The 115,343-nt window shown below is 58.6% G+C and carries 94 protein-coding genes, 2 tRNA genes, 3 rRNA genes and 3 pseudogenes (2 of these 102 cut by a window edge); 53 read left to right on the top strand and 49 right to left on the bottom strand.

Annotated features, from left to right (window positions below; all coding sequences use genetic code 11):
- The 3 genes in view from ACZ89R_RS23335 to ACZ89R_RS23325 are tightly spaced (each overlapping or abutting the next) and all read left to right on the top strand, a layout consistent with a single transcriptional unit that may run on beyond the window.
- Positions 1 to 863: the 3' portion of a formate dehydrogenase beta subunit gene (locus ACZ89R_RS23335; protein WP_429544451.1), read on the top strand. Its footprint begins 700 nt before the window's first position; 863 of the gene's 1,563 nt are visible here — the last part of the coding sequence; the start codon falls outside the window, past its left edge; the stop codon is at positions 861 to 863.
- Positions 860 to 3,742, top strand: coding sequence for a formate dehydrogenase subunit alpha (fdhF, locus tag ACZ89R_RS23330; RefSeq protein ID WP_429544452.1), 2,883 nt, complete (start codon positions 860 to 862; stop codon positions 3,740 to 3,742). The genes ACZ89R_RS23335 and fdhF overlap by 4 nt, the downstream gene beginning before the upstream one ends.
- Positions 3,739 to 3,960: a formate dehydrogenase subunit delta gene (locus ACZ89R_RS23325; protein ID WP_218398552.1), complete on the top strand. Its 222-nt coding sequence runs from the start codon at positions 3,739 to 3,741 to the stop codon at positions 3,958 to 3,960. Before fdhF ends, ACZ89R_RS23325 begins: the two co-directional genes overlap by 4 nt.
- 162 nt (positions 3,961 to 4,122) lie before the next feature.
- On the opposite strand, the gene ACZ89R_RS23320 is transcribed toward ACZ89R_RS23325, so the two are convergent.
- Both ACZ89R_RS23320 and ACZ89R_RS23315 read right to left on the bottom strand, forming a co-directional pair.
- Complete coding sequence (locus tag ACZ89R_RS23320) at positions 4,123 to 5,481, bottom strand: sensor histidine kinase (protein WP_429544453.1); 1,359 nt, start codon at positions 5,479 to 5,481, stop codon at positions 4,123 to 4,125.
- Entirely contained in the window at positions 5,478 to 6,188 is a 711-nt protein-coding gene (locus ACZ89R_RS23315) for a response regulator (RefSeq protein WP_123498013.1), read from the bottom strand. Before ACZ89R_RS23315 ends, ACZ89R_RS23320 begins: the two co-directional genes overlap by 4 nt.
- A gap of 166 nt (positions 6,189 to 6,354) precedes the next feature.
- On the opposite strand from ACZ89R_RS23315, the gene ACZ89R_RS23310 reads away from it, so the two are divergent.
- Positions 6,355 to 7,146 (top strand): MlaA family lipoprotein, encoded by a 792-nt coding sequence (locus tag ACZ89R_RS23310; protein WP_429544454.1) that lies wholly within the window; start codon positions 6,355 to 6,357, stop codon positions 7,144 to 7,146.
- Positions 7,147 to 7,815: 669 nt separating this feature from the next.
- Here the strand turns inward: ACZ89R_RS23310 and ACZ89R_RS23305 are convergent.
- The 6 genes and pseudogenes from ACZ89R_RS23305 to ACZ89R_RS23280 form a co-directional block, all read right to left on the bottom strand.
- A pseudogene (locus ACZ89R_RS23305) lies at positions 7,816 to 8,372 on the bottom strand (transposase domain-containing protein); the annotation flags it as partial.
- A gap of 209 nt (positions 8,373 to 8,581) precedes the next feature.
- Positions 8,582 to 8,697 (bottom strand): 5S ribosomal RNA (gene rrf, locus ACZ89R_RS23300).
- Between the two features lie 160 nt (positions 8,698 to 8,857).
- Positions 8,858 to 11,749 (bottom strand): 23S ribosomal RNA (locus ACZ89R_RS23295).
- Positions 11,750 to 11,979: 230 nt separating this feature from the next.
- Positions 11,980 to 12,055: transfer RNA gene (locus ACZ89R_RS23290), tRNA-Ala, on the bottom strand.
- A 10-nt stretch (positions 12,056 to 12,065) separates the two neighbouring features.
- Positions 12,066 to 12,142, bottom strand: a tRNA-Ile gene (locus ACZ89R_RS23285).
- A gap of 123 nt (positions 12,143 to 12,265) precedes the next feature.
- A 16S ribosomal RNA gene (locus ACZ89R_RS23280) occupies positions 12,266 to 13,804 on the bottom strand.
- Together the 16S, 23S and 5S rRNA genes with 2 tRNA genes alongside form the textbook arrangement of a ribosomal RNA operon.
- A gap of 504 nt (positions 13,805 to 14,308) precedes the next feature.
- Here ACZ89R_RS23280 and ACZ89R_RS23275 point away from each other — a divergent pair.
- Together ACZ89R_RS23275 and ACZ89R_RS23270 are read left to right on the top strand one after the other, a co-directional pair.
- On the top strand, positions 14,309 to 16,246 hold the full coding sequence (locus ACZ89R_RS23275) for an alkaline phosphatase D family protein (protein WP_429544455.1): 1,938 nt from the start codon (positions 14,309 to 14,311) through the stop codon (positions 16,244 to 16,246).
- A gap of 16 nt (positions 16,247 to 16,262) precedes the next feature.
- Complete coding sequence (locus ACZ89R_RS23270; RefSeq protein WP_429544456.1) at positions 16,263 to 16,790, top strand: P-loop NTPase family protein; 528 nt, start codon at positions 16,263 to 16,265, stop codon at positions 16,788 to 16,790.
- A 157-nt stretch (positions 16,791 to 16,947) separates the two neighbouring features.
- On the opposite strand, the gene ACZ89R_RS23265 is transcribed toward ACZ89R_RS23270, so the two are convergent.
- Positions 16,948 to 18,123, bottom strand: a complete 1,176-nt coding sequence (locus tag ACZ89R_RS23265; RefSeq protein ID WP_123501071.1) for an acetylornithine transaminase — start codon at positions 18,121 to 18,123, stop codon at positions 16,948 to 16,950.
- Positions 18,124 to 18,225: 102 nt separating this feature from the next.
- On the opposite strand from ACZ89R_RS23265, the gene ACZ89R_RS23260 reads away from it, so the two are divergent.
- The 3 genes from ACZ89R_RS23260 to ACZ89R_RS23250 all read left to right on the top strand — a co-directional run bounded on the left by ACZ89R_RS23260 (position 18,226) and on the right by ACZ89R_RS23250 (position 20,663).
- Positions 18,226 to 19,131, top strand: a complete 906-nt coding sequence (locus tag ACZ89R_RS23260) for a LysR family transcriptional regulator (RefSeq protein WP_123501069.1) — start codon at positions 18,226 to 18,228, stop codon at positions 19,129 to 19,131.
- A gap of 117 nt (positions 19,132 to 19,248) precedes the next feature.
- Complete coding sequence (locus ACZ89R_RS23255; RefSeq protein ID WP_429544457.1) at positions 19,249 to 20,262, top strand: sensor domain-containing diguanylate cyclase; 1,014 nt, start codon at positions 19,249 to 19,251, stop codon at positions 20,260 to 20,262.
- A gap of 23 nt (positions 20,263 to 20,285) precedes the next feature.
- A complete protein-coding gene (locus ACZ89R_RS23250; RefSeq protein WP_429547819.1) occupies positions 20,286 to 20,663 on the top strand; it encodes a GNAT family N-acetyltransferase in 378 nt (125 codons plus the stop codon).
- Between the two features lie 8 nt (positions 20,664 to 20,671).
- Here ACZ89R_RS23250 and msrA read toward each other — a convergent pair whose 3' ends face one another.
- Genes msrA through msrB form a run of 3 tightly spaced genes read right to left on the bottom strand, consistent with a single transcriptional unit; the run spans position 20,672 to position 23,768 of the window.
- A complete protein-coding gene (gene msrA, locus ACZ89R_RS23245; protein WP_429544458.1) occupies positions 20,672 to 21,379 on the bottom strand; it encodes a peptide-methionine (S)-S-oxide reductase MsrA in 708 nt (235 codons plus the stop codon).
- A gap of 42 nt (positions 21,380 to 21,421) precedes the next feature.
- Positions 21,422 to 23,209: a cytochrome c biogenesis protein DipZ gene (locus ACZ89R_RS23240; RefSeq protein WP_429544459.1), complete on the bottom strand. Its 1,788-nt coding sequence runs from the start codon at positions 23,207 to 23,209 to the stop codon at positions 21,422 to 21,424.
- Positions 23,210 to 23,252: 43 nt separating this feature from the next.
- Positions 23,253 to 23,768: a peptide-methionine (R)-S-oxide reductase MsrB gene (gene msrB, locus ACZ89R_RS23235; protein WP_429544460.1), complete on the bottom strand. Its 516-nt coding sequence runs from the start codon at positions 23,766 to 23,768 to the stop codon at positions 23,253 to 23,255.
- A gap of 153 nt (positions 23,769 to 23,921) precedes the next feature.
- Between msrB and ACZ89R_RS23230 the strand changes: the two genes are divergently transcribed.
- The 4 genes from ACZ89R_RS23230 to ACZ89R_RS23215 all read left to right on the top strand — a co-directional run bounded on the left by ACZ89R_RS23230 (position 23,922) and on the right by ACZ89R_RS23215 (position 27,582).
- Positions 23,922 to 24,638 carry a response regulator transcription factor gene (locus ACZ89R_RS23230; RefSeq protein WP_429544461.1) on the top strand — a complete coding sequence of 239 codons (717 nt, stop codon included), beginning with the start codon at positions 23,922 to 23,924 and terminating at the stop codon, positions 24,636 to 24,638.
- Complete coding sequence (locus ACZ89R_RS23225) at positions 24,635 to 26,158, top strand: sensor histidine kinase (protein WP_429544462.1); 1,524 nt, start codon at positions 24,635 to 24,637, stop codon at positions 26,156 to 26,158. The genes ACZ89R_RS23230 and ACZ89R_RS23225 overlap by 4 nt, the downstream gene beginning before the upstream one ends.
- 67 nt (positions 26,159 to 26,225) lie before the next feature.
- A complete protein-coding gene (locus ACZ89R_RS23220; RefSeq protein ID WP_429542553.1) occupies positions 26,226 to 26,741 on the top strand; it encodes a hypothetical protein in 516 nt (171 codons plus the stop codon).
- Positions 26,742 to 26,877: 136 nt separating this feature from the next.
- Positions 26,878 to 27,582 carry a hypothetical protein gene (locus tag ACZ89R_RS23215; protein WP_429544463.1) on the top strand — a complete coding sequence of 235 codons (705 nt, stop codon included), beginning with the start codon at positions 26,878 to 26,880 and terminating at the stop codon, positions 27,580 to 27,582.
- A 277-nt stretch (positions 27,583 to 27,859) separates the two neighbouring features.
- On the opposite strand, the gene cyoE is transcribed toward ACZ89R_RS23215, so the two are convergent.
- The 11 genes from cyoE to ACZ89R_RS23160 form a co-directional block, all read right to left on the bottom strand.
- The gene (gene cyoE, locus ACZ89R_RS23210) at positions 27,860 to 28,747 is read right to left on the bottom strand and encodes a heme o synthase (protein WP_429544464.1); all 888 of its coding nucleotides are present in this window, start codon (positions 28,745 to 28,747) and stop codon (positions 27,860 to 27,862) included.
- 10 nt (positions 28,748 to 28,757) lie between these two features.
- The gene (gene cyoD, locus ACZ89R_RS23205) at positions 28,758 to 29,093 is read right to left on the bottom strand and encodes a cytochrome o ubiquinol oxidase subunit IV (protein WP_429544465.1); all 336 of its coding nucleotides are present in this window, start codon (positions 29,091 to 29,093) and stop codon (positions 28,758 to 28,760) included.
- On the bottom strand, positions 29,094 to 29,720 hold the full coding sequence (locus ACZ89R_RS23200) for a cytochrome o ubiquinol oxidase subunit III (RefSeq protein WP_123501051.1): 627 nt from the start codon (positions 29,718 to 29,720) through the stop codon (positions 29,094 to 29,096). It abuts the gene before it with no gap.
- A gap of 3 nt (positions 29,721 to 29,723) precedes the next feature.
- Positions 29,724 to 31,754: a cytochrome o ubiquinol oxidase subunit I gene (gene cyoB / locus ACZ89R_RS23195; RefSeq protein ID WP_429544466.1), complete on the bottom strand. Its 2,031-nt coding sequence runs from the start codon at positions 31,752 to 31,754 to the stop codon at positions 29,724 to 29,726.
- Between the two features lie 3 nt (positions 31,755 to 31,757).
- Entirely contained in the window at positions 31,758 to 32,702 is a 945-nt protein-coding gene (cyoA, locus tag ACZ89R_RS23190) for a ubiquinol oxidase subunit II (RefSeq protein ID WP_429544467.1), read from the bottom strand.
- A gap of 827 nt (positions 32,703 to 33,529) precedes the next feature.
- On the bottom strand, positions 33,530 to 34,039 hold the full coding sequence (locus ACZ89R_RS23185) for a disulfide bond formation protein B (protein ID WP_032830273.1): 510 nt from the start codon (positions 34,037 to 34,039) through the stop codon (positions 33,530 to 33,532).
- Positions 34,040 to 34,223: 184 nt separating this feature from the next.
- Positions 34,224 to 34,676, bottom strand: a complete 453-nt coding sequence (gene moaE / locus ACZ89R_RS23180) for a molybdopterin synthase catalytic subunit MoaE (protein WP_192346100.1) — start codon at positions 34,674 to 34,676, stop codon at positions 34,224 to 34,226.
- Between the two features lie 3 nt (positions 34,677 to 34,679).
- A complete protein-coding gene (gene moaD, locus ACZ89R_RS23175) occupies positions 34,680 to 34,922 on the bottom strand; it encodes a molybdopterin converting factor subunit 1 (protein WP_008010586.1) in 243 nt (80 codons plus the stop codon).
- Positions 34,919 to 35,392, bottom strand: coding sequence for a cyclic pyranopterin monophosphate synthase MoaC (gene moaC, locus ACZ89R_RS23170; protein ID WP_429544468.1), 474 nt, complete (start codon positions 35,390 to 35,392; stop codon positions 34,919 to 34,921). The genes moaD and moaC overlap by 4 nt, the downstream gene beginning before the upstream one ends.
- Before the next feature lie 236 nt (positions 35,393 to 35,628).
- Positions 35,629 to 37,023, bottom strand: a complete 1,395-nt coding sequence (locus ACZ89R_RS23165; protein WP_429424329.1) for a PhoH family protein — start codon at positions 37,021 to 37,023, stop codon at positions 35,629 to 35,631.
- 337 nt (positions 37,024 to 37,360) lie between these two features.
- Complete coding sequence (locus tag ACZ89R_RS23160) at positions 37,361 to 38,485, bottom strand: polysaccharide deacetylase family protein (protein ID WP_429544469.1); 1,125 nt, start codon at positions 38,483 to 38,485, stop codon at positions 37,361 to 37,363.
- A gap of 238 nt (positions 38,486 to 38,723) precedes the next feature.
- Between ACZ89R_RS23160 and yaaA the strand changes: the two genes are divergently transcribed.
- The 13 genes from yaaA (at position 38,724) to ACZ89R_RS23095 (ending at position 57,087) form a co-directional block, all read left to right on the top strand.
- On the top strand, positions 38,724 to 39,503 hold the full coding sequence (yaaA, locus tag ACZ89R_RS23155) for a peroxide stress protein YaaA (protein ID WP_429542551.1): 780 nt from the start codon (positions 38,724 to 38,726) through the stop codon (positions 39,501 to 39,503).
- An 819-nt stretch (positions 39,504 to 40,322) separates the two neighbouring features.
- Positions 40,323 to 41,639 carry a nucleotide sugar dehydrogenase gene (locus ACZ89R_RS23150; RefSeq protein ID WP_123501037.1) on the top strand — a complete coding sequence of 439 codons (1,317 nt, stop codon included), beginning with the start codon at positions 40,323 to 40,325 and terminating at the stop codon, positions 41,637 to 41,639.
- Positions 41,640 to 41,842: 203 nt separating this feature from the next.
- Complete coding sequence (gene alg8 / locus ACZ89R_RS23145) at positions 41,843 to 43,324, top strand: mannuronan synthase (RefSeq protein ID WP_429544470.1); 1,482 nt, start codon at positions 41,843 to 41,845, stop codon at positions 43,322 to 43,324.
- Between the two features lie 35 nt (positions 43,325 to 43,359).
- Positions 43,360 to 44,529, top strand: coding sequence for an alginate biosynthesis protein Alg44 (locus ACZ89R_RS23140; RefSeq protein WP_123501032.1), 1,170 nt, complete (start codon positions 43,360 to 43,362; stop codon positions 44,527 to 44,529).
- A 9-nt stretch (positions 44,530 to 44,538) separates the two neighbouring features.
- A complete protein-coding gene (gene algK / locus ACZ89R_RS23135) occupies positions 44,539 to 46,047 on the top strand; it encodes an alginate biosynthesis TPR repeat lipoprotein AlgK (protein WP_429544471.1) in 1,509 nt (502 codons plus the stop codon).
- Entirely contained in the window at positions 46,044 to 47,531 is a 1,488-nt protein-coding gene (locus tag ACZ89R_RS23130; protein ID WP_123501030.1) for an alginate export family protein, read from the top strand. The genes algK and ACZ89R_RS23130 overlap by 4 nt, the downstream gene beginning before the upstream one ends.
- A gap of 26 nt (positions 47,532 to 47,557) precedes the next feature.
- Positions 47,558 to 49,147, top strand: coding sequence for a mannuronan 5-epimerase AlgG (gene algG / locus ACZ89R_RS23125; protein ID WP_429544472.1), 1,590 nt, complete (start codon positions 47,558 to 47,560; stop codon positions 49,145 to 49,147).
- 10 nt (positions 49,148 to 49,157) lie between these two features.
- On the top strand, positions 49,158 to 50,609 hold the full coding sequence (locus tag ACZ89R_RS23120) for an alginate O-acetyltransferase (RefSeq protein ID WP_429378085.1): 1,452 nt from the start codon (positions 49,158 to 49,160) through the stop codon (positions 50,607 to 50,609).
- Positions 50,610 to 50,620: 11 nt separating this feature from the next.
- A complete protein-coding gene (locus ACZ89R_RS23115; RefSeq protein ID WP_429378087.1) occupies positions 50,621 to 51,754 on the top strand; it encodes a mannuronate-specific alginate lyase in 1,134 nt (377 codons plus the stop codon).
- 212 nt (positions 51,755 to 51,966) lie between these two features.
- A complete protein-coding gene (locus ACZ89R_RS23110) occupies positions 51,967 to 53,532 on the top strand; it encodes an MBOAT family O-acyltransferase (RefSeq protein WP_123501024.1) in 1,566 nt (521 codons plus the stop codon).
- An 11-nt stretch (positions 53,533 to 53,543) separates the two neighbouring features.
- On the top strand, positions 53,544 to 54,719 hold the full coding sequence (locus tag ACZ89R_RS23105; protein WP_429544473.1) for an alginate O-acetyltransferase: 1,176 nt from the start codon (positions 53,544 to 53,546) through the stop codon (positions 54,717 to 54,719).
- 15 nt (positions 54,720 to 54,734) lie between these two features.
- Positions 54,735 to 55,388, top strand: coding sequence for an alginate O-acetyltransferase AlgF (locus ACZ89R_RS23100; RefSeq protein WP_429544474.1), 654 nt, complete (start codon positions 54,735 to 54,737; stop codon positions 55,386 to 55,388).
- Positions 55,389 to 55,635: 247 nt separating this feature from the next.
- Positions 55,636 to 57,087 (top strand): mannose-1-phosphate guanylyltransferase/mannose-6-phosphate isomerase, encoded by a 1,452-nt coding sequence (locus ACZ89R_RS23095; RefSeq protein WP_123501020.1) that lies wholly within the window; start codon positions 55,636 to 55,638, stop codon positions 57,085 to 57,087.
- Positions 57,088 to 57,160: 73 nt separating this feature from the next.
- On the opposite strand, the gene ACZ89R_RS23090 is transcribed toward ACZ89R_RS23095, so the two are convergent.
- Positions 57,161 to 60,025 carry an RHS repeat-associated core domain-containing protein gene (locus tag ACZ89R_RS23090; RefSeq protein ID WP_429544475.1) on the bottom strand — a complete coding sequence of 955 codons (2,865 nt, stop codon included), beginning with the start codon at positions 60,023 to 60,025 and terminating at the stop codon, positions 57,161 to 57,163.
- A 152-nt stretch (positions 60,026 to 60,177) separates the two neighbouring features.
- Here ACZ89R_RS23090 and ACZ89R_RS23085 point away from each other — a divergent pair, with 152 nt between their 5' ends.
- The 3 genes from ACZ89R_RS23085 to ACZ89R_RS23075 all read left to right on the top strand — a co-directional run bounded on the left by ACZ89R_RS23085 (position 60,178) and on the right by ACZ89R_RS23075 (position 62,022).
- A complete protein-coding gene (locus ACZ89R_RS23085; protein WP_008070465.1) occupies positions 60,178 to 60,642 on the top strand; it encodes a hypothetical protein in 465 nt (154 codons plus the stop codon).
- Between the two features lie 28 nt (positions 60,643 to 60,670).
- A complete protein-coding gene (locus ACZ89R_RS23080; protein WP_429544476.1) occupies positions 60,671 to 61,495 on the top strand; it encodes an SDR family oxidoreductase in 825 nt (274 codons plus the stop codon).
- A gap of 131 nt (positions 61,496 to 61,626) precedes the next feature.
- Positions 61,627 to 62,022 carry a DUF4440 domain-containing protein gene (locus ACZ89R_RS23075; RefSeq protein ID WP_429544477.1) on the top strand — a complete coding sequence of 132 codons (396 nt, stop codon included), beginning with the start codon at positions 61,627 to 61,629 and terminating at the stop codon, positions 62,020 to 62,022.
- 94 nt (positions 62,023 to 62,116) lie between these two features.
- Here ACZ89R_RS23075 and ACZ89R_RS23070 read toward each other — a convergent pair whose 3' ends face one another.
- The 4 genes from ACZ89R_RS23070 to ACZ89R_RS23055 all read right to left on the bottom strand — a co-directional run bounded on the left by ACZ89R_RS23070 (position 62,117) and on the right by ACZ89R_RS23055 (position 67,027).
- A complete protein-coding gene (locus tag ACZ89R_RS23070) occupies positions 62,117 to 62,968 on the bottom strand; it encodes an efflux RND transporter periplasmic adaptor subunit (RefSeq protein WP_429544478.1) in 852 nt (283 codons plus the stop codon).
- 25 nt (positions 62,969 to 62,993) lie between these two features.
- Positions 62,994 to 63,194 carry a DUF1656 domain-containing protein gene (locus ACZ89R_RS23065; RefSeq protein WP_007896379.1) on the bottom strand — a complete coding sequence of 67 codons (201 nt, stop codon included), beginning with the start codon at positions 63,192 to 63,194 and terminating at the stop codon, positions 62,994 to 62,996.
- Positions 63,184 to 65,388, bottom strand: coding sequence for an FUSC family protein (locus ACZ89R_RS23060; RefSeq protein WP_429544479.1), 2,205 nt, complete (start codon positions 65,386 to 65,388; stop codon positions 63,184 to 63,186). Before ACZ89R_RS23060 ends, ACZ89R_RS23065 begins: the two co-directional genes overlap by 11 nt.
- A gap of 139 nt (positions 65,389 to 65,527) precedes the next feature.
- The gene (locus ACZ89R_RS23055) at positions 65,528 to 67,027 is read right to left on the bottom strand and encodes an efflux transporter outer membrane subunit (RefSeq protein ID WP_429544480.1); all 1,500 of its coding nucleotides are present in this window, start codon (positions 67,025 to 67,027) and stop codon (positions 65,528 to 65,530) included.
- 279 nt (positions 67,028 to 67,306) lie between these two features.
- Between ACZ89R_RS23055 and ACZ89R_RS23050 the strand changes: the two genes are divergently transcribed.
- From ACZ89R_RS23050 to ACZ89R_RS23040, 3 genes are all read left to right on the top strand, one after another.
- Positions 67,307 to 68,275, top strand: a complete 969-nt coding sequence (locus ACZ89R_RS23050; RefSeq protein ID WP_429544481.1) for a LysR family transcriptional regulator — start codon at positions 67,307 to 67,309, stop codon at positions 68,273 to 68,275.
- Positions 68,276 to 68,610: 335 nt separating this feature from the next.
- On the top strand, positions 68,611 to 68,859 hold the full coding sequence (locus ACZ89R_RS23045; protein ID WP_052966667.1) for a DUF6124 family protein: 249 nt from the start codon (positions 68,611 to 68,613) through the stop codon (positions 68,857 to 68,859).
- Between the two features lie 99 nt (positions 68,860 to 68,958).
- Complete coding sequence (locus tag ACZ89R_RS23040; protein ID WP_429544482.1) at positions 68,959 to 69,933, top strand: 2-hydroxyacid dehydrogenase; 975 nt, start codon at positions 68,959 to 68,961, stop codon at positions 69,931 to 69,933.
- A gap of 100 nt (positions 69,934 to 70,033) precedes the next feature.
- On the opposite strand, the gene ACZ89R_RS23035 is transcribed toward ACZ89R_RS23040, so the two are convergent.
- On the bottom strand, positions 70,034 to 70,936 hold the full coding sequence (locus ACZ89R_RS23035) for a DMT family transporter (RefSeq protein ID WP_429378105.1): 903 nt from the start codon (positions 70,934 to 70,936) through the stop codon (positions 70,034 to 70,036).
- Between the two features lie 283 nt (positions 70,937 to 71,219).
- On the opposite strand from ACZ89R_RS23035, the gene ACZ89R_RS23030 reads away from it, so the two are divergent.
- The 4 genes and pseudogenes from ACZ89R_RS23030 (at position 71,220) to fecA (ending at position 76,198) form a co-directional block, all read left to right on the top strand.
- Positions 71,220 to 72,104, top strand: a complete 885-nt coding sequence (locus ACZ89R_RS23030; protein ID WP_429542542.1) for a helix-turn-helix transcriptional regulator — start codon at positions 71,220 to 71,222, stop codon at positions 72,102 to 72,104.
- Positions 72,105 to 72,277: 173 nt separating this feature from the next.
- Complete coding sequence (locus ACZ89R_RS23025) at positions 72,278 to 72,766, top strand: sigma-70 family RNA polymerase sigma factor (RefSeq protein ID WP_063341509.1); 489 nt, start codon at positions 72,278 to 72,280, stop codon at positions 72,764 to 72,766.
- Positions 72,763 to 73,701: a FecR domain-containing protein gene (locus ACZ89R_RS23020; protein WP_429544483.1), complete on the top strand. Its 939-nt coding sequence runs from the start codon at positions 72,763 to 72,765 to the stop codon at positions 73,699 to 73,701. Before ACZ89R_RS23025 ends, ACZ89R_RS23020 begins: the two co-directional genes overlap by 4 nt.
- A 164-nt stretch (positions 73,702 to 73,865) precedes the next feature.
- Positions 73,866 to 76,198, top strand: a pseudogene (gene fecA, locus ACZ89R_RS23015) (TonB-dependent Fe(3+) dicitrate receptor FecA).
- A gap of 170 nt (positions 76,199 to 76,368) precedes the next feature.
- Here fecA and ACZ89R_RS23010 read toward each other — a convergent pair.
- Positions 76,369 to 76,776, bottom strand: coding sequence for an HPF/RaiA family ribosome-associated protein (locus ACZ89R_RS23010; RefSeq protein WP_429544484.1), 408 nt, complete (start codon positions 76,774 to 76,776; stop codon positions 76,369 to 76,371).
- A 216-nt stretch (positions 76,777 to 76,992) separates the two neighbouring features.
- Positions 76,993 to 77,940: a LysR substrate-binding domain-containing protein gene (locus tag ACZ89R_RS23005; RefSeq protein ID WP_008070487.1), complete on the bottom strand. Its 948-nt coding sequence runs from the start codon at positions 77,938 to 77,940 to the stop codon at positions 76,993 to 76,995.
- A gap of 135 nt (positions 77,941 to 78,075) precedes the next feature.
- Between ACZ89R_RS23005 and ACZ89R_RS23000 the strand changes: the two genes are divergently transcribed.
- Together ACZ89R_RS23000 and ACZ89R_RS22995 are read left to right on the top strand one after the other, a co-directional pair.
- Positions 78,076 to 79,452, top strand: a complete 1,377-nt coding sequence (locus ACZ89R_RS23000; RefSeq protein WP_063341512.1) for an L-serine ammonia-lyase — start codon at positions 78,076 to 78,078, stop codon at positions 79,450 to 79,452.
- 78 nt (positions 79,453 to 79,530) lie between these two features.
- A complete protein-coding gene (locus ACZ89R_RS22995) occupies positions 79,531 to 80,832 on the top strand; it encodes a serine/threonine transporter (RefSeq protein ID WP_429542539.1) in 1,302 nt (433 codons plus the stop codon).
- Here ACZ89R_RS22995 and ACZ89R_RS22990 read toward each other — a convergent pair.
- Positions 80,814 to 80,993: a hypothetical protein gene (locus ACZ89R_RS22990; protein WP_429544485.1), complete on the bottom strand. Its 180-nt coding sequence runs from the start codon at positions 80,991 to 80,993 to the stop codon at positions 80,814 to 80,816. The two genes, ACZ89R_RS22995 and ACZ89R_RS22990, sit on opposite strands and share 19 nt — an antisense overlap.
- Before the next feature lie 137 nt (positions 80,994 to 81,130).
- Between ACZ89R_RS22990 and ACZ89R_RS22985 the strand changes: the two genes are divergently transcribed.
- A complete protein-coding gene (locus ACZ89R_RS22985; RefSeq protein WP_429544486.1) occupies positions 81,131 to 81,448 on the top strand; it encodes a DUF3509 domain-containing protein in 318 nt (105 codons plus the stop codon).
- On the opposite strand, the gene ACZ89R_RS22980 is transcribed toward ACZ89R_RS22985, so the two are convergent.
- Positions 81,445 to 81,945: a phosphate-starvation-inducible protein PsiE gene (locus tag ACZ89R_RS22980; protein ID WP_008014507.1), complete on the bottom strand. Its 501-nt coding sequence runs from the start codon at positions 81,943 to 81,945 to the stop codon at positions 81,445 to 81,447. The genes ACZ89R_RS22985 and ACZ89R_RS22980 overlap by 4 nt on opposite strands.
- A gap of 360 nt (positions 81,946 to 82,305) precedes the next feature.
- Between ACZ89R_RS22980 and ACZ89R_RS22975 the strand changes: the two are divergent.
- Positions 82,306 to 82,560 (top strand): annotated as a pseudogene (locus ACZ89R_RS22975) (YebG family protein); the annotation flags it as partial.
- Positions 82,561 to 82,737: 177 nt separating this feature from the next.
- Here ACZ89R_RS22975 and ACZ89R_RS22970 read toward each other — a convergent pair.
- The 4 genes from ACZ89R_RS22970 to ACZ89R_RS22955 form a co-directional block, all read right to left on the bottom strand.
- Positions 82,738 to 83,847 (bottom strand): dihydrolipoamide acetyltransferase family protein, encoded by a 1,110-nt coding sequence (locus ACZ89R_RS22970; RefSeq protein ID WP_429544487.1) that lies wholly within the window; start codon positions 83,845 to 83,847, stop codon positions 82,738 to 82,740.
- A gap of 28 nt (positions 83,848 to 83,875) precedes the next feature.
- Positions 83,876 to 84,865, bottom strand: a complete 990-nt coding sequence (locus tag ACZ89R_RS22965) for an alpha-ketoacid dehydrogenase subunit beta (protein WP_123496700.1) — start codon at positions 84,863 to 84,865, stop codon at positions 83,876 to 83,878.
- Entirely contained in the window at positions 84,858 to 85,952 is a 1,095-nt protein-coding gene (gene pdhA, locus ACZ89R_RS22960) for a pyruvate dehydrogenase (acetyl-transferring) E1 component subunit alpha (RefSeq protein ID WP_429544488.1), read from the bottom strand. Before pdhA ends, ACZ89R_RS22965 begins: the two co-directional genes overlap by 8 nt.
- Before the next feature lie 109 nt (positions 85,953 to 86,061).
- On the bottom strand, positions 86,062 to 87,081 hold the full coding sequence (locus ACZ89R_RS22955; protein WP_429544489.1) for a Glu/Leu/Phe/Val dehydrogenase family protein: 1,020 nt from the start codon (positions 87,079 to 87,081) through the stop codon (positions 86,062 to 86,064).
- A 183-nt stretch (positions 87,082 to 87,264) separates the two neighbouring features.
- Between ACZ89R_RS22955 and ACZ89R_RS22950 the strand changes: the two genes are divergently transcribed.
- Positions 87,265 to 88,068 (top strand): SirB1 family protein, encoded by an 804-nt coding sequence (locus tag ACZ89R_RS22950; RefSeq protein ID WP_429544490.1) that lies wholly within the window; start codon positions 87,265 to 87,267, stop codon positions 88,066 to 88,068.
- Between the two features lie 1,003 nt (positions 88,069 to 89,071).
- On the opposite strand, the gene maiA is transcribed toward ACZ89R_RS22950, so the two are convergent.
- The 3 genes from maiA to hmgA are packed head-to-tail and all read right to left on the bottom strand — an operon-like array spanning position 89,072 to position 92,331.
- Positions 89,072 to 89,707, bottom strand: a complete 636-nt coding sequence (gene maiA, locus ACZ89R_RS22945) for a maleylacetoacetate isomerase (protein WP_429544491.1) — start codon at positions 89,705 to 89,707, stop codon at positions 89,072 to 89,074.
- A gap of 12 nt (positions 89,708 to 89,719) precedes the next feature.
- Entirely contained in the window at positions 89,720 to 91,024 is a 1,305-nt protein-coding gene (gene fahA / locus ACZ89R_RS22940) for a fumarylacetoacetase (protein ID WP_429544492.1), read from the bottom strand.
- A gap of 2 nt (positions 91,025 to 91,026) precedes the next feature.
- Positions 91,027 to 92,331, bottom strand: coding sequence for a homogentisate 1,2-dioxygenase (gene hmgA / locus ACZ89R_RS22935; RefSeq protein ID WP_429544493.1), 1,305 nt, complete (start codon positions 92,329 to 92,331; stop codon positions 91,027 to 91,029).
- Between the two features lie 163 nt (positions 92,332 to 92,494).
- On the opposite strand from hmgA, the gene ACZ89R_RS22930 reads away from it, so the two are divergent.
- Entirely contained in the window at positions 92,495 to 93,274 is a 780-nt protein-coding gene (locus ACZ89R_RS22930) for an IclR family transcriptional regulator (protein ID WP_429544494.1), read from the top strand.
- A 17-nt stretch (positions 93,275 to 93,291) separates the two neighbouring features.
- Here the strand turns inward: ACZ89R_RS22930 and ACZ89R_RS22925 are convergent, their stop codons facing one another.
- The 4 genes from ACZ89R_RS22925 to ACZ89R_RS22910 all read right to left on the bottom strand — a co-directional run bounded on the left by ACZ89R_RS22925 (position 93,292) and on the right by ACZ89R_RS22910 (position 102,777).
- Positions 93,292 to 96,732, bottom strand: a complete 3,441-nt coding sequence (locus ACZ89R_RS22925; RefSeq protein ID WP_429544495.1) for a dermonecrotic toxin domain-containing protein — start codon at positions 96,730 to 96,732, stop codon at positions 93,292 to 93,294.
- Between the two features lie 164 nt (positions 96,733 to 96,896).
- Positions 96,897 to 99,452, bottom strand: a complete 2,556-nt coding sequence (locus tag ACZ89R_RS22920) for a LuxR C-terminal-related transcriptional regulator (RefSeq protein ID WP_429544496.1) — start codon at positions 99,450 to 99,452, stop codon at positions 96,897 to 96,899.
- Positions 99,453 to 99,592: 140 nt separating this feature from the next.
- Positions 99,593 to 100,960, bottom strand: coding sequence for a DUF1329 domain-containing protein (locus ACZ89R_RS22915; RefSeq protein WP_429544497.1), 1,368 nt, complete (start codon positions 100,958 to 100,960; stop codon positions 99,593 to 99,595).
- A gap of 23 nt (positions 100,961 to 100,983) precedes the next feature.
- A complete protein-coding gene (locus tag ACZ89R_RS22910; RefSeq protein ID WP_218398712.1) occupies positions 100,984 to 102,777 on the bottom strand; it encodes a DUF1302 domain-containing protein in 1,794 nt (597 codons plus the stop codon).
- 923 nt (positions 102,778 to 103,700) lie between these two features.
- On the opposite strand from ACZ89R_RS22910, the gene ACZ89R_RS22905 reads away from it, so the two are divergent.
- Together ACZ89R_RS22905 and ACZ89R_RS22900 are read left to right on the top strand one after the other, a co-directional pair.
- The gene (locus ACZ89R_RS22905; RefSeq protein WP_429544498.1) at positions 103,701 to 105,731 is read left to right on the top strand and encodes an S-type pyocin domain-containing protein; all 2,031 of its coding nucleotides are present in this window, start codon (positions 103,701 to 103,703) and stop codon (positions 105,729 to 105,731) included.
- Positions 105,728 to 105,985: an immunity protein gene (locus ACZ89R_RS22900; RefSeq protein ID WP_218398710.1), complete on the top strand. Its 258-nt coding sequence runs from the start codon at positions 105,728 to 105,730 to the stop codon at positions 105,983 to 105,985. The genes ACZ89R_RS22905 and ACZ89R_RS22900 overlap by 4 nt, the downstream gene beginning before the upstream one ends.
- A 44-nt stretch (positions 105,986 to 106,029) precedes the next feature.
- Here the strand turns inward: ACZ89R_RS22900 and ACZ89R_RS22895 are convergent, their stop codons facing one another.
- The 4 genes from ACZ89R_RS22895 to ACZ89R_RS22880 all read right to left on the bottom strand — a co-directional run bounded on the left by ACZ89R_RS22895 (position 106,030) and on the right by ACZ89R_RS22880 (position 109,448).
- On the bottom strand, positions 106,030 to 106,941 hold the full coding sequence (locus tag ACZ89R_RS22895; RefSeq protein WP_429544499.1) for an SDR family oxidoreductase: 912 nt from the start codon (positions 106,939 to 106,941) through the stop codon (positions 106,030 to 106,032).
- 110 nt (positions 106,942 to 107,051) lie between these two features.
- Complete coding sequence (locus ACZ89R_RS22890; protein ID WP_429544500.1) at positions 107,052 to 107,954, bottom strand: alpha/beta fold hydrolase; 903 nt, start codon at positions 107,952 to 107,954, stop codon at positions 107,052 to 107,054.
- A complete protein-coding gene (locus ACZ89R_RS22885; protein WP_429544501.1) occupies positions 107,955 to 108,737 on the bottom strand; it encodes a class II aldolase/adducin family protein in 783 nt (260 codons plus the stop codon). It lies immediately after the preceding gene.
- 255 nt (positions 108,738 to 108,992) lie between these two features.
- Positions 108,993 to 109,448, bottom strand: coding sequence for a flavodoxin (locus ACZ89R_RS22880; RefSeq protein ID WP_429544502.1), 456 nt, complete (start codon positions 109,446 to 109,448; stop codon positions 108,993 to 108,995).
- A gap of 103 nt (positions 109,449 to 109,551) precedes the next feature.
- Here ACZ89R_RS22880 and ACZ89R_RS22875 point away from each other — a divergent pair, with 103 nt between their 5' ends.
- Positions 109,552 to 110,028, top strand: coding sequence for a PAS domain-containing protein (locus ACZ89R_RS22875; protein ID WP_429544503.1), 477 nt, complete (start codon positions 109,552 to 109,554; stop codon positions 110,026 to 110,028).
- Between the two features lie 54 nt (positions 110,029 to 110,082).
- Positions 110,083 to 110,688, top strand: a complete 606-nt coding sequence (locus ACZ89R_RS22870; protein ID WP_007901651.1) for a hypothetical protein — start codon at positions 110,083 to 110,085, stop codon at positions 110,686 to 110,688.
- Positions 110,689 to 110,706: 18 nt separating this feature from the next.
- Here ACZ89R_RS22870 and ACZ89R_RS22865 read toward each other — a convergent pair whose 3' ends face one another.
- Entirely contained in the window at positions 110,707 to 111,666 is a 960-nt protein-coding gene (locus ACZ89R_RS22865) for a MerR family transcriptional regulator (RefSeq protein ID WP_476241499.1), read from the bottom strand.
- A 209-nt stretch (positions 111,667 to 111,875) separates the two neighbouring features.
- Between ACZ89R_RS22865 and ACZ89R_RS22860 the strand changes: the two genes are divergently transcribed.
- The 7 genes from ACZ89R_RS22860 to ACZ89R_RS22830 form a co-directional block, all read left to right on the top strand.
- Positions 111,876 to 112,445 carry an antibiotic biosynthesis monooxygenase gene (locus ACZ89R_RS22860; RefSeq protein WP_429544505.1) on the top strand — a complete coding sequence of 190 codons (570 nt, stop codon included), beginning with the start codon at positions 111,876 to 111,878 and terminating at the stop codon, positions 112,443 to 112,445.
- 176 nt (positions 112,446 to 112,621) lie between these two features.
- Positions 112,622 to 113,332 carry a dihydromonapterin reductase gene (gene folM / locus ACZ89R_RS22855; protein WP_429542529.1) on the top strand — a complete coding sequence of 237 codons (711 nt, stop codon included), beginning with the start codon at positions 112,622 to 112,624 and terminating at the stop codon, positions 113,330 to 113,332.
- Between the two features lie 22 nt (positions 113,333 to 113,354).
- A complete protein-coding gene (gene folE, locus ACZ89R_RS22850; RefSeq protein WP_123501388.1) occupies positions 113,355 to 113,930 on the top strand; it encodes a GTP cyclohydrolase I FolE in 576 nt (191 codons plus the stop codon).
- 2 nt (positions 113,931 to 113,932) lie between these two features.
- Positions 113,933 to 114,304, top strand: coding sequence for a dihydroneopterin triphosphate 2'-epimerase (gene folX / locus ACZ89R_RS22845; protein ID WP_007901645.1), 372 nt, complete (start codon positions 113,933 to 113,935; stop codon positions 114,302 to 114,304).
- A 68-nt stretch (positions 114,305 to 114,372) separates the two neighbouring features.
- The gene (locus tag ACZ89R_RS22840) at positions 114,373 to 114,669 is read left to right on the top strand and encodes a DUF1244 domain-containing protein (RefSeq protein ID WP_018927179.1); all 297 of its coding nucleotides are present in this window, start codon (positions 114,373 to 114,375) and stop codon (positions 114,667 to 114,669) included.
- Positions 114,662 to 115,000, top strand: coding sequence for a HopJ type III effector protein (locus ACZ89R_RS22835; RefSeq protein WP_429544506.1), 339 nt, complete (start codon positions 114,662 to 114,664; stop codon positions 114,998 to 115,000). Before ACZ89R_RS22840 ends, ACZ89R_RS22835 begins: the two co-directional genes overlap by 8 nt.
- A 271-nt stretch (positions 115,001 to 115,271) precedes the next feature.
- Positions 115,272 to 115,343, top strand: partial view of a 2-aminoadipate transaminase gene (locus ACZ89R_RS22830; RefSeq protein WP_429544507.1) — the beginning only. The gene runs 1,179 nt beyond the window's last position; 72 of the gene's 1,251 nt are visible here — the first part of the coding sequence; its start codon is at positions 115,272 to 115,274; its stop codon lies off the right edge, out of view.

Genomic DNA, 115,343 nt, shown 5'->3' with positions numbered 1-115,343 from the left:
GTGCAGCGCTGAACATCGCCCGATCCGCCGGTTACCTGGGCGCCAATGTCGGCGGCAGCGGCCAGGCCTTCGATATGGAAGTGCGCGTCGGTGCCGGCGCTTACATCTGCGGAGAGGAAACCGCGCTGCTGGACTCTCTGGAAGGCAAGCGCGGGATTGTTCGCGCCAAGCCACCGATCCCCGCCTTGCAAGGTCTGTTCGGCCTGCCGACTCTGGTACACAACGTGCTGACCCTGGCCTCGGTGCCGCTGATTCTGGCCAAGGGCGCGCAGTTCTATCGCGATTACGGCATGGGCCGCTCCCTCGGCACGATGCCCTTCCAATTGGCGGGCAATATTCGTCACGGCGGGCTGGTGGAACGGGCTTTCGGCCTGACCCTGCGGGAACTGGTGGAAGACTACGGCGGCGGGACGGCCAGTGGCCGGCCGCTGAAGGCTGCGCAGGTGGGCGGCCCGCTCGGCGCCTGGGTGCCACCGTCGCAATTCGACACGCCCCTGGATTACGAAGCCTTCGCCGCCATCGGCGCCATGCTCGGACACGGTGGTGTGGTGGTGGCTGACGACAGCCTGGACATGGCCCACATGGCGCGTTTCGCGATGCAGTTCTGCGCCGAGGAATCCTGTGGCAAATGCACCCCCTGCCGCATCGGCTCGACCCGGGGCGTGGAGGTGATCGACCGCCTGCTGGCCGCGCCTGACCAGGACAGTCGTGATGAGCAGGTGATCATCCTCAAGGACCTGTGCGACACCCTGCTATACGGTTCGCTGTGCGCGTTGGGCGGCATGACCTCCTATCCGGTCGTCAGCGCCCTCAAGTACTTCCCCGCCGACTTCGGTCTGCAGTCCTCGGAGGCCGACCAATGATCACTCTCTTCGACCCGAAAACCGATATCGACCTGGGTACCCCTGCCCGCGACAGCCAGGTGCAAGTCACCCTCAACATCGATGGCCGCAGCATCAGCGTGCCCGAAGGTACCTCGGTGATGCGCGCCGCCGCGCTGCTGGGCACCACCATTCCCAAACTGTGCGCCACCGACAGCCTGGAAGCCTTCGGCTCCTGCCGCATGTGCCTGGTGGAGATCGACGGCATGCGCGGTTATCCGGCGTCCTGCACCACGCCGGTCAGCGAAGGCATGAGCGTGCACACCCAGACACCGAAGCTTGCCACCCTGCGCCGCAACGTCATGGAGCTGTACATCTCCGATCACCCGCTGGACTGCCTGACTTGCTCGGCCAACGGTAACTGCGAGCTGCAAACCGTCGCCGGTCAGGTCGGCCTGCGGGAAGTGCGTTACGGCTATGAAGGCGACAACCATCTGGCCGACGTGAAGGACACTTCCAACCCCTACTTCGACTACGACCCAAGCAAGTGCATCGTCTGCAACCGCTGCGTGCGCGCCTGCGAAGAAACCCAGGGCACCTTCGCCCTGACCATTACCGGGCGCGGTTTCGAATCCCGGGTCGCGGCCGCCGGTGGCGACAACTTCCTGGAGTCGGAATGCGTGTCCTGCGGTGCTTGTGTGCAAGCCTGCCCGACCGCGACGCTGATAGAAAAAAGCGTGGTCGAACTGGGTCAGCCCGAACGCAGCGTGATCACCACTTGTGCCTATTGCGGTGTGGGCTGTTCGTTCCGCGCCGAGATGAAAGGCGACCAACTGGTGCGCATGGTTCCGGACAAGAACGGCCAGGCCAACCACGGCCACTCCTGCGTCAAAGGGCGCTTCGCCTGGGGCTACGCCACTCACCCGGATCGCATCACCAAGCCGATGATCCGCAAGCACATCAACGACCCTTGGCAGGAAGTCAGCTGGGATGAAGCGGTGACCTACGCCGCCAGCGAATTCCGCCGACTGCAGCAAAAATACGGCCGTGACTCCATTGGCGGCATCACCTCCAGCCGCTGCACCAATGAAGAAACCTACCTGGTGCAAAAACTGATACGCGCCGCCTTCGGCAACAACAACGTCGACACCTGTGCGCGGGTCTGCCACTCGCCGACCGGTTATGGCCTGAAACAAACCCTGGGCGAGTCCGCCGGCACCCAGAGTTTCGACTCGGTGATGCAGGCCGACGTGATTCTGGTGATGGGCGCCAACCCCAGCGACGCCCACCCGGTGTTCGCCTCCCAGCTCAAACGCCGCCTGCGTGAAGGCGCGCGGCTGATCGTCATCGATCCACGACGCATTGATCTGGTGGACTCAGTGCATGCCCGCGCCGAACTGCACCTGGCCCTGCGTCCGGGCACCAACGTTGCCATGCTCAACGCCTTGGCCCACGTCATCGTCACCGAAGGCCTGCTCAATCAGCCCTTCATCGACGCCCGTTGCGAAGGAACGGATTTCGCCCACTGGAGCGAGTTCGTCAGCCGCGCGGAAAACTCGCCGGAAGTCCTCGGCGCCATCTGCGGTGTAGAACCTGCCGACATCCGTGCCGCCGCTCGTCTGTATGCCACCGGCGGCAACGCGGCGATCTACTACGGCCTGGGCGTCACCGAGCACAGCCAGGGCAGCACCGCCGTCATGGGCATCGCCAACCTGGCCATGGCCACCGGCAACATCGGCCGCGAAGGCGTGGGCGTGAACCCGCTGCGTGGGCAGAACAACGTTCAGGGTTCCTGCGACATGGGCTCCTTCCCCCACGAGCTGCCCGGCTACCGGCACATCTCCAACGAAGAGGTACGGGCGCAGTTCGAACAGGCGTGGAACGTCACTCTGCAACCCGATCCTGGCCTGCGCATTCCCAACATGTTCGAGGCGGCCTTGGGCGGCAGCTTTAAGGGCTTGTATTGCCAAGGCGAAGACATCGCCCAGAGCGACCCGAACACCCAGCACGTCACCGCGGCGCTGTCGGCCATGGAATGTGTGGTGGTGCAGGACATCTTCCTCAACGAAACCGCCAAGTTCGCTCATGTGTTCCTGCCGGGCAGTTCGTTCCTGGAAAAAGACGGCACCTTCACCAACGCCGAGCGACGCATCTCCCGGGTGCGCAAGGTCATGGAGCCGCTGGGCGGCAAGGCCGACTGGGAAGGCACAATGGCGCTGGCCAACGCCCTGGGTTACCCGATGAGTTACCAGCACCCGTCAGAAATCATGGATGAAATCGCCAGCCTGACGCCGACCTTCACCAACGTCAGCTACGCCGAACTGGATCGCCACGGCAGCCTGCAATGGCCGTGCAACGCCGCGGCACCGGACGGCACGCCGACCATGCACATCGAGGAATTCGTGCGCGGCAAGGGGCGCTTCATGCTCACCGGTTACGTGCCCACCGAGGAAAAGGTCAACAGCCGCTATCCCCTGCTGCTGACCACCGGGCGTATCCTCAGCCAGTACAACGTCGGCGCCCAGACCCGGCGTACCGACAACGTCGCCTGGCACCACGAAGACCGCCTGGAAATCCACCCGACCGACGCCGAGAGCCGTGGCATCAACGAAGACGACTGGGTCGGCATTGGCAGCCGCGCCGGACAGACCGTACTGCGTGCGCGGATCACCGAACGAGTCGCCCCGGGCGTGGTGTACACCACGTTCCACTTCCCTGAGTCGGGGGCCAACGTTATTACCACCGACAACTCCGACTGGGCCACCAACTGCCCGGAGTACAAGGTCACCGCCGTGGAAGTCAGCCGTGTCTATCACCCTTCCGAATGGCAAAAACGCTATCAGGCGTTCAGCGACGAACAACAACGTCTGCTCGACGAACGCCGCCAGGCGCGTGGCGCTAAAGCGGAGGTACGCCGATGAGTACCGATAACCTGATCAAAATGGCCAACCAGATCGCCCAGTATTTCGCCAGCGAGCCGGACCAGAAACAGGCCGTGCTCGGCGTGCGTAATCACTTGCAGATGTACTGGACGCCTGGCATGCGCAAGGAGCTGCTGGCCTGGCAGACGGCGCATCAGGGGACAGACTTGCACCCACTGGCGCAGGCGGCGGTCAGTGGGGCGGGCTGGGAGGCTTAGGTTCACACGACCTTAAGCCTGACCGAAAAACCTGTGGGAACGAGCCTGCTCGCGAGAGAGAGTGTCAATCGACCTATATGGCGCCTGACACTCCGCTTTCGCGAGCAGGCTCGCTCCCACAGGGGCTACTCATCAGCATTGGTCCCGTGGTAGTCCGAATCATCAGCCTGGCTGCACCGGCAACACCACCAACGCCTCCAATCCGCCCTTCGACCGATTGCGCAGTGTCAGGTTGCCTCCGTGTTCGAGCACAATCGCCCGCGCCGCCGACAACCCCAAACCAACACCCCCCGTGCTTTTGTTGCGCGAGCCTTCCATCCGGAAGAACGGCACAAACACTTGTTCAAGGCAGGCATCTGGTATGCCCGGCCCACGATCCAGTATTTTGATCCGCACTTGGCCGGCGCTCGGGATCAGTTCAATGCCCGGCTCACTGCCGTACTTGATAGCGTTGTCGAGCAAGTTGGTAATCACCCGTTTAAGCCCCAACGGGCGCCCGAAATACACCCACCGCAGCGGCCCGCTGAACGTAATGTCGACGCCCTGATCCCGATAATCATCAAGCAACGTTTGCAGCAGTTCCGCCAGATCAAACTGGGTCGCCGGTTCAAGCCGCGCATCATCACGAAAGAACTCAAGCGCCGAGTTGATCATTGCCTGCATTTCATCCACGTCACGAAACAGCCGTTGCTGTTGCTCGTTGTCTTCGATGAATTCGCCTCGCAAGCGCATCCGCGTCAGGGGCGCGCGCAGGTCATGGGAGATGGCGGCGAGCATTTGCGTACGATCGCGGATGAAGTGCTGTAACTGGGCCTGCATGGCATTGAACGCGAGAATGGCCTGGCGGATTTCGTGGGGGCCGAGCGGTTCGATCGGCGGTGCGCGGAAGTCCACACCGAAGCGGCGGGCGCCTTCGGCGAAGCGCTGCAAAGGTGTGGCGAGGCGTCGGGTGGCGATCAGCGCGACCAATGCGGTGGAGATCAGCACCAGCAGGATGACGATCAGGTAGCGTGGCGCTTCGTCGAGCCCCCAACTGCGCGAGGGCGCGGAGAACATCAGCCATGATGAATCCGATAGCTCGATCAGCAGCGCGTAATGCGCGTCCTCCGCGTGCTCCGTCCAGTCGGCCGGTTCGTAGGCTTCGATGCGCCGGTCAGGGGCTCTGAGCATTGGCTGCAGGATGGTCGAGCCAATGTCAGACTTCGGATCGTCCACTGTCGGCAGATTGAGATCGTGCCGATCAGGGTGCCACGTGACAGTGAAGCCGTTCTCGTTGGCGGCTTGTGCCAATGGGTTGCGCAATGGCGCTGGGGCGGCCTCGATGACGCGGGTGATGGCAGCGGCTTTTTCCAGCAAACCGATTTCGGTCAACGGTGGGCGTGCCCACACGCCGGCCAATTGGATAAACAGCCCGTTGAGCGCCAGTGAAATGAGCATGGCCAGGATGATCGTCAACGCGATCCAGCGCGCAACCGTATCTTGCGGCCAGTCTCGGGCGCGAATCCGCTTCAACCAGCTCATCGCCGCGTCACGCTGGGCGTGAACAGGTAACCGCCATTGCGCACGGTGCGAATCATTGCCGGCCGTTTGGTGTCGGACTCAAGTTTGCGCCGCAGGCGGCTGACTTGAACGTCGATGCTGCGATCGAACGCGTCATGGCAATGCCCGCGCGCCAGGTCCAGCAATTGCTCGCGGGTAAGAATGCGTTGGGGGTGTTCGACGAAGACCAACAGCAAGTCGAACTCGCCGGCCGACAGCGGGATCATCACGTTGTCCGGCGAGCGAAGTTCACGACGGGTGACGTCCAGATGCCAGTCGGCAAAATCAATCAGTGGCCGTGGCCGCTCTTGCGGCACCGGCCGGCGCTCGTCCACACGACGCAGCACAGCACGTACTCGGGCCAGCAGTTCACGGGCGTCGAAGGGTTTGGTCAGATAATCATCGGCACCCAGTTCCAGGCCGACCACCCGGTCACTGAGTTCACCCATGGCCGTCAGCATAATCACCGGTATTGCGTGTCGAATCCGCAGTTGCTGACACAGGATCAGGCCGCTGTCTCCGGGCAACATCACGTCCAGAATGATCAGGTCCGGCGCCTGGCGCTCTATGGCCGCCCACAGCGACGCACCGTCTGTGGCGACCTCGACGCTGTAGCCGTGTTGCACGAAGAATTTTTTCAGTAGATCAAGGACTTCAAGGTCGTCGTCAACAATTAAAAGGCTGTTCACCGAAGGTCACTTAAGGGGCGAATGGAACCGCCATCTAAAACCATTCATGGCCGCGCGTCATATATTTCAACTCTGAAATAAAGCGTCAGCGTCGCAATAAACCAGACATCTTGGCGCAAGGATTGGAGCTCAGCATCACGGCGAATTCCTCCTGAGACTTGCGTCCATGTTGCCTTTCAAGTGTGCTCCCTGGTTGACCCGCAACACCTCAATTGCCGTGTTGGCCGCAGGGCTGACGGGTTGCAGCAGCCAGCCGCAGCCCAACACCGACGTGGCCTGCGCCGATACCGCCTATTCGGTGTACGACCCGGCAGAACCGTTCAATCGGGGCGTCTTCGCGTTTAACCGGGTGGTTGATGATTACGCCCTGGCGCCGGTCGCGCGCGGCTACCGCTACACGCCGGACTTTTTCCAGACCGGTGTGCATAACTTTGTGGCGAACTTCGGTGAGCCGAAGGTCTTTATCAATGACCTGCTGCAAGGCAACCCGATGCGCTCGGTCAATACTCTGGGACGTTTCGCGCTCAACACCACGGTAGGGGTGGTGGGCTTGATCGATGTCTCCGGCATGGCCGGTATCCCGCGCCACGACTCGGACTTCGGCCAGACCTTCGGCGTGTGGGGCATCGGCAACGGTCCGATCGTCGAGCTGCCATTGCTCGGGACCTCCAACAGTCGCGACGCCGCCGGCCGCGTGCTCGGCTTTGTGGTCGATCCGTTCGGCAGCAATAGCGATACCGTGGAGACACTCTCCACTATCAGCACTGTCGGTGGAATCGTTGATGGTCGGGCAGAAGCCTTACCGCTGACCGACAGCCTGCAAAAATTGCCGGACTACTACAGCGCGTTGCGTAATGTGGTGGCCGAGCATCGTGCTGCTTACGTGGCCGATGGCAAACAAGGCTCACCAGAGAACACCACCTCTCAATGCACAGGAGCACCGGCTGATGGGTTCTGAGAGCAATAGGCTGGTTCTGCAGCAACGGGTGACGCAGGACGACCCGGCCAATCTGCACTGTCGCGAAATTACCCTTCGTTTGTCAGCGGACTGTCGCCAACTGGTGCTCAGCCGATACACCGAACACTACGGGCCGGCACTAGTGCGCTGGATAGAGCGTAGCCATACAGTGTCGGTTACCGAAGTGGTTCGTTGGCTCGTGGCCAATGGTGAGGCACAGATCATGAGAGCGGACAGCCAGTCGCAGCCTTGATTTCAGGGTGATGATGCGGAGGATGGAGACCTTCCGGTCGTCATCCCGCCGCTTATGTCAGGCCAAGTGCAACGCAGACCTCTTCACCATAATCGGTGGTTCCACAGTAACCGTCCGCGCATCCCATCTTGCATGGAGATATCTACGATTTTTAACTCATCATTCCGATCTGATGAATCCCTCGGTTCCTGCAAGCATGACGATTTCTTTGCCGCTACTGCGATGGGTCCATGCTAAATTCAAGTCAGTTATTAATGGATCTTTCAGTTATGGAAAACGCATCATGCTCGCAATCGGCGTCTCGCTACTTGCAGTAGGCTTAGGCACCGGAAATCCTGGCTTTTGGATACCAGGCTGTGTCTTCATGGCTATAGGGTGTTCTCAAAGAATTAATCGTCGAGACTGACCGTATGCGGTCAGTGTACGCCTGACTCATCTCGCGTAAGTCTGGCCGGTACCCACTGATGCGGTATCAGTAGCCCGATTTCGCTGGCCCGCTGTATCGACAATCGCTTCAGCATATCTTTCAGATAGGCATACGGATCGTGTCCGTTTATGCGCGCAGGCAGGATCAAACTCATGATCGCTGCCGCCCGTTTGCCGCTGCGTAGCGAGCATGCTCTTGTTGGTCGCGTGCAGCTCGAAGAACTTACGCCGCGCATGGGCCATGCAGCCGATCTCGGTGACGCCGAGTTCGCCGGAACGAGCATCTGCACGGGTGTTTCATCGGCATGGATAACCTGCTGCCCGAGCACTACGTCACGCAGCGCTCGACCAGAGGCTGCACCTGCACGCCGGTAACGCCAATCCATTGAGCCAAGGTTGAACGTGGAATGACCAAGCCGGCACGACCGAAAATCGATTCCTGACGATAAAGAGTCAGATGGTCAGCAAATTTCGCGATCATGACGTGGGCTAGTAGTCCGGCTGTAGGGATGCCCTTATCGATGACCTGCGCCGGAACGGGTACCTGCTGATCACGGTAAAGCGGTATCCCACAATCGCCCTTATCGGCCAGCCTCGGAAGGTGTGTTCGCCGCCCCCCCTTACAATCAACATCGATAAACACTAACGGAACAGCATCGCAATCAGACAGGAGCGGTCCGATAATGCTGTACGAACTTTCCTGCGGACAAAACAAAACCCCTACCTGCATACGCAGATAGGGGTTTCGGAATTTAATCTTGACGATGACCTACTCTCACATGGGGAAACCCCACACTACCATCGGCGATGCATCGTTTCACTGCTGAGTTCGGGATGGGATCAGGTGGTTCCAATGCTCTATGGTCGTCAAGAAATTCGGTAGCCAGGTCGTGGGCCCTTGCGGGTTCACGCTCCAGCGAATGGGTATGTGATAGTTGGGTGTTTTGTGAGTGTCACAAACTTTCGGTTCGGTTCGTCTTCACACACCGCAATCTGGTGCCTCTTCAGGTCAGCAAATTGCTTGGGTGTTATATGGTCAAGCCTCACGGGCAATTAGTATTGGTTAGCTCAACGCCTCACAGCGCTTACACACCCAACCTATCAACGTCGTAGTCTTCGACGGCCCTTCAGGGGACTCAAGGTCCCAGTGAGATCTCATCTTGAGGCTAGTTTCCCGCTTAGATGCTTTCAGCGGTTATCTATTCCGAACATAGCTACCCGGCAATGCCACTGGCGTGACAACCGGAACACCAGAGGTTCGTCCACTCCGGTCCTCTCGTACTAGGAGCAGCCCCTCTCAAATCTCAAACGTCCACGGCAGATAGGGACCGAACTGTCTCACGACGTTCTAAACCCAGCTCGCGTACCACTTTAAATGGCGAACAGCCATACCCTTGGGACCGGCTTCAGCCCCAGGATGTGATGAGCCGACATCGAGGTGCCAAACACCGCCGTCGATATGAACTCTTGGGCGGTATCAGCCTGTTATCCCCGGAGTACCTTTTATCCGTTGAGCGATGGCCCTTCCATACAGAACCACCGGATCACTAAGACCTACTTTCGTACCTGCTCGACGTGTCTGTCTCGCAGTCAAGCGCGCTTTTGCCTTTATACTCTACGACCGATTTCCGACCGGTCTGAGCGCACCTTCGTACTCCTCCGTTACTCTTTAGGAGGAGACCGCCCCAGTCAAACTACCCACCATACACTGTCCTCGATCCGGATAACGGACCTGAGTTAGAACCTCAAAGTTGCCAGGGTGGTATTTCAAGGTTGGCTCCACGCGAACTGGCGTCCACGCTTCAAAGCCTCCCACCTATCCTACACAAGCAAATTCAAAGTCCAGTGCAAAGCTATAGTAAAGGTTCACGGGGTCTTTCCGTCTAGCCGCGGATACACTGCATCTTCACAGCGATTTCAATTTCACTGAGTCTCGGGTGGAGACAGCGCCGCCATCGTTACGCCATTCGTGCAGGTCGGAACTTACCCGACAAGGAATTTCGCTACCTTAGGACCGTTATAGTTACGGCCGCCGTTTACCGGGGCTTCGATCAAGAGCTTCGCGTTAGCTAACCCCATCAATTAACCTTCCGGCACCGGGCAGGCGTCACACCCTATACGTCCACTTTCGTGTTTGCAGAGTGCTGTGTTTTTAATAAACAGTCGCAGCGGCCTGGTATCTTCGACCGGCGTGGGCTTACGCAGTAAATGCTTCACCCTCACCGGCGCACCTTCTCCCGAAGTTACGGTGCCATTTTGCCTAGTTCCTTCACCCGAGTTCTCTCAAGCGCCTTGGTATTCTCTACCCAACCACCTGTGTCGGTTTGGGGTACGGTTCCTGGTTACCTGAAGCTTAGAAGCTTTTCTTGGAAGCATGGCATCAACCACTTCGTGTTCTAAAAGAACACTCGTCATCAGCTCTCGGCCTTAGAATCCCGGATTTACCTAAGATTCCAGCCTACCACCTTAAACTTGGACAACCAACGCCAAGCTGGCCTAGCCTTCTCCGTCCCTCCATCGCAATAACCAGAAGTACAGGAATATTAACCTGTTTTCCATCGACTACGCTTTTCAGCCTCGCCTTAGGGACCGACTAACCCTGCGTCGATTAACGTTGCGCAGGAAACCTTGGTCTTTCGGCGTGGGTGTTTTTCACACCCATTGTCGTTACTCATGTCAGCATTCGCACTTCTGATACCTCCAGCAAGCTTCTCAACTCACCTTCACAGGCTTACAGAACGCTCCTCTACCGCATCACCTAAGTGATACCCGTAGCTTCGGTGTATGGTTTGAGCCCCGTTACATCTTCCGCGCAGGCCGACTCGACTAGTGAGCTATTACGCTTTCTTTAAAGGGTGGCTGCTTCTAAGCCAACCTCCTAGCTGTCTAAGCCTTCCCACATCGTTTCCCACTTAACCATAACTTTGGGACCTTAGCTGACGGTCTGGGTTGTTTCCCTTTTCACGACGGACGTTAGCACCCGCCGTGTGTCTCCCATGCTCGGCACTTGTAGGTATTCGGAGTTTGCATCGGTTTGGTAAGTCGGGATGACCCCCTAGCCGAAACAGTGCTCTACCCCCTACAGTGATACATGAGGCGCTACCTAAATAGCTTTCGAGGAGAACCAGCTATCTCCGAGCTTGATTAGCCTTTCACTCCGATCCACAGGTCATCCGCTAACTTTTCAACGGTAGTCGGTTCGGTCCTCCAGTTAGTGTTACCCAACCTTCAACCTGCCCATGGATAGATCGCCCGGTTTCGGGTCTATTCCCAGCGACTAGACGCCCTATTAAGACTCGCTTTCGCTACGCCTCCCCTATTCGGTTAAGCTCGCCACTGAAAATAAGTCGCTGACCCATTATACAAAAGGTACGCAGTCACCCAACAAAGTGGGCTCCCACTGCTTGTACGCATACGGTTTCAGGATCTATTTCACTCCCCTCTCCGGGGTTCTTTTCGCCTTTCCCTCACGGTACTAGTTCACTATCGGTCAGTCAGTAGTATTTAGCCTTGGAGGATGGTCCCCCCATATTCAGACAAAGTTTCTCGTGCTCCGTCCTACTCGATTTCATGGCCAAGAGATTTTCGCGTACAGGGCTATCACCCACTATGGCCGCACTTTCCAGAGCGTTCCGCTAATCTCAAAGCCACTTAAGGGCTAGTCCCCGTTCGCTCGCCACTACTAAGGGAATCTCGGTTGATTTCTTTTCCTCAGGGTACTTAGATGTTTCAGTTCCCCTGGTTCGCTTCTTAAGCCTATGTATTCAGCTTAAGATACCTAACTTATGTTAGGTGGGTTCCCCCATTCAGACATCTCCGGATCAAAGTCTGTTTGCCGACTCCCCGAAGCTTTTCGCAGGCTACCACGTCTTTCATCGCCTCTGACTGCCAAGGCATCCACCGTATGCGCTTCTTCACTTGACCATATAACCCCAAGCAATCTGGTTATACTGTGAAGACGACATTCGCCGAAAATTCGCGATTAAACTCACAAATTTTACCTTAGCCTGATCCGTTACCAGTGAAAGTAACGTCCAGTCTATCTTTCTATCACATACCCAAATTTTTAAAGAACGATCTAATCAAAAGACTAGAAATCAATATTCACAGCGGAATATTCATTTCTAAACTCTCAAACGTGTCGAAGCAGTTTATGGTGGAGCCAAGCGGGATCGAACCGCTGACCTCCTGCGTGCAAGGCAGGCGCTCTCCCAGCTGAGCTATGGCCCCATAACAAAATTGGTGGGTCTGGGCAGATTCGAACTGCCGACCTCACCCTTATCAGGGGTGCGCTCTAACCAACTGAGCTACAGACCCAATTTCGAGCTTGTAACTGTTAGCGTTGAGCTATCAGCTTGGAGCTTAAAGCTGCTTCTATCGTCTTCTTCAATGAATCAAGCAATTCGTGTGGGAACTTATGGAGCAGCTGATGTCGTCGATTAAGGAGGTGATCCAGCCGCAGGTTCCCCTACGGCTACCTTGTTACGACTTCACCCCAGTCATGAATCACACCGTGGTAACCGTCCTCCCGAAGGTTAGACTAGCTACTTCTGGTGCAACCCACTCCCATGGTGTGACGGGCGGTGTGTACAAGGCCCGGGAACGTATTCACCGCGACATTCTGATTCGCGATTACTAGCGATTCCGACTTCACGCAGTCGAGTTGCAGACTGCGATCCGGACTACGATCGGTTTTCTGGGATTAGCTCCACCTCGCGGCTTGGCAACCCTCTGTACCGACCATTGTAGCACGTGTGTAGCCCAGGCCGTAAGGGCCATGATGACTTGACGTCATCCCCACCTTCCTCCGGTTTGTCACCGGCAGTCTCCTTAGAGTGCCCACCATCACGTGCTGGTAACTAAGGACAAGGGTTGCGCTCGTTACGGGACTTAACCCAACATCTCACGACACGAGCTGACGACAGCCATGCAGCACCTGTCTCAATGTTCCCGAAGGCACCAATCCATCTCTGGAAAGTTCATTGGATGTCAAGGCCTGGTAAGGTTCTTCGCGTTGCTTCGAATTAAACCACATGCTCCACCGCTTGTGCGGGCCCCCGTCAATTCATTTGAGTTTTAACCTTGCGGCCGTACTCCCCAGGCGGTCAACTTAATGCGTTAGCTGCGCCACTAAGAGCTCAAGGCTCCCAACGGCTAGTTGACATCGTTTACGGCGTGGACTACCAGGGTATCTAATCCTGTTTGCTCCCCACGCTTTCGCACCTCAGTGTCAGTATCAGTCCAGGTGGTCGCCTTCGCCACTGGTGTTCCTTCCTATATCTACGCATTTCACCGCTACACAGGAAATTCCACCACCCTCTACCATACTCTAGCTCGTCAGTTTTGAATGCAGTTCCCAGGTTGAGCCCGGGGATTTCACATCCAACTTAACGAACCACCTACGCGCGCTTTACGCCCAGTAATTCCGATTAACGCTTGCACCCTCTGTATTACCGCGGCTGCTGGCACAGAGTTAGCCGGTGCTTATTCTGTCGGTAACGTCAAAACAATTACGTATTAGGTAACTGCCCTTCCTCCCAACTTAAAGTGCTTTACAATCCGAAGACCTTCTTCACACACGCGGCATGGCTGGATCAGGCTTTCGCCCATTGTCCAATATTCCCCACTGCTGCCTCCCGTAGGAGTCTGGACCGTGTCTCAGTTCCAGTGTGACTGATCATCCTCTCAGACCAGTTACGGATCGTCGCCTTGGTGAGCCATTACCTCACCAACTAGCTAATCCGACCTAGGCTCATCTGATAGCGCAAGGCCCGAAGGTCCCCTGCTTTCTCCCGTAGGACGTATGCGGTATTAGCGTCCGTTTCCGAGCGTTATCCCCCACTACCAGGCAGATTCCTAGGCATTACTCACCCGTCCGCCGCTCGCCACCAGGTACAAGTACCCGTGCTGCCGCTCGACTTGCATGTGTTAGGCCTGCCGCCAGCGTTCAATCTGAGCCATGATCAAACTCTTCAGTTCAAACATCTTTGGGTTTTTAAGAAACCCTAAACTTGGCTCAGCAATCGTTGGTTACATCTTTGATTTCTCGCGGAGTAACTTGTGATGCTGATAATCTTGTTGACTATCAGTCTGACTCCACAAGCACCCACACGAATTGCTTGATTCAGTTGTTAAAGAGCGGTTGGTTAAGATCTTTCGTCTCAACCGAGGCGCGCATTCTACAGCAGCCTCTGTTACTGTCAAGCGGTTATTTTCAGAAGTTTTCAAAGTTTCGCTTGGGAATCTTCAACAACTTCAACCACTTGCGCTTCCGATCTCTCGTTAGCGGGAGGCGAATAGTACAGTATTTAATTTCGTGGTCAACCACCTGCTGCGATTATTTTTTCCCTTGGCAAAGCCCTTCAAGGCGAGCACTGATTTCTGCTTCTAATAAGCGACACCCCAGTGATGGACAAGGCTCAATCCTCACCCCTGGCTGCGTTATCATCGCCCGCCTCTCTGCACCAAGAGTCTTGAACCCGGATGTCCGTATCTTTGCCATTGCCTGCCGATCACTCCCCATTGCCACCGGTCCTCGTCGGTCCGCTATTACGGCGCCTGGAGCCCACGCGACTGGTACTGTGGTTGGTGGGGTCGCGGGCGCTGTCGCTGACGCTGCGCCTGCAAGGGGTCGACATCCGTCTCGATGCGGGGCAATGCACGATCATCCCGGTCGGTACTCATGCCTTTATTCATTTGATAGATGTGCCACTGGATGCCGCCCTGCCCTGCGACACGTTGATCGAGTACGACCTGCTAATCACCGACGCGGATGGCTCTCAGTCGGGCATTCTCGAATGGGCGCCTCATCTACTATATGGCGAGGCGCAATGTCCGAATTTCGTGTTGCGCTCGCGAATCGATCAATTACTTCATGGCTCCTGCCGCAAACCTCACTATCCGGCTGCCGATGGTTTGCTGTGCGTCGATCGATTGCTGGAGTCTGAACCGGAGGCTTGCAAGCGCCCCGCGCTATTAATGATGAGCGGCGATCAGGTATATGCGGATGATGTCGCGGGGCCGATGTTGCGGGCGATTCATGCCTTGATTGAGCGTCTGGGGCTGTTCGACGAACACCTCGACGGCGCAGTGGTCAGCGACAGCGCCAAACTCTACGAGCACCCTGCCAGTTACTACCATCGTGCGGATTTGTTACCGGCGCTTGAGAGCAACGAAACCCTGCGCGAACGATTTTTCGGTGGAGCGCGTAAGCCGATCTTTACCAGTAGCAGCGCCGACAACCATTTGGTGACCTTCGCCGAGGTCATGGCCATGTACCTATTAGTATGGTCGCCCACGTCCTGGACACTGATCGCGCCGCAACCACCGGCACTGACGCCCGAACGACGCAAGCGTTATGCCCTGGAGCAGACGCGCATCGAGGAGTTCAAAAAAGGACTGGGTGGTGTTGGGCGGGCGATGGCGCACCTGCCGTGCCTGATGATTTTCGACGACCACGACATTACCGATGACTGGAATCTTTCCGCGCAATGGGAGGAAACGGCCTACGGCCATCCGTTCTCCAAGCGCATCATCGGCAACGCGCTGCTCGCTTATATGCTGTGCCAAGGCTGGGGCAACAACCCGGACGCGTTTGGCGGCATGCTGGAAAAAACCCGCCTATTGAGTGCCTCGGGGCAAGATCCTTACCTGGACAGCGATGTCCAGGATAGCTTGATCGACGAGCTGCTGAGCTTTCAGAAGTGGCATTACGTGCTGCCCACTCGCCCTGCGGTGGTGGTGCTCGACACTCGCACTCGGCGCTGGCGCAGCGAAATGACGCTCAAGCAACCGTCCGGTCTGCTGGATTGGGAAGCGCTCAGCGAGCTGCAGCAGGAATTGCTCGATCATCCCTCGGCGATCATCGTTTCGCCGGCGCCGATTTTCGGCGTCAAATTGATCGAAACCGTGCAACGGGTGTTTAGTTGGTGCGGCTATCCGTTGCTGGTAGACGCCGAAAACTGGATGGCCCATCGCGGCGCCGCCCAGGTCATCCTGAACATTTTCCGACACTCCCGCACTCCCGGTAACTACGTGGTGCTGTCCGGCGATGTGCATTATTCCTTCGTCTACGAAGTATTGATCCGACACCGCAAGGCCGGCCCACGAATCTGGCAGATCACCAGCAGCGGTATCAAAAACGAGTTTCCGCCCGCGCTGCTCGAATGGTTCGACCGCCTCAACCGCTGGCTCTACTCTCCCCGTTCGCCGCTGAACTGGCTGACCAAGCGTCGGCGGATGCGCATTGTTCCGCATGTTCCAGAGCATGCCGAGGCGGGCGAGCGGTTATGGAATTCGGCGGGGATCGGCCAGGTGTTCTTTAATGAAAAAGGCCAGCCGCAGGATATTTATCAGCACAACGCGGATGGTTCGCCGAAGACGCGGATGGTGGCGCCTGAAATTTCCGAAGCGGTTGAATGACTTTAGCCGAGTTGCCATGAGCAATTATTACCTGCACACCATGAACCTCACCCGAACCCTGATCATCGGCAACTCCGGCTCGGGCAAGAGTTGGCTGGCCAAACGACTGGCAGAGCACTTGCAAGTACCCTGGATCGATCTCGACCTGATCCACTGGATATCCGATGAACACAGCATCGCTCGTCCCCGCGCCGAAGCATTGGGAATGGCGCGGGTGGCAGCGAATGAAGAGCGGTGGGTTATCGAGGGTGTGTATGGATGGATGGTCAGTGAACTGGTGGAACTGGCGACGACGTTGATCTGGCTGTGCCTGGAGGACGAAGACTGCGTCAGTCATATTCGCCAGCGTGAAGCAGAGCGCGATGATAGTGACGAGTTGCTGATAGCGTTACAGGACTGGGCGGGTAGCTACCGTATGCGCGGCGATTCCAGTGGATTTGCCGCGCATCAGCGCTTGTTCGAAGGGTTTACTGGCTCGAAACTTCAACTGATGAATCGGGATGAAGTCACGGCTTTCGTCAGTACGATGCAACAAATCGACTGATCGTTCCCGATTCCACTGACGCAGACACCCGACTTTGTCAGAGCTGCTGAAGGCTGCGATTTTTTGATCTTCAGCGATTCAACTCTGTCGAAAATCAAGATCAAAAGATCGCAGCCTTCGGCAGCTCCTACAGAGGAATGCATGCATTCAATAGAAGTCAGGCTGCGCTCACCGCCCGACCAACGCCTCTGACAATCATCTCCACTTCCCGCTCATCAATCGTCAGCGGTGGCAGCAGGCGAATGGTCTTGCCCCGTGTCACGTTGATCAGCAAGCCATGATCGCGGGCTGCAATCAAGGTCAGGTCGCGAATCGGTTGTTTGAGTTCGATGCCGATCATCAAACCCCGGCCGCGAATCGCCAGAACGTTGGGATCATCGGCCAATTCGATGCGCAATCTGGCGAGCAAGCGTTCACCCTGCAGTTTGGCGTTTTCCAGCAGCCCTTGCTCCTCAATGATCTCCAGCACGGTGCACCCCACTCGGCACGCCAATGGGTTGCCGCCAAACGTGCTGCCGTGGCTGCCGGGGGTGAACAGGTCGGCGGCTTTGCCCCGGGCCAGGCAGGCACCAATAGGGATGCCGTTGCCCAGGCCTTTGGCCAGGGTCATGACGTCCGGGGTAATGCCTTCGTGCTGGAACGCAAACCACTGGCCGGTGCGGCCGATGCCGGTCTGGATTTCGTCGAGCATCAGCAGCCAGGCGCGCCGGTCGCACAGTTCGCGTACCGCTTTGAGATAACCGGGCGGTGCCACTTGCACACCGCTTTCGCCCTGAACCGGCTCCATCAGAATCGCCACGATGCGTGGACCGTGGTCTTGTTGGACCGCCTCCAACGCAGCGAGGTCGCCGAACGGCACTTTAATGAAGTCCCCCGGCAATTGGTTAAACCCCAGACGCACCGCCGGGCCGTCACTGGCGGACAGGGTGCCAAGCGTACGGCCGTGAAAGGCGTTTTCCATGACCACCACCAGCGGCTGCTCGATGCCTTTGTGCCAGCCGTAAAGCCGCGCGAGTTTCAGCGCGGTTTCGTTTGCTTCAGCGCCAGAGTTACTGAAAAACGCCCGCTCCATTCCCGACAGCCGAACCAGTTTCTGCGCCAGCCGCTGTTGCCAGTCGATGCTGTACAGGTTGGAGGTGTGCAACAACAGCCCGGCCTGTTCGCTGATGGCTGCCACGATTCGCGGATGGGAATGGCCGACGTTAGTCACCGCTACGCCCGCCACCGCGTCCAGATATTCGCGACCGGCCTGATCCCACAAGCGCGTGCCCAGGCCTTTGCTGAAACTCAGGGCCAAGGGTTGATAAGTGCTCATCAGGCAGGCGGCGGTCATGACATCAAACTCCATTAATAGTCGGTGTTTTTGCAGTATGGTTAGCCACCTGAGCTGGATAAACACTGCAACACTTCAATCATTTTAAAGCTGGGCTTAATAATGGATTTATTCCAGGCAATGACCGTTTACGTAAGAGTGGTGGAAGCCGGCAGCATGACCGCCGCCGCTTTGCAGTGCGAAATGTCCACGACCATGGTCGGCAATCATCTTCGAGCCCTGGAGCAACGTCTGGGTGTGCGCTTGCTCAACCGTACGACACGACGCCAGCGGCTGACGGAATTCGGCACGGCGTACTATCAACGTTGTCTCGAGGTATTGGGGCTGGTGGCCGATTCCGAACGGCTGGCCGAACAGACCCTCGACGAGCCGAGCGGCACCCTGCGCATCACCGCACCGCTGACCTTCGGCACCGAACGGCTGGCGCCGGCCCTGAGCGAATTCACCTTGCGCTGCCCGCAGGTCAAACTCGACGTCGTGTTGACCAACCAGCGCCTGGATTTGCTCGACAACGGTTTCGATGTGGCGATTCGCTTGGGCACTACCGAGATGTCCAACATGATCGCCCGCCCGCTCATCGACTACACGATGACCCTGTGCGCATCGAAGGACTATCTGGCGCGCCGGGGCACTCCTGAAAAACCCACCGACCTGCAACACCATGACTGCCTGGCCTTCGCCTACCCCGCCGGAGACGACTGGCACTCGGTAGCCAAACAATGGCGCCTGAGGGGACCCGAAGGCGAAGTCATGGTGGAGGTCAGCGGGCCGATGCTGATCAACAGTTCGGCGGGGCTGCATCAAGCGGCGCGCACCGGGATGGGCATTGTGATGGTGCCCGATGCCTTGGTGGAGCAGGACCTTCAGGACGGAAAACTGGTGGCCTTGATGCAGGACTACCAACTGCCCAGCCGTCCGATGAACCTGGTGTACGCCCAAGACCGCTACCGTTTGCCGAAATTACGCAGCTTCGTCGACTTTGCGCTGCAGAGGTGGGGCAAGCAGTAGGGGGCGCCCTCGCTAAGGAAACTAATTGAGAACGCCCTCTAGCAGGGGCAATACCCCATGAACTAATCTCCTCGACTGGCGAGTCACGTTGATATCAGTTCGGCAGGGAGACCGATGATGGGTGAGGCATCGAATATCGAGCCGTTGAAGTTCAATCTGTCAGATTTTAACGAAGACATGCTGCACACCATTCTGGAACTGGTCAGCGATGGCATCTGGGACTGGAACGCCAACACCGGGTTCGTCTACCGCAACCCCGGGTGGTACGAGATGCTCGGCTATCCGCCTCATTCCCTGGATAACAACGTGCTGACCTGGGAAAACGTGATCCACCCTGACGATTACTCGCGGGTCATGGTGCTGTTTGATGACTACCTGAATCAGCGCGCACCCGGCTATCAAGCCGAGTATCGCTGCCGCATGCGCGATGGCACTTACATCTGGATCGAAGATCGCGGCTATGTGCTGGCACGTAATGCCGACGGCTCGGTGGCACGAATGGTCGGCGCGCACCGCAGTATCGAAGACAAGAAACGCCTGTTCGAAGAAATGGAACGGCGCAATCAATCCCTCGAAGCCATCGTCGAAGAACGCACCCGCGAGTTGTCTCGGGTCAATGAGCAGTTGCAAATCCAACTCGAAGAAAACCGCAAACTGGCGGAAACCGATGTACTGACCTCCATCGCCAATCGCTATCGCCTGGAAAAAGCCCTGCCCCAGGAGTGCGACCGCGCCCAACGCTTTCGCCAACCCCTGTCACTGATAGCCATGGACATCGATGACTTCAAAAACATCAACGATCACTACGGCCACGCCTTGGGTGATGCGGCGTTGGTGCAGGTGATCGAGAGCGTGAAGCATTGCGTGCGCGAAGGCGATCTGTTGGCGCGCTGGGGCGGCGACGAGTTCATCATGATCCTGCCCAACACCTCGTTGGCCGACGCCAGGGCACTCGCTGAAAAAATCCGTCACAGCCTGTCGAGCTTGCTGCCGGTCGGGGACTATCAAGTCACCATGAGTTTTGGCGTGGTGCAACGCTTTGAAGAAGAGCAACAGACAGGGTTGCTGGCCAGGGCCGATCAGGCGCTGTATCGGTCGAAGATTGCGGGCAAGAATGTGATTTCGGGGTGAGTACTTCCGTGCTTATCCGTGATATGCAGCCCTCGGACGCAGAGCCCGTACGACTTTTTCTTGGCGAGAATGGCTGGGCTCACCGCACCGGCTCAACTGAGCATTTCGCGCAGTTGATCGCTAATTCTCAACGTACAGCTCTTGCGATAAAGGACTCCCGCATCGTCGGGTTTGCCCGAGGTATCACCGACGGGTTGTCCAACGGTTATCTGTCGATGGTTGTCGTGTGCGAACAAACTCGACGTGAAGGCGTCGGTCGCGCCCTGGTTGAGCATGTCATGGGCGACAACACCGCCATTACCTGGGTTCTGCGAGCAGGCCGTGAAGGCGCTTCGGATTTTTTTTCAAAGCTGGGCTTTGAAACGTCGACCATTGCGATGGAACGCTCACGCTTGAAGTAGCCAATGCACTATTGCCCCCCCTTCACCAACACCGGCCTCTCCTGATACCGATCCGGATACAACTGTTTCAACTGCGCCACTTTCGGCAGGTCATTGATCACGATGTAAGGATACGTCGGATGTTCCGTCAGGAAGTCCTGATGTTCTTCCTCGGCCGGGTAGAAGCCGTTGTAGGTTTCCAGTTTGGTGACGATGGGTTTGTTGAACGAATGGGCAGCGTCTAGCTGGGCGATGTAAGCCTGGGCGACGCGTTGCTGTTCGGGGCTTTTCGGGAATAGCGCCGACCGATACTGAGTGCCGCGGTCCGGCCCCTGGCGGTTGAGTTCGGTGGGGTTATGGGCCACCGAGAAATAGATCTGCAACAGGCTGCCATAACTGACTTGAGCCGGATCGTAGGTGACTTCCACGGCCTCAGCATGACCGGTATCGCCATTGCTGACCCGCTCGTACTGAGCGGTGTCGGCTGTGCCCCCCGCGTAACCGGAGACAGCGTTCTTCACCCCTTTGACGTGTTGAAATACCCCTTGGACGCCCCAGAAGCAACCGCCGGCAAAAATTGCCGTTTCACTGCGTGCTTGAGTGTTCTCGTCGAGGGTTGGTGGCGCAATGATGACCGCCTCTTCGGCGCCTCCGAAAGAAAACGCAGCGCACTGACCGATAACACTGGCCGCGGCCAATCCCAGCAGGGTGCGACGCCAGTTAAATAAGGTTTTCATGGCTTGTCTCCTGAATGAATTGGGCTATCGACCAAACGGCTATCAACCAAACGTAAATGCATACGCCGACACACCCGGATCGAGAAACTCAATGCTGAATGTCCGGTCCTTTACGCCTGCGGTCTGGCGTACCAATTGATACAACCTCTGCTCGGTAACGCTGCCGCTGCCATCCGGCGCCACGTCAACACCGTGGGCACTACCTGGGGGCTTGCCGTCAATCAACACGTTGAAACGCACCGGTTTGCCGTCAGCGCCGGGGCCCAATACCAGATGCAGATCGCGAGCGTGGAAGCGGTAGACGATTCGACTGGCCGGTGCGTTCGAAACGGCCCGCTCCGGACCGACCGTCCATTGGCCCTCCAGGCTCCAGTTATTGAGGGCCAGTCGGGACGGCGGGCTATAGGCCGTCATCTTGTCTGGCGCCAGATCGGTTTGAGCAACGAAATGCTCCGCCCGTCGATAGCCGATATAGGTTTCCGGCGATTGCACTTCACTCATGTCCGGGGCGAGCTGGACGCCCTCGGCACGAGCATTGATCAGCCCGTCCGCGACCTTCTCGGCGCCGGCCTCACGCAGCAGTTGTTGAATCACTCGCTCCGATTCGGCGTATTTGCCCTCGCCAAAGTGGTGGTAACGAATGCGCCCCTGAGCATCGGCAAAATAGTGGGCCGGCCAGTATTGGTTGTTGAAAGCACGCCAGATCTTGTAGTCGTTATCGATTGCCACCGGATAAGTGACACCCAGGTCGTTCATGGCTTTGGTGACGTTACCGACATCACGTTCGAAGGCAAACTCGGGCGTATGGACGCCGATCACCACCAAGCCCTGATCACGATACTTCGCGGCCCAGGCTTTCACGTACGGCAGGGTACGCAGGCAGTTGATGCAGGAGTAAGTCCAGAAATCCACCAGCACGACCTTGCCCTTCAAGGCCTGGGCGGTGAGTGGGGGTGAATTGAGCCATTGCACAGCGCCGTCCAGCGATGGAAGGTTGCCTTCAATCGGCAGTTCGCCCGGTATCTTGGCGGTCATCTTCATGCTGGAGGCGGGTTGATCGCCGCCCCGTGGAATCTGCGACATCATCGCCCCACTGTCGGAGGGCAGCTTACCGGCAAATTGGTTGACCAGCGCCTGCTCGATATCGCCGGTGGAGGCTGTCGAGACCCGCGCCAGAATCCCGGTATCCAGCCCCAAGGCGATCGCCACAACACCCGCCAGCATCGCGCCTCCCAAGCCTCGACGCAGCCACTCGCCTGCGCCTATCGAGCGCTTCATCGCGGCGAAGACTTTACCGCCCAGCAGCAGTGCCGCGGCGAGAGAGGTGGCGGCGCCGGCCGCGTAAGCCAGTAGCAACAGGGTGGTGGCGACATTTGCCCCTTGCAGCGCCGCGCCAGTCAGCAGCAGGCCCAGAATCGGCCCGGCGCAGGGCGCCCAGAGCAGGCCCGTGGCGACACCGATCAGCAACGAAGCGCCGGGGCGCGGCCGGATATCGAGAGCAGCGGCTTCCGACAGCCGACCGCCGGCCGCCACCAATGGACGCGTCAGGCGTTCGGCCAACCGAGGCAGCAACAGCGTCAGCCCGAACAGTGCAACGAACAGCAACGCGAGCCAGCGACCGTACTGATTGACTTGCACCACCCAACCGCCGCCCACCGCCGCCAACGAGGCGACGAGCGCGAAGGTCAGCGCCATCCCCGCCAGCAGCGGCAAGCCACTCTTCATAAACGGCTGCCCGGTGCGAGCGAAGACAAAGGGTAATACCGGCAGAATGCACGGGCTGACGATCGTCAGCACACCACCGAGATAAGCGAGGACCAGAAGCCACATAACGGCGACCTGCATTAAGTGAGTGAAAGGAAATGCCCATGGATTACGCCTGCGGCTTGAAGGTCAGTGCCAGACCGTTCATGCAGTAACGCAGACCGGTGGGCTTTGGCCCGTCCTCGAAAACATGGCCCAAGTGACCACCGCAACGACGGCAATGAACCTCTTCGCGCAGCACGCCGAAGGAGCGGTCCTGACGGGTGGCCACCGCGTTGTCCAGTGGCGCCCAGAAGCTCGGCCATCCAGTACGGCTGTCGAACTTGGTGTCGGAAGAAAACAGCGGCAGATCACAACCGGCGCAGGCAAAAACGCCCTTGCGGTGCTCGTTGTTCAGCGGGCTGCTGTAGGCCCGTTCGGTGCCCTCTTCACGCAAGATCTCGTACTGCTCGGCGCTGAGCAGGGCGCGCCATTCGCTGTCGCTGTGAGTCACCTCGAAAACCTCCATCGCGCGGGCCTCATCGATCAGCGCGACGCTTGCGGAAAATTTTGGCAATACACCGATCACCAGGGCCGCAGCCCCCAGCCCGCCGCTCGCTACCAGAAACTGTCGCCGTGAAAACATGGCCTTCTCCAAAATTCCAGGTGCCTTGCATGGAACACAGCCTAGGCTTGAGTTGATCGCCAAATCCTCACGAGGAGTTAAACAATTCGTGATAACTCAGTCTCAGGAAAAGCCGCACAATGTTGTTCATTGCGTCACGAGGGATTGAGCTCCATGGAACCGACCAAACGCGTCCTGGTGGTCGAGGACGACCTGCCTATCGCCGACCTTATCTGCCTGCATCTGCGCGATGAGCAGTTCGAGGTGGTGCACTGCGCCGATGGCGATGAGGGCATGCGACTGCTGCAGCAAGGAAGCTGGGACGCACTGATTCTCGACCTGATGCTGCCCGGCGTCGACGGCCTGGAAATCTGCCGCCGCGCCCGGGCCATGGCCCGCTACACACCGATCATCATCACCAGTGCGCGCTCCAGCGAAGTCCATCGGATTCTGGGGTTGGAACTGGGTGCCGACGACTACCTGGCCAAACCCTTTTCCATGCTCGAACTGGTGGCGCGGGTCAAAGCATTGCTGCGACGGGTCGACGCCATGGCCCGCAACCTGAAAATGGATGCTGGCAGCCTGATCAGCGATGGTCTGTCCATCGACCCGATCACCCGTGAAGTCTCCCTCGACGGCCGTCGTCTTGACCTCACGCCGCGAGAATTCGACTTGCTGTACTTCTTCGCTCGCCAGCCTGGCAAGGTTTTTTCGCGCATGGACCTGCTCAACGCGGTGTGGGGCTACAGCCACGAAGGCTACGAGCACACGGTCAACACCCACATCAACCGCCTGCGGGCCAAGATCGAGGCCGATCCAGCGCAACCGGCGCGCATCCTCACCGTGTGGGGTCGCGGTTACAAATTCGCGACGAGCGGAGAACAGCCATGAGGTTGACCCTGACCCAACGCCTGTCCTTGGTGTTCGCCGTGTTGTTGCTGGTGTGCTGCGGTACTTCGGCCTGGTTGCAGGTGCGTTCCAACCACATGCATGAACTGGAAGTGGTGCAGGGGTTGTCGCGGGATCTGGCGCAACACATCGCCCACGACACCGTGCTGATGGACCGCAATGGCCCGATGCCCAATGCCGTGCGCGAACTGTTCAGCCAGCTGATGCTGGTCAACCCCAGTGTCGAGGTCTATCTGCTCGACACTGGGGGTCGAATTGTCGGCAGCGCCGCGCCCGAGGGTCGAATACGCCGAGAACAAGTCGACCTGGCGCCAATCCTGCGTTTGCTCAAAGGCGAGGCCCTGCCGATTCTCGGCGACGATCCGCGCAGCATAGATGGCAGCAAGGTTTTCAGTGCTGCGCCGTTGCGGGTCAATGGTCAGCCGGCCGGTTATCTTTATGTAGTGTTGCTCAGTGAAGAACACGATCGCTTCGCCGAACGCGGCGCCACCAGCGTGGCGCTCAATACAGCGTTGTTGTCCATTGGGCTGGTGGCGTTGCTGTGCCTGATTGCCGGTCTCACGGCATTTGGCCTGATCACCCGGCCATTGCGTCGTTTGACTGAAAAAGTCAGTCAGTTCGATATCAATGGCGTTCCGTCCACCTCGCCCGAACCAGAGCCTGAACCGGTAGAAAAAGCCGCCAGCCACGATGAAATAGCCATCCTCGACGCCGCCTTCCGGCAGATGCAAACGCGCCTCGGCGAACAATGGCGCTCGCTGACCCGTCAGGATCAGGAGCGTCGTGAACTGGTGGCGAACATCTCCCACGACCTGCGCACACCGCTGGCCTCGCTGCACGGTTACCTGGAAACCCTGTCGCTCAAGGACGCCACATTGTCCCCCGCCGATCGCCGTCGTTACCTGGGGATCGCCCTGGATCAAAGCCGCAAGGTCGGCGGTCTGGCGCAATCGCTGCTGGAACTGGTGCGGCTGGAACACGGTTTCGTGCAACCGGTGCTGGAGCGCTTCTCCCTGACCGATCTGGTGCAGGACATCTTTCAGAAATTCGAACTCAGCGCCGAAGCGCGCCAGATCGAACTCAAGGCCACCTTCGCCCCCAACGTCTCGGCGGCCTGCGCAGATCTTGGGTTGATCGAGCGGGTACTGACCAACCTGTTCGACAATGCGCTGCGCCATACGCCCCAAGGTGGAGAAATCGAACTCAGCCTGCGCCCACAAGGGTCTTTCATCGAAGTCACCGTCAGCGATACCGGCCCGGGAATCGCTCCAGAACTGCGCGAAGGTCTGTTCCTGCGCCCGTTCAACATTGGCGGCGCACGGCGCGATGGCGGATTGGGACTGCGGATCGTGCATCGGATCCTTCAATTGCACGGTCGCGAGATTGAGCTGATTGATGTGCCCGGACGCGGCGCGACCTTTCGCTTCTCGTTACCGGTGGATGAGCAGACCGCCGAGCACTGGGCCGTTCGGTCGACGAATCCGAACGCAATGAGGAAATAGTCGACAGCTTTGGCCACAGCAACGGCTATTATCCCGGTCCTCATTTTTCGGCAAGGAACGCTGCGCAATGCTCATCACCCTGCAAAACATCCCGCTGTGGGTTTACGTGATTTTTTTGGTGTTGTGTTACTTCGGGGTCAAAGCGCTATATCCGACCCATGAAAGCAAAGCCGCATTGCTTGTCACTCCGCCGGCCTTGCTGGCATGGTCCCTGTTTTCATTGAACCTCACGCTGAACCCTCAGTTCTCGGTGGGTTGCTGGTTGGTCACGTTTCTGCTGGGCAGCCTCGCGGCGCTGGTGTTTTTTTCACGCAAGGGCGTGGAGCTGGATGATCCGGAAACCGGGTTGATCGTGCCTGGCAGTTGGAAGACGCTGGTGCTCTACCAGCTGTTTTTTGCCGTAAACTTTTACTTCGGTTATCAGGACGACGTGCATCCAGAACAGGCCGCTACGCTTGAGGTGTTGCTGTTCAAGGCTTCGGCGTCGGGGTTTGTCTATGGATTGATCTGCGGACGGTCGCTGAAACTTTATCGGCTGTTGCTGGAGCTTCAGGCGCAACGCCCCAAAATGGCTGCCAGTTAAAAACCCCTCGCCAAAAATGCTGACCAGCCGCCTGTTCATCCGTGACAACGCAGCCTCGGTCCAATAGATTAGGCGGCCTGAAAAGGCTTCGTGCTTTCTCGCCTCAATCCAAGTTAAAAGAAGTAGTGAAATTTCAATGTCCGATTCCAATACCGCTGAATCCGTAGTCACCTTGTCGTCCAAAGCGGAATACGAAAACTCCATCAATCTTTCACAACACGTGCCTCAGGCCAAGACCATCAGCGAGATGGTTCTGGATGCTTTTCAATCCACCCGGGAAAGCGACCAGATCCGCGAACTGCGCGCCGCGATTCGCCAGGCTCATGACAGCTTCGACGACGATAAAGCCTACGAATTGATGGGCGAACTCAAGCAACTGAAAGACGCCGAAGCGGCCGACATTGCTGCCCTGGAAGACCTGAGCAGCAAGTTCCCGATCAGTCGCATTCTGTCCAGCTTCAAGGACGACCCGGCGTTCCAGGAAATCGTCTACGGCCTGGCGCTGAAGGTACTGAACCAGACTCACCAGGCCATCAGCAACCCGAGCAGCGGCAAAAGCAAAGCGGCTCGCGCCAAGAAAGACGTCGAAGTGTTCACCATCAGCAAGGACGGCATCAGCGTCACCCTGCCCCTGCGCACCCCGCGCTCGCGCCTGAACGTTGACCGTGAAGCACTGGAGTTCCTGGGCTTCACTTTCGTCGGTGAAGGCGATGAAGCCGAGCTGGAAAGCGAAACGTTCCTGGACAATGCCGGGGCCGAACAAGCGGTCAACCGCAAGAACATCATCACCGCGCTTCAGCAGCAAACCGCGTTCGACGGCTACAGCATCGCCGTGCAGTAAAGCTAAGCGCTGCACATAAAAATCCCCGCCGTCAGAGCGGGGATTTTTATTGCCTGTTCGCCTAATTAACTTTTTTTCTGATGCACCGCGGCGCGGCCATCGCGAGCAGGCTCGCTCCCACAGGGGGTCAGCATCAAGCACAAAGCTGGCGGCAACACCTATCCAGTGTGGGAGCGAGCCTGCTCGCGATCGGGACGACACGGTCCGTCAAAAGAACCCAATAAAAAGCCCCGCCATTCTCTCGAAGGGCGGGGCTTTTCTTTACAGCATCCGAAGCTTAAGGCGCGTAAGTCAGCAACAGCTCACTTGGCACTTTAAAATCCAGCGACATCATCACGCTCAACGCGGTAATGGTGAAGATCGAGAACACGAACAGCTTGCGTGCCCAGACCGTGTCATCCACTGCCTTGTAACCGGTCCAGGCCATGTACAACCAGTACATGCCCATGGCCGAGGCGACGGCGAGGTAGCTCATGCCGGCGTAGCCGCTGAAGGTCAGCATCAAGGTCGCTACGAGGAACGCCAGGATGTAGAGCAGGATGTGCTTCTTGGCCACTTGAATCCCGCGCTTCACCGGCAACACCGGAATCGATGCGGCCAGGTAATCGTTGAAGCGGAAGATTGCGATGGCGTAGGAATGCGGCATCTGCCACAGGCTGAACATCACCAGCAGCGTCAGTGCGGCCATGTCGAAGCTGTTTGTCACAGCTACATAGCCAATCACCGGCGGCATCGCCCCCGACAGACTGCCCACCAGCGTGCCGTGAACCGACTTGCGCTTGAGGTACAGACTGTAGAAACCGACGTAGATGACGAAACCGATCACCGCGAACAACGCAGCCAACGGGTTGGCCACCTTGTACAACAGTGCAACGCCGAAAACACCAAGGATGGTCGCAAAAGCCAGGGCCAGTTTCAGGGAGATCAGGCCCTGGACCAGCGCACGGTTTTTGGTACGTTCCATCTTCAGGTCGATGTCGCGGTCGATGCAGTTGTTGAACACGCAACCGGAAGCGACCACCAGGGACGTGCCGATCATCGCGGCCAGGAAGATGGCCAGATCGACATGCCCTTTGGAGGCCAGGAAAAATCCGCCTGCCACTGAAAGCACGTTACCGAAAATGATCCCCGGTTTGGTGATTTGGATAAAGTGCTTAAAGGACATCCGGACTTCCTCAGTGCGCCATCATGTTGGCGTGGATGCTGAACATGATCCACAGCGACAGGCCGACCAACAGGACGATCACCAGGGCAGCGAAGACAAACGCAATCACGTTGTTACGCTGGGCGGCGGAGCGGTCCAGGTGGAGGAAGTAAACCAGGTGCACCAGCACCTGGATCACAGCGAAGGCCAGAACGATCCACAGGGTCACGGCTTTCGGCAGGGATGGGTACATCACCAGGCCGAAAGGAATGACGGTCAGGATCACCGACAGAATGAAACCGATAGCATAGGACTTGACGCTGCCGTGGCCGGCGTCGTGGCTATCGTGGGAATGAGCGTTAGCCATTTACATAGTCCCCATCAGATAAACAACGGTGAATACGCAGATCCACACCACGTCCAGGAAGTGCCAGAACAGGCTCAGGCAGCTCAGACGGGTCTTGTTGGTCGCCGTCAGGCCGTTTTTCTGCACCTGATACATCATGATCGCCATCCAGATCAGACCGCTGGTCACGTGCAGACCGTGGGTGCCGACCAGGGTGAAGAACCCGGACAGGAAGCCGCTGCGGCTAGGGCCGAAGCCTTCGGAAATCAGCACGTGGAACTCGTTGATCTCCATGGCGATAAAGCCGGCACCGAACAGGAAGGTCATGCCCAGCCAGCCCAGTACCTGGTTCTTCTTGCCCTTGAACAACGCCAGCATGGCGAAGCCGTAGGTGATCGAGCTGAACAGCAGCAGAGCGGTTTCGCCCAGTACGTATGGCAGCTCGAAGATGTCGTGGCCCGACGGGCCACCCGCTACGTTGTTAACCAGTACCGCGTACACCGCGAAGATCGACGCAAACAGAATGCAGTCGGTCATCAGGTAGAGCCAGAAACCGAATACGGTCATCTCGCCCGAGTCGTGGTGATGGTCATCATGCCCATGTCCATCGACATGAGTGTGTCCAGCATTGGTCACTAAGTTCGACATGGTTTAAGCCTGTTCCAACGAGGTTTCAACACGGGTGGCGGTGGCTGGAACTTTCCCGGCCGCTACCAGACGCTTGTGCTGCTCGGCTTCGATGCGCTCGATTACGTCGACCGGCACCATATAGCCTTGATCATCACGTGCAGCGTGGATCACGAAGTACACCACGGTGCCGACCAGGCCTGCGATGGCCAACCACCAGATGTGCCAGATCATCGCGAAACCGAACACGGTCAACAGAGCACCCATGACCACACCGGTCGCAGTGTTGTTTGGCATATGGATTGGCTCATACCTGGCCGGAGCCTTGTACGCGGTGCCGTTTTCCTTGGCTTCGGTGAACGGGTCGATGGTTTCTGCTTTTGGCAGCACGGCAAAGTTGTAGAACGGTGGTGGCGAGGAAGTCGACCATTCCAGGGTATGGGCATTCCACGGGTCGCCGTGTTCGCACATGTTCTGCGGCAGCTTGCGGTCACGGATACTGACGTAGAGCTGGATCAGCTGGCAGGCGATACCGACGGCGATCATCACCGCACCGAACATGGCAACGTACAGGTACGGTACCCACTCAGGGTTGGTGGTGGCGTTCAGGCGACGAGTCATGCCCATGAAGCCCAGTGCATAGAGCGGCATGAACGCGACGAAGAAGCCGCTGATCCAGAACCAGAACGCTGCCTTGCCCCAGCCTTCGTGCAGCTTGAAGCCGAACGCTTTCGGGAAGTAGAAGGCGAAACCTGCGATGTAACCGAATACCGCGCCGCCGATGATCACGTTATGGAAGTGCGCGATCACGAACAGGCTGTTGTGCAGAACAAAGTCAGCACCTGGAATGGCCAGCAGTACGCCGGTCATGCCGCCGATGGCGAACGTCACCATGAAGCCCAGGGTCCAGAGAACCTGGCTGGTGAAACGCAGACGGCCTTGATAAATGGTGAACAGCCAGTTGAATAGCTTCACACCCGTCGGGATGGAAATCAGCATCGTCGCCAGACCGAAGAAGGCGTTGACGCTGGCACCCGAACCCATGGTGAAGAAGTGGTGCAACCAGACCATGAAGCCCAGGATCGAGATCGCGCCGCTGGCGTAGATCATCGAGTGGTGGCCGAACAGTTTCTTGCCGGTGAAGGTCGAGATGACTTCGGAGAAGATCCCGAACGCCGGCAGAATCAGGATGTAAACCTCGGGGTGACCCCAGGCCCAGAACAGGTTGACGTACATCATTGGATTGCCACCAAGTTCATTGGTGAAAATGTGGAAATCCATGTAACGGTCAAGTGTCAGCAGTGCCAGGGTAGCGGTCAGGATCGGGAACGAAGCCACGATCAGGACGTTGGCCCAGGTGCAGGTCCAGGTGAAGATCGGCATGTCCATCAGCTTCATGCCCGGGGTACGCATTTTCAGCACGGTGGCCAGGAAGTTGACCCCCGTCAGCGTCGTACCTAGCCCGGATAGTTGTAGCGCCCAGATGTAGTAATCCATCCCCACGCCCGGGCTGTATTGCAGGCCCGACAGCGGCGGATAGGCAACCCAACCGGTCTTGGCGAATTCGCCGACGCCCAGGGACAGGTTGATCAGCACCACGCCGGAAACCAGCAGCCAGAAGCTCAGGGAGTTCAGGAATGGATAGGCAACGTCACGCGCGCCGATCTGCAGCGGCACTGCAAGGTTCATCAGGCCGGTGAAGAATGGCATCGCCATGAAGATGATCATGATCACACCGTGAGCGGTGAAGATCTGGTCATAGTGTTCAGGTGGCAGGTAGCCAGGCGAACCCTCGGTGGCCATGGCCAACTGGGTACGCATCATAATGGCGTCGGCAAAACCGCGCAGCAACATGACCATGGCGACGATGATGTACATCACGCCGATTTTCTTGTGGTCGACCGAGGTCAGCCACTCGGTCCACAAATAGGTCCACTTCTTGAAGTAGGTGATTGCAGCGAACAGCGCCAGACCACCGAGCGCGATCATGGCGATGGTTACCATCACGATCGGTTCGTGGAACGGGACCGCTTCCCAACTTAATTTACCAAACATCGTTTACTCCTCTGCCCCGGCAGCTGAATGCGAGTTCATGTCCATTCCTTGCGTAGCGGCCACTTCTTTCTCTTTCTTCTCGTGCTTGACCTTCGGACCCGGTTTCATGCCTTCGTACTTGTCGACGATGATCTGGAACAGGTTCGGCGTGACCGAGGAGTAGAGCTCGACTGGGTTGTTCTGGCTTTGCTTGGCAAGGGCTGCGTATTCAGCTTGTTCAAGCTGTTTAGGTGCCTTTTTGACTTCGCTTACCCAGGCGTCGAAATCTTCCTGAGAAGTGGCGATAGCTTTGAATTTCATGCCGGTGAAACCAGCGCCGCTGTAGTTGGCGGAGATACCGTCCATTTCAGCGTTCTGGTTGGCGATCAGGTGCAGCTTGGTCTGCATGCCGGCCATCGCGTAGATCTGGCCGCCCAGGGCCGGGATGAAGAACGAGTTCATCACGGAGTCCGAAGTCACCTTGAAGTTGATCGGGGTGTGCGCCGGGAACACGATCTTGTTGACCGTGGCGATGCCTTGTTCCGGGTAGATGAACAACCACTTCCAGTCCAGCGCGACCACTTCAATGGTGATCGGCTTGACGTCGGATTCCAGCGGCTTGTAGGGGTCCAGGGCGTGGGTCGACTTGTAGGTGATGTAACCCAGAGCAATGATGATCAGTACCGGAATAGTCCACACCGCGACTTCGATCTTGGTGGAGTGGGACCATTTTGGCGTGTAAACGGCGTCCTTGTTGGAGGCGCGGTATTTCCAGGCGAACAGGAAGGTCATGACGATGACCGGCACAACGACCAACAGCATCAGCAGCGTTGCGGTGATGATCAGGTTTCGCTCATCCAGGCCGACCTGGCCCTTGGGATCGAGCAAGGTCATGTTGCAGCCTCCCAGCAACAACGTGCCGAGCAGCGGCAATAAGCCTAGTAGTCTGGGGTACCTGTTTTTACTCATCTCACGACCTCTAAAGCAGCTTGCGCAATGCAGTTGGGTTTTGATCGCCAACACTTCACCCTGCCAAGGGTTGGCATTTTTCTTGGATTGAATAAGGGCCTGCCCGTCGCGCGTCAGACGCTGTTCGACAATTGCTGGGCCTGCGGTGAGTTCTTATTCGAATTCGTGGTCAAGGGCCTTGTTACAGACCAATTCCATTTGGTGCGGATAGTCGGAAGGCACCGACACCTGGGAGTCGCATGAAGCCATCAGACCTCTCGACACCCTGGTTCTGCTCATGCACCTGAGTAAGGGTGAGCAGTGCCGGGAATTCAGTGCGGGCGATTGTAGATATGTAACGATTCATAAACCATGTCTCATCCCGAAATAATTTATATCCGATCCGACAACAATCATTCACGGCTTTTGCAAAAGTGCGCCATGGTATCGAAATTCATTCTCAACAAAAACACCAAAAATAGTAGGTCTACCACGCGAAGTTCAGACAGCTTCCAAGGCTCTGCGCTCGCCTTCGACCCTGCTCTACCCCCTATGTGACAAGGGCTTTGCCGTTTTGCCAGGCCCTGTTAAAACTGCCTGTTTCGACTGACGAGCGCTAAAACCGACAGTGCCTGGAAGAGCAGGTTTTTGCTGCAAAGCGATGCCCTCAATCAGTAATTTGAAATGCCTTGCGACACTCAAGCTGTGACAACATGTCGCACACTTGTCACCCCCTTCCTTGTCGAGCATCAAGGTCTTTTTACCTGACCTGCGAATATGCAAAACGCCCCGGCCTCTCAACGAGAACCGGGGCGTTTTTTTTGCCTGTATCGGTATGGCGTACAGACTCAGCGCAGGGCTTTGCGGTTACGCGAAATGAGCAGCGGCACCAGCACCACGATCAGCACGAACGCCAGCAGCGCCCACTGTGCCAGGGACAAGCCGAGGATCGGCGGGTACGGCGTAGAGCAGAAGCCATCGACCTGGAAGCCCAGCGGGAAGATCTTCGCCAGCGGCAGGCCGTCGACGATTGGCTGCAGCACATCGATACCGCAACTGACCGCCGGATAAAACTGGGTATAGACGTGATGCCCGGCCACCCCGGCGCCCGCAATGGCGCAGATCACCACCAACGTTTCGAACAGCGTGACGCTGCGGCGGGTGCGCGTCGCTGCGCCGATAAAGGCGAACAGCGCAATCAACAGCAACGCGTAGCGTTGCAGGATGCACAGCGGGCATGGTGCCTCGCCCAGAGCCACTTGCATGTACAGCGCGCCACCGATCAGCGCCAGGCAGATAATGCCCAGCAACACCAGATAGCGCCGCTCACGTCCCAACCGCATGGTTTCCTCGCTCATCGCGTTTCCCTTTTGTGTCCGTGGATATCGGTTGTCCGAAAGTCTACACGCAGCCCCTGCCCTTTGAGAGCCTTGAACGGGCCGCTGAAGTCGGGGGAATAAACGATAAACCGGTTAAGCACGGATTAACCTTTAAGCGATTGTTAATAATCGAAACCGCGACGCGGTCTTCGCGAAGGGTTGCTTACTGCTTCCACCGATCCGCCGCCGCATGATCGCTGTCACGCCCTTCCACCCAACGCGGCCCATCACGGGTATTTTCTTTCTTCCAGAACGGCGCGCGGGTTTTCAGATAGTCCATGACAAAGGCACAGGCATCGAACGCCGCCTGACGGTGGGCGCTGGCGGCGCCGACGAAAACGATCGGCTCGCCCGGCTCAAGCGCGCCGATGCGGTGCAACACTTCCAGCTTCAACAGTGGCCAGCGCTGCTCGGCCTCCGCGGCAATCTTGCCCAAGGCCTTTTCGGTCATGCCCGGGTAGTGCTCCAGAAACATCCCGGCGACGTCGAGGCCGTCATTGAAGTCGCGCACGTAGCCGACAAAACTCACGACCGCACCAACGCCCACATTGGCTGCGTGCATGGCGTTGACTTCAGTACCCGGATCGAACGGCGTAGGCTGCACGCGAATAGCCATGGCTCAACCCCCGGTCACGGTCGGAAAAAACGCCACTTCATCGCCATCGCTCACCGGCTCGTCGAGCTGGCAGAGGTCTTCGTTGCGGGCGCACATCAGGTTTTGCTCGCTCAGTACCTCGGCGCCGTCACGTTGGGCCAGCAGTGCGCGCACATCGTCGACCGTGGCGAAATCACCTTCGACCTTCACCGAGTCCACGCCGAGCGCTTCACGGTAACGGGCGAAAAACTTCACGGTAACGTTCATGGCTGATCCGCCTGGAAATGACCGCTCTTGCCGCCGAGTTTCTCCAGCAGCCGCACGCTCTCGATGGTCATGCCGCGATCCACAGCCTTGCACATGTCATAAATGGTCAGCGCCGCGACGCTGGCGGCGGTCAGCGCTTCCATTTCGACGCCGGTCTGCCCGGACAACTTGCAGCGCGCCACGATGCGCACGGTGTCGTCGCCTTCGGCACTGAGTTCGACCTTGACGCCGGTGAGCATCAACGGGTGGCACAGAGGAATCAGATCGCTGGTTTTCTTCGCCGCCTGGATGCCGGCGATCCGCGCCACGGCGAACACGTCACCCTTGGGGTGGCCGCCCGTGACAATCAACTGCAGGGTTTCGGGCAGCATGCGCACCAGCGCTTGGGCCGTCGCTTCACGGTACGTCGCGTTTTTTTCAGTGACGTCGACCATATGGGCGCGACCTTGGGAATCGAGATGAGTCAGCACAGGGATACTCCTGATCAGGAGCATCGATTGTAAACCTGTGGGTCAAATTTCCGCACGTTTGATTATCCGATCGCCACAATCCCCTTGTGGGAGCGAGCCTGCTCGCGATGGCGGCGTGACAGTCGACATCAACGCTGACTGTCAGACCGCCATCGCGAGCAGGCTCGCTCCCACAGGGGGGTTGCGTACGCATGAAAAAACCGGGCGACCAATAGGCCGCCCGGTTCTGGTGAGGGTTACAGATGCGATTCGGCGTATTCGGCCAGAATCGAGCGTGGCACCCCTTGCAGGGTGATGTGTACCCCGTTGGGGAAGTCCTTGAAGCGCTCGGTCAAGTACGTCAGCCCGGAGCTGGTCGCGGACAGGTAGGGGGTGTCGATCTGCGCCAGGTTGCCCAGGCACACCACTTTGGAACCGGCGCCGGCACGGGTAATGATGGTTTTCATCTGGTGCGGCGTGAGGTTCTGGCATTCATCGATCAGGATCAGACTCTGCTGGAAGCTGCGGCCTCGGATGTAGTTGAGGGATTTGAACTGCAACGGCACTTTGCTGAGGATGTAGTCGACGCTGCCATGGGTGTTTTCGTCGTCCATGTGCAGCGCTTCGAGGTTGTCGGTGATGGCGCCGAGCCAAGGCTCCATTTTTTCCGCTTCGGTGCCAGGCAGGAAGCCGATTTCCTGGTCCAGCCCCTGCACGCTGCGGGTGGCGATGATGCGCCGGTAGCGTTTGCTGACCATGGTCTGCTCGATGGCCGCCGCCAGTGCGAGGATGGTTTTACCAGAACCTGCTGCCCCGGTCAGGTTGACCAGGTGGATATCAGGATCGAGCAAGGCGTACAGCGCCAGGCTTTGATAGATGTCACGCGGTTTCAGGCCCCAGGCTTCCTGGTGCAACAGAGGTTCCTGATGCAGGTCGAGAATCAGCAGCTTGTCTTCCTCGATCTCCTTGATCCAGCCGACAAAACCCTGTTCGTCGATGATGAACTCGTTGACGTGCACCGCCGGCAGGTTGTCGATCAACTGCACCTGGTGCCAGGTGCGGCCATGATCCTGACGGGTGTCGACATTTCTCACACGGTCCCAAAAGGAGCCGGTCATGTTGTGATAACCGTTGGGCAGCAGCGAGACGTCGTCGACCAGCTGGTCGGTGCTGTAGTCCTCGGCCGCGATCCCGCAAGCGCGGGCCTTGAGGCGCATGTTGATGTCTTTGGTGACCAGCACCACGGGCAGCTTTGGTTCGCGCGCGTGCAGGTCGATCAACTGGTTGATGATGATGTTGTCGTTCAGGTGCTCGGGCAGAATGAGGTTCGGTTCCGCACGTTTGCTCATCAAAATTGACAGCAAACCCTTGGGCCCACTCTTGCCGCGCTGGATCGGTACGCCGAGTTCAACGTCTTCGGGGCTGGCATCGCCCAACGTCTTGTCGATCAGGCGAATCGCCTGGCGGCATTCCGCGGCGACGCTGTGATGCCCGCTCTTGAGCTTATCCAGCTCTTCAAGCACGGTCATCGGGATGGCGACGTGGTGTTCTTCGAAATTAAGCAGGGCGTTTGGATCGTGAATCAATACGTTGGTATCGAGTACATAAAGGATTGGCTGGTTGGAAGAAGGGCTACGTCCGTGATCATCCATACTCGGTCACCTTTGTGGGAGCCAGTCGACGCAATACCATGACGGTGCTGCGCCTCGAAGTGGCCGCCGAATTCACCTGCGAGGAGTCAAGTGAACTGCACACAAACTGGGGTCTTGGGAGACGCCACCTGTGTTGCAGGTTTCGGCGGTCTGTCTTCGTAATACCCCAAAACCTGTGACAGAAAAAAGCACTTTGACGCTTTTTTGAAGTTTATTTTTCAGAGTGACGAATAGCCCTTGGCGTGCAGGCAATGTGCCGTTAAAGTCGGAAGTCCGCCTGCACCTATTTCTCTGCAAAAATCGCTCTTCGCTCAATGTTTACGGCCTTTCGCCGTTTTCAGCGAAACGCGTCCTGACAGTCTGCCCAACCGATCCCGCTTGGCGCCGTTTGCATAATAAGCCAAGGCATCGCCGTTTTCAGCGCATCCTGCTTCACATTGAAATTGATCACCCCGTGCCGCCATAGCAGCATCAGGGTTAACACACGTTGTGCACTCTGGCTGCCCTTGAGCTTACCGGCGCCGTCCTGGGCATCGATGTCCCACAATGCCACCCGCAAGCCCTGAGACGTGAAGAAGCCCTCGGCATCGGATCGACGCTGCCCCTCGGGCGGGCGAAACAACGGCACGTAATTCTCCGGCAGTTTGCCTTTGACCAGCTCTACGCTGCGTCGCACCGAATCCTGCCAGTCTTGCCAGTGGCTGTGGGAACGAAACTCCCAGCCTTGCACGCCAACGCATTGCTGCGAATAAGTCCCTTGCAGGCTGGCCACCGAACGATCGGCCAGGCGGGCCTGGATGTCCTTGCCGAGGACGAAGAACGTAGCGCTCATGCTGGATTTGCGCAGGTACTCGGTGACCCAGGCGGTGTTATCGGGCGTGGCATTGGCAGCGCTGTCGAAGGTCAGCAGGAACAGGCGATCATTCATGGCCTCGCCATTGCGCTCATAGTCGCCAAAACGATCGACTTCGCTGCTGGTCTGCGGGAACAGCGCAGCCTTGCGCAGTTGCTCGTCCAGGTATTGGGCGTGGAACAACCGGCTCGGCTCGGCCCATTTGATGTAATAGCTGTCGTCGCTCACCTGAAACTTCGCCGCTTGCTCACGCAAGGTGGCCATGTCCTCGACCAGGAAACAGAAGGAGGCATCCTGATCGCAACTCTGCTGGGCGAAGTTGTAATTGGTCAGCAAACGCTGCCACAGGCGTTGGCGCAGCTGGTTGACCGACTCCAGATTGAGGGTGCGCAGGCCCAGGCGTTGAGCCAGGCTCGCTTCATCCAGCGACTCACTGGCCAGCAGAACGCGGGCAAACATGAGGATTTCGGCCCGCGAGGCGACGTCAAACAGCGTCGGGCTGCTGAGCTGCTCAGGCCAGGTGCTGCGATCCAGCGTCGCCACATCGCCCGGCGCGGCGATGGCGCCAAAACTCAGGAGCCAGGCCGAGAATAGAAAAACGATACGCAAAGGGATGTCTCCATAACAAAACCCGCGCGGCACTATATCTCGGGATGATCAAAAGATCGCAGCCTCGCTTCGCTCGACAGCTCCTACAGGTTGGAATGCGTTCCCTTGTAGGAGCTGCCGAGCGAAGCGAGGCTGCGATCTTTGTTCCATGACACCACCGATCACCTATGACACCCATAGCTGGAGTCAACAAGGACAACCCCCTAGAATCGCCCCCACGATTAAAGGAGACGACTTCATGCTGATGGTGATTTCCCCCGCCAAGACCCTCGATTACGAAACACCGCCGGCGACCCAGCGCTTCACTCAGCCGCAATACCTCGACCATTCCCAGGAACTGATCCTGCAACTGCGCGACCTGACACCGGCGCAGATCAGCGAGCTGATGCACGTCTCCGACAAGATCGGCGGTCTCAATGCCGCGCGTTTCGGCAGCTGGACCCCGGCCTTCACCCCAGCCAACGCCAAGCAGGCGTTGCTGGCATTCAAGGGCGATGTGTACACCGGCCTGAATGCACAAACTTTCAGCGAAGCCGATTTCGATTACGCCCAGCAGCACTTGCGCATGCTCTCCGGCCTGTATGGCCTGTTGCGCCCCTTGGATCTGATGCAGCCCTATCGGCTGGAGATGGGCACCAAACTGGCCAATGCCCGTGGCAAGGACTTGTACGCCTTCTGGGGTACGCGGATCAGCGAATGGCTGAACGAAGCCTTGGCCGATCAAGGCGATGACGTGCTGCTGAACCTGGCCTCCAACGAGTACTTCTCGGCGGTCAAACGCAATGCTTTGAACGCGCGCATCATCAATACCGAGTTCAAGGATCTGAAGAACGGCCAGTACAAAATCATCAGCTTCTACGCGAAAAAGGCCCGCGGGATGATGAGTCGCTTCGTCATTGAAGAACGCATCAATGACCCGGTCGCCCTCAAGCAGTTCGACGTTCAGGGTTATCGCTACAGCGCCGAACAGTCTAAACCGGACAATCTGGTGTTCCTGCGAGATCACGCTCCGGAGTAATAGAGCCTGCACTAAGTCAGCGCACGACACCCCTTACTTCGTCGTGCGCGCCCCCTTTGATCGTCGAACAATCCTTTCCTTTTCGCCGTTTTATTGGCGCCAATATTCAAGCACTCCATTTTCTAACTTTAGTTTCACTCGACATTGATCATTTTTTTCAGTAGTGGCACTGAAATTTTTTACTCGTAGTGGCAAAAACATATCCAGCGCGACAATCGCCCCATATATAAAGGGCCAAAGGGCAAGTGCTATCAATATGAAAGCAGTGCCATCTTTTTCAATATTTCAAGAAATTTCAGAATTCGCGATGGGCGGACAGGAACTATGTCCAAATGCGCCGCTCATACCACCGGTAACGATTCTCTCGGTGATTGTGCGAGATAACTTACACAGACAAGAGATCGATGTAGCGAAGTTGTCACACTTACTTTGGCTTACTGATCACTTATTTGGGCAACACATGAAGGACAGGAGATAACGCACCATTACTATCCCCTACAAGGCCACGGCTGCGCCCCTATAAACGTGCTCACCTGAGCACCCAACCGCTTGATTTACGGGCTTTCGGGCCTGGCATTGAGCGCGCAAGACCTTTGCACGGAAGTCTTCAGAAAAGAGGATCGGCTGCATAACAGGGCACGTCATAACAATAAGACCTGGCTGCGCACATCTTGAGTGCATTTATTTAGACACTCGGAACTTAGTATGCCTGCACACGGCATTGTGGCGCCTTTAAGTCGCACTTGCGAGTGCACTATGACCGCTGAACACCATTAACTCCGGCCATGTAATGGCTTGATAAACACAGAGGTAATTGCGATGCGCATCAGCATATTTGGTTTGGGTTACGTCGGCGCAGTATGTGCCGGTTGCCTGTCTGCACGGGGCCATGACGTCGTTGGCGTCGATGTTGCCAAAGACAAAATCGATATGATCAACGCCGGCAAATCGCCGATCGTTGAACCGGGTTTGGGCGAACTTCTGCAGAAGGGCATCGAGACGGGCAAATTGCGCGGCACGACCAACTTCGCCGAGGCGATTCGCGACACCGACCTGTCGATGATCTGCGTCGGCACGCCGAGCAAGAAGAACGGCGATCTGGAACTGAACTACATCGAAGCCGTGTGCCGCGAGATCGGTTTTGTCCTGCGTGACAAGACCACCCGCCACACCATCGTGGTTCGCAGCACCGTCCTGCCGGGCACCGTGGCAAACGTGGTGATCCCGATCCTCGAAGACTGCTCCGGCAAAAAAGCCGGCGTCGATTTCGGCGTAGCGGTCAACCCTGAGTTCCTGCGTGAAAGCACCGCGATCGCCGATTACGATCTGCCGCCAATGACCGTTATCGGCGAGTTCGACAAGGCTTCGGGTGACGTTCTGCAATCGCTGTACGAAGAACTCGACGCACCGATCATCCGCAAGGACATCGCCGTTGCCGAGATGATCAAGTACACCTGCAACGTGTGGCACGCCACCAAGGTGACCTTCGCCAACGAGATCGGCAACATCGCCAAGGCCGTCGGTGTTGACGGTCGCGAAGTGATGGAAGTGGTCTGCCAGGACAAGACACTGAACCTGTCCCAGTACTACATGCGCCCAGGCTTTGCGTTCGGCGGCTCTTGCCTGCCAAAAGACGTGCGCGCCCTGACCTACCGCGCCGGTTCCCTGGACGTGGAAGCACCGCTGCTCAACTCGCTGATGCGCAGTAACGAGTCCCAGGTGCAGAACGCGTTCGACATCGTCTCCAGCCACGACAAGCGCAAAGTCGCCCTGCTGGGTCTGAGCTTCAAGGCCGGCACCGACGACCTTCGCGAAAGCCCGCTGGTTGATCTGGCGGAAATGCTGATCGGCAAGGGTTACGACCTGAGCATCTACGACAGCAACGTCGAATACGCCCGTGTCCACGGTGCGAACAAGGATTACATCGAGTCGAAGATCCCTCACGTCTCGTCCTTGCTCAACGCCGACTTCGACGATGTGATCGCAAACTCCGACGTGATCATCCTCGGCAACCGTGACGAGAAATTCCGCGCCCTGGCGCTGGAAGCTCCACACGGCAAGCAAGTGGTCGACCTGGTTGGCTTCATGTCCAAAGCCACCAGCGTGAGCGGCCGGACTGAAGGCATCTGCTGGTAACGCTGCATCTGTGTAGGAGCTGGCGAAGCCTGCGATCTTTTGATTTTCAGCGATCTCACTGACGCCAAAAGATCGCAGCCTGCGGCAGCTCCTACCAGGATTTCTGGCGTCATCCAGAACGGGTGACGCCAGTTTTCACAGGCCTGCCTTAACCCCATCGGGCCACCCCACAGGCTCGCCCGAGATCGAGACGGATGCAGATTATGCACAGGCTAAAGCACGGCCTACTTCAGGCCGCCGGTTGGCTGTTTTACCTAAGTTTACTGATGGGCATCGCCATGGCGCTGCCTGCGTCCACGTTCGACTCCGAGTCGAAGGACTTTATCTTCCTGATCGGTATCGTCGGTATCTGGCGCTACTCGATGGGTGCCACGCACTTTCTGCGCGGCATGCTGTTTCTGTACGTGGTCTACCCGCACCTGCGGCGCAAAGTGCGCAAGCTGGGCAAAGCGGCAGACCCGTCCCATGTATTTCTGATGGTCACCAGCTTCCGTATCGACGCGCTGACCACCGCTCAGGTCTACAGCTCGGTAATCCGCGAGGCCATCGACTGCGAACTGCCGACCACCGTGGTCTGCTCCATCGTCGAAATGTCCGATGAGCTGCTGGTCAAGAGCCTCTGGAAACGCATGAACCCACCGCCACGGGTCAAGCTCGACTTCGTGCGCATTCCCGGCACCGGCAAGCGCGATGGCCTGGCTTACGGTTTCCGCGCCATCTCGCGCCACCTGCCGGACGACCGCGCCGTGGTTGCCGTGATCGATGGCGACACCGTATTGGCCGAAGGCGTTGTGCTCAAGACCGTGCCGTGGTTCCAGCTGTTCGGCAATGTCGGCGGCCTGACCACCAACGAGTTCTGCGAAGTACGCGGCGGCTACATCATGAGCGAATGGCACAAACTGCGATTCGCCCAGCGCCACATCAACATGTGCTCCATGGCCCTGTCCAAGCGCGTGTTGACCATGACCGGCCGGATGTCGGTATTCCGCGCCACCGTGGTCACCAACCCGGACTTCATCGCCGATGTGGAAAGCGACTCGCTGCAACACTGGCGCCTGGGCCGCTTCAAGTTCCTGACCGGTGACGACAAGTCGAGCTGGTTCAGCTTGATGCGTCTGGGCTACGACACGTTTTACGTGCCGGATGCCGCGATCCATACCGTGGAACACCCGCCGGAAAAGAGCTTCATCAAAGCCAGTCGCAAACTGATGTTCCGCTGGTACGGCAACAACCTGCGGCAGAACTCCCGCGCCCTGGGCCTGGGGATGAAACGTCTCGGCCTGTTCACGTCGGTGGTGCTGTTCGATCAGCGTGTATCGATGTGGACGTCCTTGCTGGGCCTGACCGTGGCACTCCTCGCCACCTTCAAGTACGGCAGCGCGTTCATCCTGGTTTACCTGCTGTGGATCGGCATCACCCGCCTGATCCTGACTGTGCTGCTGTCCTGCTCCGGTCACCGGATCGGCCCGGCTTACCCGGCGATTCTCTATTACAACCAGATCGTCGGCGCGCTGGTGAAAATCTACGTGTTCTTCCGCCTCGATCAACAGTCCTGGACTCGCCAGCCCACTTCTCTGACCCGTGATCTCGCCAGCTTTCAACGTTGGTTCAACACTTGGTCGTCTCGGACCATGACCTTCTCCGCCGGCAGCATTTTTGTCGCCGTGCTGCTGCTGATGGTCTGACCGAACTCGCCTGAATTAACTAGGAAATCGCCCATATGAATACCGCCGTCAACTCCAACGTAGTGCACGAATCCGAAGCCCAGCGCCAACACGCTCGTGTGAAAATCCCGGCCAAGCTGCGTTTCTTCGGCCCTGACCGGACTCCGGTTGAAGCCCGGCTCATCGACCTCTCCGCTGGCGGCCTGGCGTTCAACGCCGGTCAGCTGCCGCTGAAGGTCGGCGATGTGCACAAGGCCCGCCTGCAATTCGTGATCGATAACCTCGGTTTGGCCATGGACGTGGAATTGCAAATCCGCTCCGTGGATCGCCAGACCGGCCGCACCGGTTGCCAGTTCCAGAACCTGGAACCCCGTGACATTTCCACCCTGCGCCACCTGATCACCTCGCACCTGGCCGGCGACATCGTCAGTGTGGGTGAAATGCTGGCGACCCTGCAGCGCGACAACTTCACCAAGGCACGCAAGGTCAAGGATGGCGGCCACGGCATGACCCCGCTGGGCCGTCTGAAAGCGGTGACCTTCAGCGCCGGTATCTTCGTGGTCGGTCTGGTGGCGTTCGGTTTCATTTTCAAATCGGTGTACGGCATGTACTTCGTCAGCCACGCCCAGGCCGGTCTGGTCAGCGTGCAGGGGATGAACATCACCATGCCACGCGACGGCACCGTGCAGAGCCTGATCAAGGCTGACGGCGTTGCCGCTAAAGGCGCACCGCTGGCGACCTTCAGCACCAGCATGCTCGACGTACTCAAGGGCCATCTGGACGAAGGTCAACTGCAACCATCCAAGGTTGAAGAACTGTTCGGCAAGCAAATGACCGGCACCCTGACGTCGCCGTGCGATTGCACCGTGTCTCAGCAACTGGTGGCTAACGGTCAGTACGCCAGCAAAGGCGACGTGATCTTCCAACTGGTGCCGCGTAACACCGAAGCCAACGTTGAAGCGCGCTTCTCCTATCGCCAGTTCGGCGACGTGCGTCCTGGCACCACCGTCAGCTTCCAGATCGCCGGCGAAGACCAAACCCGTACCGGCAAGATCGTCAGCAGCACCAGCCTGAAAAGCGCCGACCTGTCATCCGACATCCGCGTGCAGATCAAACCTGACGAGCCGCTGGACAGCGCCTTCGCCGGTCGCCCGGTGGAAGTGAACAGCACCCGTGGCCCGAACCTGAGCTGGCTGATCAACAAAGCCATGGCCGCCGGTCTTTAAACAGAGGACATGCCCGTGACGACTCCATATTTCCTCAGAACACCGCACACCCTGTGGGAGCGCGCCTGCTCGCGATGGGATCAGCGCGGTCTGTCTGATGCACCGAGCCGCCCGAATCGCGAGCAGGCTCGCTCCCACATGGGATCACTGTGTGCCGTTGCATTGGCCGTGAGCCTGGCCGGCTGTGCCGGCCTGCCCGACCAGCGCCTGGCCAATGAAGCCCTCAAGCGCGGCGACACCGCGCTGGCGGCGCAGAACTACCAGCAGCTGGCAGACCTGGGTTACAGCGAAGCTCAGGTCGGCCTGGCCGATCTGCAGGTCGACAGCCGTGACCCGGCACAAATCAAAAAGGCCGAGGCGACTTACCGCGCCGCGGCCAGCGTCTCGCCGCGGGCTCAGGCTCGCCTGGGTCGTCTGCTGGTGGCCAAACCCGGTGCCACCGAAGCCGAACACCACGAAGCCGAAGCGCTGTTGAAGAAAGCCTCGGCCAATGGCGAAGGCAACACCCTGATCCCGCTGGCGATGCTGTACCTGCAATACCCGCACAGTTTCCCGAACGTCAACGCGCAGCAGCAGATCAGCCAATGGCGCACCGAAGGCAAACCGGAAGCCGGTCTGGCGCAAGTGCTGCTCTATCGCACCCAGGGCACTTACGACCAACACCTGGATGACGTGGAAAAGATCTGCAAAGCAGCGTTGAACACCACCGACATCTGCTACGTCGAACTGGCCACGGTCTATCAGAAACGCGACCAGCCAGAGCAACAGGCAGAACTGATCAAGCAGATGCAGGCGGGTCAAAGCCGTGGCGTCGTCACTGCGCAACGTGTGGACAGCGTGGCTCGCGTACTGGGCGATGCAAGCCTGGGCAAGACCGACGAGAAAACTGCTCAGTCGCTGCTCGAAGGCATTGCACCTGGCTACCCGGCATCCTGGGTCAGCCTGGCGCAATTGCTCTACGACTTCCCGGAACTGGGCGACGTCGACACCATGATGAAGTACCTGGACAACGGCCGCGCCGCTGATCAGCCCCGCGCCGAACTGTTGCTGGGCAAGCTCTACTTCGAAGGCAAAATGGTGCCGGCCGACGCCAAGGTCGCCGAAGAGCACTTCAAGAAAGCCGTCGGCCGTGAAGTCGCCGCCGATTACTACCTCGGCCAGATTTACCGTCGTGGTTACCTGGGCAAGGTCTATCCGCAAAAAGCCCTGGATCACCTGCTGACCGCTGCGCGTAACGGCCAGAACAGCGCCGATTTCGCCATTGCCCAACTGTTCTCCCAAGGCAAGGGCACCCGACCCGACCCGGTCAACGCTTATGTCTTCAGCCAATTGGCGAAGGCTCAAAACACCCCACAAGCCAATGAGCTTGCGCAAACCATCGAAGCGCAACTGCCGCCTGACCGGCTGGCCGAGGCCCAACGCCTGTTGAAACAAGAACAGGCCATTCGTAGTGCCGTGAGTCCGGACACGCTGGAACTGCACGCCCTGCAAGAAGAAGACGGCGAGGAATCCCTATGAAGCTCAATCCATTCGTGAAGGCCGGTATTGGCCTGACATTCGCCCTACTGTGGTCGTGCCCGACCCTGGCGGCCCTGACCGAAGACAAGAACTTCGGCCTCGAAGTCAAAGTTACCGGCCAGTCCGAAGACGACCGTGACCTGGGCACTGCCAGTGGCGGCGACGTTTCCGGCGTCGGCCTCGACCTGCGTCCATGGGTGTACGGCGAAAGCGGCGCGTGGAGCGCCTACGCCATGGGCCAGGCCGTGACGTCCACCGACATCATCGAAACGGACACCCTGCAACAGTCCGACAGCGACGGTACCCAGACCACCGACAACGGTGATCGCAAAACCAAGAAGAACTACTTGGCGATGCGCGAGTTCTGGGTCGGCTACAGCGGCCTCACGCCCTACCCTGGCGAGATCCTCAAGCTCGGTCGCCAACGCCTGCGCAACGACGACGGCCAATGGCGCGACACCAACATCGAAGCCCTGAACTGGACCTTCGACACCACCCTGTTGCGCGCCAACGTCGGTATCGCCGAACGCTTCAGCGAATACCGCACCGACTTGAAAGAGCTGGCACCCAAGGATGAGGATCGCCTGCACGTTTTCGGCGACGTTGCCACTCAATGGTCGCCGGGTAACTGGGTCGGCATTCGCGGTCATCACACCCACGATGACGGCAAGCTCGACTACCCGGAGCCGGGCGTTGCCGGCGATTCGCTGGATAAAAAACAGAACGGTGACATCAGTTGGCTCGGCCTCACCGCCGACAGCGACGCCTATAACTGGCGCAACACCAACACCGTCAATTACTGGGGCAGCATCACCGGCATGAGCGGCGACACCGACACGGTCAACCCGCTGAACGCCGATGGCACCCGCCCGACCGAAGCCAAACGCGGTGAAGACCTCAATGGCTGGGCCACTGATATTGGCCTGCGTTTGCGCCTCGATCCGCAGTGGCAAGTCGGTGCGGCCTATGCCCGTGCCAGCGCCGAGTACGAACAGACCGGCCTGGAAAGCAATCGCTCGAACTACACCGGTACACGCTCGCGGGTTCACCGTTTCGGCGAAGCCTTCCGTGGCGAAATGAACAACATGCAAACCGCTACCCTGTTCGGCTCGTGGATGCTCAACGACGAATACGACGCCAGTCTGATCTACCACAAGTTCTGGCGCGTGGACGGCAACAAGCCGGTGGGCAGCAACGGCATCAACGCCGTCGAAAACAACACCGACGACGTGACCGGTGCAATCCTCTCCAGTACCTCGCTGCCGCTGGAAGATGGCAACAAAGACCTGGGTCAGGAAATGGACCTGGTGGTTACCAAGTACTTCAAGCAAGGCCTGTTGCCGGCGGCGTTGAGTCAGTCGATCGATGAGCCTTCGGCTCTGGTGCGGTTCCGTGGCGGTGTGTTCAAGCCTGGCGATGCCTACGGCAAAGAAGTCGATTCGTACATGCACCGCGCGTTTGTCGACGTGGTCTGGCGCTTCTGATGCAAACCGCGAAGGGAGTGCCCGACATGAACAGCGCCAAGAAAGGCTCGATCAGCCTGCTGGCCGGCGCGCTGCTGCTTGCCAGCGCAGCCGCCTTCGCCACCGTCGAACCGGCCAAGCCTGTGCAACAGGGCAAATCGACGACCATGGCCAAGGGGCTGCAACAGGCCAAGACCTATACCGTCAGCAGCGCGCCAACCGCGCCGCTGGACTTGGCCGAGCCGAAACTGCCGGACACCTCTGGCTACACCGCCGAAGCCATCGCCGCGAAAGTCGTGCGCACCAAGCCCGGCAAGATCAGCGTGCGCCGGATGATGCAGGAAAACGCCCTGAAGGACTTCATCGGCGGCGACAACAAGATGGCCGAATGGGTGGTGCGTCAGCACGGCATCCCGCAGGCGATCTTCGTTGACGACGGCTACATGAACCTCAAGGACTTGGCGAAGAAGTTGCCCAAGCAGTACTTCAGCGAAACCTCGCCGGGGGTGTTCCTGGCGAAGTTGCCGATCGTGGTGGGTAACAAGGGCATTCTGGAAATCGACAAGCAGACCCAGGAATTGCGCCTGTCCCAAGAGGCCGGTTCGTTCCTGGTCAACGACGGCCAGCTGTTCGTGCGTGACAGCAAAATCACTGGCTGGAGCGAGAAGGCAAACGGCCCGGCGACCTTCAAGTCGCCCAAGGAGTTCCGTCCGTTCCTGCTGTCCTGGGGGGGCACCGAGACCTACATTGCCAACAGCAAGATCGCCAGTTTCGGTTACGCCAACAGTAAGTCCTACGGCGTGAGTATTTCCCAATACACGCCGAACATGGCCAAGGTGCTCAAGCGCCCGGAACCGACCGGCTGGATCGTCGGCTCCGAGTTCTCGGACATGTGGTACGGCTTCTACTGCTACGAAACCCGCGACTTCGTGGTCAAGGGCAACACCTACAAAGACAACATCGTCTACGGCATCGATCCCCATGACCGTTCCCACGGTCTGATCATCGCCGACAATACGGTGTTCGGGACCAAGAAGAAGCACGGGATCATTATTTCCCGTGAGGTCAACGACAGCTTCATCTTCAACAACCGCAGCTACGACAACAAGTTGTCGGGTCTGGTGATCGACCGTAACAGTGTGAACAACCTGATCGCCTACAACGAGATCTACAAGAACCACACCGACGGCATCACCCTCTATGAGAGTGCTGACAACCTGCTGTGGGGCAACAAGGTGATCAGCAACAAGCGCCACGGCATCCGTATTCGTAACAGCGTGAACATTCGCCTGTATGAAAACGTCTCGATGGCCAACGGCCTGACCGGTGTCTACGGGCACATCAAAGACCTGAGCGACACCGACCGGGACATCAAGCTCGACCCGTTCGACGCCCAGGTGTCCCTGATTGTGGTCGGTGGTGAGCTGGCCGCCAATGGCAGCGGACCACTGTCGATCGACTCGCCGCTGAGCGTGGAGCTGTATCGCGTGTCGATGCTCGCGCCGACCAAATCCAGCGGCATCAGCTTCTCGGGAATCCTCGGCGAACGCCAGGATGAAATTCTCGACCTGCTGGTGCGCCAGCAGAAAGCCGTGCTGATCGACCCAGTCGAACGCCAGACCAAAATGCAGGACTGAGGATAATTTTATGCACCCACACTTGATCAAATTACTCAGCCTGTCGGCCCTGACCGCTGGCATTCTTGCGGCGAGCACTGGCGTACGTGCCGAAGACGCCAAAGCCCCCAGCTTCAAGGCCGATGATTGCTGCAACCTCTGCCCTGAAGCCCACGACCCGAAGAACTACACCACCCGCTATCAGCAGAACTTCACCACATTGGTGCAGGCGCAGGGCGATTGGCTGTTCCGTACGCAAGAAGACTTGCGCACTGAGTTCGACACCACACCCGCTGGCTACAAGCGCATGAAACAACTGCACGATGCGTTCAAGAGCAAAGGCGTGGAACTGGTCATCGTTTACCAGCCGACCCGTGGCCTGGTGAACCGCAACAAGCTGAACCCGGCAGAGAAGGCGAGCTACGATTTCGACAAGGCGCTGAGGAATTACAAAACCATGCTCGGGCGTTTCGCGCAGATGGGCTACGTGGTCCCGGACCTGTCGCCGCTGACCAACGAATCGCTGCCCGACACCTTGCCGGCTCACGATTTCTACTTCCGCGGCGACCAACACTGGACGCCGTATGGCGCCCAGCGCACGGCGAAAATCGTCGCCGAGAAGGTCAAGCAATTACCGGCCTTCGCCGACGTTCCCAAGCGTGAATTCGAGACCCATAAGTCGGGTCGCATGGGCAAGACCGGAACGTTACACAACATGGCTGGTCAACTCTGTGGCACCAGCTACGCGATCCAGTACATGGATCAGTTCACCACCGAGCCAAAAGGCGAAGCGGGCGATGGCGATCTGTTCAGTGATTCCGGCAATCCGGAAATTACCCTGGTCGGCACCAGCCACAGTGGCAAGAACTACAACTTCGCCGGTTTCCTCGAAGAGGCCATCGGCGCCGACATTCTCAACGTGGCATTCCCCGGTGGTGGCTTCGAAGGTTCGATGCTGCAGTACCTGGGCAGCGAAGAGTTCCAGACCAAACCACCAAAAATCCTCATCTGGGAATTCTCGCCGCTTTATCGCCTCGATCAGGAAACCATCTACCGCCAAATGATGGCGCTGCTGGACAACGGTTGCGAAGGCAAAGATGCACAGATGAGTGCCAGTGCCACGCTGAAACCGGGCAAAAACGAATTGATGGTCAACAGCAAGAACCTGGACCTGCGCAACAGCAGCCACCAGGTCGACATCCGCTTCGCCGACACCTCGGTGAAAACCTTGCAAGCCACCCTCTGGTACATGAACGGGCGCCACGAGGACATCAAGATCGACAAACCGGAAACATCCGAAACCGACGGGCGTTTCGCCTTCGAGTTGCGCACGGACGAAGACTGGGCCTCGCAGAATCTGCTGGCCGTCGAAGTCCAGGGACCTGAAAAACCAGGTACCACGCCTCAGAAAGTCGAAGCGAAAATCTGCAAACGCAACGTGTTCTCCGGCGCCGAGCAGCGTACCGCTCAAGCCGGGCAATGAGGCTACCTCTTATGAACTGCATGCAAACCCGAACGCTGAAAAAGTTACTCGCGCCCTCCCTGCTGACGCTGGCGATGTTCGCTGGCGCCACCCAGGCTGCCGCGCCACTTCGCCCGCCCCAGGGTTACTTTGCACCCATTGAAAAAGTCAAAACCGGCGACAAGAGTGAAGGCTGCGAAGCGATGCCGACGCCCTACACCGGTGCCCTGCAATTTCGCAGCAAATACGAAGGTTCCGACAAGGCCCGTTCGACCCTGAACGAGGCATCGGAAAAAGCCTTCCGCGACACCACCGCCGACATCACCAAGATCGAGCGCAGCACCAGCAAGCAAGTGATGAAGTTCATGCGTGACGGTCGTCCGGAACAACTGGAATGCACCCTGAATTGGTTGACCGCCTGGGCCAAGGCCGATGCACTGATGTCCAAGGACTTCAACCACACCGGCAAGTCCATGCGCAAATGGGCATTGGGCAGCATGGCTTCGTCCTATGTTCGCCTGAAATTCTCTGACTCGCATCCGCTGGCTACCCACCAGGAAGAAGCGCAAGTGATTGAAGCCTGGTTCAGCAAAATGGCTGATCAGGTGGTCAGCGACTGGGACAACCTGCCGCTCGAGCAAACCAACAACCACTCGTACTGGGCCGCCTGGTCGGTGATGGCCACGTCGGTCGCCACCAACCGCCGCGACCTGTTCGATTGGGCCGTCAAGGAATACAAGGTCGGCGTCAATCAGGTCGACGCCCAAGGCTTCCTGCCCAACGAGCTCAAGCGCCAGCAACGCGCCCTCGCCTATCACAACTACGCCCTGCCGCCACTGGCGATGATTGCCAGTTTCGCTCAGGTCAACGGTGTCGATTTGCGTCAGGAAAACAACGGTGCCTTGAAACGCCTGGGTGATCGCGTGCTTGCAGGCGTGGAAGACCCGGATGAATTCGAGGAGAAGAACGGTAAAGAGCAGGACATGACCGACCTCAAGGTCGACTCGAAATTCGCCTGGCTCGAACCGTTCTGCTCGCTCTACACCTGCACGCCGGATGTGCTGGCACAGAAACACAAAATGCAGCCGTTCAAGACCTTCCGCCTCGGCGGGGATTTGACCAAGGTCTACGACCCGGCCAGCGAGAAAGGCAAAAAAGGTTCTTAGCGCCAAACGCAAAACCCCTGTGGGAGCGAGCCTGCTCGCGATGACTGAGTGTCAGGCGACATCGATGCTGAATATCAGATCGCTATCGCGAGCAGGCTCGCTCCCACAGGGTCAGTGTCAGGCATGAATTGTGTGTTACGCCCTCCGGTTTTCGGTGGGGGGTTTGGGGGGGCTGCGGCCCTTGACTGTTGGTTAAACATGGAGAGATCGGGATGGTATTTTCATCCAACGTGTTCCTGTTTCTGTTCTTGCCGATCTTTCTCGGCATGTACTACTTGAGCGGAATACGCTATCGCAACTTGCTGCTGCTGATCGCCAGCTACGTGTTCTACGCCTGGTGGCGTGTGGACTTCCTTGCGCTGTTCGCAGCCGTCACGCTGTGGAACTACTGGATCGGCCTGAAGGTTGGTGCGGCGGGCGTTCGGACCAAACCGGCCCAGCGCTGGCTACTCCTTGGCGTGGGCGTCGACCTGTGCATCCTCGGCTACTTCAAGTACGCCAACTTCGGCGTGGACAGCATCAACGCGATGATGACCTCGGTCGGTCTGTCGCCGTTCATCCTGACCCACGTGCTATTGCCGATCGGGATCTCGTTCTACATCTTCGAGTCCATCAGCTACATCATCGACGTCTACCGTGGTGATACCCCGGCGACCCGCAACCTGATCGACTTTGCCGCATTCGTGGCGATCTTCCCGCACTTGATCGCCGGTCCCGTGTTGCGTTTCCGTGATCTGGCCGACCAGTTCAACAACCGCACCCACACCCTCGACAAGTTCTCCGAAGGTGCCACGCGGTTCATGCAGGGCTTCATCAAGAAGGTCTTCATCGCCGACACCCTGGCGGTGGTGGCTGACCATTGCTTCGCCTTGCAGAACCCGACCACGGGCGATGCCTGGCTCGGCGCCCTGGCCTACACCGCGCAGCTGTACTTCGACTTCTCCGGCTACAGCGACATGGCGATTGGTCTGGGCTTGATGATGGGTTTCCGCTTCATGGAAAACTTCAAACAGCCGTACATCAGCCAGTCGATCACCGAGTTCTGGCGTCGCTGGCACATCAGCCTGTCGACCTGGTTGCGTGACTATCTGTACATCACCCTCGGCGGTAACCGTAAAGGCACGCTGATGACCTATCGCAACCTGTTCCTGACCATGCTGCTCGGTGGTCTGTGGCACGGCGCGAACATCACCTACATCGTCTGGGGTGCCTGGCACGGCATGTGGCTGGCGATCGAAAAAGCCCTCGGCCTGAACACTTCGCCGCGCAGCTTCAACCCGGTCCGCTGGGCCCTGACTTTCCTGTTGGTGGTGATGGGTTGGGTGATCTTCCGCGCAGAGAACCTGCACGTCGCCGGTCGCATGTACGGCGCCATGTTCAGCTTCGGCGAATGGTCGTTGTCGGAACTCAACCAGGCCAGCCTCACCGGTCTGCAAGTGGCAACCCTGGTGGTGGCTTACGCAACCCTGGCGTTCTTCGGTCTGCGTGATTTCTACACCAACCGGCCACCGGTCAAGACCAAGCCTGCCGTCAACGTCGAGGCCGATGGCCCTGCCGCGGCTACGCCTGGAATGATCAAAGCCGTACCGGGTGACAACCCGGCCAGCATCCACGAACCGGGTTACACCGTCGGCGTTGAAGCGACTGTGCAACCGGCCTACTGGACCGCTGACTGGTCCCGTTACGTGATGCGCGCCGTCGTACTGCTGCTGTTCATCGCCTCGATTCTCAAACTCTCGGCGCAAAGCTTCTCGCCGTTCCTTTACTTCCAGTTCTGAGGGATCTGACTATGACCCGCTCATTACGCATCTTCTACATCGCCCTGTTCCTGGTGACCTTGCTGGTCCTGGGCGTGTGGTCGGTACGCAGCTTCTTCGGCTTCAGTACCAACGCCGATGCGACCGTGCTCAACGGTCGCTGGAGCAAAGCCGTCGAAACGCACTACGACGACGAGTTCCCGATCAAGCGCCTGGGCACCAACCTTTGGGCCGCGCTGGATTTCAAACTGTTCAATGAAGGGCGTCCGGGCGTGGTGCTCGGTCGCGATCAGTGGCTCTACAGCGATGAAGAGTTCCACCCGATCGTCAACGAAGAGTTGAACCTGCAGGGCAACTACGCGCTGGTCGAAGGCGTGCGCCAGACCTTGAAAAAACAAGGTGTGCAATTGGTGATGGCGATTGTCCCGGCCAAAACTCGCCTGTACCCGGAACACCTGGGTGAAGTGAAGCCGGCGAGTATCCACGCCAATCTGTACAAGGACTTCCACGCTCGTGTGGCAACCGACAAGATCCTCGCCCCCGACCTGCTCGGCCCGATGCAAAAGGCCAAGCAAGACGGTCAGCAAGTGTTCCTGCGCACCGACACCCACTGGACCCCGGAAGGCGCGCAAGTCGCTGCCCAGACTCTGGCCAAAACCATCGCCGACAAGGCTCCGCTCAGCGGCGAACCGCAAAACTTCGTCACCGAACCTGCGGAGAAGGTAACGCACAAGGGCGACCTGCGTTTGTTCCTGCCGCTGGACCCTCTGTTCGAAAACCTGATGCCGGCGCAGGAGCCTTTGCAGAAGCGCAACACCGTGGCGGCCCAGGATCAGCCTGCCGGTGATGACGCCCTGTTCGCCAACACTGAAGTGCCGGTGGCCCTGATTGGCACCAGCTACAGCGCCAACCCGAACTGGAACTTCGTCGGTGCGCTGAAAGAAGCGTTGCACAGCGACGTGGTCAATTACGCCGAAGACGGCCATGGCCCGATTCTGCCGATGCTCAGCTACCTGAAAAGCGATGCCTTCAAGAACAGCCCGCCACAAGTGCTGATCTGGGAGTTCCCTGAACGATATCTGCCTGTGAACAACGAAATCGGTGACGCCGACCCGCAGTGGGTCGCAGAGCTTAAACAAGCCGGCGCTCGCCAACAAAACGTAGCTGCAAACACTAAATCCGAGACGCCCGACCGGGCGCAAAACTGAAAGAGAGGTACTTCCATGACTTTCACTACTACTCCTCGCCGTCTCGCCAAGACCTTTGCTCTCGTCGCCGGCATGAGCGTGCTGTCGATGCAGGCCTTCGCCGGTGACGGTGCGCTCTATGGCCCGACCGCACCGAAAGGCTCCAGCTTCGTGCGTGTCTTCAACGCCGCTAACGCTGAAGTCAGCGCCACCGTTGGCAGCACCAACCTGAGCGAAGTCGCGCCGCTGTCCAGCACCGACTTCAGCTTCATGCCGGGCGGCGATTACAGCGCCAAGATCGGCAGCCAGACCCTGCCGGTGAAACTGGCCGGCGACCACTATTACACCCTGGTCAACAACGCCAGCGGCGCACCACAACTGATCGAAGAGCCGCCGTTCAAGAACAAGCAGAAATCCCTGGTTCGCGTACAGAACCTCAGCGACAAGGCCCTGACCCTGAAAACCGCCGACGGCAAGACCGAAGTGGTCCCGTCTGTCGCAGCCAAGGGTCGTGGCGAGCGTGAAATCAACCCGGTGAAAGTCAGCCTGGCCCTGTACGACGGCGCCACCAAAGTCGGCGACGTGAAACCGGTTGCCCTGGAACGAGGCGAAGCCGCGGTGCTGTACGTCACCGGCAGCGGCAGCAGCCTGTCGCCAGTGTGGGTCAAGCGCCCGGTTTCGACGCGCTGATTAGTTTTTCGAAAGGCTGAAGCCCCTAGGGGACCGTGGTGGTTAAAACACGGTCCCCGTAGGAGCTGCCGAAGGCTGCGATCTTTTGATCTTTTATCGATCTTGAGAACGCCAAAGATCAAAAGATCGCAGCCTTCGGCAGCTCCTACGGGGGGATCTGACCAGCCTTTGGACACGGAACAAGAACAAGAGTGAAACGACAGAACTTTCGTGGCTCTAACCCAATCGATTTTGAAGGAGTAACAACATGATTCCGGTGATCTTGTCAGGTGGTAGCGGCTCACGTCTTTGGCCGCTTTCGCGCAAGCAATTCCCCAAGCAATTCCTCGCCCTGACCGGCGAACACACGCTGTTCCAGCAAACCCTGGAACGCCTGGTGTTCGAAGGCATGGATACCCCGATCGTGGTCTGCAACAAAGATCACCGCTTCATCGTCAACGAGCAACTGAGTGCCCGCAACCTGGACACCCAGCGCATCCTGATGGAACCGTTCGGTCGCAACACCGCGCCGGCCGTGGCCCTGACCGCGATGATGCTGGTCAATGAAGGTCGCGACGAGTTGATGCTGGTGCTGCCGGCCGACCACGTGCTGGAAGACCAGAAAGCCCTGCAACGCGCCCTGGCCCTGGCCACTGTGGCAGCCGAGCGTGGCGAGATGGTGCTGTTCGGCGTGCCGGCGACCAAACCGGAAACCGGTTACGGCTACATCAAGTCCACCAACGATGCGCTGCTGCCGGAAGGCGTCAGTCGTGTCTCGCACTTCGTCGAAAAACCGGACGTGAAACGCGCCACCGAATTCGTTCAGTCCGGTGGTTACTTCTGGAACAGCGGCATGTTCCTGTTCCGCGCCAGCCGTTTCCTCGAAGAACTGAAAAAGCATGATCCGGACATCTACGACACCTGCGTACTGACGCTGGAACGTAGCGCACAGGATGCCGACACCGTCGACATCGACCCCGCCACCTTCGCCTGCTGCCCGGACAATTCCATCGACTACTCGGTGATGGAGAAAACCCAGCGCGCCTGCGTCGTGCCACTGACCGCCGGCTGGAGCGACGTCGGTTGCTGGTCGTCGCTGTGGGAAGTCAATGAAAAAGACGCCAACGGTAACGTCACCAAAGGCGACGTGGTCATCCAGGACAGCAAGAACTGCATGATCCACGGCAACGGCAAACTGGTGTCGGTGATCGGCCTGGAAAACATCGTGGTCGTCGAAACCAAGGACGCCATGATGATCGCCCACAAGGACAAGGTCCAAGGCGTGAAACAGATGGTCAACACCCTCAACGCGCAGGGCCGCAGCGAAACCCAGACCCACTGCGAAGTCTATCGTCCGTGGGGCTCCTACGACTCGGTGGACATGGGCGGCCGCTTCCAGGTCAAGCGCATCTCGGTCAAGCCGGGCGCATGCCTGTCGCTGCAGATGCACCACCACCGCGCCGAACACTGGATCGTGGTCAGCGGCACTGCCGAAGTGACCTGCGACGAAAACGTGTTCCTGCTGACTGAAAACCAGTCGACCTACATCCCGATCGCCTCGGTTCACCGTCTGCGCAACCCGGGCAAGATCCCACTCGAGATCATCGAAGTGCAATCGGGCAGCTACCTGGGTGAAGACGATATCGAGCGGTTTGAAGATATCTACGGTCGCTCCAACCCGATCGAGCGTGGCGTGTCGGTGAAAACCATCGCGCAGTAACGCTCAGTAATACAAGAAGCCCTCGTCCAGCCCGCTGCGTTCCCTATCCGCAGTGGGTTGGGCGGGGGCTTTTTTATTTCTGGCCGCCCCTGGCCGCCGTGACTACTTGCTTGGCCATTGTCTTCCTGACTCTGGAACGCTCAAACACATTCACAGAGGATTTTGTCCCTCCGAACAGTCCTCGTTTGGCCGTAGAATATTTGGCGATACCGCTTGCTCCCTGAACACTCTGGTAATGAATATTCCAGACTTGGCTTTTTCGGTCGTATTTCATAAACGCAAACCCGGTCAGTTGTGATTCGACTTTTTTGTTTCCGTCGGCGTCAAATCCGTAGTCTATAAATTCCATGGAAGCGCTGAGCCCCAAACCATGCTCCACAGCGGGTAACTTGTTGTATTGGGCCTCTTCTTTTCCGCCTTCCACGTGCCTGACCCGCAACACATTGTCATTGAGTTGATCGACCGTCAGTGAGCAGCCACTGAAGCCGGGGGTGAATACAAACTCGGGATCTGTGCCGGTGGGGTTGAGCGGCACATCGACATAGCCACCTTGAGGAGCCCAGTACCCACTGACCGCACTCGCTTGATCGGGTATTTCATTGGCGGCGATATCGACAATTTTGAGCGCATTGAACTCCCCTGTGACCGTCCCGCTAAACGTCATCTTGAGCATTGAAAATATAAAACTGGCTCCGCCCTTGGTATTGGCCAGCGCCGAACTGACCTCCTTCGAATACGGCAGTTTCATCGGGTTCAACAAGTCCGTATTGATATGACTACGCCCAAATTCCGGCACCGCCAACGCCTTATTTATGTTGGTCGGTGTTGATTGGAGCGGCAGCATATCCAGGCGCCTGCCGGCATCGACCGGTTTGGCGCCAGGGATATCACGTTGTGCCCCACTGGCAATTACCGGCGCCCACAACCCATTGGGCAACTGTTTGCGTGTGACCGCCCCATCGTCATCGATGTAATTGACGGGATTGTTCCTGACCATCCAGTACCGATTCAAACCATCGACCTCTCCCGACGGATCCGGATTAGCCCAACGCTGCAACCACGGCATGTAATACCGAAATCCATAGTAATAAAGCCCCGTCGCATCCCGCTCCTTGCCCGAATAACGAATCGTTTTGTAACTCGCTTCAACGACGCCCGCCCCGGCAAACCAAGCCGTTTCGCCAAAGGGATAGTAAGTTTCCTGACTGATAATTCGCGCGTCGTCGGCCAGTTCCAGCGTGCAGGATTTCAGGTGATCGACCAGGCTGTAGCGGTATTGATCGTTGGCGATACCGGACGGTGGCGCTGTTTCCCAATGCAGCACTCGCACGCTATTGAGTCCCGCTTGGGCGGTGATGACCTGCAATACTTCTCCCGTGCCGTTATCGCTGCGCATCTCAAGCCCCGGCAGATAACGCACTTCAGCCACCACGGTCCGGGCATTGGTCTGCAATGAGCGGATTTTGCGTACCCGCTGCCCACCGCCATCGTAGACATAGGACTCCCTGTCATTGAGCCCGGAGACGCGCTCCACCGGGCTGACCGACTGCAACTGATTACGCAGATCCCAATTCAGGATCCGCCCCTGATCCAGCTCCAGCAAATTGCCCTTGGCGTCGAACGCCGCGGCGATATCCTCTTCGGTCGGCGGCACGCCGTTGCGCCAGGGCAGACAACGATTGCTGTAGCGCGCCGCTTTCAGTTCGCGCCCCGGACTCTGCGCGCCGACGTGCGTCAGCGTCAGCAGGTTCCCGCCCTCGTCATAGCGGTAGGTCTGGTGATAGTTGCTGACCGCCGCCGGATCGACCCGTCCCACCGACGCCGGCCCCTGCTGGAGAGTGCCCTCCTCCCAGCCGTAGGCTTCGATCAATTGATACAGGCTGTCGTAGATAAAGCGACTGATGGGATCGATGCGCTGATTGTTGAAGTAACGCACCGACAGTGCCCTGTCCTCGATGCTCAGGACATTGCCCATCCGGTCATAATCGTAGATCAGGTTTTGCAACAGTCCGACACTGGCATCCTGTGCCCGGCGCTCCATCAGCAGACCGTCTTCGGGGCAGTAAACGAGGGTCGTCTGTACGTTGTTACCAGCGGTTTCGTGTTCGACCTGGCCCTGCGCGCTATACCGAATATCGCGCACCAGCGTTTGCCAGGTTGTCAGTCCATGGAGTTGCAGTCGCGCCTCACGCAACTGTCCATCAAGCGTCAGGTGGAAGGCCTGACGATTCTCCTTGGCATCGGTCTGTTCCAGCACATGACCCTGTGGACCGAAACGCCACATCGACGACGCACCTTCACCAGGCTCAAGCAGCCGCTCGCGATCGACTTCCAGCTCCGGCCAGTCGGGGGCAACAGGGTCCAGGGTGAAGCGACGGACTTGCCTCACGCATTGGCCGGTGATCGAAAATGCCTCGAACAGCACCGTCCCGGCGGGATCGTCATGACGGATCAACTGCCCGCATTGATTCTGGTCGCCCTGATCGGGACCGCCATAGGTCATGCGTTCAGCGGACCTTCGCGCCTCAGTTGCGCCCTGCTCGAACACTGTCACAGGACGAAGCAGGTCGTCGTATTCAACCTCACGTCGTGTACCTCGGCTGTCCCATGCCAGCAAAATCTCGTCGCCCAGACCGGGCAGGCTCAGTTGCAATCCAGCATCGACGCTGACGGTACACAGCGCATGGCCAGACAGCGAATGCACGGTCGTTGAATTGGCGGGAGTCAGAGGATCTTCAACCTGCAATGCCCAAAGCCGCGGATCCCACTGTTTTATCGGGTGGCCCGCAGCATCATGGGCCGTGCGATTGATGCGTGCTTCAGTGGGCAGGTTTTCGACGGAACGCCAATAGTCCACCGAACGGATGGTCAAGCCGCGCGGGTCGACGACGGACAATTTTGGTGTTTTGTGGTGCATTCCCATCGTCAAGACCTGCATGTCTGTATGTCCTCATCTAACTGTTCGTGGCCATGCCTGGCTACTATCAGAAATGAGAGTACCGACCAACGGCCACCGATCTTGCTCCACGAATGTCCATTCCCGCGCCCCTTCGGTAGGATGGTGTTTATGAGTTCAAGGAGCGTTCACACATGTTCATCGGCGTCCTGCTGGTCATCACCTGGCTGATCCTGCTGCTGCGCTACCCGTCCAAGGCCGTGCCGGTGTCCATGGCCGCCGCTGTCGGGTTGGGTCTGGTGGCGGTGTGGGTGTTCTGGCTGGACACCCGCGAGGTCAAGCAACTGGCGCGCCTGGAGCTGCGCATCACCTACGCGCCCGAGCACTGCCCGGCGGATCGCCCCTTGAAGCTGACAATGAACAACGGCAACGACGTACCGCTGACCGAACTGCGCTGGCGAATCGCCGCTTATGCACCGGGCGATACGGTCAATCTGGCTGACAATCAATACGCCGCACCGCGCTATCGCGGCCCCGGCGAATTGCAGGCCGGCGGCAATTGGGAAGACTGCTTGCCTATGCCGCCCCTTCGCCCCGGTTATCGCCCGCAAACCCTGGAGTTTCGCGCCGAGCGTTTGCAGGGTAGCTTCTCCGACTGATCCCTTTCTTTTGCACAAGGACCGCGCCATGCCCGTTGCGTTGATTACCGGTTGTTCCAGCGGCATTGGCCGCGCCCTCGCCGACGCTTTCAAAAGTGCCGGGTACGACGTCTGGGCCAGCGCCCGCAAAGCCGAAGACGTAGCCGCTCTAACCGCCGCCGGGTTCACTGCCGTGCAACTGGACGTGAACGATGGCCCGGCGCTCGAGCAGCTGAGCGAGCGGATCAATCAGCAACTTGGCGGCCTCGATGTGCTGATCAACAACGCCGGCTATGGCGCCATGGGGCCGCTGCTCGACGGCGGTGTGCCGGCCATGCAGCGGCAATTCGAAACCAACGTGTTTGCCATCGTCGGCGTCACTCGCGCGATGTTTCCGGTGCTGCGCCGGGCCAGGGGCCTGGTGGTGAACATCGGCAGCGTTTCCGGAGTTCTGGTCACACCATTTGCCGGCGCCTACTGCGCCTCGAAAGCCGCGGTGCATGCCCTGAGCGATGCGCTGCGCATGGAATTGGCACCGTTCGGTGTGCGGGTCATGGAAGTTCAGCCAGGGGCTATCGCCTCCAGCTTCGCCAAGAATGCCGGCCAAGAGGCTGAGCAACTGATCACCGAGCAATCACCCTGGTGGCCGCTGCGTGAAGGTATTCGCGCGCGGGCCAAGGCGTCTCAGGACAAACCGACGCCGGCCAGTGAATTTGCCGCCGGTTTATTGAAGGCCGTGCAGCAGAATAAACCGCCGCGTCTGGTGCGTTTGGGTAATGGCAGCCGCGCGTTGCCGTTGATGGCGGGGTTGTTGCCCAAGGGGTTGCTGGAGTCGGGGTTGATGAAGCGGTTCGGGTTGCGCGGGCAGCTTTGAAACCGGGTTGACGCGTTCGCGGGCAAGCCTCGCTCCTACAGGATGAGCGCCATATCAAAATGGGTCACCTGTAGGAGCGGGCTTGCCCGCGAAGACGTCAGGACAGACGCTGCAAAATTTCAGGAAACAGCATGACCGACTACACCGAATACTTTGACGAAGTGATCCAGGCTCACATAGCCATTGAACAATGGTTGGCCGAGGAGCGGGACGAATCCGAGCTTGAACAATTGCTCATGCGTTTTTCACCCCGGTTTTCCATGATCTCGCCGTTGGGCCGGGTGCTGGATTTCGAGGCGTTGAATGAATTGTTTCTGCTGGCGGGCGGGAAGAAGCTCGGGTTCAGGATTGAGCTCAGCGAGTTGCGCGGTGTTGCGCTGTACGACGGTGGCGCAGTGGTGAGTTACCGCGAGCAGCAGACCGATGCGACGGGGTTGCATTCTGATCGGCGGTCTTCGGTGGTGTTTGAGAAACAGGCCGATGGCAAGGTGGTTTGGCGGCATTTGCATGAGACGTTTTGCAATTGAATAACCCCAAAAGATCGCAGCCTTCGGCAGCTCCTACAGGGGGACCACATTCACTGTAGGAGCTGCCGAAGGCTGCGATCTTTTGATCTTGCCGTTACTGCTTGACCACAACGGTACAAGTAATCCCCGCCGCCAACAGCACGCCCTCCGGCACTTCATCAATGTGAATCCGCACCGGCACCCGCTGCGCCAGGCGCACCCAGTTAAAGGTCGGGTTCACATCGGCGATCAGCTCGCGGCTTTCGGGATTATCCCGGTCATAGATGCCGCGAGAAATGCTTTCCACATGTCCCTTGAGCACTTCGCCGCTCATCAATTGCATATCGGCTTTATCGCCCACGCGCACGCGGGGCAGTTTGGTTTCTTCGAAGAAGCCATAAACCCAGAACGAGTTCATATCGACCACGGCCATTTTCGCTTCGCCGATACGTGCGTAGTCGCCGCGATGGACGTTGAGATTGGTCACATAGCCGTCCACCGCCGCGCGCACTTCGGTGCGTTTGAGGTTCAGTTCCGCAGCTTCCAGCTGTGCCTGGGCGTGCTGGTAATCGGCCAGGGCCGAATCGGCGATGTTGGTGGCGTCGTCGCGGTTTTCCCTGGAGATCACCAGGTTGTCGAGGTCGGCGCGGCGATGGGCGTTGACCTTGCGCATCTCCCACGTGGCTTTGCGCGAGGCCACCAGCGACTGCGCCTGTTTCACCGCGATGCGGTAATGCTCGGGGTCGATGCGCATCAGCAAATCGCCCTTTTTCACCAACTGGTTGTCGCGCACCGGCACGTCCACCACTTCACCGGTAACGTCGGCGGCAACGTTGATGATGTCGGCGCGCACCCGGCCGTCGCGGGTCCAGGGCGTGTTCATGTAATGCACCCACAAGGTCCGGCCGATCCATAGGGCAAGGGCCAACACCAGCAGGGTCGCGAGCAGGCTGAAAAGCTTTTTCATCAGGGCCTTCTTCAGTGATAGAAAGTCAACGGTAAACAGTCAGCGCAAGAGCGCCGAACAGACAAGTAAACAGACTCAGGCGCAATAGCGCCGGGTGCCAGAAGAAGCGGTACAGATCGAACCCGGACAGGAACCGATCCAGCGCCCAGGCCAGCGCCGCGGCAATGAAAAACATCAAGGTCATGGTCGGCATGTACACGCCGTGGAAGGCGATTTCACGAGGCATGTTCAAGTCCTTGGGGCTTGGTGATGGCACTGGCTTTTATGTAGCCGGCCAGTGGCGATTGCGGGTCAAGCAGCGAGGTGCGGATGAAGTGCAGGTAGCTCTTCACCCGACGCAACGCCGAGGTATCGAAGTGCGGCGCGAAGGGCTCATCGGTGGCCTGCACGCGGCTGATCGCGTGGTCGACCGCGACCAGGGCACGCTCCAGATTGCTCTGGCCGGGTTGCAGAAACAGTCGCACCAGCGAACGCCCCATTGCCCGGATTGACTGGCGCCACGGTTGGGATTCGGCATAGGCCGGGTGCACCGGCAGAATCGCCTGTTCCTTGCGCAACTCGATGATCGCGTGGCCGACTTCCAGCACCACGAACATCCAGCGCAATAAGTCCCGTTGCACCTGCGGCTGTCCCGCTGCGAGGCCATAGGCCTGATGCAAAAGATCGCGGGTACGACTTTCGAAACTCGACGCCAAACCTTTGAGTTTGCCACTGATGGCGTACACCACTTGCTCGCGCAAATCCTGCTCCAGGCGCCGCCATAACCAGCGACTGTTGGGCGGCAAAATGATCGCCCCGGCCGCCGCGCACACCAACATACCCATGATCATGGCGATGTAATCGTTGATGAAGGCGTAAGGGTTGTAAACCGTGAGGTTGTCCGGCACCGAACCAGTGCTGAAGAAGATCAGCAACCCCAGGCCAACCCCGGCGTATTGCGGCCGTGAAGTCAGGAACGCCCCGATCACGATCACCGGCGCGAGCATCACGCAGAGCAACGGAAAACCGTCGATCAAGGGGAAGATGAAGAACATCTCGACGAAGCCGATCAGCGCCCCGAGCAACGTCCCGCAGGCCATCTGAAACGCCATGCGTTTGGGGTTCGGCGTCGCCGCTGAAAGGCCGACGGTGGCGGCGGCGATCAGGGTCATGGTCGCCCCGCTCGGCCACGCCGTGGCCACCCAATAACTGCCGAGCACCACGAGAATGAATGCTGCGCGAATGCCCGATGCCGCCGAGGCCAGCCAATTGGTTTGCGGGGTGAAGGGCTCGTCCCAACGTTCCCGTTCGTGGCTGTGATCGGCCAGCGATGCGTGGGTCTGTGCATAACTGTGCAGGTCGTCGACATAGCGATAAAGCAGCTCATAGGCGGTGTGAAAATCCAGCTGCTCGGCGTCGCTCGGATCACTCTCCTGAAAGGTCACCCGCAGGCTGCGGACCCGCGCCGGCAAGTTTTCCTTATAGGTCGCCAAAGCGCTGGCCAGGCGTGCAGCGTCGGGACTGGTCAAGGCCCGACCGCTGAAGCCGTCGAGCACTTCAGCCAGATCCTGCAAACCCGGTTTGATCGCCGCGACAACATGATCGGTGCCACTGTTGCGCAGGCGTTCGAGCAACTGATGCAGCGCATTGAAGCGCGTGGTTATGCCCATGAACTCGCTGTTCAAACGACTGAGCCGCCCGTTGCGCCGACGCATGTGCGGGTCTTCGAACACCGTGACGCTGCGCAGCCCTTCCAGACCTACCGCCTCGGCAATAAACCGCACGTTGTTCGCTTCAAATGCCTCGCGCCGGCTGCGACCGCGCAAGCCATCGGTGACGAACAAGGCAAACACGCCGAAGCGCTGATACAAGGCATTGCGCATCGCGGCGCTGGCGGTTTGCGGCAGGATCGCGGCGCTCACCAGCGTCGAGCAGAGAATCCCCAGAGAGATTTCCAGCACACGCCAGACTGCCGCCATGAACGCGCCATCGGGGTGAGCCAGTGCAGGCAGCCCGATCATCGCCGCCGTATAACCGGCGAGCACAAATCCGTAGGCGCGGAAGTTGCGATAACGCGCCGCGCCGGCCGAGCAGAGGCCGACCCAGATCGCCAGCGAGCCGAGGAACAGCTCGGTGTTCTGCGCAAACAGGGCAATCAACGCGACCATCACCGCCGACCCGGCCAACGTGCCGAGGAAGCGATAGAAACTCTTGGCGAATACCTGGCCGCTTTGCGGTTGCATGACGATGAACACGGTGATCATCGCGGTGCGCGGTTGTGGCAACTCAAGGCGCATGGCCAGCCACAGGGTCAGGAACGCCGCGAACAGCACCTTGAAAATGTACACCCAGGTCACGCCGTCGCTGCGTGCCCAGTCGAAGAAACCCCGGCGCCATTCAAGGGAATACAGCCAGCGCAAAGGTGCGGGCAAGGGAGTCATGGAATTTTGCTCAATGAAATTCAGTCAGGTCGCGGCACCTGTGGGAGCGAGCCTGCTCGCGATGGCGATTTCACATTCAACATTGATGTCGACTGACACACCGCTATCGCGAGCAGGCTCGCTCCCACTGGTTTTGTGTTCAACGCAAAAGAACCGGGGTTTTCGGGGGCTGGGTTTTTTCGGCATTCGGGACGTCGTTGCCAGCGCCGAGGCCTCCGCCCAAAGCAGTCACCAATTCCGCATGGGCGCCCAAGCGTGCGGCCTGAACCTGCTGCCACACTTGTTGCTGCTTGAACAACAAAGTCTGCGCATTGAGCACGTTGAGGTAATCGGTGAGCCCGCGCTGATACGCGATCATGGCGATGTCGTAGGTTTTCTGCGCCGTGGCCACCGACTCGGCGGCGAAGGCTTGTTGCTTGTCCATCGACTCGCGGCGAATCAACTGGTCGGAGATGTTCTTCAGCGCGTTGACCAGCGTCTGGTTGTACCTGGCCACGGCGATGTCATAACCCGCCGAGGCTTCACCCAACTCCGCACGCAAGCGGCCGCCGTCGAAGATCGGCAACGAAATCGCCGGGCCGACGCTGTAGTTGAGTTTCTTGCCGGTCAAAAACTCCAGCGCCCCACCGCCGGTGGCCATGTAGCCGAGGCTGCCGACCAGATCGACGTTGGGGTAGAAACCGGCGTGGGCGACATCAATACCCCGCGCCTGCGCCGCCACTTGCCAGCGACTGGCAACCACGTCCGGGCGTTGACCGAGCAGTTGCGCCGGCAAGGAGGACGGCAGTTTCAATGCCGCCCCCAACGACAGTGTCGGCCGTTGCAACTGCGCGCCCTCCCCCGGCCCCTTACCGGCCAGCGCGGCGAGTTGGTTGCGGCTTAGGGCGATTTCCTCGTCCAGCGCATCGATTTGCCGATGGGTTTCCGGCAAGGGTGTTTCGGCCTGGCTGACTTCGAAATGGGTGCCGATGCCGCCGTCCAGACGTTTCTGTGCCAGGTCGAGGATTTGCTGTTGCTGCTTCAACGTTGCCGCAACGATGTCCCGTTGCGCGTAATGCAACGAGAGCTCGATGTAGGCGCGCACGATGTTGTTCTGCAATTCAAGCTGGGCCTGCCGTGCTTCGGCGGCGCTCATGTGGGCCATGTCCACGGTGCGTTCGGTGGCGTTGCTTTCGCGCCCCCAGAGGTCGAGGGCATAGCTGAAACCCAGCGCGGCGTTGTTGTCCCAAGTGGTGGTGTTGGCCAACTCACCGGGGCCGTAGAACTGATCGGTGGGCCAGTTGTGGCGCTTAAGGGTGGATTGGCCATTGATCTGCAACGACTCGGCGGACTCGGCAAGGCCGGCCATCGACCGCGCCTGACGCACTCGCGCGGCGGCCATGGCCATGCTCGGGCTGCCTTGCAGGGCGAGGTCGATCCAGCGGTTCAGTTGCGGGTCGCCGTAGGCTTGCCACCATTGAGCGGTGGGCCAATGAGCGTCTTGCTCGGCGCTCTGAATGGCATCGTCGGTGGCCAATGCATTGGCCTCCAGTGCCTTGTCTTGCGGGGCAATACCTGCGGTGCCGATGCAGCCGCTGATTGCCAGGGTTAAAGCCAAAACACTGAGCGTCTTGAGCGCTCTGTTGATGCGACGCGGCACTGCTGCGATTTCCTGAGATGAGGGAGATCCCCTGTAGGAGCTGCCGCAGGCTGCGATCTTTTGATGTTGCTTTTAAAAGCGAAGATCAAAAGATCGCAGCCTGCGGCAGCTCCTACATAGGTGGGCGCAATTCTAGGGGGGGGCCTTGTTGGCGATAAGCCGGGATTCTTGTGAATCTTTGTTACCGTTAACGCGATAATCCCTTGGTCTCGTCTTTAGTCGCCTGTAAAGAATCAGCAACTTCGTGTCACAATTTGCCATTCGCCAAGAGAGCACCCCATGGACACCTTGCAAAACATGCGCGCCTTCAGTTACGTGGCCGAGGCCGGCAGCTTCACCGCCGCCGCCGTGCAACTCGACACCACCACGGCCAACGTCTCGCGCGCGGTCTCCAACCTGGAAGCCCACCTGCAAACCCGCCTGCTCAACCGCACCACCCGCCGCATCGCCTTGACCGAGGCCGGCAAGCGCTATCTATTGCGTTGCGAGCAGATCCTGGCCTACGTCGAAGAAGCCGAAGCCGAGGCCAGCGACGCCCACGCGCGCCCGGCCGGGCAACTCAAGGTGCATACCATGACCGGCATCGGTCAGCACTTCGTAATCGACGCCATCGCCCGCTACCGCAAAACCCACCCGGACGTGACCTTCGACCTGACCATGGCCAACCGCGTGCCGGATCTGCTCAACGAGGGCTACGACGTGTCCATCGTGCTCGCCAGCGAACTGCCCGACTCGGGCTTCGTCTCCCAGCGTTTGGGCATCACCTACAGCATCGTTTGCGCCTCGCCCGCCTATGTAAAAGCCAACGGCTGTGCGCACAAACCCAGCGATTTGCTCAACCACGCCTGCCTGCGCCTGGTGAGCCCGGTCATCCCGCTGGAGAAATGGGCCTTCGATGGCCCTGACGGCCAGGAAATGGTCACCATCAACAGCTCACCGTTTTTGGTGAACTCCGCTGATGCGATGAAGACTGCAATCACCAGCGGCATGGGGGTTGGTGTTTTACCGGTGTACGCGGCGATTGAAGGGCTGCGTAACGGCACGTTGGTGCGGGTGATGCCGAACTATCGTTCACAGGAATTGAATCTGTATGCGATCTACCCGTCGCGGCAGTATCTGGATGCAAAGATCAAGACGTGGGTGGAGTACTTGCGTGGGTCGTTGCCGGAGATATTGGCGGCGCATCAGGCGGAATTGACGGCGTATGAATTGAGTGGGAGTTTGGGTGGGGTTCGGGTGGCGAATTGAGCTACAGACGGTCCTACAAATCGTCAATGTTCGGGGATGCTTCCCACGTGTTTTGACGGTTGGTGTGTGGGAAGGGAGATGGGTAGGCTTTGGGGGTCGCTGACGCATCAGCGATCAGGTCTGGAAAACCTGGATCAATCTTTACCTCAGCACATGGCATACTGCGGCGCTTTTTTCTGCTCGCAATGTTATGGCGGCTGTGCGCGGGAGACCTTCGGGTCTGCCGGGTTGTGGTTGGGATTGACCGGTTTTTCCAGTCCGCGCACGGCTGCCACCTTTTGTCTGGAAAACAAAAAGTGGCAGCTCCATCAATCCCAGCATGGAGTAATGCACTTATGTTCAAGCCGACGCCAAATCCCCCTCACATACCCAGCCACTTGTTCCAGGTTGCCCCCGACGCCACCACCGAAACCTTATTGGTCTACGCCTGCGAATCGCTCGCCTCGGCCAGCGTCATGGCCAGTGACTTCGCCGGGTTTCTCGAAGGCACTCATCGCAACACCATGCTGGGCATCCAGCAGGTCATCATGCTGGGCGAACTGGCGGTGAATCGAGTCCTGGACAACATCGACCCACAAGACTGACCCGTACCTGTAGGAGCTGCCGAAGGCAGCTCCTACGCACAACAGCGAAAAAGAATGTTAGCGTGCTTGGCATTCTCCAAGCCCGACGAGCCGCCTCCAATGAAAAAAACCGTCCTCGCCTTCAGCCGTATCACCCCACCGATGATCGAACGTCTGCAACAAGACTTCGATGTGATCGTGCCGAACCCGAAAAACGGCGACATCAATGCCCAATTCAATGAAGCCCTGCCCCACGCCCACGGCCTGATCGGCGTCGGCCGCCAACTCGGTCGCGCGCAACTGGAAAACGCCAGCAAACTGGAAGTGGTCTCCAGCGTCTCGGTCGGCTACGACAACTACGACCTCGCCTACTTCAACGAACGCGGGATCATGCTCACCAACACCCCCGACGTCCTCACCGAAAGCACCGCCGACCTGGCCTTCGCCCTGCTTATGAGCAGCGCCCGCCGCGTTGCCGAGCTGGACGCCTGGACCAAGGCCGGCCAATGGCAAGCCACCGTCGCCGCGCCTTTGTTCGGAAGCGATGTGCATGGCAAAACCTTAGGGATTGTCGGCATGGGCAACATCGGCGCGGCCATCGCCCGTCGCGGACGGCTGGGCTTCAACATGCCGATTATCTACAGTGGCAACAGCCGCAAGGCTGCACTGGAACAAGAACTCGGCGCGCAGTTGCGCAGCCTCGACCAACTGCTGGCCGAAGCCGATTTCGTCTGCCTGGTGGTGCCGCTCAGCGAAAAAACCCGACACCTGATCAGCCACCGGGAACTGGCGCTGATGAAACCGAGCGCCATTCTGGTGAACATCGCCCGCGGCCCCGTGGTGGACGAACCGGCGCTGATCGAAGCGCTGCAAAACAACCGGATTCGCGGTGCCGGGCTGGACGTCTACGAGAAAGAACCGCTGGCCGAGTCGCCATTGTTCCAACTGAAAAACGCCGTGACCTTGCCGCACATTGGCTCGGCGACCCACGAAACCCGTGAAGCCATGGCCAACCGTGCCTTGGCCAATTTGCGCAGTGCCTTGTTGGGTGAGCGGCCGCAAGATCTGGTGAACCCACAAGTGTGGAAAGGCTGACGAAATAAGGGCAGGCGGTTCAAACGCCTGCCCACTCGTTACACAACGTGCAATTCAGTCCGCTGACGAAGAGTAATACGCGCTCAATCTTTGAAAAGCATCAGGCAAATTTGCCAGTTCCCTGCACCATCGAAGCCTTGGGTTTACGGAACACCAGCACATTCCCCAACATCACCAACACCAGCCCCACCAGTGCCGGCGCCGTCCATTGATAGCCTTCGACAAACGCCGACACATTCAGCGCCACCACCGGAAACAGTACGGTGCAGTACGCTGCCCGCTCCGGGCCCATGCGCCCGACCAGCGTCAGGTAGGCGGTGAAGCCGATCACCGAGCCCGGAATCACCAGGTACAGCAACGACCCGATGTAGCGGGCATTCCATTCCATGTCGAACGGGATGCCTTTGACCAGACACCACACCGTCAACATCGCCGCGCCGTAAGCCATGCCCCAGGCATTGGTGGTCAGGGGTTTCAGGCCGGCCTTCTGTTGCAGACTCGACAGCATGTTGCCGGCCGAGAAGCATAAGGTTCCGAGCAGCGCCAAGCCCAACCCGAGCATGGTTTCAGGGCTGGCGGTATGACCGGCCAGCTCTGGCCAGAACAACAGGCCCAATCCGAGCAAACCCAGTGCACCGCCCATCAATACGTTGCGAGCGATTTTCTGACCGAAAAACATCCGTGCGTTGAAGGCATTCCACAGGGTCGCGGTGGAAAACACCACGGCGACCAGACCGCTGGGAATCCATTGGCTGGCGGTAAGAAAGCACATGAAATTGATGCAGAACAGGCACAAGCCCTGCGCCAGGCAGATCAGATGCCCGCGACGGTTCATCACTTGCAGACGGCGGCTGAGCAGCAACATCACGAACAACACCAATGCGGCAAGGCCGAAGCGATAAACGATCGATACTGGAATCGCCACCACGCCCAGTTGCCATTTCAAGGCAATCCAGGTGGTGCCCCAGATCAGCACGGTCAATAAATACAACGAAATGTTCATGGCGACAGCTCCGGGATGGGCAATGCTGTTCACTTTGTGGCGAGCGAGCTTGCTCGCGCTGGGCTGCGTAGCGGCCCCAAGTCCTGGCAAATTTCGCCAGTTTTGTGAGTGCTGCGCACTCAAGCGGGAGCAAGCTCCCTCGCCACAGTGCATTGCCTGATTAGGGGTCCAGTGTGCTGCGCCAATCGTGGGCGCACTTGCATAAACTTGCGCTTTTGTCGGCCGGCGGGCTGGCAGGCCAACCTCTACGGAGTAGGATGCAAGGCGTTGGAGAGAACCGATCATGGCCGCACCAGTGTCACTCGATACCCTGCAAGTCTTTCAAGCGCTTAACCGCTCGCCCAATGCTCGCCTGGAGCACAGCGCCGAGCTCGGTGACGGCATGGCCGCAGCTTTGTGGAACAACCACCACGATGCCCAGGATTACGAAGCGCCGAGCCATCACACCTTGTCTTGCTACATCGCTGGCGGTACCGGTACTTTTCGCCGCGACCAGCCCGGCACCAAGGGCGGCCCGGACAAGCTGTGCATTCTGCCGGCCGACCATCAGTCCGGCTGGGTGATCAACGGCGATATTCGCCTGGCCCACCTGTATTTCAGCCCCGAACAATTTGCCCTTGGTTGCGTCACGCTGCTGGATCGCGAACCTCGGGAATTGCAGTTGCGCGAGCGCACGTTCCTTGAAGACCCGCAGCAAGCCCGGCGCTTTCGGCAGTTGATCGCCCTCAACTGGGATGAGCCGGGCGAACGCCTGCTCACCAGCAGCCTGGCCCACGAAATGCTCAGCCATGCCCTGCTCAGCCAGGTCGGTGTGCGTGAGGGCTTGCGCCTCAAGGGTGGGTTGGCGGCGCATCAGCGGCGGCAGTTGGTGGAGTTCATCGACCATCAAATGGCCGAAGCCATCAGCCTTGGGCAATTGGCGGGGTTATGTGCGCTGTCCGAATATCACTTTGCGCGAATGTTTCGAGTGAGCTTCGGTTTGCCGCCGCATCAGTATGTGTTGGCTCGGCGACTGAGCCGCGCGCGGGAATTGTTGCGCACAACGTCGCAGCCGTTGGGGGATATTGCGTTGGCCTGTGGGTTTGCCAGTGCGAGCCATTTCACCAATCGTTTTCGCCAGGCACTGGGTGGTACGCCTGGGGAGTATCGGCAGGCGTTTTTGCGGTAAAGCAAGATCAAAAGATCGCAGCCTTCGGCAGCTCCTACACTGGATGCTGCAATCTTTTTAACGAGTCTGAAGAGATAGCAGCCTGGAGCCGATTGCCGGATGCAGGCCCCGCCCCCTACAATGCGAACAATTCTTGTTCTCTAACGTATCGAAATACGTCCGGAGCGGTTCCGTTGTCGTCAGCCACTACCGTCGAAGTCCTTTATCACGCCCATCACAACTGGCTCACCGGTTGGCTACGGCGCAAACTCGGCTGCCCTGACAGCGCCGCGGATCTGGCCCAGGACACGTTCATTCGAGTGCTGACGGCACGGGAAACGCCCCAAATCATCGAACCACGGGCGTTCCTCACCACCATCGCCAAGCGTGTGCTGTTCAATCATTATCGCCGCCAGGATCTGGAGCGCGCCTACCTCGATGCCCTGGCGCAGATGCCGGAAATCGTCGCGCCGTCGGAGGAAGATCGAGCGATCATCCTGCAAACGCTGATGGAACTCGACCAGTTGCTCGACGGTTTGCCGCGCCTGGTCAAACGCGCCTTTCTGCTGGCTCAGCTCGATGGTTTGACTTATCCACAGATCGCCGCCGAACTGGGCATTTCCATTGCCACGGTCAAACGGCACCTGAACAAAGCAGCGATGCGCTGCTACTTCGCACGATGAACAGCCCTGCGGATTTCTCCTCTCAAGTGGCTGAGCAGGCCGTGCACTGGTGGATGCAAGTCCAGCAAGGGCCGTTGAACCCCCGTCAGCAAATCGCCTGGCAGCAATGGCTCGATGCGCACGGCGAACATCGACGGGCCTGGGAGCATATTCAGCGGGTCAATCAACGTTTGCGCGGTTTGTCTTCACCGCTGGCCCATGCCGCCCTCAACGCACCGAAATCCGCCGGCCGCCGTCAGGCATTGAAGCTGTTGCTGATTCTCGGCGCGGGTTCCGCAGTCACCTGGGGCATGCGTGAGCACAATCCGCTGATGCCGTTGCTGGCCGACTACCGCAGCCCGATCGGCCAGCGACGTAAAGTGCCGCTCGGCGATAGCAGCCAAGTGCAGCTCAATACCGCCAGTTCGGTCGATGTGCGAGTCGACCGTCAGCAACGGCTGATCCGCTTGCTCGAAGGCGAGATGCTGCTGACCGCCGCCCAGGCGTTTCAAGTACAGACCGCACAAGGCCTGTTGAAAACCCAAGGTGGGCGGCTGAATGTGCGGCAGTTTGCCGATCACACTCAGGTGGCGGTGTTCGAAGGCAGCGTCGAATTGACGCCCGATGGCCGCGCACCGCTGATGCTGCAAACCGCCCGGCAGTTGAGCTTCGGCGCACGCGGCATCGGCGCTCCCCAGCCACTGGACGCCAACAGCGGCGCCTGGGCCGACGGAATGCTGGTGGCCGCACACATGCGCCTGGGGGATTTCCTCGATGAACTGGGTCGCTATCGCCGGGGGCAACTCAAGTGCGCGGCGAATGTTGCCGACCTGCTGATCTCCGGGACTTATCCACTGGACGACAGCGAGCGGATTCTTGATCTGCTGGAAATCAGTTTGCCGGTGAAGGTGAGGCGTTTTACCCGGTATTGGGTGACGGTCGAGGCGCGGGTTTAATAGCAAGATCAAAAGATCGCAGCCTTCGGCAGCTCCTACGCGCCTGTGGGCGCTGCCGAAGGCTGCGATCTTTTGATCTTAAAAAAAAATGTGAGCCGTTTTTCAGATCTGGCGTGACAGAGAAGGAAAGCCCCCTTGATTCAACCTTCTCAGGATCGCCTTTCATGCAACCCTTCCGCGTCACACCGCTAACCCGCACCTTGCGCCAATTCTTGCTGGGCGCCAGCCTGAGCTTCGGCGCACTGCCTCTGGTGCATGCCGCCGACACCAAGCCGTACCACATCGCTCCATCCTCGCTGGAGAACGCCCTCAACCAGTTCGGCCGTGAAGCCGGCGTGCTGATCTCCTTTGGCTCGCAAGTCACCCGCGGTGTGCAAAGTCGTGGACTGGAAGGCAACTACACCCCTTCCCAAGGTTTGAATGCGTTGCTCGAAGGCACCGGCCTGCAAGCCCGCGCCGAGGGCGACAATGCCTTCAGTCTGCAACCAGCAGGTGATACGACGCTGGAGCTGGACACCTCGAAAGTGGTCGGCGACTGGCTCGGCGATGCGGCGCAAACCAACGTCTTCGAACATCCCGGCGCTCGCGATGTAATCCGCCGCGAAGAATTCGAACGCCAGGGCGCGACTCAGGCCAGGGACGTGCTCAATCGCATTCCGGGGGTCAACGCGCCGGACAACAACGGCACCGGCAGCCATGACATGGCACTGAACTTCGGCATTCGCGGGCTTAACCCTCGGCTGGCTTCGCGCTCCACGGTATTGATGGACGGCATTCCGGTGCCCTTCGCACCTTATGGTCAACCGCAGCTTTCGTTCGCGCCGATCAGCATGGGCAACATGGACGCGGTCGACGTGGTGCGCGGCGGCGGTGCAGTGCGCTACGGGCCGCAGAACGTCGGCGGTGTGGTCAACTTCGTAACTCGCGCCATTCCCGATGAGCCGACGGTCAAGGGCGGCTTCCAGACCGAAACCAGTCCATCATCCAGCCACGATGGCTTTAAAACCACCGGCAATTTGCTGGCCGCGGCACGGCCGATAACGGTCTGGGCGGCGCGATTCTGTACTCGGGCACCCGCGGCGGTGACTGGCGCGAACACAGCGACACCGAAATCGACGATCTGATCCTCAAGGGCAAATACCAGCTCGACGAGGCCAACAGCTTTAACGCCATGGCCCAATACTACGAAGGCAAGGCGGACATGCCCGGCGGGCTGAACGTCGCCGATTACGACGCTGACCCGTACCAGTCGACCCGCCCGAAAGACCAGTTCTGGGGCCGTCGCACGATGTTCAACTTCGGCTATCGCTATCAGGAAGATCGCCGCGAGTTCACCGCCAATACCTTTTTCACCAAGACCCTGCGCAGCGGTTATCTGGACCAGGGCACGTTCCTCTCGCTGTCGCCACGCGAGTATTGGGTACGCGGTCTGGAAACCCGTTTCGCCCAAGGCTTCGACCTCGGCCAAACCAGCCATGAAGTCGGCGTCGGCTATCGCTACATCAACGAGGCCGGCCACGAACTGCGCTACCGCACGCCGATCGCCAGCAACGAACTCCCGACCACCAACAGCCGCAACGACCGCGACACTCGGGGCGGCACCGAGGCCAACGCGTTCTTCGTCGATGACCGGATCGACATCGGTAAGTGGACGATTACGCCGGGCATCCGCTACGAGATGATCGAGTCGCAGCAGACCAACAACCTGACCCATGTGAAATACAAAGGCGACTACAACACCGCCCTGCCGGCGTTGAACGTGCTCTATCACCTGACCGACAGCTGGAACCTCTACGCCAATACCGAAGGTTCATTTGGCAGCGTGCAGTACAGCCAGATGCCTAACCGGGTGACCAGCGGCGAAGTCAAACCGGAGAAGGCGCGCACCTGGGAGCTGGGTACCCGCTACGACAATGGCGCGTTGCGTGCCGAGATTGGCGCATTCCTGATCAATTTCGACAATCAGTATGAAAGCAATCAAACCAATGACTCGGTGATCGCCCGTGGCGAAACCCGCCATCAAGGCATCGAAACCAGCATCAACTACGCCCTCGACGATTTGAGCCCGGCACTGGCCGGTTTCGATGTGTACGCGACTTACGCCTATGTCGACGCGACCATCCGCGAAGACGGGCCGAACAAGGGCAATCGCGTGCCGTTTTCTTCGAAACACAAAGGCACGGTCGGCGTCGGTTATACCGAAGGCGCGTGGAAACTGAACCTGGACAGCAGCTATCAGAGTGACCAGTTCGCTGACAACGCCAACACCTCGGCCGAAAGCGTCGACGGCAGCACCGGCAAGATTCCGGGGTACATGTTGTTCAGCAGCCGTGCGGCGTATGACTTTGGGCCGAAACTATCCGATCTTAATGTGGCGGTGGGGGTGAAGAACATCTTCAACCACCAGTACTTCACTCGCTCGTTCGATGACAACAACAAGGGTAAGTACGTGGGAGAACCGCGGACGGTGTATGTGCAGACTTCAGTCGCGTTTTGATTACTACCCCGTTCTGAGGTAAGACACTTTGTGGCGAGGGAGCTTGCTCCCTCGCCACAGGTTTCCATGGAACCACAGGAGCCGGGGAATACCCTAAACAAGAACGGGCCTGCATAAGCAGGCCCGTTTTTTTTGTGGAGAAAGTGGGAAGGTAAAAAGTAAATCAGGCCTCAGCCGTTTTGTGCAGCCTGTTCGTTCTCGAGAAACTCGTCTTCCAGCAGCGCATCGGCCGCAGGCCTTTCGAACGGCACCACAGCGGCACGTGGTTTGCCCCGCAGTTTGCCGAACAGATGTTCAAGCGCATGTTCGAGTTTTTCAGCCGCACCGTCGATCGCCAGTTCCAGGTTAGCGGCTTTATGGGTAACAGAAATCGGTTGATGGCCTTTTGGCCGCGCTTCCAGCTGACAGCGTATATCGTGGGGACCGGGCTTGTCGCCGTTCTCATCCCGCAGGTGGACCTCGACGCGGGTCAGGTCCTCTTCATAACGTTCGAGCGTGCTCTCAATGGTAGTACGTACCCACTCCTCCAGTCGGATGCTGCTTTGAATATGGTTATCGCTATTGACTTGGATTTGCATAGTTCATCCCTTATTTCAGCTAGCTCGCGAGAGACCCTTCGGCTGGCCCTTGGGCTTCATCACCGTGACCTCTTGGTTACACAATCGGTGTGTGCGCAGAACATTTCAACCCCTAAAAAAAGATAAATATTCATTCGCAAAAAAAGCCGGACAACGGGTAAAAGCGCTGTTAATGTCGGGAGTTGGGTCGCCCCTGGCTGATGTTCCAGGCTGCTGTCACATCTGCCGCTCCGCCAGCGGGTGCAGGCTACGAAATATCCCCGCTTCTTCCACCAGCCAGTCATGCACCGCGCGCACGCCCGGATGACTCAACGCGCCCGGCGCATAAAGCAGCACGTAACGCTTGTGATTGGGCACCGCCAGGCCAAACGGCACGATCAACGTCCCGCGCTCGAGTTCATCGTTGAGCAGCGTTCGCCGCGCAATCGCCACGCCCATCCCGGCAATCGCCGCTTCGATGGTCAGGTGATTGCGATTGAAGGTATGCCCGCGCCGCACATCCGCGCCCTCGAAGCCGATGGCGTTGAGGTAGAACTCCCATTCCGCGTATTCGTAACTGCCGCGCCAGGCGGTGATGTCGTGCAGCAACGGAAAATGCACCAGGTCTGCCGGGCCGTGCAGTGGCGGCCTTGCGCGCAACAGGCTGGGGGCGCACACCGGAAAGATCTGCTCATCCAACAAGGTTGTGGATAACAATCCCGGATAACTGCCGTCATTGAGGTCGATGGCCAAATCGAAGTCGCCCTCATGCAATGGCACGCTGCTGTCTTCTGCCACCAGCCGCAATTGAATGTCCGGAAAACGCTGCTGCAAACGCGGCAACCTGGGGGTCAACCACTTGCTCAGGAACGATGGAATCGAGCGCAATCGCAAAATCCCGCTGATCATTCCCGCGTCCAGTCGTCGCAATTCCGCATCGATGCTGCCGTAGGCTTCGTTGACGGTGATAGCCAATCGCTGGCCTTCAGCGCTCAACTCCACACCCCGGGCGCGACGATGAAACAGGCGAAAACCTAGCCGCTCTTCCAGTTGGCGAATTTGCTGACTGACCGCACCCGGCGTGATGTGCAGTTCTTCGGCGCAACGGGTGAAGGACAAGTGCCGCGCGGCACACGAAAACACGTGCAGCCAGACGTAGGTCTGGGCGTGCAATTGGCGACTCATTGTTTAGTCCTGCTAAAGGCTGTCTTAGGAAGTTTCGTTGGTCACATAGGACCGAGGTTGGCAGTATCGCCCAACTTGCGCTTGGCCTACAAAAATGGCGGCGATTTCTCTTCCATTGCTTGTATAGGCTTTAGCATGGCTATCAGTGTTTTCGATCTCTTCAAAGTCGGCATCGGTCCGTCCAGCTCCCACACCGTAGGCCCGATGCGCGCCGCCGCAACCTTCGCCCAAGCACTGATTGACCAACATTTACTGGCCGACGTACGGCGGGTAGAAATCCGCCTCTACGGCTCCCTTTCGGCCACTGGCGTCGGTCACGCCACCGACCGTGCCTGTGTCATGGGCCTGATGGGCGAATGGCCAGACAGCATTGATCCGAACTCAATCGACAGCCGAATCCAAACCTTGCGTGAAACCGGCGAACTGAGTCTTGCCGGCAAGTCGACTATTGCCTTCAACTGGCAGCGCGATCTCCTGCTGCTGGACGAAAGCTTGCCCTACCACCCCAACGCGATGTCTCTGACAGCCTTCGGCGAAACCGGTGAGCTGTTCGAGCAGACGTACTACTCGGTGGGTGGTGGTTTCATCATCGAAGCGGCCGAAGCCGAGTCCGGCATTGCGCCGGCCAGCGATGTGGTCCTGCCCTACGATTTCTCCAGTGCCGCCGAGTTGCTCAAGCTCTGCAACCAGCACGGTCTGAGGGTTTCCGAGCTGATGATGGCCAACGAGCGGGCCTGGCGCAGCGACGCCGAGATCCGTCAGGGCTTGCTGCATATCTGGTCGGTGATGCGCGAGTGCGTCGAGCAAGGTTTGCGTCACGAAGGCATCCTGCCTGGCGGTCTGAATGTTCCGCGCCGCGCCGCGAAATTGCACCGCAGCCTGTTGGAAATCGGCAAACCGAATGTCATCAGTTCCACCCTGTCAGCCATGGAGTGGGTCAACCTGTTCGCCCTCGCCGTGAACGAAGAGAACGCGGCGGGCGGACGCATGGTGACCGCGCCTACAAACGGGGCGGCGGGGATCATTCCCGCCGTGTTGCACTACTACATGAAATTCAACCCGGACGCGTCGGACGATGACGTCGTGGCGTTCTTTTTGGGCGCTGCCGCGGTAGGCATTCTCTGCAAGAAAAACGCCTCGATCTCCGGCGCCGAAGTCGGCTGCCAGGGCGAAGTCGGCTCCGCCTGCGCCATGGCTGCCGCCGGCCTGGCCGACATACTCGGAGCGACTCCCGAGCAACTGGAAAACGCCGCCGAAATCGGCCTGGAACACAACCTCGGCCTGACCTGCGATCCGGTCGGCGGTCTGGTGCAGGTGCCGTGCATCGAGCGCAACGCAATCGCTGCCGTGAAGGCGATCAACGCCACGCAAATGGCCCTGCGCGGTGACGGCAAACACTTCATTTCCCTGGACCGGGTGATCCGCACCATGCGCGATACCGGCGCCGACATGCACGACAAATACAAAGAAACTTCACGGGGCGGCCTGGCGGTGAGCTGGGTGGAGTGCTGAGGAGCACTCCGAAGCAGGTGCCTGCCTGACCGTCCGCAACACGTGAGCCCGAGCAAGAATAATAACGAGGCGAAAACGATGACCGAAATACGTACACCTGCTGCCGATAATCCCGCTGTAGATCTGACCCGCAATAGCGAAACAACCCACAAAGGCTGGAGCAAACACGACACCACCTGGATGCTTGGCCTCTATGGCACGGCGATTGGTGCCGGCACATTGTTCCTGCCGATCAACGCGGGTGTCGGTGGTTTCTGGCCGCTGCTGCTCCTGGCGGTACTGGCCTTTCCGATGACCTTCTTCGCCCACCGCGGCCTGACGCGCTTCGTGTTGTCCGGGCGTTCCGGGGACATTACCGAAGTGGTGGAAGAACACTTCGGCATCGGCGCCGGCAAGCTGATCACGCTGCTGTATTTCTTCGCGATCTTCCCGATTCTGCTGGTGTACAGCGTGGCGCTGACCAACACCCTGAGCAGCCTCATGGAGCATCAGTTGCACATGACGCCGCCCCCTCGGGCGATTCTGTCGCTGGGGCTGATTCTCGGCTTGATGGCGATCGTGCGTTGCGGTCAGGGCGTCATCGTCAAATGCATGAGCGTGCTGGTTTACCCGTTCGTCGCGGCATTGCTGCTGCTCGGCGTCAGCCTGATTCCAAACTGGAACGGCGCGTTCTTCGCCACCGCCAGTGAAGGCATGCCGCTGCCGTTGTTCTTCAAGACTTTGTGGCTGGCGATTCCGGTGATGGTGTTCTCGTTCAACCATTCGCCGATCATCTCGGCCTTCGCCGTCGATCAGAAACAGCGTTACGGCGAACAAGCCGAACGCAAAAGCAGCGGCATTCTCGCGATCGCTCACGCCATGATGGTTGTCACGGTGATGTTCTTTTGCTTCAGCTGCGTGCTGGCGTTGTCCCCGGCTGATTTGGCCGCTGCGAAGGCGCAGAACATTTCGATCCTGTCGTACCTGGCCAACCACTTCCAGACACCGGTCATCGCTTATGCCGCGCCGTTGATTGCGTTGGTGGCGATCACCAAATCCTTCCTCGGCCATTACATCGGCGCCAGCGAAGGCTTTCAGGGCCTGATCGTGAAAAGCCTGCGTGGCCGTGGTCGCGTCATGTCCGCCAGTTGGCTGAACCGCATTACTGCGCTGTTCATGATCCTCAGCTGCTGGGCCGTCGCGACCTTCAATCCGAGCATCCTGGGCATGATCGAAACCCTCGGCGGGCCGATCATCGCGTGCCTGTTGTTCCTGATGCCGATGTACGCCATCCGCCGCGTGCCAGCCTTGCGCCAGTACTCGAATCAGGCCTCGAACGTGTTCGTGGTGTTGATCGGTTTGATTGCACTGTCTGCGATCATCTACTCGTTCATGCCCTGAAACGGGCAGGCAAAAAGAAGGCGGGCCAGAGTGCCCGCCACTTTTTTGCCGTGTTCATTGTTCGACAATTTTTCCGGCATGTCCCTTGCTTTGCCCCTGTAGGAACTGCCGCAGGCTGCGATCTTTTGATCTTCAGCGCCTTCACCGAACATCAAGATCAAAAGATCGCAGCCTTCGGCAGCTCCTACGTTACACGGATGAAAGTACATGAACACGGAAGGCCGATGGTCTGGTGTTGCGAACTAATCCCGATCATGGCCGGTCAACAACTGCACGTTCAATCAGGCGGTGACGCATTATGGACAACCCCTTTCAACTCATTACCGATGCCTTTGCACCGGATTATCAAGTCAACCTGAGCATTCAGGGGCTGGACGGCAGCATCATGCTGACCCTCTCCAAAAGTGGTCGCGTGGTGGCCAAACGGATGATCAGCGCCAAACAGCGCAATGATCCCAAGCGCCTCAGACGCCTGGTGCAAAGTATTCAATTCGGCATCGCCATCGAACAAGGCCACAGCGCCGTGGCCATCCTCGAAGCCATGACCGACGGCGACAATCGCAACCCGCTGCCGCCCTTGGTCAAATCCCGGCCCCGACCTTCAATGGGGCTTTAAATCTCGCCCTTCTCCACTTCGGGATGCTCACCGGAACCCGCACCGATCTTGCGTTGCGGGTGTTCGATCTTCACCGAAGGGAACTGCGACGAGGCGTAACGCACCACCAGAATCGAAAACGCCAGCAGCAGAATCCCGCCGCACAGGTAGATGATCCCCAGGTCCGGCGGATTGTGGTGCGAGACGTTGGAGATCAGCAGCCGGGTCAGCGCGGTGATCGCCACATAGATCAGGAAACGCACCGGCATGTGGTTGGTCTTGAAGTAAATCCCGACCATCGCCCCCAGTTCCAGGTAGATGAACAGCAGCAAGATGTCATCGATCTTGATGTGCCCCTGTTCGAGCATTCCGAGGAATTCCATCACCGCCGCCCACGCGGTCACCGCACCGATGGCGAACAGCGCCAGGTAGTGGAAGGTCTCGACGAACAGGTTGCCCAGGGACTCGGCCAGTTGGTGCACGTTCTGCCGCAGGTTCTCGGCCCAGTTGATTTTCACTTTGATTGTTCCTTAGCTCGGTTCGAGCGGATGATGCGGGTTGGACGTGACGGTTGTTCTGCATGCAGAAAAAAGGCCATATTCTGTTGGGTGAGATGATGGCTGCGTGATATGAGACACGTTGGCGGTGATAGCACGGACGCCATCGCGGGCAAGCCCGCTCCCACAGGGTTCAGCGGTGATCCTTGTGGGAGCCGGGCTTGCCCGCGAATGGAGCGACACGGTTCACCTGACAAACGCCGATTACGGTCTACATTAAAAAGCCACTACCCAAAGCGCAGGGATTCGCTTATCCTTTTCGCTGTATATAAATACAGTAGTCGAAACAGACAACTAATGTGAAGGCATGTGAGGTGGTGAATGGCCGTCGAAGTGGTATACCGCAGCAGCCGAGATCTGGAGCGCTTGTTCATGGATAAAGCCGAAGCTGACCGTCATGACAAAATGCTCGAACTGGCCGAATTGCTGGCTGAAGTGTTGCAAAAAGCCGTTCCGTCCCTGACCGAACAGCAAGTGGAAGAAACCGGGATCTACATGGCGAAGAACCGTGATGTATTCGCCAAGGCATTCAAGAGCCAGCCGGACGCACTGTCCGAACTGTTGAATGCACCCGCCGAAGCCATTGAACCTGTTAAAGCCACTGAACCTGTTGAAACAGCTGCACCTGTTGAAGTAGCGGGCGCTGAGCCGACCAAGCCAGCCAAAGCTGCCAAGACACCCAAGTAAGCAATACCCGAATTGAATAGGCCCTGAGTCAAATGGCTCAGGGCCTTTTTCATGCCTGCGGGAAATCTAGACCTCGGGTTGTTCCAGCGCCTCGACCAACGCCTTGAAGAACCGCGCCGCCTCGCCGCCGGTGACCACGCGGTGATCGAAAGTCAGGGACAGCGGCAGGATCGGATGCACCACCACCGCGCCCTCGACCGCCACCGGTTCATCGCGGATCGCCCCGGCGGCGAGGATCGCCACTTGCGGCGGCACCACCACCGGGTTGGCGTAGCGGCCGAACAAGGTGCCGAAGTTCGACAGGGTCAGGGTCGCACCCATCATTTCCTGGGGCGGGATCGAGCGCGCCTGCACGTCGGCCCGCAGACGCATCACACCTTCTTTCAAATCCGCCGCCGTGCGCTGACCGACATCGCGCAACACCGGCACGAACAAGCCGTCCGGCGTATCCACGGCAATGCCCAGATCGAGCCGTTCGTGTTGCTTGAGCGCCTGGGTTTTGCCATCGAAGGCGCTGTTGAGCACGGGTTCTACGGCGCAGGCGGCCGCCATCGCCTTGGCCAGACGAATCAGCGGTTCACGCGCCTGCCCCCAGCGATGCAGATCGGCATCACCGAAAATCGTCACCGGCACCACTTCGGCGTGGGACCTGGCCATGTTCAGCGCCATGCTGCGTCGCACCCCGCGCAGCTTCTCGCCGCCGAAGCGTTCGCGTTCCGTCTGGGCTGCGTTTTCCACGTCACTGCGGGTGATCTGGCCGCCCTGACCGGAGCCGGCCAAGGCGCTCAGTTCAACACCGAGTTGACGAGCCAGTTGACGCACCGCCGGCGTGGCACGGTTCGCCAGGTGCTCACGAGTCGAAGGCGCAGCGCCTATGAAAAATGCATCCTCCTGATTCGTGCCGCCGCCCTCAAGCCGTCCCACCACGGTGCCCGCATCCGCGTCGCCTTCGTAACCGAGCAGAGGTTCGCCAACGTGAAGGATGTCGCCCTCGCCACCAAAGGTTTTTGCCACCACACCGTCGTAGGGCGCAGGAATGTCCACCAGCGCCTTGGCGGTTTCCACCGACACCAGCAGTTGGTCGGCTTTGACGGTATCGCCGACCTTGACGTGCCAGCGGACAATTTCCGCTTCCTGCAAGCCTTCGCCCAGATCCGGCAGTTTGAAATATTTCATCGCAACCTCCTCGGCCTCAGGCGTTTCTTCAGGGGTAGTGCTGCATGACGGTGTCGCAGGCATGAAGAATGTCTTCGATGCCGGGCATGTACAGCGATTCCAGTCGATACAGCGGCGGCGGAATGTCTGGCGCGGTGACTCGCTGGATCGGTGCCTGCAACTCCAGAAACACCCGTTCGTAGAGACTGGCGGCGATTTCCGCACCGACTCCGCAGGAGCGCGGCGCTTCATGCACGATCACGCAACGACCGGTCTTGCGCACCGAGGCTTCCATCGTGTCGAGGTCCAGCGGTTTGATACTGGCGACATCGATCACTTCCGCCGAGACGCCTTGCTCGGCCAGTTGCGTGGCGGCTTGCAGGGTTTCCATCACGCTGGCGCCCCAACTGATCAAGGTAATGTCACTGCCTTCACGCAGGGTGAAACAGCTGTCCAGCGGCAGGCGCTTGCCGTCATCCAGCAGCGGTTGCGGGTTCATTCGATAGAGTCGGGTCGGTTCGAGAAATATCACTGGATCCGGGTCGTCGATGGCTGCGAGCAACAAGCCATAGGCCCGGGCCGGCGAGGATGGGATCACTACCCGAAGCCCCGGAATGTGCGCGAACAGCGCTTCAGTGCTTTCGCTGTGATGTTCCGGCGCGCGAATCCCTGCGCCCATGGGCGAGCGCATCACCATCGGGCAGGTGATCCGCCCGCGCGTGCGATTGCGCATGCGGCTGGCGTGGGACACCAGGTGCTCCATGGTGGCGTAAATAAACCCCATGAACTGGATTTCCACCACTGGTTTCAGGCCTTGGGCCGCCATGCCCACCACCAGCCCGCCGAGCATGGTTTCGGCCAGCGGCGAGTCGATCACCCGCTTGAAACCGAAGGTGTCGCGCAGGCCCAGCGTGGCGCGGAACACGCCACCGTTTACCCCGACGTCTTCACCGAGGACGATGACGTTCTCGTCCTCGCTCATGGCCCGATGCAACGCCAGATTCACCGCTTCCAGCAGCGTCACTTTGCCGTTACTCATCGCTCGAACCCCCTGTCCGGCGCGCCACGCGTTCAAGGAAATCGTCACGTTGCTCGGCCAGGGCTTGCGGCCATTGGGCGTAGACATGATCCATCACCGATTCCGGCGCCTGCAGGCCCGCCGCTTCGAAGTTATCCACAGCACGCTGCACCAAACCCTGGCATTCGCTGATTAGCGCCTGTTCGCGGCCTTCGTCCCACACACCCTGCCCTGCCATAAACCGTTGCAGGCGTTTGATCGGTTCTTCGAGCCAGGCCTGCTTGACCTCGTCCGCCGACCGGTAGCGCGTGGCATCGTCGGCGGTGGTGTGATCGCCGAGCCGATAGCTCAGGCATTCGAGCAACACCGGGCCTTTACCGTGACGTGCCCGTTCGAGGGCGGCTTGCACGCGGTCGTAAACGGCGAGCATGTCATTGCCGTCGACTTGCTCCCCGTGGAACCCGGCGCCAATGGCTTTCTGCGCCAGCGTCGGAGCGCCGCACTGGATTCGTCGCGGCACCGAGATCGCCCATTGGTTGTTGTTGACCATGAACACCACCGGCAACTGCCAGGCGCCAGCAACGTTGAGTGCCTCGAGGAAATCGCCTTTGCTGGTTCCGCCATCGCCGCACGTAGTGACAGCGACCCGATGCTCGCCGCGGATCTTGAAGGCGCTGGCGACGCCACAAGCATGCAGGGCCTGGGTGGCGATCGGCACGCAGATCGGGAAGTCCTGGGCCACCGCCGGGTCGGCAAAGTCGCTGCCACGCTCGTCGCCGCCCCAATACAGCAGGATTTCTTCCATGCGTACACCGCGCATCAATTGCACAGCGGTGTCGCGGTAATACGGGATCAGCACGTCTTCGGCGTGCATCAGGCTGCCGACCGCGACACCAATGGCTTCCTGGCCCAGGGTCGGCGCGTAGGTGCCGATACGCCCGGTGCGTTGCAAGGCGACAGCTTTCTGATCGAAAAGGCGGGTCAGGACCATCTGCCGATACAGACGCGTCAACAGATTGAAATCGTCGGCCCAGGCGGGAAGATCGCCGAGTGGCAGGCCATCAGGGGATAAAAATCGGGTGTAAGGCAGCTCAACCTTGTGAAGCATCACAGGGCTCCTGGCACGCGGGAATTGGCGTGCATTTGTCAGGCCCGGCGCTTGTGACGCAGGGCTTGGGGAGCAACGGCCGGATAGGCTCTCACTCCTTTCAAACTTTTCACCGGTACAACACTTTCTCCGCCAACTCATCCGCCACCCGGGCCGGAGAGCGCTTTTCCGCCTGGGCATGGGCGAAGACTTCGGTCAGCCGTGAACTGATTTTCGACAGGTGCGCGGTGATGGTCGTCAGCTCTTCCCCGCGGTGTTTGAGCGACACGTAGATCAGCCCACCGGCATTGATCACGTAATCGGGCGCATACAAAATGCCCCGGCGTTCCAGTTGATCGGCGATTTCCAGATGGATCAGTTGGTTGTTCGCCGAACCGGCGACCGCTGCGCAGCGCAGTTGCGACACACTGTTGGTGTTTAGCACACCGCCCAGGCCGCAAGGCGCGAGTATGTCGCACGGTGTGCTGAGCAGTGCATCGTTGGCGATTGGATGAGCACCCAACTGCTCCATGGCCAGCTGCACCTTGCCGTGATCGATGTCGCTGACCAGCAGCTCGGCACCGGCGGCGTGTAGCTGTTCGGCCAAGGCATAACCGACATTGCCCAGGCCTTGAATGGCTATGCGCAAGCCTTCGAGATTATCGCTGCCCAAGCGGGCCATGGCGGTGCTGCGAATACCAGCGAATACGCCCATGGCGGCATGCGGTGCAGGGTCGCCCGCGGCGGTGGTGCTGGTGACAAATTGCGTGTGTTGAGCGATGCAATCCATGTCCGCCACCGAGGTGCCGGCGTCGATGGCGGTGATGTAGCGACCGTCGAACTGATTGATCCAGCGCCCGAACGCTTCGAATACTGCGGCGCGGTTTTCCACATGGGCCGGGCGAACAATCACCGCTACGCCACCGCCCTGAGCCAGGCCGGCCAGGGCCGCCTTGTAACTCATGCCTTGGGCAAGGCGCACAGCATCCTCGATCGCGGATTCATCGCTGGGGTAAGCAAGGTAACGACACCCGCCCAGGGCAGGTCCCAGACGGCTGTTGTGGATGGCAATCACCGCCTTCAACCCGGTGACCGGATCGACGCTCAGGTGCAGCGATTCAAGGCGAGTGCTTTGCATGAGAGCGAACATCGTAGGGCTCCCGAATCACTTCTTGTAGTCGCCAGTATAAGCTTGTGCACAAAAATTGCAGAAACGCCCCGGAATAAGCGGCGTCGCTTTAGAGGCTTTCGGACATAACCTGCTAGCGCCTGTGCCCGACACTGGACGAAAGCCTGAGACGGGGCTAAAACGAGGCATTCCCCGGAGATTTTGATGACCCCGCGCCAACGTTTTTTCGACTGTCTGCAACGATCACCGCCCGCGCTGTTCGAGGCGGCGCTGTGGATGGCCGTCGAACACGATAAGGAACTGAATCCCAAGACGGTGCTGGCGGATTTCAAGGACCTGCAACAGCGGGTCAGCTACGGGTTGCCGATGCTGCCGGTGAGTGAATTGGCCCAACCGTTGTTGCGCCGAATGAATGACCTGGGGTTCGCTCAGGACGACTCCACGCCCTTGCGTCCGCAAGTGGCGTTACTCAATAAGGTGTTGGAGCGTCGGCGGGGCCAACCGCTGGTGCTGGGCCTGATTGCGCTGGAACTGGCCAGAAGGCTGGAGATCCCCATGGTTGGGGTCAACTTCCCCGGGCATTTCCTGCTGCGGGTGCAAGGCGCCGATCATCTGCTCGACCCTTGCGGCGGGCGACGGCTATACCCCAACGACTGCCGGGAGTTACTGCAACGCCAGTACGGCCCGAACATGCAGCTCGGCGCCGAGCATTTACTGACAGCCGAACCGGTGCAGATGCTGCAGCGGCTGTCGCGCAACCTGCGCCAGTTGTACCTCACGAATGATGACTACATCGACGCCCTGATCGACGCCGAGCGCGTGCTTGAATTGGGCAACGCCAGCGCCTCCGACTATCTGGCCCGGGCCAGTCTCTACCAACGGCTGGACTGCCCGAATGCCGAGCGTTTTGACCTGGAGCATGCGCTGCTGCTCTGTGACGACCCGATCCAGCGGATTCGCCTCACCGAACGGCTCGGGCATTTGCCGCCCAACTCGGTCGTGCATTAAAAGCAAAAGATCGCAGCCTTCGGCAGCTCCTACATGGACCGTGTTCACCGCCATTCATGCGCATAAACACCGATCCGGTTCACCGCCATTCATGCGCATAAACACCGATCCGGTTCACCGCCATTCATGCGCATAAACACCGATCCGGTTCACCGCCATTCATGCGCATAAACACCGATCCGGTTCACCGCCATTCATGCGCATAAACACCGATCCGGTTCACCGCCATTCATGCGCATAAACACCGATCCGGTTCACCGCCATTCATGCGCATAAACACCGATCCGGTTCACCGCCATTCATGCGCATAAACACCGATCCGGTTCACCGCCATTCATGCGCATAAACACCGATCCGGTTCACCGCCATTCATGCGCATAAACACCGATCCGGTTCACCGCCATTCATGCGCATAAACACCGATCCGGTTCACCGCCATTCATGCGCATAAACACCGATCCGGTTCACCGCCATTCATGCGCATAAACACCGATCCGGTTCACCGCCATTCATGCGCATAAACACCGATCCGGTTCACCGCCATTCATGCGCATAAACACCGATCCGGTTCACCGCCATTCATGCGCATAAACACCGATCCGGTTCACCGCCATTCATGCGCATAAACACCGATCCGGTTCACCGCCATTCATGCGCATAAACACCGATCCGGTTCACCGCCATTCATGCGCATAAACACCGATCCGGTTCACCGCCATTCATGCGCATAAACACCGATCCGGTTCACCGCCATTCATGCGCATAAACACCGATCCGGTTCACCGCCATTCATGCGCATAAACACCGATCCGGTTCACCGCCATTCATGCGCATAAACACCGATCCGGTTCACCGCCATTCATGCGCATAAACACCGATCCGGTTCACCGCCATTCATGCGCATAAACACCGATCCGGTTCACCGCCATTCATGCGCATGAACACCGATCCTGTAGGAGCTGCCGAAGGCTGCGATCTTTTGATCTTGTTTCTGACAACCTTGTTACGGGGTGTCGGGCTGATTCGCCGGATGGGCCAGGAAGAAGGCTGGATGTGTCGCCGCCAGCGCCGCCACTCGACGAATTCGCGGGTAGGCCTCAAGGGAAATATTGAAGCGCTCGGCCGCATACAACTGCGGGATCAAATAGACGTCCGCCAGCCCCGGCTGATCGCCAAAGCAATAACCGGTGTCACCGATCAACTGCTCCACCGTCGCCAACCCTTGGCTGATCCAGTGACCGATCCACTCAACCACCTGCGACTCATCGTGCCCCAACTGCCGAAGCTTATTGAGCACGCTGACGTTGTGCAGGGGGTGAACATCGCAGCCGATCACCGCCGCCACGCCACGCTCATGGGCACGGGCGACGAGGTCGTTGGACAGCAATGGCACCTGTGGATAACGTTCCTCCAGGTACTCGATGATCGCCGGTGACTGGATCAGCAACTCGCCCTCATCAGTGCGCAAGGCCGGCACCCGACCTTGGGGGTTGATGCCCAGATAGGTCGGCTGCCGATGTTCGCCACCTTGCGGCGCGATCAGGTTGACCGGCAGCGCCTGGTAATCCAGCCCCTTGAGCGCCAACGCAATGCGCACCCGGTAGGACGAAGTCGAACGATAGTAGGTATAGAGTTCCATGACCCGATCCTCTTAGCGTGCTGGCAGCACTTTGCCGCGGCATTCGCCGAAACCGATGGAAGCAAAACCCTCGCGGCTGCAACGCGCGCGCAGAATGATTTCGTCGCCGTCCTCAAGGAATTTACGCACCTCGCCCGACGCCAGCTCGATCGGCTTCTTACCGCCCTCGGTGATTTCCAGCAGGCTGCCGAACTGACCGCTTTCAGGACCGGACAGCGTGCCCGAACCGAACAGATCACCGGCCTGCAACTGGCAGCCGTTGACGCTGTGGTGCGCAACCAGTTGTGCAACGGTCCAGTACATGTGTTGGGTGTTGCTGAGGGTCAGGCGATGGGCTGGCAGATGTTGCTCGCGCATCGATTCGGTCAGCAGCAGCACTTCGAGTTCGATGTCGAAGGCACCGGCGGCCTGATCGCGTTTGTCGAACAGGTACGGCAACGGCTGCGGGTCGCCTTCAGGGCGCGCAGGCTGCGCACGACGGAACGGCTCCAGCGCTTCGGCCGTCACCACCCACGGCGAAATGCTGGTGATGAAACTCTTGGACAGGAACGGACCCAACGGCTGGTATTCCCAAGCCTGGATGTCGCGCGCCGACCAGTCGTTGAGCAGGCAAAAACCGGCGATGTGGTCGGCGGCGTCACCGATGGCGATCGAGTCGCCCATCTCGTTGCCCTGACCGATCCAGATACCCAGTTCCAATTCATAGTCCAGACGTGCGCACGGACCAAACGTCGGCTCGGTCTGGCCGGCCGGCAGGGTCTGGCCTTTCGGCCGACGCACGTCAGTGCCGGACGGGCGAATGGTCGAGGCACGGCCGTGGTAACCAATCGGCACGTACTTGTAGTTCGGCAGCAACGGGTTGTCCGGGCGGAACAGTTTGCCGACATTCTGCGCGTGCTCGATGCCGACGTAGAAGTCGGTGTAGTCGTTGATCTTCGCCGGCAAGTGCATTTCGCAATCCGCCGCCAGCGGCAGCAGTTTGGCACCTTGGGCCTCGATCTTGCCGTGCAGGGTGCTGCCTTCGGCAAACAGTTCCAGCAGACGTTCGCGCAAAGCGACACGAGCCTCACGGCCCAGTTCGAAAAGCGCATTCAGCTGACCACCGCGGGTGGCTTCGACTGCTTTCTTCGCAATGCCATCGAACAGCCCGGCCTCCAGTGCCGCTTCCAGATCAAAGATGTGGTCGCCGATCGCCACGCCACTGCGCGGCGCGGAGCCCTTCACGCTGAACACGCCCAACGGCAGGTTCTGCAGCGGAAAATCCGCGTGGCCGTTGGCGGAGGCAACCCAGCTACGAGTGATGGAAGTCTGAGTCATGGTTATCTCCGGGTCGGGTCGAAAGTCGCGGGCAGCGTGGCCCAGCAGGCGTCGTAATTGTTTTGCAATTGTGGGCAATCCAGGGCAAATCGGCTCGGGCGCAACACTTGGCTGGTCTCGAACATGAAAGCCATGGTGTTGTCGATTTTAGCCGGCGCCAGTTCCGCGTTGATCGCCTTGGTGCAGGTTTCGCCGTCGGGGCCGTGGGCGCTCATGCAGCTGTGCAACGAAGCACCGCCGGGCACAAAGCCTTCGGCCTTGGCATCGTATTCGCCCTGGATCAGGCCCATGAATTCGTTCATCAGGTTGCGGTGGAACCACGGTGGACGGAATGTCTTCTCGGCGACCATCCAGCGTGGCGGGAAGATCACGAAATCGAGATTGGCCAGACCGTGCACGCTGGTCGGCGAAGTCAGAACGGTGAAAATCGATGGGTCCGGATGATCAAAACTGACCGTGCCGATGGTGTTGAAGCGGCGCAGGTCATATTTGTACGGCACGTTATTGCCGTGCCAGGCGACCACGTTCAGCGGCGAATGATCGAGCTCGCAACCCCACAACTGACCGAGGAATTTCTGCACCAGGGTGGTCGGTTGCTTGAGGTTTTCGTAATGGGCCACCGGCGTCAGGAAGTCTCGCGGATTAGCCAGACCGTTGCTGCCGATCGGTCCCAGATCCGGCAGGCGCAGAGGGGCGCCATGGTTTTCGGCGATGTAGCCGCGGGCTTGCGGATCGAGCAGTTCGACGCGGAATTTCAGCCCGCGAGGCAGAACGGCGATTTCCAGCGGTTCCAGTTCCAGCACGCCCAGTTCGGTGGCGATGCGCAAGCGGCCCAGTTGCGGCACCAGCAGCAATTCGCCGTCGGCGTTGAAGAACACGCGTTCCATGGAACGGTTGGCGCGGTAGTTATAAATACTGATCCCGGACGGTTTTTCTGCGCCCGAGTTGGCGGCCATGCTCACCAGCCCGTCGATGAAATCGGTGGGCTCGGTCGGCATGTCCAACGGATTCCAGCGCAGGCGATTGGGGGTCACTTCACCCAACGGACCACCGGCCAGTTGCCGATCCAGTTTGACGAATGCCGGGTGATTGGCCGACGGCTGGATGCGGTACATCCAGGTCCGCCGCGCTTCGCTGCGAGCCATGGTGAATGCAGTGCCGGAGAACAGTTCGGTGTACAGGCCGTAAGGGGCTTTTTGCGGGGAGTTCTGGCCGATGGGCAATGCGCCGGGCAACGCTTCGCTGCTGAATTCGTTGCCAAAGCCTGACTGATAAGCCAGCGTTGGCGCCGTTGAATCGAGGTTCATGGAGCCTCCTGAACGGGAGTTGGCAATGGCCTGTCACTCTGCTGAAGAGATCTTGGCACGCCAGGGTTATTTTTATCGTAATTCGATTACGCATAACGTAATTTGATTGGTATTGACCGTCAAGCTATAAAGACGCCCATTCGTCCCGGGATCACACCGCCTCATGACCAGCGAAAGCAACGGTAAACAGAAAGTCCGCTCGGCCGAAGTCGGTACCGACATCCTCAAGGCACTTGCCGAGCTGTCGCCATCGACCTCGTTGTCGCGCCTGGCTGAACACGTGCAGATGCCGGCGAGCAAGGTTCACCGCTATTTGCAGGCGCTGATCGCCAGCGGTTTTGCCGAGCAGAACCCCGCCACCAACCATTACGGCCTGGGCCGTGAGGCGCTTCGGGTCGGTCTGGCTGCTCTGAACAGTATGGACGTGCTGAAAGTCGCCGCCCTGCCCCTGGCTGAACTGCGCGACGATTTGAATGAGACCTGCTTTTTGGCGGTGTGGGGCAATCAGGGCGCGACGGTGGTGCATATCGAACCGGCCGTGCGCGCGGTGACAGTGGTCACGCAATTGGGCTCGGTTTTACCGTTGCTCAGCTCCTCGACGGGGCTGGTGTTCAGTGCCTATTTGCCCCACCGTGAAAGCGATGAGTTGCGCGATCTCGAAGTTCGCGCTGTCGACGTTCATCCGTTGGCCGATGAGCACGCTTACACCACATTGTGCGAGCAGATCCGCGAACGCGGCTTGCACCATGTTCACGGTTTGCTGATGCCCGGCGTGGATGCGTTGTCGGCACCGGTGTTCAATGCGGTTGGGCAGGTGGCCGCGGTGATGACCATCGTCGGCCCGGCCTCGTTGTTCCATGCCGATGAAAACGGCCCGGCGGCGCAGCGGTTGTTGGCGGCGACCCGGGCCGTGAGTTGGCGGATGGGGTATCAGCCTGAGTAACGGCTAACCCGGCAGGATCAGTCTGTGATTCGGGTTTTACTGTCCTGAATCAGGTACGTGGACGTCACCGCAGTGACATAGCCAACGCCCACCGGAACGCCGGTCGCGGTCGACACAATTTCGGAGATGTCCTTGATCCGCGACAACAGGCCCACCGCCGAAGTCGACGTGCCAACCCCCGCCACGATACCCACATACACGAGGATGGTGCTTCTCCAGGCCGAGGCGAGGTAGGCTTTGCCGGCATCTTCATCGCCCAGGCTGTAAGCAATCACACCCTGAACGATCGAACGCGTGATACGCAGGACGCTGGCCACCAGAGCCACTGGAGGGATAAACAGCGAGATGACATCCACCACCAGTTCTGCGCCGATCATCACGTTACGCCAGAAAATTTCCGCACGCGTGCTTGTCTGATAATCGACGTCATAGATAAGCCGCAACACCATACTGTGGTATTCGAACTTGAAGTGGGTCACAGGGTAACTGTCTCGCAAACTTGGCGTCGGCAAGGCACCTGAAGCGTTGCCGCAGTTGTCGACATAACTTTGCACTACGCCTCTGTCTTCCAGCCTGACAAGTCCGACAACATGATTGCCCAGTGCGCCTCCCTTTAAGCCCTGAGTCAACGACTCAATGGGACGAAATGCCAGGCCATCCGGTGCTTTCGGAATGTAGATCAGGTATTCCAACCTGCCAGCCACGGTGCGCCCGAACGTATAGGCACCCTCCAACCGTCGCCCCTCGAGCGCCAGCGTATAAACACCTTCGCCTGGCGCGCCCCCCGTCTGCAACGGAAGCGTATTGTGGGTACGATCATGATCCAGATCCTCGATCAGCCCCTTGAGCCAATTGAAGTGTTCACCGGAAAGAGAGCCCTGAATTTTTTGTGTCAATGCCGCCCTGAGCATTTCGTTCTGCACGGTCTTGCAGTAAAGCTTTGCTTTCAGATCATAAGAAGGCGTTGCCAGAAAATCCTGCCGTAGATACTGCTCATATTTTTCGCCCGGCAGTAAGTTGATCAGCGCAGTGACAGTGGCCTCATTCAAGCGCCCCAGCGACGAGTTATCCATGGAACCGAACCACACCGTTCCATCAGCACGCCAAATCTGCCACTGAATGAACACATTGGTGAGTGTCATATAGTCGTGTCCACGCAACTTGACGCTCACCCGATCCGGGTCGATTTCCGGATGTGGGCCGGATCGACGCAGATAATCGTTCAACGCCTTCATGACCAGTTTGCGTGAGAAGGCGGCAAGCGTTTCGATATGCAGTGGTTCTTTTGATACCTGGTAGATGGCTTTGAAATCTGTGTTCAGCCTTGTGAAAAGTTCGCGATCTTGTGGCGCGGCCTTCCTGTACCAGCCGGGTGTGACCACTTGTTCTTCGGCAATTTCCCAGCCGACGATGTTATGGATGGCGCCCATCAACGATCCGTCTTCCGTCGCCCATTTCACCAAAGTGACACCGCCCCACCACCACGGCTGGAACACCAGCGCCGAATCGACATAGGAAAGATAATCCTTCACGAACCGCTCACGATCCGTGCTGAAAGCCTGCCCGATCAGGAAGTCACGATCGCGCTGCTCGAAACCCCACGCAATGAACTGTCGCTTCAACGCCGTCAGATCGGGGAACTCATACCATTGCTGCCCCGCCGGTGCGCCAGGCGCATAGAGCACATGCATCGAAAAATCAGCCATTGCACCTCTGGCACGGTAAACAATCATGTCTTTGAACGGTCGGTAGTAGCTGCGAAAAGCAACGCTGTATGCCTCCACTTCCGGATCGCCAAACAGATAGCGCTGCGCGATGTCCTGTGCTTGCGGGCCGATATGTTTTTGAAGCAACGCGGCGAAGTTACTCAGTGCAATCTGTTGACTCAATACTTCTCGCAGGGCGTCTTTAACTTGCGGATCGCTAAGGCGATAACTTCGTTCACTGGCGTATTTCAAACGAAGATCAAATTGCCGGATGGCGTATTCGATATTGGACGCTGTCAGTCGTGGGTTGTAGTGATGTTCTTCAAACTGAATCGTGTATCGCCCTGCAACATCATGCACACCGTACATGAACAGCTGCGTCAGGGTTTTACGCTGGACATGCTCGATATTCCTGGCACCCATACGCACCGAATGCTTTACCGACACCCAAACGGTATCGGGATCAACGCGATTGGCATCGCCTTGGGAGATATGTTCTTCGACGACACGCCGCACATAGTCCTGGAAGGAAGACAGCCCCCCCATCGCCTCATGCAATGCGACCTGGCTTCTAAGCAACGCTCGTTCCAAAGCGGCAAATGTTTCCTGGTCGGTGGCGGGCGTGTCCTTCAGCCATTGTGGTCTGGCGTTCATCGTCATCAATGCGAGCAGACGTGCGGTGCGGCTCTTGGCATCACTGTTCAACTCATCCAGACGTTGAGTCTGCTCAATGGATTGGACGATGCCTGGCAGATCCACATCTGGCTGCAGCAAACGGCGAATGCCATAAGCAACGTCACGCCGTTGTTTATCCAGCAGGTTGTCGATGACAATCTGGAAAATTTCGCCATGGGTTTTTAAATAGCGGATATCAGGAACACTTATGACCTGTTCAGCGTCCTCCAGTGAAATATCTTTGAGCAACTGCGCCCGGCTGTTCGCGTCGCGAAGGCGCTGCTCCAGCGAGCGGTGCATTATTGCCGACGTCTGGAACGTTTCCAGCCCGTTTGCAGGGGTGTAAAGGATGACCCAGTCATCATTGGCAGGTACAAGTTCAGCGATGGACCGGCCAGTTAAATACATGACGAAACAACAAGCCAGCGTTGCAAATCGTCCGTTTTCCAGTTCCAGAGAAAGACTGTAAGCCGGCGTCTGGGGATTGCCCCTGATGTAAACTTCGTAGCTCTTTTCTACTTCCGGCTTCACCCCTTGCATTTGTACCGTTGCTTTCAACTCTTGCCAGAAAAGCGCCGCATACAAATCCCGCAGATCACTGCTGCGAGAGACCGATTCACGACCTTGGGCATCCTTGCCCAGAGGTGCCGCCCAGTGTCGATCCAGAACTTGTGTGTATTTTTGCGCCAGCGTGCCCAGCACATCGCCGATCAGCGCCCCCAGAGCAACCACGTCCAGACCCTCGACCCGGTCCGACTCATCCATGGAGTCGCGCCAGTCATAGACGCCGTACTGACTCGCGTCATAAACAGGAGCACGCCCACGACGCAGACATTCCATGAACACGTCCATGAACAGACCGGTCGGCTCCTGATTCGCAATGCCTGAACGTCGGGCATTGATGTAAGTCTTGCTGATGTAGACCTCCGGCAACAGTTGCTGAAGTTCCTTTAACAAAACGTCTTGCACGATTGATTTAAACGATGGGGTTTTCTTCAGCACCTCTTCCAGCACGTTAGAACTCTCAACCACCTCTCCCAGGCTCGCCTGTATCAACGGTATTTCCTGAACACTCATATACACATCCATTAATGCACTTTAAAAAATCAGACAACGAAACGCCGCCTGAACCAGTGCAATTAACTTAACGCGATTAAAACCAACAATAACACCCACCACTCTTTGCAAAACATTAAATACCCAAGACATCAAAACAGATTCATAACATAATTAAAAAACAATTAACCGCATAAACCCAGCATTCTTGCCCTTGCCACTGCATGCGTCCTGCGTTCAACCCCTAACTTTCCATGAATCCGCCGGACATGTGTTTTAACGGTATGCAATGAGATGAACAACTTATCGGCTATTTGTCGGTTCGAATTTCCTGACGCAATCAACTCAAGCACTTCCAATTCCCTCAGGCTCAGTGGGCTTTCATTAATATCCTTGTCAGAAAAAGGCTCGTTATTATCGATCATGTGCAGTTCCGACAAGAAACCGGGACAACGCCTGTTCAACTGCGCCAACAACGGCTGCAAGTTACAACGGTTCACCTTCGCTACGCCTTTTTCGAAAAACTGCCGGGCACTCCCCTGTTCGCCCACCATGAAGGCCGCCTCGGCCATCGCCAGCAGAAGCTCGGCTTCCAGGCTGATCATCCCGTTCGCTTGTGTGTTCTCAAGCAGGGTGGCGAGTCGAGCCAAGGGATCCTCCACCCGTTGCAGTTTGACCTCGGCCAGAATCAACAAATACTCAATCCGCGGAATCAACTCCAGTGTCGCCGGCGGGGCCTGCCGGGCCTGTGGCCCCCGATAATGTTTGAGCACCCGGCTCAACGCCTCACGGGCCAGTTCGGGACGCCCCTGTTGCAACCAGCACTGACTGCTGACCTGCAACAGAGCACCACGGTAGACCGTGTCCGGAATCTGCCGCTGCTGCATCAATCGCTCGGCGTCGCGCAGGCGGACGAAGGCTTGGGCGTAGTCGCCCTGATTGGCCGCCAGTTGTGCCTGCCCGAGAAAACCGTACAGCGCACGTTTGTCATGATTGCGAACGCAGTCCTCCAGCCCGGCCTGAAAAAAATCCGCTGCCTGTTCATCCAGCCCCTGACACAAGGCCAGGCGCCCTCGACGCAAGGCAATTCGCCCCATTAGAGGCACTGCGCGGTCTGATTGCAGGCAAAGCAGTTCATGCATATTGGCGAGCAGACTTTCAGCGCGCCCGGGGGCTCCACGTTGCTCCAGCAATTGCGCATGATCGAGTTCCATCAAGCCCTCGAACACCAGCGAACCTTGCGCCCGCGCCAGGCATAGCGCCTCGCGGTTATGAGCATGTGCCACATCGAGTTCGCCCCTTAGCAGGGCCTGTTGCGTCAGACCGGACAAACACATCAGGCGCGCCGTCCAACAGTCGGGATCGAGGGCGCTCAATGCATCAAGAAAGTGCGCATGCGAAGTCTCCATTCGTCCCTGCAAATGCAGTAACCAACCCTGCAGGGCCTGCCAGCGTGCAATCAGTTGACGCTGAAGCACCGCCGAGGGTTGAGGCGTGAAATGCGCCAAATGAGCAATGCATAGAGTCGCTTGTTCAAAGCGTCCGGCGAACAACAGCGCAGCGGTAATCAAGCCCACCAACTGCGGGCTCCCCAGCGTCAGTTCTTCGCCTTGCTGCTCATGCAAACGCAGTAACAGCACGACCATTTGCTCTTCGAACAAGTGCTCGAAACTGAAGTGCTGCAACAGGCTGACCGCCACTTCGTATTCCTCGGCGAGCAAGGCCTGTTCGAAGGCCGATTTCCAGTCCTGTTCAACACAGAACCACTGGCATGCACGCCGATGCCAGGAGCGTCCCGCCGGCCATTGCTCATCGTGCAACAACTGCGTGAACGGGGTGAAAATCTGCAGCCAGTCGCTGGAGTCCCCCCAAGGTTCGATAAAACAGCCCAGCGCTTGCAAGGTCCGCAAGTATTGAGCGCCCTCCCCGGCCCCGAACAGGTGATCGCACAATCGGGCATTGAAGCGGGGCAAGTGGGCCAGCACGCGCCAGGCCTCGCTCAACTCAGGCGTCAGCGAGCTGAACAACTCATGCTCCAGGTAATCGAGCAAGGTGGCCGCCCGTCCCAAGGAGTTGTCCTGACGTGACCAGTCGCACTTCTGCAGCAATGCAATCCGTACACCGGCACACCAGCCGCCGGTGCGCTGGATAATCCGACTCGCCACCTTGCCGGCTTGCTCGGGTACCCAGGGCTGCAATATCTGCTCGACTTCACCTTGGGTGAACGCCAGCGAAGCGCTCTCGCACTCGTACAACTCAGCGTCGAGCAGCAACCTTGGCCAGTTACATTGCGGCCGACGGCGGGCACCGAGCCACCAGGTCAGCATCGGGCTGCTGATCGCCAGCATGCGATCCAGCAACTGATCCAGCTCCGGGTTCGGCAGACGGCAGTAGTCATCGAGAAACAGCCAGGCAGGCGTCTGCAATCGTGCCAGATCGTCCAGCAACCCGGTTTCATCCGATGAAGCCAGCCCCAGCGTTTCTGCCAGACGCTGACGAAAATCCGCCGCGCTCCATGCCACGCCAGACAATGGCAACCAATGCACTCGGCATTGGGTTGGCGCCTGCAACAGGCATTCGGCGAGCAACGCGCTCTTGCCACTGCCGGCAGGTGCACAGAGTAATTTCACCCGGGCCGTCGAAGCCAATAACGGCTCGCTTAAACGAGCCCGCGACAGGTGATGAGAGGACAGGCGGGGCAGGAATCCAGAACGGTCCAGACACGGAGTCATGGCGGTCATTGCGGCGTGCCTTTTTATAATTGTCCGGCCACCCTAGCCCTCTATAACCCGCTTGTTGAGAAGTATTCAGGACGCTGATTGGCGCCCATAAAAAAGGCGACCCGCAGGTCGCCTCTGGTGATGCCAATGTATCAAAACCCTTACCGAACGCCCTCGGCGCGCAGGGCTGATGGGGTGTAGTCGGCAGACTTGGCGTTGAAGCCGAATTCGAAGCTGTGCTTCTCTTCGTTCTTCATTCCCAAGGCAATGTATCGGCCGGCAATGATGTCGTAGAGCGCCTCCAGGGTGTAGGCCGGGGTTTGGTGATCGTAGTAATACTGGGCGTGACCTTCGGCCACTCGCCACAGTTGACCGCGACCGTCGTAGTGATCCGCCAGCGCCACTTGCCAGCTGTCTTCGTCGAGGTACATGTGGCGTTTGGCGTAGATGTGCCGTTCGCTCGGCTTGACCGTGCCGACCACTTCCCAGACCCGGTGCAACTCGTAACGGGTCAGGTCCTGATTGATGTGCCCGGCCTTGACCACGTCATCGTACTTGAGGCTCGGCGAGTCGAGTTTGTAGCTGTTGTAGGGAATGTACATTTCCTTTTTGCCAATCAGTTTCCAGTCGTAGCGATCCGGCGCACCGGAGAACATGTCGAAGTTATCCGACGTGCGCAGACCATCGGCGGCGGTGCCCGGCCCGTCGTAGGCCACTTGCGGCGCGCGTCGTACCCGACGTTGACCGGCGTTGTAGATCCACGCCAGACGCGGCTCTTTCACCTGGTCGAGGGTTTCATGCACCAGCAACACGTTACCCGCCAACCGCGCCGGCGCGGTCACCGACTGTTTGAAGAAGGTCAGTACGTTGGCGCCTTTTTCCGGGTCCAGGTCCTTCATCAGTTGCGGTACGGCGATCTCTTCCTCGAAGCGAATTGGCGTGTAGCTGCCGTTGGTCTGTGGGGTCACCTGAGTGATGATGCGTCGCAGGTTGCCGCCGTGATAACGGGTGATGTGGTTCCACAGCACCTCGACGCCGTTCTTCGGAATCGGGAATGCGTAATAGCGATTGCCGGTGAAATTGGCCAGGCCGTTACCGTCGTTGATGCTGTTCACATTCAGCGCGCTGCGCTTGGCCGACTCGTAGATTTCCGCCGGCAGGCCCACGGTGCGATGGGTCGGGTAGACCGGGATCTTATAGGTTTCCGGGTAGCGCTTGAACATCGCCACCTGGCCATCCGAAAGCTTGTCCTTGTACTTATCAACAGTCGCGGCGGTGATGGTAAACAACGGCTTTTCGCTGGCGAACGGGTCAGCCAGGAAACCTTTGCTGTCGACAGCACCAGCGTTTTTCGGGATGCCACCGGTCCAGGCCGGGATCGAGCCGTCGGCGTTGCCGGCCTTCTCGGCGCCCAGCGGCGTGAGCGTAGTCCCGAGTTTGTTGGCTTCTTCCGGCGAGACCGCCGCCATCACGTTGGCGGCCAGCAGGCTCAGGGCCAGGGCGCCGCATTGCAGAATCATCTTGCGCATTAACATCATCCTTCTCAGCCAGATCAGAAGTTCACACCGAAGCTCAGCGCCAGGAAGTCACGGTCTTCCAGGACGTTGTAGTCACCGCCGAAGAAGTCGGTGTAACTGAGGCTCGCGGTATAGGTGTTGCGGTAATCGGCATCGACACCGACGCTGACCGCCTTGGCGCCTTCGTTGAACAGCCCGTTGGGACCGTAGCCGGCGACGTCATGGGACCAGGACAGGTTGGGTTTGAGGTTGATCCCGCCAATCACGTTGGCGTAATCAAGGATCGCCCGGGCGCGGTAGCCCCAGGAAGTTGAGGTGACGAAGCCATCGGTATCGCCACCGAAACCGTATTGGCCATAGACCGAATCACGGCCATAACGCAGCTTGCTCCGCGACTCCAGACCACCAACCCGCACCACCGCGGCCTCACCCACCAGGGTCAGCCGTTGGGCGCCCAATACCTGGTCGAAAAAGTGCGTCAGGGTGCTTTGGACCTGGGTCACTTCCTTGCGGCGATAACCCGTGTTGTCGGCACCTGGCCGGGTCGCGACAGGCGATGCGGCGCCGCCGGCGATCGGGTTAAGCAATGCCAGTGTCAAGTCGTTGGTATTGACCTGCACCGGAGCGTTGGGCCGATAGCTGATTTCGCCGGTCCAGGCAGTCCCGGTGGGCAAAGTGGTGGAGAAGCTTGCGCCGTACAGACGAATGTCTTCCGGGTATTCAAGGTAATACTGGCCGCGCCCGAGCATCACGCTTTGCGCCAGGCCCGAACCGCTGCCCGGGGCCAGACGGTTGGCAATGCTGACCATGCCCGGCAGGCTGGCCAGTGTGGACAGCCCGGCGGTGGTGGTGCCGACGGTCGGTGTGCGACTGTGATAGTTCATGAAGTAGAGGCCGTATTCGGTGTCGTCACCGAGCCAGCGCAAGGCGGTGCCCCACTGCCCTGAATCCCGGGCATCGCGGTCGCCGCCACGGGGCACGATGACGCCCTCACGGGTGACCTGGATAGGCTGGCCAAAGGCTGACGCCAGCGGCGCCAACGGGGCAATCGCCGGGCTGCCGACGGTATAACCGTTGTTGCAGCCATCCGCCGCCACGTCAACGCCGAAGAAAGTGCCGCAGTTGTCGAGAACGGTCTGATCCCACTCCAGTTGGTAGAAACCTTCCACCGTGAGCTGATCGGTCAGGCCCTGGGAAGCGAACAGCATGTTCACCGGAATCAGGCCTTCCTTGATCTCCGCCCCCGGACGACGGAATGCGGAAACGTCGACCGGGTTGATGCTGTTGATCGAGTTGCCGATGAAGGTACTTTCACCCCAGCTGACCACCTGCTTGCCGGCGCGCACGGTGCCCGGCAGATCGGCGATGGAATAGTTGTGATAGACGAATGCATCGAGGATCTGTGCGCCCGAAGACTTGGCGCCTTCTTTGCGACCGCTGTCGCTGATCTGTTTGAACTCGCGGTCTTCGTCCTTCAGCTCGAAGTCGTACCAGTACTTGCCACGGACGAACACGCCTGTGTCGCCGTACTTCAATTCGAGGTCGTGGATACCTTTGAAGATCTTGGAGAAGGTCTCGCCTTTCTTGAAGTTCAGGCGCCCGTCATCACCGGTCGAAGACTGGCCGGTACCGCCGTTGACGGTGCCCACCAGTGACTTGTCGGCATCGCGCATGCCCCAGCTCGCGCCGACGGACAACGAGGAATCGAACTGCCCCTCGATTTCGCCGATGTTGAATGAAACAGCCTGCGCCTGGGCACAGCAGCCCAAGGCCACCGCAGCGGCCAGCGCTTGCGGTTTGAAGATGGCGCGCATTGTTGTTTTTGTCATGCGTCTTCCCCGGTGAGTGACAGAAGGCCCCACCCTACTGCCGCACGCCGGGAGCGATAAGCGCACCAAGGAGGTATTCGCGTTGTACCTCCAAAGGATGAATGCCCGCATGGGGCGGGGTTTTGCGCGGGGTATGGATGGGCTGGATGGAGGACTATCAGTGCAGCGCATGGACGTGGGTTGAATCGGGCATGTAGCAGCTGCCGAGCTCGCGAGGCTGCGTTCGGCTGCACAGCAGTCGTAAACCCTGAATCCACAGTGGGCCTGACAGAACACAGTGCCTGATTTTGCGACTGCTTCGCAGCCGAACGCAGCCTTCGGCAGCTGCTACAGGGGTCAGCCAGAGACTGTTGCTGAGACTGCAACAGTGCATGTCTGGAATCGCTATTTTTCCTTTGCGCTCAAGCCCTTATTCTTGCCGGGCTTTCACGGCAAACAGCCTGAAGACATGAAGCTACGGGGATGACAGACCCACCCCGTTAGCGACAGATTCCAGATGATTTGACGCGTATTTTTTCGACTCATCGCCCCCTGTTCACTGACGTTGATTTATTGCTCCTTGATCCACGTCTTGCTTTGGCCGCTGCGTTCGCAGCGGCCTTTTTTATGGGCGATGGTTTTGTCTGGCAATCAGGCTTCATACAAGTATTCCTACAAGATGTTTCGCTGTAGCAGGTAAGAAACATCCTCTTCAAGATAAAGACATTTCTAATTATTTATTCAGTCAAGGAAACTTCTCTCGACTACACGAGTGGTTCCCTACGCACTTCTCGGACCCATGACTTCCAATTCCACTGTAACGTAAAGCAATAACTTATCAATCAATGGACGAGCACTCTCTACTGCGACAAACCAGAACATCTTCTGAAACCTGTATCCATTGACCACATAGAAACCCTGAAGCAAATTCAAAGGAATTGAATATGCAGAAACCGCCATTGATTCTTGATGCAACACATATTACTGCAGAGGCCCCAGATAACTGGGCCCCCTTTAAGGACACTACGCAGGGCTATTCATTTAGCGGTATGTTCGGGCCGGCAGGGGCCAACCATAAAACCCGCGAAATAATGTACGACACTCAGATAGCCCTTGAACAAGAGTTCGGTGCAAAGTCCACATTATTACCACAATCAATTGAGACCGAGCTGGCCACGACACGACTGGAAGGCCCAACGCATCCTCTACCGCCGGCAGCGGCATTGATTCGTGAGCTGGGTGTCAGAAACACGCTCATTCAACGCAAGACTGCAGAACTTCACAGACAGACCGCCATCGCCAACCGCTTTTATGGAAGTGATCCGGTTGGCAAAAATTTCAATGATTTTCTGAATCGGGCCTCAGCTATCCGGCGAGCGGACCGGTCAGCCGCAGTACGGGAGTTGTGGAGCCAATCCTACCGGGCAGCTCATGAAGCGAGGCTTCTGAGCCAAGCCATCCAGCTTCTCAATCAGCAACAGGTCAACGTGCTCAACTGGCTGGCTGCTGTGCAAGCCGAAGATCAGGCGCGAATGGCAGCGGAGCAGGAAGCCCGACGGATCGCCGCCGAGTTGGCACGGATCAACGAGCAAGCTGAGGCCCTTGCTCGAGAGCAGGCACGCCTTGCAGCGCTGGCTGAGGATCAACGACTGGCTACCGAACAAGCGCTCGTTGCCGCCGAAGCCGCCGAAGCCGCCGCACGACAAGTGGCTGTCGAACAAGCACGGCTTGCAGCACTGGCTGAGGCTCAACGTCAGGCAGAACTGCTTCGTGTTGAAGCTGAACGGCAGGAGCACGAGAAACAGCAAGCGGCTTCAGCAGCCCTGCGGGTATATCCCGCTATGGGAGCGACAGCCTCTTCCAGCCCGGTATTTTCCTTCGCCTCGACCGCCGTCATCCTCGCTCCCGAAACATCGGCCGCGATAATCACCGCACTGCGTTCGGCATTGCAGGTGGCAACTGCGGCAGGCGCCGCGACACTGGGCTTGGCACTGATCGGTTTCGCCGCTCTGCTGACGCCTTCGCGCCTGGGAAACGGCGAACGCTTTACGATGAGCGTACCGCTCGCGGAACTGACGTCAGAAAGCGCACAGTCACTGCGAGCGATCGCGGACCGGCAAGGAACACTGGATCTGCCGGTCGGGATTGGCTACAGACCCATCGGCTCAGGCGCAGAGGTGTTTGTCATCACGGCCGACGGGTTCGACATTCGCCCCAGCGTTCCGGTGAGGCACGCAACATTCGATGCGCAGAACAACGTTTATCGGCTAGGCCTGCCTGACTCGCCAACCAATACCCTGACCTGGACACCCGCCGTCACACCGGGTAACAGCTCGACCGAACGGCCGATTGTTCAGGCTGATACGCCGACGTATCCCGGAATCCCGATCGTGCCCCTCGAAGGGCGTCTGGATTTGCATCCCATACTGGTGGAGGGTTGGGACAGGTCCATCATCGTCTTTCCAGATGATTCGGGTATTGCGCCGCTGTATGTCGTTATCAGCAGTCCCTATCAAGGGGCTTCCGTCAAAGGTAAATACAGCGGGCGTCTTTTCAATCCGGAGCAGGCGGGAGGGCCGATACTGGATCTGGACTGGCGCACGGCTGTCATTACCCAAACCGGAATTGATGCAGTGAAATTACACATCGCACGACTCGATCAATCCGATGCCAATGACATGATGGTGCAACGCCTTGAGAAAATCCTTAACGGATACTCGCAGCTCACTGACACGGATCTGCGCTACTACACTCATGAGATGAGGGAGCTTGAGAGGTTTCGAGCGCTGGGGCTCAGCGATGACTTCAAACCCGACAAAGATTTGCCGATCTGGAACAACGCGCACACGGCGACCCTGGAAGACTTCAAGCTTCATGATGATGAGTCGTTGCTCTACACAAAAGACGCCATAACGGCTGCGGATAGACAAGATGAAATATTTTTCAAGAATTTTTTGAAAGGAGGCAAACAGTGAGCATCGTCGAGCAAGTAGTTAAAAATGAAACAGTAGAAGATGTCTTGACCGTTTTCGCACTCGGTTCCGCTATTCCATCTCTAGACAGAATGTTTGGGCGCTATCGACATGAAGTCATTGAAAGTGGCGAACTGCTGAAAACCTATGCAAGGCTTTTCGAGGAGGGTGTACTGGCCAACGGTGAAGGCCCTGTCGCTATCAAAGGCCCGAACTGGAAAGCTCCCAAGTTCATGATCGAAAACAAATACTCTTAACTAGCAATTCGGCCACCAAGCCTCAGCTTGGTGGCTCCCTCCACTTAAATCGAATACTTCTGCAAGTTCTCCATCATTTCCTTCAGCGCCTCAATAGTGTCCTTCGGATGCGCGGCCCCCTCAAAATCACAAATCTGCTGCCAATGCGCCGCCACATCTTCCGGAGAGAAACCAACCCGCGGATCAAACCCGGCGCCCAGGCTGCGCTCCCAGCGCACTTTGCCCATCCAGCCGCCACCCACTTCGAATAACCCCGAAGTCTCCTGGCAATGTTCGCTGGCCAGGTACACCACCAGCGGGCTGACCAGTTCCGGTTTGAGTTGCTCGAACACGTGTGGCGGGATCAGGCCTTCGGTCATGCGAGTGCCGCCGGTCGGGGCGATGGCGTTGACCAGGATGTTGTTCTTGCGGCCTTCGATGGCCAGTGTTCGGGTCAGGCCATAGAGGCCGAGTTTGGCCATGCCATAGTTGGACTGACCGAAGTTGCCGTAGATACCCGAGGTCGAGGCAGTGAAGATCACGCGGCCATAGTTTTGCTCACGCATGTGCGGCCAGGCGGCGCGAGTGACCTTGTAGGCGCCTTCGACGTGGACGCGGTAAACCAGGTCCCAGTCGCTGTCGTCCATTTTGTGAAAGGTCTTGTCTCGCAGGATGCCGGCGTTGTTCACCACAACATCGACACGGCCGAATGTGTCGAGGGCGTGTTGCACGATTTTGTCACCGTCGGTGACGGAATCGTGGTTGGCTTCGGCGGTGCCGCCCGCATCGCGAATTTCTGCGACCACACGATCGGCAGCCGATGCATTGGCGCCTTCGCCTTGCGCCGAACCGCCGAGATCATTGACCAGCACTTTGGCGCCCTGCTTTGCGAACAACAGCGCGTGCGCCCGCCCCAAACCGCCGCCCGCACCGGTGACGATCACCACTTTATCTTCGAAGCGCACAGACTCATTCATGGGGAACTCCAGCAGGCCAAGGGACAATGAGTGCGAGTGTCAGCCACGAGGCTGCCGGTCACAATGAACACGGGGGCGGCTGAATGGTGCGCAATAAGGCAGCGGGATAGTCAGGAACACGCCACTTTACGCGGCGGTGAAACCAGCCGATCGCGAAACTCCAGATAGTGCTTGAGCACCTGCGCCGGGGCTTCGATCTGCGGGTAATGGCCGATTTCAGGTAGCAGAATGGTGTCCGGGTCGGGAATCAATTGCCGATAGCGCACCACCATGTGCCCGCCGGAAACCGGATCGACCTCGCCATCGATGACCCGCAACGGCACCTCGCCACGCTGCATGGCACTGACCCAACGCTCACGCTGGACACGGCGCTGCGGGATATAACTGATCAATTTGTGCATGATCCGTTGCCCGCGATTGCTGTCGACCAGGCTCCAGAAGTCATCCAGTTCACTTTCCGTGGGCCGGGTCTGCGGACCGAATACCTGCTGGAAACTCTTCACCAACGCGTCTCGGGTAAAGGCTCGCCCGATCATCCAGCCCAAAGGGCTGAGCAGGAGTTTTTGCATCAACACCGGGTGATGGGTTTCGGGAAACAGCCCGCCATTGAGAAACACGCAACTGGCGATATCAGCGCGCGTTTCATAGTGCCGGGCCAACAGCTCCTGGGCCACGCTGTCGCCATAATCGTGTGCCAAAATGTGAACGGGCTGGTCAACGTTGAGATGTTCCAGTAAGGCCTGTTGCAAATCGGCCTGTGCCAGCAGGCTATAGTCGTCGTTCACCGGTTTGGCCGAATCGCCGAAACCGAGCATGTCGCAGGCAATCACCCGATAGCGCTGCGCCAGTGGCTGCCACAGGTAATGCCAGTCCCAGCTGGCGGTCGGGAAGCCATGGATCAACAACAGCGGTTCGCCTTGCCCCGCGGCCCAATAGCGCAGGGGCTGACCGCGGAATACGAACGTCTGGCCGCATTTGCGCCAGACACATAAAGGAATCTCGGCGAGGGCCATTTAGAGTTTATAACCGGGGTCTTGTTTATCGAGTTTGCGCAGCAGCGCCGGCCAGGCCAGCGCGCCGCCCATCCCTTGAGCACTTTTGGTGACACCGGCGATCATCGCCTTGGCACCCGCCAGAATCTGCGGTTCGATGGCGATCAGCTCCGCACCACCGTTCTGCGCCAGCACCTGAATTTCGCAGGCGCGCTGAAAGGTAAACATCATCAGGAACGTGTCGGCGATGGTGCCACCACAGGTCAGCAGACCGTGGTTGTGCAGCATCAGGAAATTGTTTTCGCCAAGATCGGCTTGCAGCCGCGCCTTCTCTTCATGGTTCAGCGCAACGCCTTCGTAGGCGTGACAGGCCAGGCTGGAAAGGACGAACAAGGACTGCTGACTGATCGGCAAGATGCCCTGCTTCTGTGCCGATACCGCCACCCCCGCCGCGGTGTGGGTGTGCAGTACACACACGACGTCATGACGGACTTCATGCACGGCGCTGTGGATGGTGTATCCCGCCGGGTTGATCTCGTAAGGGCTGCCCATCAACTTGTTGCCGGCCTGATCGACCTTGACCAGGCTCGACGCAGTCATTTCATGGAACATCAGCCCGAAGGGGTTGATCAGAAAGTCTTCAGTGCCCGGCACCTTGGCGGAAATATGCGTGAAAATCAGATCGTCCCAGCCGTGCAAGGCGACCAGACGATAACAGGCGGCCAGATCGACGCGGGTCTGCCATTCGGCGGCACTGACTTTGTCTTTGATGCTGTGTGGCGATTGGACGGGGGCTACGCTCACGGCAAGGATTCTCTTTTTTATTTTTCTGGGTTTTTATTGTTTTTTGCTGCGTTACAGCAGTCTAGTCAGCCCCCGGACTTCGTGTAGTTGCATTGGCAGCCAGCTTGATGGCCGAGCGAGTCAGTGCGCGGGTGAGTCTGGATCCATTGTCAGAGCACCCGCGAACTTGTGGGAGCGAGCCTGCTCGCGATGACGGCGGCAGCTTCAGCATCAATGTTGCCTGACCCGCCGCTATCGCGAGCAGGCTCGCACACGTCAGCCTCGCAGTGCGCTGACCAGTTCCGCCAGCCAAGGCTCGGCGTCGGTTTCCGGCGTCACGGTTTCGCTGGCGTCCAGGCGCAGCATCGGCAGGACTTCACGCACGCCCAGTTCACCGAACAATTCACGCATTTGTTCGCCGCCGCCACAGAACGTATCGCCATAACTGGAGTCGCCCAAACCGATCACCGCGCCCGGCAAACCACGCCAGGCCGCCGGCAACTGATCGCGGATGGCGAAATACAGCGGTTGCAGATTGTCCGGCAACTCGCCCATGCCGGTGGTCGAGGTCACCGCCAAAAACGCTTCGGGGCCAAAAGCTTGAATATCGGCGAGGGTCGCACGCGGGTTGTGCAATGTTTCAAAACCAGCGGCGTTCAAAATGCGTGCAGCGTGACGGGCGACTTCTTCAGCCGTGCCGTACACCGAGCCGGAAAGGATGGCGACTTTCATCAATCTGATCCTGAATCTAAATAAAAGTAGGAGATATTAACAGCACCGCCCTCATTGATCTTTTAGAATGCAGCGTATCAATCAATACGCAAAGGACTCTGCGATGATCAATGCCCCATTGCTGCAAATGGTGATCGACGCCTCCAACGACGGCATCGTGATTGCCGAAAAGGAAGGCGAACAGGACAACATCCTGATTTACGTAAACCCGGCATTCGAGCGCCTGACCGGTTATTCCAGCGAAGAAATCCTCTATCAGGATTGCCGTTTTTTGCAGGCAGGAGACCGGGATCAACCAGCCCTCGCCTTGATTCGGCAGGCGTTGGGCAGTGGCGGCTCTTGCCGGGAAATCCTCAGGAATTACCGCAAGGACGGCACCCCGTTCTGGAACGAACTGTCGCTTTCCACGGTAAAAAACCCGGACGACGGGCAAACCTATTTTGTCGGGGTGCAGAAAGACGTCACGGTTCAGGTCAAGGCGCAGCAGCGAGTCGCGCAGCTGGAAGCGCAATTGGCCGAGGCACAGGCAGAAATTGCCGCACTCAAAACGACGAACGGCTCAAACCAATCTGCGAATTAGTGGTCATTTACTACAATCACCGATGACTTTGTAATTATTTCTTTCGAGCAAACCATGCAGCGCGACGCACTCCTGACGCAGGATGAACTGGATTTTATCCAGAACATGCAACACAACCCGCAACTCAATGTGCGGGATGCGACGTCGAGTCTGCTCGTCAACGGTGGCTCGCAGATTCGTGACTTGCTCACACGCCTGGCTGCTCATGAGCAAGTCACCATCCAGGCCAATTTCGAAAATCAGCAAATGACCTTCCCGCTGCACTTGGTGGAAGATGAATTTCACGCCATGCATCTACGCCTCGGCGTCCCCAGCATCTATGAAGACGGGCCGATGATTCGGCCATGGCGCCTGGTGCTCGAAGAGCCCGTGGCACTGGAAAATGCCAAGGGCCAACCCGGCACAATGTGGGTGCACGAAATATCGTTCAAAGGGGTTTTGCTGGAGGTTCGCAACAAGACCAAGGCGCCAAAGCATTTCGCGTTGTGGTTCAGCCCGTCAGGTTACGAGCGGATTGCATTGCGCGGCACCTTCGAGCGTGAAACCGAGCAGGGTTTCTACGCCTACGAATTGAGCCAGAGTGACAAGGACGAAACCGAACGTCTGCGTCAGTACATTCTTCAGCAACATCGCCTGACCCATCCCGCCCTGCATATCTGATCTTCTGTCTATCTACGCTCAGGTATCCAGATTTCCCGCCAGGAACTGCTTCAGACGCTGGCGCATTAGCACTCCCTCGTCTCCCAGACAACCGATCGACGATCCAGCCAGGCTTTCCTGCGCCAGGTCCGATGCCTCTCCGGCCAGCAATACCTGACAATCCAGGCTCATGGCCAAGCGCTTCAAACGTCTAGGCAGTTCACCCGCCGGCGCGTGGTTGGAAACCAGTATCAGTGCCTTGGGCCTGATCTTCTCGCAAACCAGAACCAACTCTTCGAAGGGCTGACCGATCGCCAATAACTGAATAGCCGAATCGACGCTGCTCAGATACAGCGCCGTGACCAACACGTCGAGTTCGCGGCATTGATCGGCCAATGCGCAGACAATCAATCGTCGCGGTTGCATGACTCGCACCAGCAACAGGCGTTGCAACACTCGAGATCGTAGAAAACCATCCAGAAAAAGCCACTCGCTAATCTGACCGAACGCTTCATGGCGTTGTAGCAATAGCTTCCAGATCGGAATCAGAATGTCCTGAAACACCACCGTCAGCGGGTAACTGGAAAAAATCTGACCGTAGACGTGCTCCAGTTGAACTTCGTCAAAAGCACTCACCGCCGCCTTGACCTGCTGCTGCCATTGGTCATAGTTGGCTTGAACGAGTTCGTTGGGAATGATCTGCGCCAGTACTTTGAGCGGTTCGGTCTTGGCCAGTATCTTGCCGACCTTGCTGACTGTGACGCCGCGTTCCATCCAGCCAAGGATGCTGCGAACACGCTCGATATCAGTCATCGAATACAAACGGTGCCCGCTTTCGGTGCGCGAGGGTTGTATCAAACCGTACCGCCGCTCCCATGCACGTAGCGTGACGGGGTTGACCCCTGTCAGACGCGCGACCTCACGGATCGGAAACAGTTCTTCTCGAATCAGCGAGGTGCTGAAGGGCAAGCCAGGTGCAAGGTCGGTCAGCACAGGCATTTTGTAATCTACGTCCATGTATAAAGTTGGATCCATTCTAACGCCACTGCCCCATTAGTAATCAACACGCCGTTGAACTAATTGGCACAGACGTCCAAGAAATAATCAGGAATAATCCTTGCTTGTCTTGAGACGCAGCCCACCACCCCGGCGCTGTGTCTGGCGAAGCTCTTATCCGGAGCGACGCGTTTTCCCTACGGAGATACAAAATGTCTACCTCACCCGTCACCCTGATGGTTGCGCGCCGCGTCGCCGATGGGCGTTACCAGGACCTGATGGCCTGGTTGCGCGAAGGCGAACAACTGGCCACCGATTTCCCCGGTTACCTGGGCTCTGGCGTACTGGCTCCGCCGCCCAATGATGACGAGTTCCAGATTATCTTCCGCTTCGCCGACGAGCAGACCATGCACGCTTGGGAGCATTCCGCCTCGCGCACTGCCTGGCTGGGGCGCGGCAGTGATCTGTTTGCCAACCCTTCGGAACATCGGGTCCGTGGCATCGATGGCTGGTTCGGTGCGGTCGGCCAGCGTCCGCCACGCTGGAAACAGGCCGTGGCCATCTGGCTGGCGTTCTTTCCGGTGTCCCTGTTGTTCAACTTTGTATTGGGGTCGCTGCTGGCTGAAACGGGTTTGCTGACCCGCGTGTTTGTCAGCACCCTGTGCCTGACGCCATTGATGGTGTATTTCTTCATTCCGCTGTCGACGCGTCTGCTGGCCGGGTGGCTGCATACCCCATCTGCACGTCCGTTGCCCGCCGAACCCACCCCCCAAAATCAATAACCCCTTTGTAGGAGCAAGGCTTGCCCGCGAAGGAGACGACTCGGTCTATCTGTCAAACCGTGTCATCGTTCTTCGCGGGCAAGCCTCGCTCCTACAAAAGCAAGGCCATCGCAGGACGTAGGTGAACAACTCCCGTCGCTGGTATAGTTTTGCTCTTACCGCGACGCGAGCCGTTCATGACCTCTACCGCAGCCCCAATCCTCATCACCGGTGCCGGCCAGCGTGTCGGCCTGCACTGTGCGCAGCGTTTGCTCGAAGACGGCCATCCGGTCATTTTCAGCTATCGCAGCGAACGCCCTGGTGTGCAAACCCTGCGTGATCTGGGGGCGACCGCGGTGTTTGCGGACTTTTCCAGCGAGGCCGGCATCCTTGCGTTCATCGGCGAACTGAAAAACCACACCGACAGTTTGCGGGCGGTTGTCCATAACGCTTCCGAATGGCTGGCCGAAACCCCGGGCACCGAAGCCGCGGCTTTCACCCGCATGTTCAGCGTGCACATGCTGGCGCCCTACCTGATCAACCTGCACTGTGCCGACCTGCTACGGCGTTCAAGTCCCGCCGACATCGTGCATATCAGCGATGATGTGACCCGCAGGGGCAGCAGCAAGCATATCGGCTACTGCGCCAGCAAAGCCGGGCTCGACAGCCTGACCCTGTCCTTTGCCGCGAAATACGCGCCGGGAATCAAGGTCAACGGTATCGCGCCAGCCCTGCTACTGTTCAATCCCGACGACGACGCGGCGTACCGCGCCAGGGTTCTGGCCAAATCGGCACTGGGCATCGAGCCCGGCAGCGAAGTGATCTACCAGAGCCTGCGTTATTTGCTCGACAACCCTTATGTCACCGGCACGACCCTGACCGTCAACGGCGGACGGCACGTCAAATAAGCCGCTCCCGCGAGGATGTCCCATGACGTTATTCCCGCCACACAACTCCTTGTCCCAGAGCTATCGCGAGATCCTGATCGGCCTCGGTGAAAACCCCGACCGCGAAGGGCTGCAAGACACCCCGGTGCGCGCCGCCAAGGCGATGCAATACCTGTGTCATGGTTACGAGCAAAGTGTCGACGAGATCGTCAACGGCGCGCTGTTTGCCTCAGACAACGATGAAATGATCATCGTCGACAACATCGAGCTGTACTCGCTCTGCGAACATCACATGCTGCCCTTCATCGGCAAGGCTCATGTGGCTTATATTCCAACGGGCAAGGTGCTGGGCCTGTCGAAGATTGCGCGGCTTGTGGATATGTTCGCCCGCCGACTGCAAATCCAGGAAAACCTCACCCGGCAAATCGCCGACGCCGTGCAGCAAGTGACCGACGCCGCCGGTGTCGCGGTGGTCATCGAAGCGCAGCACATGTGCATGATGATGCGCGGCGTCGAAAAACAGAATTCGACCATGAACACCTCGGTGATGCTCGGCGCCTTCCGCGAGTCGAGTAATACCCGCCAGGAGTTCCTGCAATTGATTGGACGGAGCAAGTAGCAATGCCACAACTTCAACCAGGAATGGCACGCATCCGGGTCAAGGACCTGTGTTTGCGAACTTTCATCGGGATCAACGAGGACGAAATCCTCAACAAGCAGGATGTGCTGATCAACCTGACCATCCTGTACGCCGCTCAGGATGCAGTGCGTGACAACGATATCGATCACGCGTTGAATTACCGCACCATCACCAAGGCGATCATCGCCCACGTGGAGGGCAATCGCTTTGCCCTGCTCGAACGCCTGACCCAGGAATTGCTGGACCTGATCATGGTCAACGAGTCAGTGCTGTACGCCGAAGTCGAAGTCGACAAGCCCCATGCCCTGCGCTTTGCCGAGTCGGTATCGATTACCCTGGCCGCGAGCCGCTGACCGCGTCTGGCGCATCGGTCGCCAGGCTTTTATCATCCGCGCCACGATTTGATTGCACAGAGCCCATCATGAACGATCAACAACGCCTGGAACTTGAAGCCGCCGCCTTTCGCCGGCTGGTTGCCCACCTGGACAGCCGCAAGGACGTGCAGAACATCGACCTGATGAACCTCTCGGGTTTCTGCCGCAACTGCCTGTCCAAGTGGTACAAGGCCGCTGCCGACGAACGCCAGATCGACGTCAGCCTCGACGAAGCCCGCGAAGTGGTTTACGGCATGCCGTACGCCGAGTGGAAAGCCCAATACCAGAAAGAAGCCAGCGCCGACCAGCAAGCGGCGTTCGCCAAAGGAAAACCCAATGAGTGATCTGAACACCCTGCGCGCCAGCCTCAAGAGCGGCGAACACGCTTTCGCCGATACCTTGGCATTCATCGCAGCCGGTTACGACTATCAGCCCCAGTCGTTCAATAACGGTGGTGTGGAAAACGCCGCCGGGCAGAACGAAGGTTCGTGCAAGACCCTGGGCCTGGCATTGCTGGAAGGCTTGAGTGATGAAGAAGCGCTGTTAGCGTTTGGCGAGCATTACCGTTCGGTGGTGGCCACGCCTGAAGGCAGCGACCATGGCAATATCCGCGCGCTGATCGCCCATGGTTTGGCCGGTGTGAAGCTCTCGCAGCAGCCGCTGACTCGTCGCTGATTAGCGAAGATCAAAATCAAAAGATCGCAGCCTGCGGCAGCTCCTACAGAATTTGTGTCCGCCCGATATTTCATGGGTGTACGCGATTCCAACGTAGGAGCTGCCGAAGGCTGCGATCTTTTGATCTTTTGATCTTTTGATCTTTTGCCATTCATCTCTTACCGCACATCCCGACTTTTAATATTGACCCGGCAACTTTATTTCGTTTGCCGGGCACCTCTGCTCGCGGCTTAGATAAAAAGAAGCATCCCTTCTTCTGAGTCCGGTATCCATGAGCAGCGAAAACATCAGTCAGTCAATCAACATCGTTCATCCCGTCACGCTCAGCCACGGCAAAAACGCC

Source organism: Pseudomonas sp. TE3728 (genome assembly GCF_056279145.1).
The sequence above is the reverse complement of the archived record's forward strand: the minus strand, read 5'-3'. Positions and strand labels throughout refer to the sequence as shown.

Excerpts from the sequence above, each read along its gene's own strand:
- ACZ89R_RS23030 (WP_429542542.1), top strand. The coding sequence starts at position 71,220 with ATGGCCGCACCAGTGTCACTCGATACCCTGCAAGTCTTTCAAGCGCTT.
- ACZ89R_RS23070 (WP_429544478.1), bottom strand. The coding sequence starts at position 62,968 with ATGAAAAAGCTTTTCAGCCTGCTCGCGACCCTGCTGGTGTTGGCCCTT.
- ACZ89R_RS23240 (WP_429544459.1), bottom strand. The coding sequence starts at position 23,209 with ATGTGGCTTCTGGTCCTCGCTTATCTCGGTGGTGTGCTGACGATCGTC.
- ACZ89R_RS23005 (WP_008070487.1), bottom strand. The coding sequence starts at position 77,940 with ATGAGTCGCCAATTGCACGCCCAGACCTACGTCTGGCTGCACGTGTTT.
- ACZ89R_RS22930 (WP_429544494.1), top strand. The coding sequence starts at position 92,495 with ATGACCAGCGAAAGCAACGGTAAACAGAAAGTCCGCTCGGCCGAAGTC.
- ACZ89R_RS22835 (WP_429544506.1), top strand. The coding sequence starts at position 114,662 with ATGAGTGATCTGAACACCCTGCGCGCCAGCCTCAAGAGCGGCGAACAC.
- ACZ89R_RS23060 (WP_429544479.1), bottom strand. The coding sequence starts at position 65,388 with ATGACTCCCTTGCCCGCACCTTTGCGCTGGCTGTATTCCCTTGAATGG.
- ACZ89R_RS23200 (WP_123501051.1), bottom strand. The coding sequence starts at position 29,720 with ATGTCGAACTTAGTGACCAATGCTGGACACACTCATGTCGATGGACAT.
- ACZ89R_RS23075 (WP_429544477.1), top strand. The coding sequence starts at position 61,627 with ATGACCGACTACACCGAATACTTTGACGAAGTGATCCAGGCTCACATA.
- ACZ89R_RS23310 (WP_429544454.1), top strand. The coding sequence starts at position 6,355 with ATGTTGCCTTTCAAGTGTGCTCCCTGGTTGACCCGCAACACCTCAATT.
- ACZ89R_RS22860 (WP_429544505.1), top strand. The coding sequence starts at position 111,876 with ATGTCTACCTCACCCGTCACCCTGATGGTTGCGCGCCGCGTCGCCGAT.
- folE (WP_123501388.1), top strand. The coding sequence starts at position 113,355 with ATGACGTTATTCCCGCCACACAACTCCTTGTCCCAGAGCTATCGCGAG.
- ACZ89R_RS22925 (WP_429544495.1), bottom strand. The coding sequence starts at position 96,732 with ATGAGTGTTCAGGAAATACCGTTGATACAGGCGAGCCTGGGAGAGGTG.
- ACZ89R_RS23325 (WP_218398552.1), top strand. The coding sequence starts at position 3,739 with ATGAGTACCGATAACCTGATCAAAATGGCCAACCAGATCGCCCAGTAT.
- cyoD (WP_429544465.1), bottom strand. The coding sequence starts at position 29,093 with ATGGCTAACGCTCATTCCCACGATAGCCACGACGCCGGCCACGGCAGC.
- algK (WP_429544471.1), top strand. The coding sequence starts at position 44,539 with ATGCCCGTGACGACTCCATATTTCCTCAGAACACCGCACACCCTGTGG.
- algG (WP_429544472.1), top strand. The coding sequence starts at position 47,558 with ATGAACAGCGCCAAGAAAGGCTCGATCAGCCTGCTGGCCGGCGCGCTG.
- folX (WP_007901645.1), top strand. The coding sequence starts at position 113,933 with ATGCCACAACTTCAACCAGGAATGGCACGCATCCGGGTCAAGGACCTG.
- ACZ89R_RS23115 (WP_429378087.1), top strand. The coding sequence starts at position 50,621 with ATGAACTGCATGCAAACCCGAACGCTGAAAAAGTTACTCGCGCCCTCC.
- moaE (WP_192346100.1), bottom strand. The coding sequence starts at position 34,676 with ATGGCTATTCGCGTGCAGCCTACGCCGTTCGATCCGGGTACTGAAGTC.
- maiA (WP_429544491.1), bottom strand. The coding sequence starts at position 89,707 with ATGGAACTCTATACCTACTATCGTTCGACTTCGTCCTACCGGGTGCGC.
- fahA (WP_429544492.1), bottom strand. The coding sequence starts at position 91,024 with ATGACTCAGACTTCCATCACTCGTAGCTGGGTTGCCTCCGCCAACGGC.
- ACZ89R_RS23110 (WP_123501024.1), top strand. The coding sequence starts at position 51,967 with ATGGTATTTTCATCCAACGTGTTCCTGTTTCTGTTCTTGCCGATCTTT.
- ACZ89R_RS23065 (WP_007896379.1), bottom strand. The coding sequence starts at position 63,194 with ATGCCTCGTGAAATCGCCTTCCACGGCGTGTACATGCCGACCATGACC.
- fdhF (WP_429544452.1), top strand. The coding sequence starts at position 860 with ATGATCACTCTCTTCGACCCGAAAACCGATATCGACCTGGGTACCCCT.
- ACZ89R_RS23265 (WP_123501071.1), bottom strand. The coding sequence starts at position 18,123 with ATGACCGCCGCCTGCCTGATGAGCACTTATCAACCCTTGGCCCTGAGT.
- ACZ89R_RS22965 (WP_123496700.1), bottom strand. The coding sequence starts at position 84,865 with ATGAGTAACGGCAAAGTGACGCTGCTGGAAGCGGTGAATCTGGCGTTG.
- ACZ89R_RS23010 (WP_429544484.1), bottom strand. The coding sequence starts at position 76,776 with ATGCAAATCCAAGTCAATAGCGATAACCATATTCAAAGCAGCATCCGA.
- ACZ89R_RS23165 (WP_429424329.1), bottom strand. The coding sequence starts at position 37,023 with ATGGATGATCACGGACGTAGCCCTTCTTCCAACCAGCCAATCCTTTAT.
- cyoB (WP_429544466.1), bottom strand. The coding sequence starts at position 31,754 with ATGTTTGGTAAATTAAGTTGGGAAGCGGTCCCGTTCCACGAACCGATC.
- ACZ89R_RS23020 (WP_429544483.1), top strand. The coding sequence starts at position 72,763 with ATGAACAGCCCTGCGGATTTCTCCTCTCAAGTGGCTGAGCAGGCCGTG.
- ACZ89R_RS22955 (WP_429544489.1), bottom strand. The coding sequence starts at position 87,081 with ATGTTCGCTCTCATGCAAAGCACTCGCCTTGAATCGCTGCACCTGAGC.
- ACZ89R_RS22880 (WP_429544502.1), bottom strand. The coding sequence starts at position 109,448 with ATGAAAGTCGCCATCCTTTCCGGCTCGGTGTACGGCACGGCTGAAGAA.
- ACZ89R_RS23150 (WP_123501037.1), top strand. The coding sequence starts at position 40,323 with ATGCGCATCAGCATATTTGGTTTGGGTTACGTCGGCGCAGTATGTGCC.
- folM (WP_429542529.1), top strand. The coding sequence starts at position 112,622 with ATGACCTCTACCGCAGCCCCAATCCTCATCACCGGTGCCGGCCAGCGT.
- ACZ89R_RS22970 (WP_429544487.1), bottom strand. The coding sequence starts at position 83,847 with ATGAAATATTTCAAACTGCCGGATCTGGGCGAAGGCTTGCAGGAAGCG.
- ACZ89R_RS22985 (WP_429544486.1), top strand. The coding sequence starts at position 81,131 with ATGGACAACCCCTTTCAACTCATTACCGATGCCTTTGCACCGGATTAT.
- msrA (WP_429544458.1), bottom strand. The coding sequence starts at position 21,379 with ATGAAAACCTTATTTAACTGGCGTCGCACCCTGCTGGGATTGGCCGCG.
- ACZ89R_RS23230 (WP_429544461.1), top strand. The coding sequence starts at position 23,922 with ATGGAACCGACCAAACGCGTCCTGGTGGTCGAGGACGACCTGCCTATC.
- ACZ89R_RS23220 (WP_429542553.1), top strand. The coding sequence starts at position 26,226 with ATGCTCATCACCCTGCAAAACATCCCGCTGTGGGTTTACGTGATTTTT.
- ACZ89R_RS23215 (WP_429544463.1), top strand. The coding sequence starts at position 26,878 with ATGTCCGATTCCAATACCGCTGAATCCGTAGTCACCTTGTCGTCCAAA.
- ACZ89R_RS23050 (WP_429544481.1), top strand. The coding sequence starts at position 67,307 with ATGGACACCTTGCAAAACATGCGCGCCTTCAGTTACGTGGCCGAGGCC.
- ACZ89R_RS23000 (WP_063341512.1), top strand. The coding sequence starts at position 78,076 with ATGGCTATCAGTGTTTTCGATCTCTTCAAAGTCGGCATCGGTCCGTCC.
- ACZ89R_RS23085 (WP_008070465.1), top strand. The coding sequence starts at position 60,178 with ATGTTCATCGGCGTCCTGCTGGTCATCACCTGGCTGATCCTGCTGCTG.
- ACZ89R_RS23035 (WP_429378105.1), bottom strand. The coding sequence starts at position 70,936 with ATGAACATTTCGTTGTATTTATTGACCGTGCTGATCTGGGGCACCACC.
- ACZ89R_RS22840 (WP_018927179.1), top strand. The coding sequence starts at position 114,373 with ATGAACGATCAACAACGCCTGGAACTTGAAGCCGCCGCCTTTCGCCGG.
- ACZ89R_RS22910 (WP_218398712.1), bottom strand. The coding sequence starts at position 102,777 with ATGACAAAAACAACAATGCGCGCCATCTTCAAACCGCAAGCGCTGGCC.
- ACZ89R_RS23250 (WP_429547819.1), top strand. The coding sequence starts at position 20,286 with ATGCAGCCCTCGGACGCAGAGCCCGTACGACTTTTTCTTGGCGAGAAT.
- ACZ89R_RS23225 (WP_429544462.1), top strand. The coding sequence starts at position 24,635 with ATGAGGTTGACCCTGACCCAACGCCTGTCCTTGGTGTTCGCCGTGTTG.
- ACZ89R_RS22870 (WP_007901651.1), top strand. The coding sequence starts at position 110,083 with ATGCAGCGCGACGCACTCCTGACGCAGGATGAACTGGATTTTATCCAG.
- ACZ89R_RS22920 (WP_429544496.1), bottom strand. The coding sequence starts at position 99,452 with ATGACCGCCATGACTCCGTGTCTGGACCGTTCTGGATTCCTGCCCCGC.
- ACZ89R_RS22995 (WP_429542539.1), top strand. The coding sequence starts at position 79,531 with ATGACCGAAATACGTACACCTGCTGCCGATAATCCCGCTGTAGATCTG.
- cyoE (WP_429544464.1), bottom strand. The coding sequence starts at position 28,747 with ATGTCCTTTAAGCACTTTATCCAAATCACCAAACCGGGGATCATTTTC.
- ACZ89R_RS22890 (WP_429544500.1), bottom strand. The coding sequence starts at position 107,954 with ATGGCCCTCGCCGAGATTCCTTTATGTGTCTGGCGCAAATGCGGCCAG.
- ACZ89R_RS22905 (WP_429544498.1), top strand. The coding sequence starts at position 103,701 with ATGCAGAAACCGCCATTGATTCTTGATGCAACACATATTACTGCAGAG.
- ACZ89R_RS23185 (WP_032830273.1), bottom strand. The coding sequence starts at position 34,039 with ATGAGCGAGGAAACCATGCGGTTGGGACGTGAGCGGCGCTATCTGGTG.
- ACZ89R_RS23120 (WP_429378085.1), top strand. The coding sequence starts at position 49,158 with ATGCACCCACACTTGATCAAATTACTCAGCCTGTCGGCCCTGACCGCT.
- ACZ89R_RS22875 (WP_429544503.1), top strand. The coding sequence starts at position 109,552 with ATGATCAATGCCCCATTGCTGCAAATGGTGATCGACGCCTCCAACGAC.
- ACZ89R_RS23260 (WP_123501069.1), top strand. The coding sequence starts at position 18,226 with ATGGATTTATTCCAGGCAATGACCGTTTACGTAAGAGTGGTGGAAGCC.
- ACZ89R_RS23095 (WP_123501020.1), top strand. The coding sequence starts at position 55,636 with ATGATTCCGGTGATCTTGTCAGGTGGTAGCGGCTCACGTCTTTGGCCG.
- ACZ89R_RS22915 (WP_429544497.1), bottom strand. The coding sequence starts at position 100,960 with ATGCGCAAGATGATTCTGCAATGCGGCGCCCTGGCCCTGAGCCTGCTG.
- ACZ89R_RS23045 (WP_052966667.1), top strand. The coding sequence starts at position 68,611 with ATGTTCAAGCCGACGCCAAATCCCCCTCACATACCCAGCCACTTGTTC.
- cyoA (WP_429544467.1), bottom strand. The coding sequence starts at position 32,702 with ATGAGTAAAAACAGGTACCCCAGACTACTAGGCTTATTGCCGCTGCTC.
- ACZ89R_RS23100 (WP_429544474.1), top strand. The coding sequence starts at position 54,735 with ATGACTTTCACTACTACTCCTCGCCGTCTCGCCAAGACCTTTGCTCTC.
- moaD (WP_008010586.1), bottom strand. The coding sequence starts at position 34,922 with ATGAACGTTACCGTGAAGTTTTTCGCCCGTTACCGTGAAGCGCTCGGC.
- ACZ89R_RS23320 (WP_429544453.1), bottom strand. The coding sequence starts at position 5,481 with ATGAGCTGGTTGAAGCGGATTCGCGCCCGAGACTGGCCGCAAGATACG.
- ACZ89R_RS23105 (WP_429544473.1), top strand. The coding sequence starts at position 53,544 with ATGACCCGCTCATTACGCATCTTCTACATCGCCCTGTTCCTGGTGACC.
- pdhA (WP_429544488.1), bottom strand. The coding sequence starts at position 85,952 with ATGCTTCACAAGGTTGAGCTGCCTTACACCCGATTTTTATCCCCTGAT.
- ACZ89R_RS23090 (WP_429544475.1), bottom strand. The coding sequence starts at position 60,025 with ATGCAGGTCTTGACGATGGGAATGCACCACAAAACACCAAAATTGTCC.
- ACZ89R_RS23255 (WP_429544457.1), top strand. The coding sequence starts at position 19,249 with ATGGGTGAGGCATCGAATATCGAGCCGTTGAAGTTCAATCTGTCAGAT.
- hmgA (WP_429544493.1), bottom strand. The coding sequence starts at position 92,331 with ATGAACCTCGATTCAACGGCGCCAACGCTGGCTTATCAGTCAGGCTTT.
- msrB (WP_429544460.1), bottom strand. The coding sequence starts at position 23,768 with ATGTTTTCACGGCGACAGTTTCTGGTAGCGAGCGGCGGGCTGGGGGCT.
- ACZ89R_RS23270 (WP_429544456.1), top strand. The coding sequence starts at position 16,263 with ATGAGCAATTATTACCTGCACACCATGAACCTCACCCGAACCCTGATC.
- yaaA (WP_429542551.1), top strand. The coding sequence starts at position 38,724 with ATGCTGATGGTGATTTCCCCCGCCAAGACCCTCGATTACGAAACACCG.
- ACZ89R_RS23040 (WP_429544482.1), top strand. The coding sequence starts at position 68,959 with ATGAAAAAAACCGTCCTCGCCTTCAGCCGTATCACCCCACCGATGATC.
- ACZ89R_RS22950 (WP_429544490.1), top strand. The coding sequence starts at position 87,265 with ATGACCCCGCGCCAACGTTTTTTCGACTGTCTGCAACGATCACCGCCC.
- ACZ89R_RS23080 (WP_429544476.1), top strand. The coding sequence starts at position 60,671 with ATGCCCGTTGCGTTGATTACCGGTTGTTCCAGCGGCATTGGCCGCGCC.
- alg8 (WP_429544470.1), top strand. The coding sequence starts at position 41,843 with ATGCACAGGCTAAAGCACGGCCTACTTCAGGCCGCCGGTTGGCTGTTT.
- ACZ89R_RS23140 (WP_123501032.1), top strand. The coding sequence starts at position 43,360 with ATGAATACCGCCGTCAACTCCAACGTAGTGCACGAATCCGAAGCCCAG.
- ACZ89R_RS23130 (WP_123501030.1), top strand. The coding sequence starts at position 46,044 with ATGAAGCTCAATCCATTCGTGAAGGCCGGTATTGGCCTGACATTCGCC.
- ACZ89R_RS23275 (WP_429544455.1), top strand. The coding sequence starts at position 14,309 with ATGTCCGTATCTTTGCCATTGCCTGCCGATCACTCCCCATTGCCACCG.
- ACZ89R_RS22865 (WP_476241499.1), bottom strand. The coding sequence starts at position 111,666 with ATGCCTGTGCTGACCGACCTTGCACCTGGCTTGCCCTTCAGCACCTCG.
- ACZ89R_RS22895 (WP_429544499.1), bottom strand. The coding sequence starts at position 106,941 with ATGAATGAGTCTGTGCGCTTCGAAGATAAAGTGGTGATCGTCACCGGT.